Genomic DNA, 85,852 nt, shown 5'->3' on the forward strand with positions numbered 1-85,852 from the left:
TTGGTGTAGGGGTGTTGTGCATCATCAAATACTTTATCGTAACGTCCTACTTCCATAGGTTTACCAAGATACATCACCATAACGCGGTCGCTGATATGGCGCACCACGCTTAAGTCGTGCGCAATCATCACCAGTGTTAACCCCATTTCTTGTTTAAGATCGTCTAGAAGATTGATGACCTGAGCTTGTATGGAGACATCTAGCGCACTAACAGGCTCATCACACACGACCATATCTGGATTGAGAATTAACGCTCTAGCAATGCCCACACGCTGGCATTGACCTCCGGAAAATTCATGTGGATAGCGGTTTCGCTGGCTCGCCAAGAGACCCACTTTATCCATCATAGCGATGACACGCTTTTCTACCTCTGCCCGTTTAAGTTGCGGCTCGTGGGTGAGCAGTGGTTCGGCGATGCATTCTGAGATGGTTAATCTCGGATTCAAACAAGCGGATGGGTCTTGAAACACCATCTGAAATTCTCTGCGTCGAGAGGAAAGCTCTTTTTTACTAAACCCGAGTATGTCTTGACCTTTCCAAGTCAACTCGCCATGTGTAGGTTCAATTAAGCGAAGTAAGGCGCGTGCAAGCGTTGATTTTCCGCAGCCTGATTCCCCCACAATGCCAAGTGTTTCGCCTCGGTAAACATCTAAGTCGATACCATTGACCGCTTTCACGATTTTACGTCGACTTGGAATAAGATGACGTGAAACAGGAAAGTGGACGTTTAAATCACGAGCAGACATGAGGACTTCTTTTTTATTCATAACGCCTCCTTAAGCTTTTATTTGAATGGGAGTGATAACACTGGGTGCTTTAACGTGACAGGCAATGGACTGGCTCATGTTTAATGGAGAAAACCGTGGGGTTTCGTATTGGCAACGCGTCTCTCGATGCTCGCACCGCTCTCTAAACGGACACCCTTGATGGTTAATCAACGCACTTGGTGGGTTACCTGGGATGGTTGGTAAACGCGGCATATCTTCAGTGATGGAAGGAATCGCCTTTAGCAGGCCTTGAGTGTAGGGGTGCGCAGGTTGGGCGAACAATGTCTCGGTATCTGATTGCTCCATTTTTTGACCACCATACATGACCAATACGCGATCACACATCTCGGCGACGACGCCCATATCGTGAGTGATCAGTAAAATAGCCGTATTGAACTCTTGTTGTAAGTCTCGTAATAGCGTCAAAATTTGAGCTTGAACGGTTACATCTAACGCGGTGGTTGGTTCGTCTGCAATTAACAACTCGGGCTTACACAACAAGGCCATCGCTATCATGATTCGCTGACGCATTCCGCCAGATAATTCGTGAGGGTATTGATTCATCCTAGTTTCGGGAGAGGGAATACGCACCGCATCCAACATGTGAATCGATTCAATTTTTGCTTGTTTTCGGGTCATTCCTTTATGAATCATGAGAACTTCACAAAGCTGTTTGCCAATTTTCATAAATGGGTTGAGTGACGTCATCGGATCTTGAAAGATCATTCCGATTTTCTCTGCACGGATGCGGTTGAGCTGCTTTTTAGACATCGCGAGTAAATCATCACCGTGGAACATTGCGCTTCCAGACACGGCGCCGTTATCCGCGGTTAACCCCATTAATGCGAAAACAGACTGGCTTTTTCCCGAACCTGATTCCCCAACAATCCCAAGAGTTTCGCCCGCTTTAATCGAGTAGGAGAGATTACTGACCGCTTGCACTTGCCCATCTGGCGTATCGAAGCGCACGTTCATGTTTTCAATAGATAGCATGGGTTTGTCCTTATCGGTCTTTCGGGTCAAGAGCATCACGCAAGCCATCGCCGATGAAGTTAAAACAAAAGAGGGTGGCAACTAAAAACAGAGAGGGAAAAAGCAGCATCCACAATGCAACGTCAATCGTTTTTGCGCCTTCGGAAATTAGGATTCCCCAGCTCGTGTCTGGTGGTTGAACACCAAGCCCTAAGAAGCTCAAAAACGATTCGAACATAATGAATCCTGGTACCATTAAGGAGGAATAAACCATCACGATCCCAAGAACATTAGGCAGAACATGGCGTCGGACAATTGTCAATTTAGAAACCCCAATAGAGTGTGCGGCTTCGATGAACTCTCTCTTTTTTAGACCGAAGGTGACACCACGTACAACACGGGCAATGCCCAGCCAAGATACCATTCCGATCACGATAAAAATCAGGTAGATGTTGTTGCCAAAAAGGGTAACAAACAGGATAACCATAAACATAAATGGCACCGAATCGAGCACCTCAATAATGCGCATCATTACGCTATCGACAACGCCGCCAAGATAGCCGGAAATACTTCCCCAAATCGTACCAATAACAACGGCGACTAAGGCGCCAACAAAACCTACCAAAATAGAGAGCCTGCCACCTTGCATCGTGCGAGCGAAAACATCTTGCCCGAGATCATCGGTACCAAAGTAATGGCCACTGCTCAGTGAAGGTTTCCCTAGCTCGTATGGATCGATGAGCACTTCCCAGTCAATTTCATCATGGCCAAAAGCGGCAAGAGAGGGGCCGAAAGTGATGCATAAGGTAATGAACGCCAAAACATACACTGATGTCATCGCGGCTCTGTTTTTACGAAATCGAGTCCATGCATCCTGCCAAAGACTGCGACCTTCGACGGCTTCAATATTGTCGACGACTTGATCTTGAAGAGCTTGTGTATCCAGTTTTTTGATCGTTAACATGCCGGACTCCTAAACGCGTATACGAGGGTCGATAATCGTATATAGCAAGTCGACCACAAGGTTAAAGAAGATAGTGAGTGAAGCGACAATCAGAGTAATGCCCATTACTAGGCCGTAGTCGCGGTTGAGAGCCCCAGACACAAAGTGTTGTCCCATGCCACCTGTACCAAAGAAAATGTCGATAATTACCGAGCCTGTCACGACAGACACAAACGCAGGGCCGAGCATCGCAACGACGGGAATCAGGGATGGTCGCAAAGCGTGATGGAATAAAATGTAGGTTGTGGACAAACCTTTGGCTTTTGCCGTTCGAATGTATGGTTGGTTGAGCGTTTCAATCATTGCGCCACGCATGACGCGTGCAATACTCGCAATGGAGCCAATCGCCAGGCTGAGCACGGGAAGAACAAGAAAAGCCAGCTTTCCTCCTTCCCAACCACCAGCAGGGAACCAGCCGAGCTGAATAGCGAAGATCATGACTAAAACTGGAGCAAGCACGAAAGCCGGAACCACAACTCCAGTCATCGAAAGTGTCATCAGGCCGTAATCTAGGCGGCTATTTCGGTTCAATGCCGCAATGGTGCCAAGTAGCATGCCAAGTGGAACGGAGATACAAAAAGAGAGTACGCCTAATACTGCTGAAACTGGCCATGATTGTGCGACGAGCTGTGTAACACTGAAGTCTTGATAAACGAAGCTCGGACCGAGATCTCCTTGTATGAAATTACCAATGTAAATCCAAAACTGAGTAAGGAAGGGCTGGTCCAAATGGAATTTTGCTTCGATATTCGCACGTACCACCTCTGGCATAGGCCGTTCCATATCAAATGGCCCCCCTGGTGCAATGTGCATCAGCCAAAATGATACGAGTGCGATGAATAGAAGCGTGGGGATAGCGATAGCTAATCGCTTAACAATGTACCAAATCATGATCCATCATCCTTTGGTCATCCGAAATCACTTCGAACGGTTATGAATAAAAAATGGTCTGAGCTCTGATTGCCTTCTCCACCGAGAGATATGAGGAACGGCAAGTAAACATTGAACTTGCCGACTCAGACCGAAAACATGCTTTTAGTGGGCTTTCACATAGACATTCTTGCGGTAGTACGACGACTCAGGGTTTGTCAGTTCGTAGCCGCCCACGTAAGGCTTGATGAGGTATTGATCGTTACCCGGACGATAAATAGGAATAATGGCCATGTCTTCAATCAGCATGCTTTCTGCTTGTAGATACAGTTCTGATGGGTTGCTCATGGTCTTTGAGCGAGCCATTAACTCGTCGTATTGCGGGTTGTTATAACGAGAATCGTTGTACTCGCCACTAGAAACGAAGATATCCAACCATGTAGAGGCTTCATTGTAGTCGGCCGTCCAGCCGCCGCGAGTAATGTCGGTCGGCTCTTTAAGTGCGTAGAACACTTTCGGTTCTAGCTGTTTTATTGTGATTTGCGCACCCAAACGGCTTTTCCACATACCTGCCATGGTCGTTGCCATTTTTACGTCCATCGAGAAAGTTGGTACGGTAAACGTCAACTTAAGCGGATTGCTTTTATCGTATCCAGCTTCTGACAGTAATTGCTGCGCTTTTTCGATACGTTTATGACGGTTCCAAGTTGCGAACTCAGGAGTGTGAGATTTAAAACCATCTGTTTGAGGTGGCACAAGGGTATACATTGGAACCCCACCGTTTCTCAAGATAGCACTCGTTAACAGTTGACGGTCAATGGCATATGAGAGGGCTTTACGGACCCGCACGTCTTTTGTTGGTCCTTGTTGAGTGTTGAGGTAATAGAATGTGGAGCCAAGAGACGCACTGGTGCTTGCCACTTCTTGTGGGCGTTGTTGAATTAACTTTTTCTTCTGAGCGGCAGGAATGGAAACCGCTTGGTCTATCTCACCGGCTAGGTAGCGGTTTAGCACTACGTTTGCATCACCAATTGGTAGCCAGGTGACTTTTTCCAGCACTACATTGCTTGCGTCCCAGTAATGTGGGTTTTTAACCATCACCAGTTTTTCGTTAACTTTCCATTCAGAGACAGTAAACGCACCATTTGTAACGATATGCTCAGGCTGGGTCCAACGGTTGCCATGTTTTTCAACGGTCGCTTTGTGAACGGGGGCAAGCACTGGATGACTTAATAGTTTCGTAAAGAAGGGAATAGGCTCTTCGAGTGTTACCTGGAACGTTTTTTCATCCAGCGCCTTCACGCCCAAGGACTCGGGTGCGGCGTCGCCTTTCATAATGGCTTGCGAGTTTTCGATATTTGGAATGGCCGCAAACCAAGCGTAGGGTGAAGCAGTGCTTGGATTCAGTAAGCGTTGCCAGCTGTAGACAAAATCTTGTGCAGTGACCGTTTCGCCATTTGACCATTTTGCATCACGTAAGTGGAAGGTATAAACCGTATTGTTGTCATTGACTGACCAAGACTCAGCAACACCAGGAATGGTTTTACCTTGCTTATCTTGAATGACCAGACCTTCAAACAGGTCTCGACCGAGATTAAAAGCGGGCTCTGCGGCTTGCTTGGCTGGGTCAATAGAAGTAACTTCAGCTCCATTGTTTAGCGTAATTTCTTGTATCTCAGCGAGGGTCACACCTGCGGGATACGGTGCGGCATAGCTTGATGTTGCCAGTATTGGGCTCATCATCGACGCTAATAAAAGCAACTTAGGTAATTTCATCCTTGTCTCACTCTTTTTCATCCTGAAAGATGCCAAAAATGTATATTGTATAAATTGTCTACACAATCGAGTTTTAACATTACTGTAACATGGTGTCAGGTGTTGAGCTGTCTGGTCTCAAAAAGTGAGCTAGGGGAATTTCTTTGAAGATCTGATATCAAGTTGGCATGACGGGAAGTAATTTTGCTTCGATACAAATTAAAATCCCCTTCAAGCACAGGCTAGAAGGGGAAGATAGTCAGTCTGCTCTTCAAAAGGCACGACGTTAACTGACTAGGAAATGTTTCACGAACTCAGTGATTTTGACCATATCACTTACCGCGATAAACTCTTCTGTCGTGTGTACTTTTGCCATGCCAGTTGAAAGGTTGACCGTTGTGAGACCTTTCTTGTTAAAGTTATTGGCATCGCTACCGCCGCCAGTGCCTTTTGTGAAGGCGTCAATTCCCAACTCTGAAAACGCTGTTTTTATAGCGTTTACGTGTGGGTGGTTTTCTTCAATAACAAAAGCGTCGTAGGCTCGGCTAGATTCAATTTCGACTTCTGCACCGTGTTTTTTACAGACAGACTCTAATGTTGAGATCATATGATTGACCTGAGCATCTAGTTTATCGCCATTCAGGGAGCGTGCTTCTGCCACGATTTTTAATTCAGGCATAACAATGTTTGTGGCCTGACCGCCGTTAACCATACCGATGTTGGCTGTCGTTTCTTCGTCGATGCGAAGTAGCTTCATTTGGTTGATAGCATCAGCCGCCACCATGATCGCACTGATGCCTTCTTCTGGCGCAAGCCCTGCGTGTGCTGGTCGACCTTTGATTTTTGCCATGATCTTTTGCTGGCCTGGGGCTGCGGTCACAATGGTGCCAATAGGGCCACCCGTATCTAACACGATTGCTTCCGTTGAAGTGACGTGTGACATATCGAAGTATTGTGAACCGAATAAACCGCCTTCTTCATACACGGTGAAAGCAAGTTCTAACGTTTTGTGCTCACGGTTTTCCGCTTGAATACAACGAACGGCTTCCATGATGGCAGCAATACCAGATTTATCATCGCCACCAAGAATCGTATTGCCTTTTGAACGGATAACGCCGTCTTCGATGATTGGCTCAATGCCAATACCTGGAGTGACCGTATCCATATGACAGCTCATTAGAATAGAGCCGTCTTTTTTGCCGTCTAAACGGGCGTACACGTTAAAACCGTTAGAAATGTGCTCAGGTACTGGAAGTTTGCGTACGGTAAAGCCTAGCTCGCCTAGCTGTTCTGCCAGTGTTTCTGCAATTTGTTTTTCGTTTTTTGATTCGCTGTCGATACGTACTAGTTGGCAAAAGTGTTCAACTAAGCGTTCTTGATTAATGTGCGTCATTAGATGTCTCTTTTTCTGATCGAGCGTGAAGCCTTGTGGCTCGGCTCGATAGGGAACAGAGCACCACTTATGGCACAGTTACTTTTGAATAAAACTGAGGTGAATCAATAAAGGGGTATCCATGACACGATTCTGACCAATGAGCCTTTCGAACTGTATGAAGCGTCACGAAACATTACTTTTGATGTTTTGCAGGATCAAATGAATAAATCGGATAGAGATAGGGTGCAATAGACTTTCCATCCCCTTTTGCTTTTTGAGCTACGTTGCCAAGATAAAATGCCAAAGTAACAACTTGTTTACATTTTGTGTGGTGGCGTAAAGCCGAAAATATCAATCTAATATATTGAAAATAAGCAGTTTGTTTGATGTTTACGAAAGTGGGTTCGATGCGTTCTCTGTGTGTAATATATATTTTACAATTATGCGTAAAAATCGCCAAGATAAAGATTTCTCCCCACGTATTCCAATTTCTCAAGACCTGCGCCAAGTTAGAAAAATAAGTCCAAACAAAAGCTACTGAGACAAGGAGAAAGTCATGGTTGATGCATATAACCCACTAGGAACAGACGGATTTGAGTTTGTTGAATATACTGCTGCTGACAACAAAGGCATTCAACAGCTTAAAGATCTGTTTATATCGTTAGGTTTTGCGGAGATTGCAAAGCATCGCTCAAAAGAAGCGTGGTTATATCGACAAGGTGACATTAGCTTTATTGTGAATGCGCAGCCGCATAGCCAAGCTGAGGGATTCGCCAAAGTTCACGGTCCGTCGGTTTGTGGCATGGCATTTCGTGTGAAAGACGCCACCGTTGCTCTGGCGCATGCGTTAGAGAAAGGCGGTAAAGAATATAAAACGGAAATTGGGCCGATGGAGCTAAGCATTCCTGCTATTTATGGCATCGGTGAAAGCTTGCTTTATTTTGTCGACCGTTATGGAAAGCAGAGTATTTATGATGTCGATTTTCGTTTTTATGATGATGCTGATGAACGTTTATCAAAAGCGAATGTTGGTCTTTACGAAATCGACCACTTAACGCACAACGTTAAGCAAGGCAACATGGATGTCTGGTCTGGTTTCTATGAGCGCATTGGTAACTTCCGCGAAATTCGTTATTTCGATATCGAAGGTAAGTTGACTGGTCTTGTCAGCCGTGCGATGACCGCACCTTGCGGCAAAATCCGAATTCCTATCAATGAGTCGTCAGATGATAAATCACAGATTGAAGAGTTTATCCGTGAATACAATGGCGAAGGTATTCAACACATCGCATTGACCACTGACGACATCTACGAAACGGTCAAAACCTTGCGTGAGCGAGGCATGGACTTTATGCCAACGCCAGATACTTATTACGAGAAAGTCGATCAGCGTGTTGAAGGCCACGGTGAAGATGTAAGCAAGCTTCGTGATTTGCAGATTCTTATTGATGGTGCACCAACGAAAGATGGCATCTTGCTACAGATCTTTACTCAAACCGTTATCGGCCCTGTGTTCTTCGAAATCATCCAACGTAAAGGCAATGAAGGCTTTGGCGAGGGTAACTTCAAAGCGTTGTTTGAATCGATAGAAGAAGACCAAATTCGCCGAGGAGTATTGAGCGATGCATAAATGGATCACATTCCCTCACCGGGAGGGAGTGTGCTCTAAACAAGCACATGCTGACTTCCCGGAAGAGGCAATTTATGAACGTGAGGCAGGTCGAAGTGGCTTCTTCGGCCCCGCAACACATTTTCATCATCAACATGCCCCAACGGGGTGGTCTGAGTGGGAGGGCGAGCTACGTCCACGAGCGTTTGATTTTAATCTAGTCGAAAAAGCCAGCCATATTACCCCTTGGGCAGTCCCGCATCTATTACACAACGCGAATTGTAAAGTTCGTGTTTGGCGTATGGATGAAAAAATGGACTTCTTGGTGAGAAATGCAGATGGCGACGAACTGCTATTCATCCACCAAGGTACGGCAGATCTCTACTGTGATTATGGTCATTTGAAAGTGAGCGAAGGGGATTATGTCATGATCCCGCGCTCAACGAGCTGGCGTTTAGAACCAAGCGAGCCGATGTTCATTCTGATGATTGAAAACACCGATGCGGCTTATACATTGCCCGAAAAAGGCATGGTTGGAAACCACGCGGTGTTTGATCCGGCGGTTTTAGAAACGCCGTCGATCAACGATCAGTTCCGTGCTCAATATTCTGAGAATCAAACACAGGTTCAGGTGAAACGCCACGATAAAGTCAGTGTTATCACTTACCCATTCAACCCGCTGGATGCGATTGGGTGGCATGGTGATTTGGCGGTAGTAAAAGTGAACTGGCGTGATATTCGTCCACTTATGTCACATCGTTACCATTTACCGCCTTCTGCACATACTACATTTGTAGGAGCAGGATTTGTGGTGTGCACCTTCGTTCCTCGTCCAATTGAAAGTGATCCTGGAGCGCTCAAAGTACCGTTCTACCACAACAATGACGATTATGACGAAGTCTTGTTCTACCATGCAGGTGACTTCTTTAGTCGTGACAACATTGAAGCGGGTATGGTGACATTCCATCCAGCAGGTTTTACACATGGCCCTCACCCGAAAGCTTTCAAGGCAGGGCGAGAGCATAAGAAGACTTTTGCCGACGAAGTCGCGGTCATGATTGATACGCGTCACGCACTTCAGTTTTCGGATGAGCTGGAAAAAGTAGAAAACAAAGAATACGTCTATAGCTGGCAAGAGAAGTAAGAGGCAAGGATGAAATTAGCAACCAAGAAAAATGGCACTCGTGACGGTTTGTTGATGGTCGTGAGCAAAGACTTAACGCGCTGCGTACCAGCGACAGAAATTTTCCACCCCATGAACTTAGCACCGACGATGCAGGTGGCACTTGATAACTGGGATACGCTAGCACCGCAACTGGAAGAGCTATACGTTGCACTGAACAATGGCACGGTTGCAGGGTATGAAGAGTTTGAAGCGCACTACTGCGAGTCGCCGCTTCCTCGCGCTTATCAGTGGGCTGATGGCAGTGCTTACGTAAACCACGTTGAGTTGGTTCGAAAAGCTCGCGGCGCTGAAATGCCAGAGAGTTTTTGGACGGATCCGTTGATGTACCAAGGAGGCTCTGATGCCTTTATTGGTCCTTGTGACAACATCGAGTTTGCGAGTGATGAATGGGGTATTGATTTCGAAGGTGAAGTGGCTGTGGTCACTGGTGACGTACCAATGGGCGCGAGTGTTGCAGAGGCTCAGGAGTCGATTCGTTTGATCATGCTGGTGAATGATGTCTCACTACGTGGGCTAATTCCCGCAGAATTAGCTAAAGGGTTTGGTTTTTTCCAATCTAAACCTTCTTCTGCGTTTTCTCCTGTGGCAGTAACACCAGACGAACTAGGCGATGCGTGGTACGAAAACAAAGTGCATTTACCATTGGTCTCGACCTACAACCACAAGCCGTTTGGTCGCCCGAATGCAGGTATCGATATGACGTTTGATTTCGCAGACTTAATTGTTCACGCGACTAAAACGCGCCCGCTATCTGCTGGGGCGATTATAGGCTCAGGTACGGTATCCAACAAGCAGGGAACGGAACATGGCACTTCTATTGAAGAAGGTGGCGTTGGCTATTCATGTATCGCGGAAGTTCGCATGATTGAAACCATTCGTGATGGTAAGCCGTCGACTAACTTCATGTCGTTTGGAGATTCAATCAGATTGGAAATGTTCGATGCGGATGGCAACAACATATTCGGCTCGATTGACCAACAAGTTAGCCAATATCTCAAGCACTAACAATGCTGGTTGGGAGACGATATGAGCGATAGCATGATTTTATACGGATACTGGCGATCATCGGCGGCGTATCGTGTGCGTATTTGCTTGAATCTTAAAGAGTTATCGTATGATTCAAAATCGGTACACTTGGTGCGCAATGGTGGCGAACAACACAGTGACGAGTACCATGAGTTAAACGCTTCTGAACTGGTTCCTTTGCTGGTGGATGGGGAGGTTCAGTTAACCCAGTCACTGGCGATCATTCAATACTTAGAAGAACACTACCCGGATGTCACTGTGATCCCCGAGCAAACGCCGCTTCGATACCAAGCGCTAGCTTTGGCTCAGGATATTGCAATGGAGATTCATCCCCTGAATAACTTAAGAGTTCTACAGTATTTAGAGGGGGAGCTAGCTTGCGAACCAGAGCGCAAAGTCGCTTGGATTCATCACTGGATCCACAAAGGTTTTACAGCATTAGAAGAGAAACTTCAGAAGCATCGTAAACTAAATGGTGATTGCAAGTTTAGCCTGACAAGCTCGCCATCTATTGTCGATATTTGTCTGGTACCACAATTTTATAACGCACAACGCTTTGGTGTAGATACTTCTCTTTATCCAACCATTAACGCTGTTGTGCAGTCATGCAATCAACTGCCAGCTTTTATTGATGCGATGCCAGAGAATCAGCCAGACGCTAATAGTTGATTCTTAGCATACATAATGTATTAACAAAATTTAAACGAGCCAATCCAAGTGTGTGATTGGCTCGTTTTTATTGGTGAGCAAAATTTTCTGTTTCTTGCTATCGTCGTGGCGCCTCAAAATTGCGAGGTTTTGTTGCTCTGCATAACATTTCCATTTACGCTTTGAGCAACGAGTTGTTTTGGATGCACTTTATTTATGACCAACATTTTTATCATTGTTGTTCTTCTGGTTTTATTCTTCTTTGTTATTCAAAAGTACGTGATTAAGCACGATGACACGCGTGATTATCCTTATCGCTCGAAAGGCCCTCTGCTCAGAGGTCAAGAGGGTGCGTTCTATAATGCGTTAAGAGCGGCGGTAGGGGAGCATGCCGTAGTATTCGCGAAAGTAAACATGTCCAGTTTGGTTACGCCAAAAGAAATCAAAAATAAGAAGCAGTTTTTTGTCGCGAACAATCGTATATCTCGAAGCTATTTTGATTACGTTATTTGTGACCCAAGGACACTAGAGCCGCGCGTTATCGTTGAATTGGATAATGGGCAGGAGCTAAACAAGGGTAAGATAGAAAGACAAAAGTTATTGATTCATGTTTGTAAGACGGCCAACCTGCCTTTAATTGGCGCCTCGATAAAGCACAGTTATCAAGTTGGGCGATTACGTCGTTTGCTTGCGGCACACATTGATTTGATTGAGCCCGATAAAGAAGTGCGTTTTTGTAAAAAATGCGGCAGTCCGATGATCATTAAAACCGCAAGCCAAGGTGAGTTCAAAGGGAGACGTTTCTTTACTTGTAGCCGTCAGCCGAATTGTACATACACCGAAAATTATAACGTTGTGTTTGAGGCGGACGACTAAACACGACAATTAACCAGCAGAAACAAGGGGCTTTGATTAGAGATGATCAAAGCCTTTTTTGTATCAGTCATCAAGGCAGGGCCTATACTTTGAAAAAGAGGGCAGAATAGGGCAGCCATATGCGATACGGATGGATTTTATCGGCGTTGTTCATCGCATCGAATGTTAGTGCGATACCTAATTTGAAACCACTGGAGTGTGAATTGACAGAGACACCCCAAGATCATTTCTTGTTTTACCGAGAGCAAATGGTTTACCACAGTGAGCAGTTTGTCATATTTCAAAACTTCAAAGGCAGGGTGAGCACTCAAGTAGACGTCAAAACAGGAGAGTTGATCCGTACAACCTATATCGGCGAACCATTTAAACCTAAATATCAGATTTTGTTCGGCACTTGCCCTAAGGTATCGCAAATCTTACAGATTTGGATGCTCAGTGAAGTGCCTTACGACAATTAAGTGAGATAATAAAAGTTATATAGATCACACTTTTAATCCATGAAAGATTCAGCTTTGCTGATAAAATCATCTGAAAACGCGTGTTGAGTTTACATTTTCGCCAAACGGTTCAAAGTTGGTAAATTTGTGCTTGCACCACCGTTCGCTTATAGCTAATATCCTCGTCGTTCCAGAGAAATGCGTCCGTAGCTCAGCTGGTTAGAGTATCGCCTTGACATGGCGGGGGTCGGTGGTTCGAGTCCACTCGGACGCACCATTCTGAATTGAATGGTTAGGAACATAAAAAATTTGGGTCCGTAGCTCAGTTGGTTAGAGTACTACCTTGACATGGTAGGGGTCGGCGATTCGAGTTCGCCCGGACCCACCAAATTTTAAAAAAGCCCACCTTTTGGTGGGCTTTTTTGTGTCTGTAATTCATTGATACTCAAGTAAAACTACTTCTTTTCTTGTCCCTTGTTTTTGCTCTGCTTTAGCCCCTTGTTAGAGATAAAAGCGCACTACTTGATCCGCAACACAACCTCAAAACCCTAAATGCAATGCATAAGGTGTATACGCTTCAAACCCACTAGAGCCGTCTATAAATTATGTTGCGTGCCACTAGCCGTGGCATTAGAGACACTGACTATTAATCTAAATTATCTGGCGTGTGAAGATTGGTGCCGCATATTGTACATTTGTAGTCACCAGTCGCTTCGCCTTCCATTAATGAGCTAATTATTGCTGCAAATAGACCAGAGAAGAAACCTTTAGCTTTTTTCTCGGTCTTTTCCTGCGCTTTAGAGAAGCTTTCGTACCGATGTAGCGTTATTTCTTTACAATTACAGCAAAACGCTCTTGTCTCTTCAGAACCGTACATTTTTACCAATTGATTTACTCCCTGTAAGTTAATTTCCCCAAGTTGCGTTATGTTCAAGGGTAAGTCACACAAGACTGATGTGTGACTTACCCTAAACACTAAAACTAACGTAATGTAAAACACCACATGTTATGAATGATTATTTAACGCCTTGTTATCCGAGCTTGCTAACTCTGCTGATTGAATAGTTGTGGCAATAAGCTCTTCAAACAGCTCTAATTGCCCAGCAGGTATCAATTGATTTTGTATAGCTTTTCGTTTGTTTGAGTCAAATAGCCGCTCTGTTAACCAGCCAATTAGATACATCAGTGAAAGGCAGCCACCGGCCGTCGCTACATTACCGTCTATCACGAGAGGTAGATCCTGAACATCTCCTCCCATACGTTGTAGAACGTCCTTTGCATCTGGGTTTGTTGTTAATCGCTTGCCTTTTAGTAAACCGAGTTCATGGAGGATGAATGATCCCGCACAAATCGAACCTATTAGCTGCCTATTTGGATCAAGATTCAACGCTGACATAAATTCAGCATCTTTTAAAGCGGCTGGAATACCCCGTTTGCCGCTTGTAATAAGAACGACATCTTGATTCGTCACCTCAGAAAGGTGTCCGTCTGTTTTAACTTTCATACCGAGGTGGGAATGATGTTCAGATTTAGTTCCAAGTATACTTACTGTCCAACTGTCGGTTGTGCGCCCCAGCAAGTCATACATAAGAAAGAAATCGACATCCGTGAAATCATCAAATAAAACAACGCCGATTTTATACATAACATTTATCCTTTTGGACTTACTCGTAAGTCGCAAAATGTGTAGTAGGAGGGGAGGGGCATTCAATACGCAAGCTTCTACTGAGCACCTTAAACACCAAAGGCGGTGCAAACTAACAATGCCATGTGTGCCAAATCCCTATTATAAAACTTTGTTATGTTTGTTTTATGAGCCCGCCCAGAAAAACTCAACCCTAATACCACTTGGGTCGTAACACATTAAATGTTTTGCGGGTCCTGTTTTAACAAGCTCGGGACCAAACTCAATTTCGATTCCCGACGCCATAAATTGATCACGCAACTCATCGAGTTGCTTCTCAGTCTCTACGAGTAAAGCTAAGTGATGCAAACCAATATTCGTTTTTCTGTCAAATGGAGTGGCGGCATCAGCCTTAGCCGCCCATAGTGTAAGCATGATATGCCCATCACTCACAAATATTGCCGGGTAGTCTGGATTTCTTTTTACTTCACTCCAACCTAATTGTTCAGTGAAAAACTTCGCGCTTGCTTCTAGGTTAGATACGGTTAAACCTACGTGGTGTATGCCTTTTGTTAACACAGTCACTTTGTTTCCTTACTCGTTTTAATGGCTATCAAACAAAGATAACTCGATAAAAAGTAAGCATCAATACACATATATTGATTAACTTCGTCAATCTATTCGAATACGGTAATCCAACTGGAAACATAACATTGTAAACAAGAAACCCAATCTTGAACTAAAAATTAAACTTAGAGTTCATTCTTAAGTGCTGTATTAATCAAATACATTAATAGCCATAATATTTAAGCCAGCCTATAGGGCATATCATTCCATTAAAGGTTTGAATGTTCTTATTCAAGCTAACGTCTTCCAATTTGTAACAGTGAACAACATTACTAGTCGAAGTAGATGCTGGTGTTGAATACGTCACAGGTTTAGAAGCGTTTGCTTTATGTATTTCATGTGCTCGCTGCTGGTCTATCGCCACTTGATTCTTATGATTGTTAACTTCTCGCAATCCAGATTCTAGGGGTAGGTGCCAATCCTTACATGTTGTTCCTAAACCATCATTCTGAGACTGATATTCTGATAACGCTACACGAGCTTCATTTACCGACTGATCGATATCGGACTGATCGACTAGCCAAGTAGAAAAAGAATAGTTAATGGCCTCTCGATAGTTTACCGATTGCTCTAAGCTATAAGCATCGGAATGAAAACAGGCCTCTACCACTGCCCATTGAGTCGATAGGTTTGATAATACGTTTTCAGGTATAGGCTGTAGCTGGCTTTGCGTAGACTGGCAACCGGCTAGAAGAAAAGGGACAGGGAGTAGTTTTAGAAAAAATTTTTGGTTCATTTTAATCTTAAAATTAATGCAATCTTTTTCATTATCATAATACAGGACGATTGAAGAAAGTAGCATTTCTATCAGTAAGGGAATGTGGCTAACGCACTGATAAGGTGTGAGTAAAGCGATATCAAAGCCCTCAACACACCTTAACTACGAATACTACCGCATAACAAAGATGCTATGCGGTAACGGTAGTATTCAGGCTTGAACAGTTTGTCGCACGTTGCTCTCGCCTGACAGCACGGAAATTCTCTCAAAATCTCGACTCGGGAAGTCAGGATCTACGTACACAAACATACGACTTATCATTTTTCCTTCAAACTCAAATACACTACAAAAACGCCCTGTGGAAACTTTGTTGTCCGGCCAAGAGGTACCATCACTCATTACGCCGCCTTCCTGTCCTTCAACAATGACCTTGTTTCCAGCAGTCGTTATTTGAAAGCCGTCTATGTCGTGCCAGATACTAATCAACGAGCTACCAATCCTATTGCCAAACTCCACTAAGGCACTCTTTCCTTTCGCTTGCCCAAATTTAGGAAAGAAAAAGTCAACATCCTCTGAGAATAGATCCAGATAGCTAGGATCACCGGCATCTATTTTCTCGAAATACTTAACTACTAGCCCAACTAAATCGTCTTTTTCCATAATTATTTCACACCCATATAAGCTTTACGCACAACCTGAACGCTTGCATCTTAAACACAGAGTACATTTAAACTGAAATTACCAAGAGTTGCGAATCTTCTTGAAATGCTTTGTTAGATGTAATCCGTTTAGCCTACGTATACACCATTGAAGTATTCGACGCGTTCTAACGTCATTCTTAACTTACATTCTTCAATCTGGACACCTTGCCAGGGTGAGGGTGTGGAAGACAGGCCCGTAAATTCACATTCGGCGTCTCTGTATTTTAGCCAAGCTCTTTGGGCCTTTCGAAATGGCTCTACCAGTTCGGTCTGAGACCATGTTTCCCTTAGTGCTTTTTCTTCCTCACCTATTCTAGCGATTGCTTCCTTGTAACTTTCGTTAAGCTCTTTATCTGCAGATTCCATTTTCTTTTCTACACACTGATAACCAGCCATAACGCCACCGCCTTTTACTTTGCAGGGATCTTCAACATCATCAGAGGCCAAGCAAGGTAAAGAAACCAACGCAAATATCATTAGTAATTTGTTCAAAATTGCCTCCAAGCTCCGAGTGCTTGTTAAACCGTTATCCGCTATTTTTCCTTTTTAATCATGCATCTTTTTATCTGTGCCTTCAAAGATAAAATAGAAGGTTAGTGATTCTAGTGCCTAAATAGAAGGTAAAAGAAGATTGATACACGGGTTAAATGACGCCTTAATCTGAGTTATTTTTAGTGGGCGTTTGGTGTTAATCTTTTCTGTGGAATCATTAGTTTGATGGCGTCTGAGGATGTTTAGATGACTCCCATTGAATTTATTATCGCCCTGAAACACCTAGGTTGAATTAAGTGGTGACTATTCCCCTTCAATCATGGAGTTGATTCAAAGGTAGGGCGATAAATGTTGCGATTCGTAATAAAAATTTATGCCAAGTGCAGTTCGCTATCGCGGCTTATATTGAGTTGGGCAATAACCTCTAATGATGTCTGAGTTTCGTAGCTTGTTGTGTTTTGTATTGCGCCCCGAAACCCTTTTACGCCACAATTTAAAGCTACTTGATTTGAGCCGGCTACGCATAAACTGAATCACGTCGGATTCATTCAAACCAAATTGAAATTCGATAGCCTCAAATGGGGTGCGGTCTTCCCATGCCATTTCTATTATTCTTGACTCAGTTTCCGAGGTCAGTTTCATTTCAAATAACCTATTTTAGAAAAGAGATTTCTACGACGGAAATTGAGTCTTGGTTCAAATGTTCTTATATGCGTGCTTAGTGTTTAGCGACTTAACACCTACAAAAACCTCTCAATGAGGACTTCGTCTACGTATTTCCCACGAACTTTTGCATGCTTCTTCGCGGTCCCTACGATTTCGAAGCCTTGTTTGAGATAGGCTGATAACGCTCGCTCATTATCGCTGCGAACGTACGCAAATAGTTTTTCGTAACCCTTTTGTTTGGCTACTTCGAATGTCGATTTGAAAAGCTGTTTAGACACACCTTGGCCACGAGCACCGTCACTAACAAACGTACCAATTATGCCAACATGGTCAAAAGCTTTTGTATATTGTGCAAAGGGCTCGATATTTTGGAAACCAATGACTTGTGAGCTATTTTCGGATAAAGCGACTGTAAACACGCCCCGTTCTGGGAAATGAGTAATGAACTCTTTTTCTTCTTCAGGTGTGAAAGGCGTATCTAATACAGTGTATAAACCTTCAATAATGATGGGATTGAGGACGTTTGTAATGCCTTCAGCATCACCTAAAGTTACCTGACGTACAATTAAATTCTTGCCACTTAGCTCCTATTAAAATTAGGGCTGTTTTGTACATGAGTTGGAGACTTGCGGCAACAAGTAACGTCATTAAGTCGTAAAGAATATACCTATTACACTTAAACGGCGGTTAATAGTGCTGATTGTTACTTTAGTATTTCTGATATATCACTTTTTAAGTGACGGCTTAACTTCTACAGAATATTTCCACATCACGCTCCCGTTTTCTACAAGATCATAACTCGCGCTTTGACCCTCGGAGTTGAGTACAAATACCGGCATTTCCATCCTTGACGTAGCGCCATCTCGGTTGCATGACATGGTAGCTTCAAGTTGTATGCTATTTTTGCTCGGTTCTGAAAGGGTTCCTAAGTACGTGCAGCCGTCGACAAAACTGGTTTTGCTTTTTCCTTTAGAGGATATTTCAAAAGTCGGAAAAATGAATGTTGATTGAGGCTCTGTTACTACCACATTGACTTGATAGTTCGTCGCTGAAAAAGCATTGAAATGAGCTCCAAGCATAAGTAAGAACAAGATTTTTGATTTCATAAACTCTTCTTTATTTCGATATTACTAGTTTGGTTACGGCGCTATTAACGTGACCACTTAATCTAAAACTTTACTGCGGAAGCATTAAAAAGGATACAAAGGTAGAGTAGTTGAATATGGTTAATCGGCCGTAAATAGTTTTATTAAGCGATTTTACATACCTAAAAGAGGTAAGTTCTTTCGCTTTTGATAGGTTAATGCTAATTCTAAACAGGTCTTGATTGAAGCTTCTGGCAAAGGTGCTGATAAAGATAGAATTATTGCTCGATTACCCTGAAACTCAAGTGAGTCACTATACAGTTCGCGGAATGTGTCGACGAGCTTAGTTTGGCAATTAAAGAACAGATAATAACGACTAGGCGTTTTCTGTTTCCAATCCATCCTTACCGGGCTACCTGTTTTCACACTGTAGCTTGGCTCTCCCCATTTTAGAGATTCTTCAACTTCCCCCAGTTTTAATTCAGAAGCGATAGTTAAGACGGTATTTCGTAGCTCTTCTATCCGAATACGCACATGTTTTGGATACTCATCAAATCTTGCCTTCACTGCATGGTTCATTGGTATCTCCTATAAATAGCGTTGTTTTGGGGTGAAGCCCAAGCGTACTTTGGCTATGTAGCAATTACGTCATAATGTTATTAATCAATAAATCTAGCACATAGCCAAATAAGCGTAAGGGTTTCCCTCGGTTACGTTTAGGATGCTCTGGGTGAAAACATGATGATTGACATGCCAAGCATAGCGATAGAAACCCCCACTATGTCCCAGAGCGTTGGTCGAACGCCGTCGATACACCACAACCATAGAATTGCGACAAAAATATAGACACCTCCGTAAGCAGCATAAACTCTGCCAGTTGCGGTAGGATGTAAAGATAGAAGCCAAGCAAACATAGCAAGACACAGCGCTGCTGGTACCAAAAGCCAAACTGACTTATCTTCCTTTAACCAGAGATAAGGTAAGTAGCAGCCTAATATTTCTGCAATGGCGGTTATAAAGAAAAGCCCAATGGTTTTGACTTCAGTCACTTAAACATTCCTATCTTTATCTACAAATATATGATGCTGGTTAAATGGGCAATTGCTCAGCTCATTACATTTCGCCCAGCTTAATCTTGGATTGAGCCTCACTCACGGTTTGTTTACCGAATAACAAATCCATCATCGAAATGATTCGTTTGTTGTCTTTACCCCATTTATCTGGATTCGCGCTGTTTGGTGCTTTAAATTCAACTTGTCCTACTTTTTCGTTATTTTTGTAGGCTTTGATCTGAGCATCAGCGATAAATGTTCTAAAATCCCAGCTCCAGCGTGATACGTAAGTAAGTGTTAGCTCAGAGCTTACAGGAGGCGTGCCGTCGCTAACGACTGTGCATTTATGGGCGGTATCCAAACACCAGTCTTGCATCGAATCTAAGAAAACATCTCGCGTGGCGTTGTCTTTTACGATGGTGATTTCCTTGCTCTGATTTTCTTTCGAGATTGTTTCTACCGTATACTTTGGTGCCGCACATGCAGCTAATAGAATAGGCAAGCTTAGAATGATGAGTTTTTTGTGCATCTTATGTCTCTTTTTTTAAATTTATATATTCAAACAACTTCAAGATACTGAGTTCAACGAGAATAACTAACAAGCATGGCAACTGTTATTAACAAAACCTTTAGAGTAGAAGGGTTTGTTTCGGGAGTATGCCAATGTCTCGATGCAAAATAATTAGTAAGAGATTGCTATTGCGTTATGTTAACTCTTGAACTTATGTCCGTATCAATGTCCAGAATTCTTCGCATTGAAGTTTTTGAAGTGCAATTCTAACGGAATTTTAAATTGCTGCATAATGCTCAATTAAGAGGAACAGGGGATCTTATCGTTAAACATAACGTGTAGTTCTGTAAATTCCCCCCTAAGACTAAGCTAAAAGGGCCTAATGTTTTAAAATAGCTTCTTGTCTATTCTGTTGTGTGAGTTTTCAATGCTGTCTCATACTAGCCACTTAAAAGAGCGCTGTAAGAACTTGTCTGCATTATCAAGGACGATTTCACCGTGAGCCATAACCAATATATTAGGTTTCCAAGACAGCAATTTATTTAAGTGTTTTCGAGCCTCTTGTTTGCTAAACATAAAACTTAGGCGCCAATCCAAAGGCATTTTTCCATTCGGAGCAAGAATACCGGCCCCTTTAGCCACAAACCTCTGCCAGTAGTTAAAGTTCTGGCCAGAAAAATTCTCGACGAGGTCAGTAACAATTAAGGTCTTTGAAAGTCGATGATAAAACACACACTCTTCCATTAATGGAGAGCCAGAAAATAGTTCTTGTTCAATCTCAGAGTTCCAAGCATTACCGCCTTGGTTAAGTGAAGCGTGAAAGTGTATATCACGGCACTTCTTAATGACTTCATTTGTGCCATAAACTTCTGCGCTAGGATAGGCAGATATCCATTCAGATAAGAACAAGTGGTGTAAATGATTAGGAGCGATTAAGTATTTCACTTGGCCTAGATTGTTGATTTGCTCTCTAATCGAATTTGATAACTTAATTGGACTATGAACCCAAAGGCCACCATCAGAAAGCCTAACAATAGTCATACGAGTGGTGTATGGGAGTCCTAAGAATTGGACGGGATCTCCGTCAAATATCCATATCTCTTGGGCTAACTTTTTCATGTCTCTCCAACCGTTAACACTGTATTAAGGCGGCATTTAAGTTACTCAAAAGCTGCCTTGCTGCACAATAAACGCTTCGCTAAGCGTAAACCAAAAATATTAGGTTTACCAAACCCTTATTGAGTGCAGATGTATATCTTTGAGTGTTTTTATACTGAACGGACGTAAAGTCGTTTTAAGAGGATCATTTGACTTGATAGAACAAAACCCCGCTATTTTTGAGCAGGGCTTTGCAATTAGATAAAGGGGCTAACCGATGATGAAGAAGAAAATCGCGGTTGCAACAATACCAATCAACGCATAAGGAAACTGTGTGGTTGCGTGTTGCATTGCTGTACAGCCTGAACCTTGTGCAGATAACACGGTTGAGTCACTAAAGAAACAAGAGTGGCTCCCTGCCGCTGATGCTGAAAGCAGCGCTGCAACGGTTAAGTGTAGAGGCACACCAAGCTGTTCGCCCAAAGGTAGAACAATTGGCATCGCTACTGCAAACGTTCCCCAAGACGATGCCGTTGCAAATACCAACGCGCCCGTAATCATAAAGATAATCGCAGGGAAGTAAGACGCTGACAGGTAAGGGCTGACGGTCTCAATGACATACTGCGTGACGCCCAATGAGTCGTTGACCGATTTCAACATGAAACCACCAATAACGGTCGCAAGCGGCAGTAGCATAACTTTAATGCCATCATAAACAGCTTCGAACATGTCGTTCATCGAGATCAGTTTTTGTGCGCCGTAAAAGCTAATAGTAAAGATTAACGCGACGAAAACACCAGCAAGTAGATCGATACCAAAATACCAACTTGCGGCAACAAGTACGATCATTGGTAACAAGAAGTTGACAAGGCCCATGGTTGGGTTGGTATGTGCAGATACATCGGGACCAAAGTCGACATCTGTTGCACCGTCTGGACGAACTTGACCATTCTTCGCACGCTTTTCTGCCTTTTTCATCGCACCTAGATCTGGGATCTTTTCCATTGCAACCAGCAAAACAATCACCAGCGTTACCCAGCCGTAAGCCATGTATGGAATAGCTTCAATGTATGCTTTGATACCATCTCCCGCTTCTGCTACTCCGTTTGCTTCTAGCAACGAACTGAAGAAAATTGCCCAAGTGGAAATCGGTACGAGGATACAGATAGGTGCGGCGGTTGAATCCACAAGATATGAGAGCTTTTCACGCGAGATTTGGTAGCCGTCCGTAACTTTTTTCATTGAGGAAGAAATTGCAATCGCATTCAAATAATCGTCGATAAAGATCAGAATACCTAAAGCAAAGGTCATCAGCATCGATTGCTTACGGCTTTTTACTTTCGTGACTAGCATGTCGGAGAAGCTTAAGATACTGCCGCCTTTCTCCAAAATAGCAATTAGGCCGCCCATCAAACCACAAACGAGGATGATCCAAGCAATAGTTTCATCCATCATTACACTCATGGAAATATCAACAATCTGTTCTACCGCTTCAGTTGGGTTAAGCAGAAGAACACCGGCAATAGCGCCGCTAAAGAGGGCTTCCACTGTTCGGTGTGTTGTCAGCGCAAAGACCAATACCAACGCCGTTGGTAAAAGACTCATCCATCCGTAGGCTTCGCCTTCCTCATGGTTCAAACCGATTGTGGTAAAAAAGACAAACGTCGCAACCGAGATTAAAGAAACAATAATGTGTTGAGAGTTGATTTTAAGAGGCGCATCCAGCGCCTTGGTCTGCGTAGTCATAAAGTTCATTTCCTTTGTTTATGCCGAGTGCAACATCCAGTCGATTTCCAATGGAGTAATCGCTCGCTCAAATTCTGCGAGTTCACTCTGTTTGCAAGCTAGATACAAATCGATAAAATCTCTTGAGATGTATTGAGCTAGCTCACTGTGCTCCAGTCGCTCTAGAGCTTCTGACATACGCAGAGGTAACTCAATTGCATCATCACTGAGAGTCGGTGGACATTGATCTTTGGTGTAGCTTTCACTCGCTAATACTGCGGAAAGTACTACTGCAGCGAGAATGTATGGGTTAACGTCAGCGCCTGCTATACGATGCTCTATACGGCGATTTTTGCTATCGCTGATAGGCACACGCAACGCAACACCGCGGTGGTTTTCTCCCCAATCGGCTTTGGTCGGGACGTAAGCGCCAGGAACAAAGCGACGGTAAGAGTTAACGTTAGGACAGATTAGGGCCATGGCATCGGATGTTTGTGACAGCATCGCTGCCATGGTTTGATAGAAGAAGGCGCTCGCTTGACCGTCTGATTGGCTAAAGTGGTTGTTACCATCTGTATCAACCAAGCTGAGATGAATGTGCATGCCATTACCCGCTTGCTCACTAAAAGGTTTCGCCATAAATGTGGCGTCAAATCCGTGCTGATGAGCGACCTGGCGAATCAAGCGTTTTGCGATGATGATTTCATCACATGCTCGAAGTACATCTTTAGAATGGTTGAAGTTGATTTCGAACTGCCCTGGTGCCGATTCAGATAGGGCTCCGGAAGTGTTTAAACCTTGTTCTAATGCAATTCGATTAAGGTCGGCCAAGAAATCAGCGTAGTCATCTAGTCCATCAAGGTCGTAAACCTCGGTATCTTTTTCTCGAGTTTTTTTCGTGGGGTTAATTGCCGTTAATGGTTCGCCATTTTCGCCGCGGGTTTTGTCTATTAAATAGAACTCCAGCTCGAGCGCGACACAAGGATATTGGTCTTTAGCATGCAGTGTTTGCAATATAGAAGCGAGAATGTTTCGGATGAACAGTGGGTTAGGGTGCTGCCCGGTTTCATCCATCATACTAAGCAGTAGCTGACCAACTTGTTCTTTTGCCGTCGGCATTAAGGTGCCGCTGATTGGATAGCAGAGATTATCTGGCTCTCCGAGATCTTCTCCCAACCCGGCCGTTTCAACGACGTTACCTTTGGTATCTAGGGTGATGGTCGAAAGGGGGAGGGCAACACCTTTATTCAGTTTTTCTAGAGCATCTATCGGGATGCGTTTTCCTCTTGGGGTGGCATTTATATCGGTAAAGATGAGATCGATAAATTCAATATCGGGCCATTTTTGTTTAAAATTTTGTACTTCCTGTAGATACGATTCCATTTTCTTCTCCAAATAGCCTGACGAGTAGAAATTAGAAATAACCAAATTAACAAATAAATTACAGCACTCTGAGCGAGTTGTTTGTTTTTTAGGTTATTTTTAATTTAAACATGTACTTACACTGTGTTTTTGATGTTTAACGGCTGGTTCTTATGTCTTTCTGTTAACTATTTTGTAACAGTTGATTTTGTTTTGTTCAATATAATGAGCATAAATATTCAGTTTTGAAGCCTAAAAAGTGCTTCAGATCACGTTGTGACGATAATAATGGTCATCTGTGTTGATAATTTTGTACATGGTTTGTAGTGTTTGTGTTAAATAAATTGAACACGGACATATCATGGCAGATACACACAAACCCATCATTGGTGTGGTTAGCTGCGCTAAAGAGTTGGGTGGCTATCAGATACAAGCGGTCAACGACTTTTACCTTCGCGCCATAAAGGATTTTGGAGGACTACCGATTATGTTGGCTCCCGACATGTCGGGCGATGACGTAACCACCATCCTAGACATATGTGATGGTTTTCTTTTTCCTGGCAGCCACTCTAACGTTGCGCCACATCGATACAATGCAACGCACGAAGAGAGCTACAAAGATGAAGCTCGTGATGAGCTCTCATTCACGTTAATTCGTCATGCGGTTGACCAAAACATTCCGTGCCTTGGTATTTGCCGCGGCTTTCAAGAGATGAATGTCGCACTCGGTGGCTCGTTAAACCCAGCCGTTCATGACTCCGGCTTCAATGACCATCGTGAAGCGCCTGTTGAAGATTTCGAACAAAAATACGCGCCAGCACACGCTGTGCTAGTTCAAAAGCAGAGCTTATTTGAACAATGGCTGGTGCAAAATCATTGGGAAAATACCACCTTCTTTGAAGTGAACACACTACACAACCAAGGCGTCGATCAGCTTGCTCCTCTATTACAAGTAGAAGCTAAAGCCCCGGATGGCTTGGTAGAAGCATTTAGTCTTCCTAATCAAAAATTTTTCGTTGGCGTGCAGTGGCACCCAGAATGGGAAGCAAAAACCAATCATTTCTCTCAAATTTTGTTCAATGAATTTATGATGGCTACCTCTCGTTAAACGTTTGGAGCTGTATGAATGGACAATCAAGAGATTGGTAAAAATATTGTTCAGTTACGAAAAAAACATGGATTGTCACAAAGGGAACTAGCCGAGCGCGCTGGTATTACCCACAGTGCAATCTCATCCATTGAAAATGGCAAAGTGAGCCCGTCGGTCAGCTCACTACAAAAAATCGTTAATGTATTTTCTTTATCGTTATCAGAGTTTTTCACTTTTGAACAACCTTCGAACGATGAAGTGAAAGTAGTCATCAAACCGTCAGATCTTGTGGAAATCGGGAGCGAGACGGTGTCCATGAAACTGGTAACGAATGGCGACAAAGATCAAGTCATCGGATTCTTGATCGAGGAATATGCACCTTATGGAACCACTGGTGCAGCAGAAATCAAACACGAAGGCGAAGAGATTGGCACCGTATTAGAGGGTGAAATCACTCTGGAATATAAAGGGCAATCTCATGTCATAACAGCGGGCGAGTCGTACATTATTGATACGACGAAGCCCCATCGATTTACAAATCACACAGACAAGGCTTGTCGAATGATAAGTGCGCATACGCCAACCACATTTTAGTGGGGGCTTGCCTTGTGTGATCACAAGGAGAGCGTATGAAAACCCAAGAGCAATGGATTGAACTAAAAAACAATCTAAACATCGAAAACAGGGCGTACATTAACGGTGAATACAGTGCCGCTTTAACAGGGCAAACCATCCCGGTAGTTAACCCAGCAACAGATGAGATATTCACCGAAATCGCCCGTTGCCAAAATGAAGATGTTGATCTCGCGGTTTCATACGCTCGCCAAGCATTTCAATCCGGTCAGTGGAGCGAGAGCAGCCCAGCTCATCGCAAAGCAGTGCTTAAACAGTTTGCTGACTTGATTGATCAAAACCAAGAAGAATTGGCTCTGCTAGAAACGCTTGATACCGGTAAGCCTATCTCTCACAGCTTCTCTACCGATATTCCTGGCGCGGCGAGTGCATTACGCTGGTACGCAGAAGCAATCGACAAAGTATACGGCGAAGTTGCCCCAACCGAAAAAGATGTACACGCTTTTATTTCTCATCAACCAATTGGTGTGGTTGCTGCGGTTGTACCGTGGAACTTCCCCCTTTGGCTTGCGTGCTGGAAGCTTGGTCCTGCTTTAGCCGCTGGTAACAGCGTGATTCTAAAACCGTCAGAAAAATCTTCTCTCACCGCGATATTTCTAGGTCAACTTGCTTCTCAAGCGGGCTTACCAACAGGCGTTTTCCAAGTCGTTACGGGTTTTGGTCATGAAGCTGGCGACGCGCTGGCGAAACACCAAGACGTAGACTGCATCGCCTTCACAGGCTCGACGCGTATTGCAGGCCAACTGATGGTCAGATCGGGTGAGAGCAACCTAAAGCGCGTGTTTGCAGAAGCGGGCGGCAAGAACGCGAACATCGTGTTTGAAGATTGTGATGATTTAGATCGCGCAGCAGCAGAAACCGCCGCAGGGTGTTTCTACAACCAAGGTGAGGTGTGCGTCGCGGCAACCCGCCTGCTTGTTCACGAAAGCATCAAAGATCAGTTCTTAGAAAAAGTTATTCAAGCGTCGAAAGCGTTCACGCCAAAAGACCCAATGGACCCAAGTTCATCCATGGGAGCGCTTATCGATCAAGATCATAAATCAAAAGTGTTGGAATACATCTCGTTAGGTGAATCAGAAGGTGCAAACGTACGTTGTGGCGGCGATGTCGATGGGCAAGGTGCATTTGTTTCCCCAACCATTTTAGACAACGTCGACAACAAGATGCGTGTCGCTCAGGAGGAAATTTTTGGTCCGGTGCTGTGTGTCATTCCATTCAAAGACGAAGCGCAAGCAATTGAGATCGCTAACGATTCGAAGTACGGCTTAGGTGCTGCACTTTGGAGCAGCAATATCAACCGCGTTCATCGCGTAGCAAAACGACTGCAAGCCGGCTCGGTTTGGGTCAACAACTACAACGAAGGTGATATGACGGTCCCATTTGGCGGATTCAAAATGAGCGGAAATGGTCGAGACAAGTCTCTCCACGCGATTGAAAAATTCACCGAAACCAAAACCACTTGGATTCGCCTCCATCCTTAAGCCTGCTGACGATTACGATAAATAAAGGAATAGTTCTATGAACAAGCATACGGATTCGTTCTACGCGCACTCTGTGCCAAACATGCCGGAATACCCACAGTTGCAAAACGACATCGAGTGCGATGTGTGTGTAGTCGGTGCGGGATTTTCTGGTCTTTCTTCTGCACTACACCTTGCAGAAAAAGGTTTTAAAGTCGTTGTGCTAGAAAGCGCAAAAGTGGGCTTTGGAGCAACTGGTCGTAACGGTGGCCAAATCGTTAACAGCTACAGCCGAGATGTTGACGTGATTGAAAGCCGTTACGACCAAAACCAAGCCAAAGCTCTGTGCGATATGATTTTTGAAGGCGGCGATATCATCCGTGGTCTGATCGACAAATACGACATCAACTGTGATTACAAGCAAGGTGGTTTGTTCACGGCACTGAATAGTAAACAACTCAAAGGGCTAGAAGAGCATAAGAAGAACTGGGAGCGTTACGGCAACGACCAACTGACTCTGCTTGACGCAGGAGAAGTAGAACAAGCGGTAGGGACCAAAGTGTACACTGGTGGCTTGTTGGATATGCGCGGTGGTCACATTCACCCGCTTAAACTCGCGTTAGGTGAAGCCGCTGCGTTTATTTCTCTGGGTGGCCAAATCTTCGAACAGTCGGCGGTCGTATCGATTGACAAAGGGATCAACCCAGTAGTGAAAACAGCGCAAGGCAGCGTGAAGAGCAAGTACGTGGTACTGGCAGGTAACGCCTACCTTGGTGGTTTGGCACCAAACATCAGCAACAAAGCGATTCCGTGTGGCACACAAGTGGTGGCGACTCAGCCTTTGAGTGATGAGCAGCTAAAACAAGTGCTGACCAGTGACTACTGCGTTGAGGACTGTAACTACTTGCTTGACTACTTCCGCTTAACCGCCGACAAGCGTTTGTTGTTCGGAGGTGGCGTGGTTTACGGCGCACGTGACCCAGAAAACATTGAAGCATTGATTCGTCCGAAGATGGAGAAAGTCTTCCCACAATTGAAAGGCATCAAGATTGATTACACCTGGACAGGTAACTTCTTGCTGACTTACTCACGCATGCCGCAATTTGGCTCGTTTGCAGACAACATTTACTACCTACAAGGCTACAGCGGTCACGGTGTAACGTGTACTCACCTAGCAGGTAAGTTGCTGGCCGAAGCTCTGACCGGACACGCTGAACGTTTCGACGCGTTTGCTGCACTGAAACATTACTCCTTCCCGGGTGGCCGCCACTTCCAAATTCCGTTTACGGCAATGGGCGCGGCTTACTACAACCTACGTGACAAACTGGCGATTTAAGAGATAAGGAATATCCAATGAGCAAAGTGGTGAAATTTGCAGCCCTTCAACTGACGAAAAGCTGGGATCTGGAAGATAACCTAGCCAAAGCAAAAAAGGCGATTCGTGAAGCAGCACAAAACGGTGCGAACGTGATTCTTCCGCAAGAGCTGTTCGCTGCGCCTTACTTCTGCAAAAAACAGGAAGCAAAGTATTTCGAGCTTGCAGAAGAAACGGAGAATTGTCGTCTTATTAAAGAGATGAGTGCGTTGGCTAAAGAGCTCGGCGTCGTTATTCCAGTCAGTTACTTTGAAAAAGCGGGCAACACGTTTTTTAACTCGCTAGTGATGATTGATGCCGATGGTACGGTACTAGATAACTACCGCAAGTCACACATTCCTGATGGCCCGGGCTACAGCGAAAAGTACTATTTTAGCCCTGGCGATACCGGTTTCAAAGTGTGGCAAACCAAGTTCGGTAAGTTCGGTGCTGGCATTTGTTGGGACCAATGGTTCCCAGAGCTTGCGCGCAGCTTGGCTCTGCACGGCGCGGAAGCGATTTTTTACCCAACTGCAATCGGTTCTGAGCCTCAAGATCCGACACTGGATTCACGTGACCACTGGCAACGTACAATGCAAGGTCACTCGGCAGCAAACCTCGTTCCAGTGATTGCGTCAAACCGAGTGGGCACTGAAGTCGATGATGGTATCGAGACGACGTTCTATGGCTCTTCTTTTATCACTGACCACACTGGTGCAAAAATTGCCGAAGCACCGCGTGAAGGTGAAACCATCATTTACGCAGAAATCGACCTCGCTACGACAGCGAAAGCGCGTCACGCGTGGGGCTTGTTCCGCGACCGTCGTCCAGACCTTTACACCAGCGTTGGCAAACTAGCCGTTTAAAGAGGCGTTAAAATGAAGTTATCGACAACACCAGCGCAAGATGGCTTCTATTTTCCGGCTGAGTTTCAGCCGGTTAGTGAAGTTTGGCTAGCGTGGCCAGAAAGGAAAGACAACTGGCGTGATGACGCATTACCCGCGCAAGAAACCTTTGCCAGAATCGCGAACTTAATCGCGGATGTGACCAATGTGTGCGTGGCGGTATGCTCGCACAACTTTGACCGAGCGCGTCAAATGCTCCACTCAGACGTACGTTTGGTGGAAATCCCATTTAACGATGCGTGGATGCGCGATATCGGGCCGACCGTGCTTGTTAACCGAGCGGGCGAGCGCCGTGGGATTAGTTGGCAATTCAACGCGTGGGGCGGCGAATACAACGGGCTTTACGACAACTGGCAGCAGGACGATCTTGTCGCTGGCTCGGTGTGCGACATCATCGGTATTGATTATTACCGCGCACCGTTTGTACTTGAAGGTGGGGCGATTCACACCGATGGTGAAGGCACCCTTTACACCACAGAAGAGTGCTTACTTAGTCCGGGGCGAAATCCACAGTTGAGCAAAGCGCAAATTGAAGAGCAGTTAAAGGCGTATCTCGGTATCGAAAAAGTCATTTGGTTGCCAAATGGTTTATTCAATGACGAAACAGACGGCCATGTTGACAACCTGATGCACGTTATCGCTCCGGGTAAGGTGGTACTGAGTTGGACCGATGACCCAAGTGATCCGCAATACGCGTTATCTCGTCAAGCGGAACAAGTACTGAAATCTCAGCACGATGCGAAAGGGCGCAATATTGAAATTGTCCGTTTGCCATTACCGGGTCCGTTGCATTACAGCGAGCGCGAAGCCAATGGCATTGACGCCAGTTCGGGAATGAGTCGACAAGCTGGCGAACGCCTAAGTGCCTCTTATGCGAACTTTCTTATCGTCAACGAGCATGTGTTCTTGCCGATGCTGGACGAAGAGACCGACGCTATGGCGATCGATATTTTGCAAAACGCGATGCCGGAATACCAAATCATCGCGATACCGTCGAGAGAGGTTCTACTCGGCGGAGGGAACATTCACTGTATTACGCAGCAGATCCCTGCTTAAACATAAACTCGCCGCTGGCTTAGCGGCGATGATGAGTTGTCAAAAGGAATGACCATGCAACAGATACAAAACCAAAGCCTTGTTTCGTTTATGGTAGCGAATCCACAACAGGGCATTGCAGTGACTAATCCGGCGACCGGAGAACTCCTCGGGTACGCACCAGTTTCAACCGAAAACGACATTTTAAATGGCATTGAACGTGCCAGTGTGGCGCAGAAAGAGTGGGCGGCACTGCCAGCAAAAATGCGTGCTGGCATGCTCAATCGTTGGTTCCAACTCCTGTTAGAAAACAAAGTCGACCTTGGCCGTTTGATGACGTTAGAGCAAGGTAAGCCGCTAGCGGAAGCTCAAGGTGAAGTGCTTTACGGCGCGAGCTTTATCGAATGGTTTGCTGAAGAAGCGAAGCGTACCTACGGTGAGACGATTCCTGCGCCAAGTGCGGACAAGCGTTTGGTGACCATCAAACAGCCAATTGGTGTCGCCTGTGCGATTACACCTTGGAACTTCCCAATTGCGATGATCACGCGCAAAGCAGGGCCAGCTTTAGCAGCAGGCTGTAGCTTTGTGGTAAAACCATCTGAATCTACGCCGCTGTCTGCGTTTGCGGTTGCAGAGCTTGCCTATCAAGCGGGTATCCCACGCGATGTGCTGCAAGTGGTATTGGGGGAAAACTCCCGTCAGGTCGGTGCTATCTTCACTTCACACCCGTTGATTCGTAAGTTGTCTTTCACTGGCTCTACTCAAGTCGGTAGCGTGCTGATGCAGCAAAGCGCGGCTGACATCAAACGTACCTCAATGGAGCTCGGTGGCAACGCGCCATTTATCGTATTCGATGATGCGGATATTGATGCAGCTGTGGCAGGCGCGATGGCGTCGAAATTCCGTAACGCAGGTCAAACGTGTGTTTGTGCGAACCGTTTCTATGTACACAGCAAAGTGTATGACGAATTCGTTGCTAAGTTTGACGCTGCGGTTCAGCAGCTCAAAGTTGGTAACGGATTGGAAGAGGGGGTCAACATTGGTCCAGTGATCAGCGAGTCAGCGAAGCAAGGCATTCAGACGCTTATTGATGGTGCTATCGAGCAAGGCGCGAAGCCGGTTTCAGAGCTTAAAAAGCTCGATGGTCTATTTATGCAGCCAGTGGTTCTCAAAGACGTTACTCACGACATGAAGATTGTTTCCGAGGAAATCTTTGGCCCTGTCGCGCCAGTGATTCGTTTTGACAGCGACGAACAGCTAGTCGAAATGGCGAACGACACCATCTACGGTCTCGCGTCGTACTTCTACAGCCAAAACATTCACCGTGTTTGGAAAATCGCAGAAGCGCTCGAATACGGCATGGTCGGCATTAACGAAGGTATGATCTCTACTGAAGTGGCTCCTTTCGGTGGTGTTAAGCAGTCCGGTATCGGACGTGAAGGAGCAAAACAAGGTATCGATGAATACATGGACGTGAAATATCTCTGCTTTGGCGGCAACTAATTAAGGACAAAACAATGACAAACCAACAACTACACGAAAGAAGAAGCCAAGTTATCGCTCAAGGCATGGGCGCACTGTACCCACTTTACGTCGAGAAAGCAGAAAACGCTTACGTATGGGATATCGAAGGCAACAAATACATCGACTTTGCAGCGGGTATCGCGGTGACTAACACCGGGCATTCTCACAAACGTATCAGTGAAGCGGTAAAAGCTCAGTTGGACAACTTCTCGCACACGTGTGCGATGGTTACGCCATACGCGTCATTCGTAGAGCTGGCTGAAAAGCTGACAGAACTTGCACCAGGTGAGACTAAGAAGAAAGCGATCTTTCTAACCACTGGCGCCGAGGCGGTCGAAAATGCCGTAAAAGTGGCACGCGCTCATACAGGCCGTAGCGGCGTGATAGCGTTTAAAGGCGGCTTTCACGGTCGCACAAATATGACGATGGGGTTAACTGGTAAAGTTGCGCCGTACAAAGCGGGCTTTGGTCCTTTCCCGAACGAAATCTACCACGCGCCGTACCCAAATGCGTTCCACGGCATCAGCGTTGAGCAAAGCTTACAAGCGATCGACGATCTATTTGCTTGCGATATTGAACCTTCACGCGTTGCGGCGATTATCTTCGAGCCAGTGCAAGGCGAGGGCGGCTTCTACAAAGCACCTGAAGCGTTTGCACAAGGCTTGCGTCAGCTGTGTGATAAGCACGGTATCATGCTGATTGCCGATGAAATCCAAACAGGGTTTGCTCGTACCGGTAAAATGTTTGCAACAGAGTATCTAGGCATTGAACCTGACCTAATGACAATGGCGAAAGGCATTGCTGGTGGTTTCCCAATCTCAGCGGTAGTTGGGAAAGCGGATGTGATGGACTCTGCACTACCCGGTGGTTTAGGTGGCACTTATGCGGGCTCGCCACTTGGTTGTGTTGCAGGTCTTGAAGTGCTGAAAATCATCGAAGAAGAAGACTTGTGTGCTAAAGCAATGGGCATCGGTGAAGTGGTCAATGTTCGTATGACGAAACTGCAACAATCAGTGCCTGCTATCGGTGAAATCCGTACCACGGGTGCAATGATGGCGATTGAGTTTACTGACCCAGAATCAGGCAAACCACTGCAAGAGATGACCAAAGCGGTGATTTCTAAAGCGCAAGAAAATGGTCTTATCCTGCTTTCTTGTGGAGTAAAAGCGAACGTGATTCGTCTGTTACCTCCATTGACCATCGAATCTGACGTGCTAAATGAAGGCCTAGATAAGTTGGAAAAAGTGATTCTTGAAGTGGCGTAATTCACGCACTTTTAAATAGCAATAACAAATCAAGGAAGCGGTTGGCATCAATCGTTTCCTTTTTATTTTTTTAACGTATCTGCTGCCTATCTAAAAAGTATTGCTCAAGCTCCAAGTTGTCACTCTTATTACGGATGACTTAACAGTTGGGCTCGTTCTTACTTTCCACTTAGTCGCTACTTTGTTCTCCTCGAATGTGGTTTGGTGCTCACATTCTAAATCCCGACATCTGAAAGCCACTTGAGTCTATAATTTTATTGAGCGTCATTCCTCACTTTTTGGACTATAGAAATGAGATAGTATTCATATCCCACTTAGGTTGCTTGACAGATTAGCAGGACGAACTTTGATAACAAAGAATACAAGGTATGCCATTTTACTCGGCTTAGTTCCCATCGCCATATTTGTAGTGGCCTTTCATTCGATAACCAACTTTTACGTCAACTCGGTAAAAGCGTCGAAAATAGATGCTTACGTAGATTATTTAAATCAAAGGTCTGCCTATTTGGACGGAGCAATAGTGAAGCAGATTGCTCAGTTAGATTTTACTTGTAGTGATAGTGATGTAAGAACTTTACGCGACCCACGTTTTTATAACCGTTACATTCGTTTTATTGCGATGACCACAAAAGGCGGAAAAACGTGTTCCACGGTTGGTAGTGAAGTGTCTCGCCCATCTAGTAGTGAACGATTTCAGATGGATGAGAACTTTTTCGCATCACTTATTTTGCCGCAACAGAATGACCAAATAGAGTGGATGGTCATTTATGATAATGAACACGTTGAAGTCTTCTGGGTACTTGATAACAGTTGGGTTAACGAGGTAATAAAAACGCCTTGCAAAGACTGCCTATTCGTAGAGTTTAAGTATGATGAACCAATATTTGGTGATTTAACGATAAGCCGTGGCAAAGCGAATATTGCAGGAGAAGAAAACGCACTGTCAAAAGAGTTTTTCTTTTCAGGAGAGTCTCAAGCCAACATGCTCATCAAGATATTCAGCGGTGAAAAACTTAAAAATTATGCTCAGGAAAGAGTACTTTTGTGGGGCGGTCTTGTAAGTGTGCTTGCTGGTCTTGTGACTGCCTTTGCATACATATCTGGTAAAAGCTTGAGAAAGTCCATTACAGGTCTAATTGAAAATGGGATTAGTAATGCAGAATTTATTCCTTACTACCAGGCGATTGTCGATAGTCGCGATGGTAAGACAGTAGGATATGAAGCACTGATTCGATGGTCGCGACGTGATGGAATGGTGCCACCAAATATGTTTATTGGTGCTGCAGAAGAAAGTGGCCTGATTATCCCGATGACGAATCAGCTTATTCGTAAAATCATACAAGACTTAAGTGACTTACCCGAGCATACGTGGGTCAGCATCAATATTGTTTCCTCCCATTTAGAGTCAGGTGTATTAACGAAGTTGCTGTCGGAGTTAAATTGGCCAATCTCTAATAGAATTCATTTTGAATTGACCGAGAGAATACCAGTAAAAGACACTGAGGCCGCGAAAAAAGAGATTTTGTATTTAACGAATAAAGGCTACAAGTTCAAAATTGACGATTTTGGTACCGGATATGGTGGTTTTTCTTACCTACAAGATTTGGGCATCCGGTGTGTAAAAGTGGATAAGATGTTCATTGATCCAATAGGATCTGACGACCAAAAATTGAAAGTGCTGGACTCAATTGTGTCTGCAGCGAACAAAGCGGAATGTGAGATGATTGCAGAAGGTGTAGAGAGCCAGGCTCAAGTCGAATATCTGGCTCAGCATGCGATTTACCTTATTCAAGGTTATGTTTACGCTAAACCAGAGCCCCTGACTAACCTTGCAAGCGCTTAACAGCCATAATGTCAAAACGTACCGTTTTAAAGGTGTCAGTTGCCTAGGTTAGCGCTGATTTCTGCTGGTAGGCTCACACTTGAGGATTCCTAACACTCTCATTACTCCTAGAGTGTTAGGAATTAACGTTGCTTAGGAGGAGAGCGCGGCTCTTTTCGTTTTGATTGACGTAATGAGCTGAGGTAGTAATGACATTACGATCATTCCCAGCATTAAGCTGTATTGCAGAGGAGTGAACGTTTCCCCCAATAGCAGTAGGCCCGAAACAATGCCTGCGACTGGGTTTGCAATACCACCAAAGGTAAAATCTACGACCGACATCCGCTGTAATAACCATACATACATGCCATACCCTAATGCGGTGTTCAGAATAATTACCCAAAGTAACCCTAGAATATTCGTCATGGATACGTCCTGAACGACAGTAACATATGGCTCTGGATTGTTTATCGCCAGCACACTTGTTGCGATAGACATAATCACGCCACCCAAAATGAGCTGCCATGTTAACACTGTCCACCAGTGCATTTTTGTACCTAGTGACTTTGTTACGCTACTTCCTATCACGATGCACATAATGGCGGAGATCATCGCAAGTAATCCCACGGGGTCGAGAGAAATAGAGCTAGGATCAAATAAGAACCAAGCTAAAGCAATCAAAGTTGCGCCGCTTATAGCTTGGATGCCACTAGGCTGGCGTTTGTAGACCGCCCAACCAAACAGCATCGCAAAAACGGGGACCGAAACCATACCAACACCAGAGATGGCAGAAGGAAGCGTCAACGCCATGACAAAAATGAGACCAAAGAAGCAAGCGATGTTGATGGTTCCTAAAACAAGCAGCACCTTCCACTCACTTCTTTTCGGAAACGACGGCTTTATTGCCAGCAACAAAAGACCCGCAGGCAGTGCCCTTAGAGCGCCAAGTAAAACGGGAGGCCAATCCGGTAGAGTAAACTGAGTAACAGCGTAAGTCGTCCCCCAAAAAAAGGCAGGAATCATCGCAAGTAAAATGTTCATGTTAAATATCTTTATGTAGAGATAATTAAATGTAACGATATCGGTAAGGTGGCTTTTTGTAAAGTATCTTTATGTTAAAATAAAAAATATATGATGTTTGGAGAGAAATAATGGATGCAATTGATAGAGTGGTAGAGCAGTGGGCTAGGGAGAAGCCAGACCTCGACACTGAACCGATGGCAATAATGGGTCGACTAATGCGAATTGCAAAACACATGGAATCTAGGGTCGCCGAGCTACATAAGAAGTACGATCTGAAAATGGGTGAATTTGATGTGTTAGCGACACTGCGTCGAGCTGGTTCACCATATTGTCTTACTCCCTCAGCGTTAATAGAGTCGATGATGCTCACTTCGGGTGCGATGACTAATCGCTTAGATAAACTAGAGAAGAAAGGGTTTATCACCAGAACCCATAGTAAAGAAGACCGACGTAGCGTCACCGTTGAACTAACAGGGCAAGGCTTAACCTTAATTGACAAGCTAATTTTGGAGCATGTAGACGTTCAGCAATCGTTATTGCATGGTTTAGAAGGCAATGAAAAAGAGCAGGTTAACCAGGCGTTAAAATTGCTATTGCCACAATTTGAATGAGAACGCAGAAGGAGGCAGGGGATATGAAAAGCAAAGAACTAGAACAATACTTAAGTACCTTCATGTGTGCAGAAAGCGATTTCCCATTTGGGCCTGAAGCGCTTGTATACAAAATCAAAGGCAAGATGTTTGCCATCATTGCAGAGAGAAACGGTCGGGAGTATGTCAGCGTAAAAGTAAAACCAGAAGATGGAGAAGTCTTAACGTCGCAGTTTACGGATATTATCCCGGGTTATCACTTAAATAAGCGTCATTGGATAACGGTTTATTTTAACGGTGATGTCGAGGATGGGTTGATTCAAGACTTGTGTGAACGCTCTTATGCTCTTGTCGTTGCCAAGCTGCCGAAAGCACAACGAGCGTTGCTTGGTGAGTAATCGGCAACGCACTGGCCTCTGTTGTTTTGTCGCTCGTTGCTCGTAGCCTTTACGGAAAAATTCGCACCTTTTTCATCCTCGGGCTATATAAGAATAAGAAGGTGGAAAAGGGGAATGATATGCGAGCATTATCTGAATGGCTAAAAGAATACGGGGAGAGTCACCAAAACCCTATCAACCAAAAGATTCACACAATCGCAGTTCCAGGTATTTACCTTTCTGTGGTTGGACTTATTTGGTCGATTCCCCAGATTTCATTATTAGGCTTCGAACTTAATTGGGTTTGGGTAGCGGTGATCCCCACTTGGGTTTTCTATTTTCGTTTGTCTCTGAGCGTATTCATGATGATGATCGGCTACACATTAGCGTGCATTGGCCTTATTTGGTCTCTAGAGGTATTGATGTTGCCCGTTCTGCATATTTCTATGCTCTTGTTTGGTGTATTGTGGATATTGCAATTTATCGGTCACAAGATTGAAGGTAAAAAACCGTCGTTTTTTGAGGATTTACAGTTTCTACTCATCGGCCCGATTTGGGTGTTCAGAAAACACTAGCGATAAGCAAAATCACGCATCATCCGAATTACACAAGACATATAACGTTCAGAGATTATGTAGCTCTTACTACAGAATACCTCACCTTCTTATTGCCACGACAAGCATTCACTTTAGATACGCACTATGATTAAAGAGGTGCCAACGCACTTTACGCTATCGAGATGCTTAAACTTACGGCAAGTTTACTTTAGGGGGATGAATGTACGACCGACAATATAAATATGCCTATTGGAGAGAAGAGCGTAAAAAAGGCAAATGGCACTATATATTAAAGTCCTTCTTTATGATTTGTTGTGCATTACTGCTTGGTAAAGTCATCGGTTTGTTCATTTTTGGAGAGCTGCATTCTTTAAGCGACATTTGGGAACAACTCCCTGCGGATGTTTTTATTATGATGCTCGTGGGCTTCCCAATTAGTGTCCTTGGTTGGTACCACGAAGAGTCAAAGTTTTTCCGGGCACTGCGACGCAAAGAAAAGCGGTTAAAAGGCAATCAAAACAAACCGAAATAGAGTAACCTTTGTCTCTGTTTGGATTGCCACTTACCTATCTGATCGATTCTATCCCTTCCAGTCGTTTAGCGTTTAGTTACGTGTTGCAAAAAGCCTTCTTAATACAACAGCCCCCAGTGTTGTGGAAATTGGTACTGTAAGAAACATTAAAAAACGAAGTTGAGCATTAGCGTATAAAGGCTCGCACTGTCATCCTTTGGGGCTGATGAAAACGCGCCAGAGCTATTATTGTAGGCGTTGAACCTTTGCCATTCTGCATTCAGGGAAACGTTGTAATCTAGGTCATATCTCAACCCGAGTAAGAAACTGTCTCCACTTTTTTTATCCCGACTATTAAACTGCTGACCGTAAACAATATAAGGAGTCAGCTTGTTTACATTATAACTTGTTGTCGCGTACCAAGATGAGGAAAGATTGCTGGTCTGTCCTTCTGCCATAATCACAATGTTATCGAGCTCGTATCTTAACCCTAGAGAAAACAGATCGATCGTGTTGTTTTTTTCTGTTTCAACTAGACGGTCAATGATTGTGGTTCCGCCACCGGGAGTGGACTGCTCAATGTTAGAGAGCGTCGTTGTTTGATCATAATCGCCGTGGAGGTAGGAAAAATTCCAACGATAGCTCTCTCCGCTTAGCGTTAAGTTCATCCCTACAGTATTGTTTGACTCAATTTCCAATTCAGTACGTTCATTGATGGTTACGTCACTATTGTCTTTAAACCCGACAAACGGCATGGCGGTAAGTACGACTTGCTCATTGAGGTCATGAATCCAGCGTGCAGATAGGCCGTTATAAGCCGTGATACCTAGAATGCTGTCATATACCTCATTCGGTGGGCGGGCTTGGGTAAAAGCGTGGCCGACATAGTTGTACTCAGACATCAAAAACAGTGGCAGTCTTAAGCGTCCTCCTCGTATTTCTATGTTTTGATAGGTATAAGCCAAATACGCCCACTCGAGCTGAGGCGAGCTCCAATGGTCTTGCGGGCGCTTTACGACTTGTGCGGATGCCCGAAATGCCTTGTGAAAATAATCGAGCTGCATGCCGAAAGTGGTATCGCAATCGAAACAAGATTCATCGCCAATAAAGCGGTTAACTAGTACCGTAGTTGGGTTATCGGATTTTGCCCACGAAGTAGAGCCAAAACCACTTAAAGAAAGTTGTTCTGTTAGTTCAATCGTGGCTGAGCTCGGAAAGGTCGCGATACTCAGCGATAACATGGTTAAATATTTTTTCATATCAATTCTCCGAGCTAACCACACATAAAACATGAGCATTACTAGGGACGCTCGATATTGGGGCATAACCAATTCTATTCGGCTTCTCTTGCATCCATGCTATGAGGTCATCAATGCTGGAGCGTGCAATCACTTTTGGCGGTCTAGCTTTACCAGAAAAAGACAAGCTTGCCCAATGCGCGTTCATTTGCGCTAAATTTTTGTTGAGAAGATAACGATAGAACTCAGCTCTTTCTGTTGATGTCGCAGGCCAGTCAGAGAGTTCAATTCGCTGGCCTTGTAAAAGTTGCGTCTTCCCTCTGTACAACTTTCGCGCTTTATTGACAGTGAGCGGAGAGAATTCGTCATTAAATGAGAAAACGGCGTAGCTCTCTGCAGCGAGAGCTTGGCAATTTAATGAAAGAAGGGCAATCAGAATAAACAGATAGCGTTTTATGTAACGCAAAGGAAAAGCAACGCGAGAATGATTTCTACTCATAGAATCCACCTACATTGCTTGTTCTATTTGATATAACAGTTTTTCTTTGCGCACAGGCTTTGGTACGTAGGCATCCATTCCTGAATCAAAGCAGCGCTGGATGTCATCATCTACGACGCTTGCTGTTAATGCGATAATGGGCGTCTTAGCTAATCCTTTACTCGCTTCATAAGCTCTAATTTGCCTAGAAGCTTCAAACCCATCCATTATGGGCATCATGCAATCCATCAAAATAACATCAAACTTTCCATCTTTTTGGAACATTTCGACTGCAATTTGTCCGTTTTCTGCGACTTCGAATTGATAGCCTGCTTTAGATAGCAATAGAGAAGCCACTTTCTGGTTCACTCTATTATCTTCGACAAGCAAGATACGTTCGGAGCGAATAGGCGTTACCGTTGCTTCTGGTTGCTCTGAACTCGCAGGTAGTTTATGAGTTTTATCGGGAGTAGTATTCTCTTGGTGTGGTTCAGCAGGCGTCGTGTTGGAAACACGTAACCCAATTGCCTTATCTAACTTCTCTTTAAGCAACCCTGCTTTAAACGGTTTGGGCACATAGTCATCCATTCCAACGTCAAAGCATTTTTGTATATCGTCATCGACCACACTTGCCGTTAGAGCAATAATCGGAATTCTGAAAGCGCGTTTTTCTTTTACTTCTATTTGACGAATTATTTGGGTGGCTTCAAATCCATCCATTACGGGCATCATACAGTCCATTAAAATTAGGCTGTATTGATTCTGTTGAAATTTCTCAACCGCTTCTTGTCCGTTTACTGCGACATCAAAGTCGAAGCCAGCTTTTGTGACGTGTAGCCCCGCGATTTTTTGATTGACCGTATTGTCATCAACGACCAAAATTTTCGGCAAAGATTTAACATGTTGCGCTGAAGTGCTCTCTTGTTGTGCGTGCGAGAAATTTGCCGCACAACTTTCAAGTGCTTTAATTAAGCGCTGCCCTAGTAGTGGCTGAGTGACCAAGGCGCTGATACTGTTTCTAAAGTCGAATTGTGGGCTATGAAGGTGCTTGATGAGGCAGACACGAATGTTTCGTTTACAAAGGCTTTCTATCTCATCGATATGCATCGCCGCTGCATTTGGTGATGCTTCTACATGAATAACGATAACGCGCTCGTTATCAATCCACGTTGGCAACGCACTTAAGGTATCTACTGACTGCGTTATATTGATGTTGAAAAAACTTAACTCGTTACGCAGTTTTTGTTCTAGTTGAGTACTGCTGCATACAATCCATATGTCGTTGTGATTCAGAGCGTGATAAGCGTTAAACTCTTGCGTCACAACAGGAGCAGTTAGTTCAAAGAAGAAGCGACTGCCTTTACCTTTCTCGGATTCAAGTTGAATTTCTCCACCCATTAGCTCAACTAATTGCGTGCTAATGGCAAGCCCAAGTCCAGTTCCCCCAAATTGTCGGGTAGTAGAGTTATCCTCTTGGGCAAATGGAGCAAATATTTTCTTTTGCTGCTGGGCATCAATACCAATCCCAGAATCTTTAACGGAAAACTCGATGACCGCTTCACCATTTTTTATTTCGCGGGTGATGACCGATAGCTCTACACTGCCTTGTTCGGTAAATTTTACCGCGTTAGACATGAAGTTCATGACAACTTGGCGTATACGATGGTCATCCAACATTACGTGGTAAGGCGTGTTACGGCTAATGTTGACTTGCACATCGATGCCTTTTTCCTTTGCTTTCGGTGAAATGATAGAAGCAATGTCATAGATAGACTCTCGAACACAAGTTGAATGTGGGCTAATGAGCAACATCCCAGATTCAATTTTTGAGAAGTCTAGAACGTCATTAATTAAACTCAAAAGCAGTTGGGAGGAGGTTTCAATCGTGTCGACGTAATCGCGTTGTGTGGCAGTCAGGGAAGTATCGGATAAGACTTCAGAGATGCCAATAACGCCATTTAGCGGCGTGCGGATCTCGTGGGACATGTTGGCCAAAAAGCTACTTTTGGCTTTACTCGCCTTAATTGCATCATCTTTTGCTTGTTCTGCATCTTCTTTAGCTTGTGTGAGCTTTAGTCTGGACAACATCCGCTCATCACTAAGCTTTTTTACCTCTCGAGCAAACTTACTCAGCTCGTCTTTCCCCTTTATTAGTTGAGCAAGAGGTGAATTTTCAGTGTTACTTTGTTCATTGCTTTCGTTACTGAGAAATTTGAGGACTAGATTCAAGTTTCCAGTAACTTTTCGCACCAATCTTAGCGTTAAACTTACGACCAACAGCGTTAAAAGGCTCATCATTGCGATAAAGGTAAAGCGGTGCTGTGTCGTCGTGTTGATTGTCTTTGATATATCATCACTCAGCTGTTGTTCCATTTTGTCGTCAACACTTTGTAATAACGATAAGCGTTTGTTGAGTGCAGATAACCCCGCATCAATCTCATCCGGGGTTAATGATTTGAGTTGAGCTGGTTGCAATAAATAAGCACGAAACTCTTGGCTTTTGATAAAGACTTCACCCGTAAACGTCTCAATGAGCAGATCTACTTGTTGTTGATTGGCATTTAGCGTCACAAAACGCTCTAGAAATAGTTGTTGGTTCTGGATTAAAGATTGGATAGAAGCCTGTGTTGTGAGGTCATACTCGTTATTTTCCTCTGAAGATCGAATCAAATATTCGCTTAATCTATGCTCTTCAGTGGACCAAAACATCAACCATTCAAGTTGCATCAAAGAAGAAAGGTGAGTGTTTGTTTCATAACTCACATTTCTAAAATAGACTTTGTCTAAGCTCATGAGGATTTCTTTGAACGTATCAGCGCGCCACTCTGCCGCATCTAACTTTTCTTCTTGATTTTGCGAAGAGAGCATCGAGAGGGTTGCTTCCTCAAAGCTTGTCAACTGGTTTAGTATCTCAGCGTTTTCACCGAATACTGGTGCAGCGGTGTCGCGTAACAATTGAGATATCTGCTGAGTTTTTAGTTGCTTATCTATTACATCAGGGTTATTCGGTAGGTGATAAAGCGAAGATACGCGGTCGATGTAGACAGAGAATAACTGTGCTTTTTGTAGTTCCTGAGCCTGGATAGAAAGGCTTTGTACATGTTTACCCGCGAGGACAAGCAACAATAAAATTGGCAGCAAAACCAACCCAAATAGCTTTTGTTTTACCGACAGGTTGTTCCAAGAAAAGATTCCTACCACGCGCATTTCCATATCCAAGAAGTTGATATGAAAAGTGTAGTTTATTTATCTCAGATGTTAGATTTTAAGAGAAAATTCATATTAATGAGGTGGGGGAAGTGTGACCGATATTGCATTACGAGTACTAACGCGCTAAGCGGCAATAGTTAACAAAACGGCGTTCTAAGCAAAGTGATTGACGCTTTGAGCGCCACTCCCTCGTTGGTATTCAAATTCAATCAATTCCTCAGCAGGTACAGGCCTACCTAAGAAAAAGCCTTGTACGACGTCACAGTGGAGAGACTCCATTCGTGTGAGTTGAGTTTGAGTTTCTACGCCTTCGGCTACTACTTTCATTCTTAGGTTGTGAGCCATGGATACAATCGCGCGAACTAATGAATCGTCTTGATCGCTTTTTCGGATTTGAGCGATAAATGAACGATCAATCTTGAGCCCGTCAAAAGCCATATGTTGTAGGTAGGCAAGGGCTGAATACCCCGTACCAAAGTCATCTAGCCAAACTTCCACTCCGATACTTTGTAGTTTTTTAAGCACATATTGAGCTTTCTCTGTATCATCAATAAAAAGTGACTCTGTCACTTCAACATGAATGGTTTGAGGGGCGACATCATGTCGTCGTAAATACTTAGAAAATAATTGACTTAAATCTTGGCGATAGATTTGTCTTGGGGACAAGTTTAATGCGATGTGAAAATCAGTACCGAAATGTTCTGCCCACATTGCCCGCTGAGCAACTGCCGTCTCAATGATATGTTCTCCAAGCTCCAATATTAAATCACTTTGCTCTGCGATCGGGATAAACGATTCTGGACTGATATAGCCTTTCTCGGGATGATTCCACCTAACCAATGCTTCGACCCCAATTAGGCGATAGGTTTTTAGATCAAATTGTGGTTGATACCACAGCTCGAATTGAGACAAGTCACGTACTGAACGACGCAGTTCTCGTTCTATGTATAAACGTTGTTTAATCGTTTCATCAAACGTGGAATCGTATATCGTCATAATGTCTTTACCGCGTCTTTTAGATTCCTGCGCCGCAAGAGAGGAAAGCTGTAAAAGAGACTCAGCGTTTGAACCAAATTCTGGATACACAGCAATTCCGAGGCTTGCCGTAATTTGAATATCGTTCTCTTCCAAACTAAAGGGAGAGAGTAGTTGGCGATGAATAGCGTGCGCTTTTTCTGTAGCTTCATGACTGTCCGAGCACGGAAAGGCCAGTACAAATTCATCCGCACCTACTCGACTTACGATGGTAGAAAGGCGGTAAAGCGGCTTAAAATAACTCGGCAAACGGCTTTGAAGCTCTGAAGCAAGATGGCCGAGCAATTTATCCCCAATGTTATGTCCGTAGTTATCGTTAATGTGCTTAAAGTCATCCAAGTCAATAAACACAACCGCGAGTGAGGGGGATTTGTGGTCAGTTATTTGCGTTTGAATATCAATGAGTAACTTTTCTCGGTTTGGCAGGGAAGTCAGAATATCGTGGTACGCCATGAACTCAACTCGGCTGGTGTATCGGTTCACTTTGTTTGACATTTTGTTGTACGCCGAAATAAGTTCTCCCACTTCATCTTTGCTTTGTATGTCGGTGACTGGCAGCGCTTGGGTATTTGACTCTGAAAATTGATCTTTTAGTTGCTTGAGTGGCTTAGTTAACGACCGCCCCAAAGCATAAGCGATGATGCTACCGAATAGTACGGATATCCCACTGATCGTTAGCAGCAAGTTAAACATCTTCTGTTTATCGTTTGAGGTAATCGCTTGGACTTGTTCAATGTTCTGTTCTTTCTCTTCCAGTAGATGTATCAAGTTAAGCTCAAGATACACCGCCCCAAGAGTAATGTTTGATTGCTGAATCGGCGCTGCGATCTCCAACTGATGCTTGGAAAAGGAAACGAGAGTTCTAGATTCTTCTATTGCTTTCAAAATAAAAGGAGAGCGGTAATGAGGTTGGGCAAACATCCTTAGCTGAGTAGTGCCGTCGTGAAAGATTAGCCCTTCATTGTCAACAACATGTATTTTCGAGACATCTGGCTGGCTCAATGTTGCCTTAATTTGCTCATACGCTTGACTGATATTGTCTGTATAGAGTGGATCAAAAAGCTGTTTTGATAATAGCTCTGCATAAACCAACCCTTTTTGCTTAACGTAAGATTCTGTTTTTTCTTGAGAGTTGTTCGTGATTTGTTGAGTTAAGCTATTTGAATACGCATCGTAACCGTGCATGTATAACGCAAGGTTTATCACCACAACAAACAAGACAACGAACATTGTCGAGCAAATGTATTTGGTTTCGAGTGAGAGCTTTTTAAACATCAATCCACCTTCGGTAACAAGTGAACTGACTTGCGCACTGTACTTAAGGAGGCTCGCATTTCTGGAGTAAGCGCGCTGAATTTTTTGGTGTTCTGAAACTTTTTAAGTGCGAGAGAGCCTTCGTGAGTTGTATCCATATCAAGCAGTATTGACGTGATTTTACGCTGTTGCTCTAGGCTCATGCTTGGAGAAGCGAGAATCAAATCCCTGGGTATTTCAACAGAACGAGAAAAAATAGCTAGTTTGTCTTTCATGTTCTCTGGCAAATCTTTGGGATTGTTCCAGTTGAAGTTACTGAATGCTCCTGCTGCAACTCTCTGTTTATATACCCATACAGATAGGTTGATTTCATTTGACTGAGCGAGTTGCTCATCAAGGAATAAATAACCAATGCTGTCTTTGGCCGGTTTGTCATCAGGAGAGGGAAGGTATTGCAGTTTTTCTCCGTGATTCAGCAATGTAATCGCAGGTAGGTAATAGCTGCTGGTAGACGTGCGCTTTTCGAAAACAAGCGTTTTTCCGCGCAGGTCAGAAAGTGACTCAATGCCACTCTCTTTATTAGTAAAGAACACCGTATGATATTTTTGCAGGCCTTTTTTCCATCGTATAGCAAGGACTTGGCTATTAGACTGCTTTTCTAAGGTCATCGCATTAAAGGGGGTCGCCGTTGCAATTTGAACGGTGCCATTTTCAAGCGCAACCGCGAGCTGACGATAATTTTTAAATACCTTTACCGCCCCTTTTGCGTAACCATATTCAGCCATATTTTCAGTTACATACTGAGTAAGGGGCGTCGCTTTTTTGATTTTGCTTTGGGCTTTATTGGACACAATGCCAAATGTGAATGTTTTCTCAATATTTTCTTGTGCACTGACGACAAAAGGTGAACTCAGCAAAGTGAGTAATAACAGAGTGCAGGCAGGTTTCATCCGGCTTCAACTTCCTTCTGGTGCATGTCAGTAATATTTAGTATTTATCAATGTGCCGAAATCAATCTTAAAAACAGTATGATGTACAAATTTCGTTGTGTGCGCACTTTTTATAATGTGACTTGGTCACTTATTCCGTTCAAATAGTACCGAATTTGACGTTTATGTACAGAATGAATGTATCACCGTGAGTCTGAATTCACTGGATTCTTGGTCAAGCGCTGTATTGGCTGTGAGCTAATGCGCCTTATGTATCGCTATTTTGTACTAAGAAAATTTTTCCAATTGTTTTTGATACTTTTTCTCGAGAGCTTCATTGCCTGCTGCACGTTCAAGTTGAATCATGAGTTGCAAAGAGGGCTTCTTCACGCCATACATTTGATTGAATCTCATTAATCGAATTCTAGCTTCAGTATAATCACCGCTATCAATTTCTATTTTAGCGAGTTGCAAAATCGATTTTGGTCTATGGGGATCATGATCGATAGCTCTAGTAAAGTAGTATCTCGCTTTGTCTTTATCTTGTGATTTTAGCGCACAAAAAGCTGCATTCTCATAGCTCGCTGGAATAAGGTAGTAATAAGGCTGCTCAATGGCTCGATTAAACATCTGATCGGCTTTTTCGAAGTCACCTCGCTTGCAAAGAAAAGTACCGTAGTTATTGAGCACATTTCCGTTTTTAGTGTGTTGGCGTAGAGAGCGTTTATACATCTGTTCGGCTTTAATATCTTCACCAACCGTTTCGTAGTAGTGAGCCATAGATAATTGCGCGCGATAGTATTGAGGTGCGTGGTTTAAGGCTTGTTGTAAGTTATCGTGCGCGCGAATCATGTTACCGCCGTCTAAATAACCTAAGCCAAGTGCGATACGTGATTCTGCCATTGCCACAGGATCGGCTTTAACGACAGGGCTTCCATCTTCTTTCACCGTCACGCAACCCACGAGTGCAAACTGAGACAATAATATTAGTGCACCGAGCTTTGCTGTTTTCATTCTTTATCCCTACATCCCTGAATCTTTCTGCATGATATGAATTACTTAGCAAAAGCCTATTGAGGAAAAAACACTATGCGATCAGGTTTGCAAACTGTTATGAAAAAGCCGCCATATGGCGGCTTGGTTCACATATTACATTTCGGTAATGATGAGTGCTTTGTTTGCTTATTTTGAAGCTAATCGTCTTTAGTGAAAGCATCTTCACTGAAGTGATCGAGGTCGTACGGTGTTTGCTGATAAACACAGTAGTTCAGCCAGTTTAAAAAGAGGAGGTGTCCATGGCTTCTCCAGCTTGCAATTGGTGGGTTATCTGGGTTGTTGTTTGGGTAATAGTTGACAGGAATAGCGGGCTCCATGCCTTCGCTTAAATCTCGGATATATTCATTATGTAAGGTGTGAGAATCATACTCAGGGTGTCCTGTGACAAAGACATTGCGTTTGTCTTTTGTGGTGGCCAAGTACACACCTGCGACATCCGATGTCGCTAAAATGTCTAAGTCAGTATGCTCTTCTAGAAAGTGAGGCGAAAAATCTGCGTAACGCGAGTGAGGAGCCAAAAACGTGTCATCAAATCCGCGTAAGATAGGGTGAAACTGATGATGGATTTGATGATGATACACGCCTGAAAGTTTTTCTTTACGCGTTTTTTTAGGTAGATCGTAGAGTAGCTTTAACCCTGCTTGCGCAGCCCAGCAAACATAAAGAGTGGATGTCACATGATCTTTTGCCCACTCCATGATGGTTTTGAGATGATCCCAATAAATGACATCTTCAAATTGCACCAAACCTAATGGAGCCCCAGTAATGATCATGCCATCGAAGTTTTTATCTCGCACCATTTCAAATTGGCGATAAAACGTGTCTAAATGTTCAGTTGGCGTATTTTTACTCGGGCGGTTATCAATGCGCAGTAATTCGACGTTAACCTGTAGTGGGCTGTTTGAGAGTAGACGCAGAAACTGAGTTTCAGTCTCTATTTTTTTTGGCATCAGATTAAGGATCAGCACTCTTAAAGGACGTATTTCCTGACTCGCTGCACGCGTTTCACTCATCACGAAGATGTTTTCTGTCCTTAATACATCGGTAGCTGGTAATTGATCTGGAATTCTAATTGGCACGACTTTCTCTCCCTAAGCATAGTCAATCTAGACGTCTATACTTCTAAAGCTAACTTAATTAAGTTTAGATGTCGATACGAAATCCGACTTTTCAATCTACTCTTTACATTATGGTAAACCGTACTCGGGGTTGTCACACAATTGTGACTAAAGCAGAGTTTCTGATGAGATAGGTTTGAAACGCAGTGTGTACTATTTGCTGGTAATTATGCGATCACGTTAATATGTGAAGGTGACTTCGTAGTAAGGAAGTCTCAAATTAATGAGCCATACTAAAAACAATCAGCTCACCATTTTGCATTAATGTGCATGTTTGGAAACATCGTCAGTGGAGGACATTATGTTCGGTATTTTCAAGAGAAAGACAAAGATTCAGAGCATCGCCCAAGAAGTTCCTTGCGTGCTACTGCATTCGTTTGGTGATAAAGACATTTATACGCCGGAAGAGATTGATCAAGCTCTTCAAAAGCTGGGTTATGATAAGAGCAAGGATATCAGTCATTATCAGTATGCGTATGGAATGTTTGCCGATGAAGCCTCTTACGAGCTCCTAGAACTAACGGATGAGCTAGGTAATTATGGTCATTTCCAACGTGAAGTAGGTAAGATGCTACTCAATACACCTGAGCCGATTGATATGCATATCTACTTTGAAATTTCTCGTCAGCACCAAAACGTCAGCCTTTCACCTGGTCATCAAAAAGTAAGCGAAAGTGATGGTGTGTAAACATCGTTAGTGGTATTCCATCGTGAGATGAGTTGGGTATAATGCGCGGCCTAATTATCCGGACATGTTGTCGGTTACATTTCTGTTGAGCGTTAATGCCTTATGTTCAAAATGCTTGTCTCTATGCCACCAATGTTGGCGCTGTCGATCGCGATTGTATGTGAAGTGATTGCCACTTCTTATATTCCCAAAACAGAGCAATTTACGAAAGTAATGCCGAGCACAGTCGTTTTGATTGGTTACGGCATCGCTTTCTTCTTGCTTTCCGTCACAGTGCAAACAATGCCTGTTGGGGTTGTTTATGCCATATGGAGTGGTGCTGGGATCGTTTTGGTTGCGACGGTTGGTTACTTTGTTTACGGACAGCGTCTAGACTTACCAGCCCTAGTTGGTATTGGGTTTATCATCGCTGGTGTGTTGATCGTAAATTTATTATCCAAAACAGTAGGGCACGAATAACGCTACTCTACTTGTTAAGTGAATAAGAAGCCGCAGCGAGAAATTGCTGCGGCTTTTTAGTGCAAATTCAATCGCTAATGGCGAGCATTGATATGACGTCTTATTGTTGTATTCATAACGGTCGCATTATGTGATTGAAAAATAGACATTATTTAGCGCATTGAAAATACAAAGTTATGTTTCTTCAAACTTTAGGAAAGGGCAGTAGATAAATCACTCCGATAGATGTTAACGTGGCGACTCATCTTTACTGCTTTTTCATTCCCTACATATTTCTGCAAAGTTCTTATTGTGTAGTGTGTCGAAGAACCATAGAATCCGCGCGCTTTAATTTATGTTATTAGCGTTATCAATGATAAAAGTGCAGTCCATTATCATTGTTTTTATCACTTATAGATGGGCACATCTGACAATACTTACATGAACAAATACAAAAAGCCTGCATTCAAGGCCGAATTTCTTTTGCCTCGTTACTGGGGAACGTTAATTATCATTAGCGTGATGTACTTACTTAGCCTCCTTCCTTTTAAAGTTCAACTAGCTTTGGGACGCAACATTGGTCGTTTAGCTATGCGATTCATGAGAAAACGTCAAGTTACGATCAGACGCAATCTTGAGCTTTGCTTCCCTCATATGGAAAAATGCCAACGCGAAGCAATTCTAAAAGACAACATCGACAATACTGGCATCGCACTTTTTGAGACCGCAATGGCATGGTTTTGGTCAGATAAACGGGTAAACAAACACGTCACGATAAAAGGCATGGAGCATCTAGAGGCTTTAGAGAAGTCAGGCAAAGGTGCATTAATGTTGGCCGTACACTCAATGAATCTAGAGTTAGGTGCTCGTGCTTTTGGCATTAAAAAGTCTGGAACCGGTGTTTATCGCCCAAACAATAATCCGTGCTTTGATTATTTTCAGTATAAGGGACGCTCTCGCTCTAATCGTACACTGATTGATCGTAAAAACGTCAAAGCCATGCTTGAATCACTTAAAACGGGTGAGCGGGTTTGGTATGCACCGGACCACGATTATGGTAACCGACGCTCGACATTTGCACCGTTATTTGCCGTTAAAAATGCTTGTACTACGACAGGTACAAGTTTGTTGGTTGATTCTACAGATTGCGCCATTGTGCCTTTTACGATGGTAAGAGGAAAAGATGGACACTATACCCTAACCATTAGTGCGCCCGTCGAAGGTTTCCCGAAAGAGGATCATCAACGCGCCGCCGCATTCGTGAATCAAATAGTTGAAACATCAATCATGGCAAGTCCGAGCCAGTATATGTGGCTTCATCGTCGGTTTAAAACTAGACCAGAGGGTGAGGACTGTTTGTACAAGCCTAGGCTCATCCCTAGCTTGGCATAACACATAGAGAGCCTAAAAAAAGCCCAAGGAACATACGAACCTTGGGCTTTTACTTTCTATTCTTTTCGCTTTATAAGTAGCGATCTTTTAGGTGAGCTTGAAAGTGTTTAGCATTCAGTGTTTCACCCGTGGCTTGTTTTACCAACTCATCAGTGGTGAATAAGCTACCTTTACTCCAGATGTTTTCCGAGAGCCAATTGAATATCGGAGCTAAGTCGCCAGAACGAATAACCGCATCTACATCGACGGTTTGTTTCATTGCTGCCATAAATTGTGCAGCGTACATCGCACCGAGCGTATAGGACGGGAAATAGCCAAAACTTCCGTCTGTCCAATGGATATCTTGCATACAGCCATTTTTGAAGTTTCCTTCGGTTGATAGCCCCAAGTACGCTTTCATCTTTTCGTTCCAGAGTTCTGGTACATCTGTATGTTTGATGACGCCGTTCATGAGATCTCGCTCAATTTCATATCGAAGAATAACGTGAGCAGGATATGTAAGTTCGTCAGCATCTACGCGAATAAAGCCTTTTTCTACGCGAGTGTAAATTTTGGCTAAATTGTCTTTTTCGAATTCACTACCAGAAAAATGGTTAGAAGCCAGTCGAGCGAGGTGATCGATAAACGCGCTGCTTCGTCCTATTTGCATTTCAAAGAAGAGTGATTGTGATTCATGAATACCCATAGAGCGAGCTTCTCCCGCGGGTGTTCCTGATAAATCTTTTGGTAGCCCTTGCTCGTATCGAGCATGGCCAGTTTCGTGGACAATTCCCATCAATGATTGGACAAACTCGTTTTCATTATAACGTGTCGTAATACGCACATCTGTCGGTACACCGCCACAAAATGGGTGGGTACTCTCATCAAGTCGACCGTGTTCAAAATCGAATTGAAGTAGCTTCATGACTTCCAAACCGAGCGCTTTTTGCTTTTCCGCAGGGTAGTGCGCAGTTGGCAATAAGATGTTGTCTGATTGTTGTTTTTCAAGCGCTTCATCGATCAAAGTAGGAAGCCAGGTTTTCACGTCAGCAAAAAGAATGTCTAACGACGCAGACGTTGTGCCAGGTTCATAAACATCGAGCATGGCATCATAAGGAGTCGTGCCGTTTGCTTCGGCTCTAATTTGCGCTTCTTCCTGCGATAGCTTTACGACTTCAGCCCAGTTCTTTTCAAAACCAGCCCAGTCATTTTCTCCACGTTGCGTACGCCATGCATGTTCACATTTGGAGCCAGCAAGAGATTGAGCTTGAACTAATGATTCTGGTAGTAAGTTAGCTTGCTGCCACCCACGCTTCATTTCTCTTAGGATAGATTCTTCTTTTGTAGACAGCGTCTCTTCTTCTGCCTGAGCGAAAAGCTCTCCCAAGTGCGGTTGAGTCATTAAAGAATGGATATGTACATCGAGCTCTGCCGCGGCATTCGAGCGTGCTTCAGCGCCACCAGGTGGCATGACCGCTGCTTGATCCCAATCTATGATGGCAGATAGATGCTCAAAATTTGCCACTTTTTTGGAATGTTCAACGAGTTTTGTAAATGCGTTCATGTGACTACTCTTATTCTTTTGTTCTTTCCCTAAACACCCGATAACGGGTCCTTCATATGGTGTTGCACTAAGCAACCTGCGTTAATTTACTAATAATTAACAATTAACTCCAACCCATTGTCCATAAACTCACCCAGTTGTATAGCTCTCTTCAAAAAGAAGCTTGCGAATCTTGTGGATTGGCGGTATTGATGAAGGATTGACAATTAATTATCACGATAATATGGATATTTTGAATTTCGAGGCATTTATTATTGCCATTACGATTTTAACGTTAACGCCAGGTTTAGATACTGCACTTGTTATCCGTAACACTAGCCGCTCGGGCCTAAAAGATGGATGTACAACCAGTCTAGGGATTTGCTTTGGCTTATTCGTACATGCTTTTTTTTCTGCGGTTGGTATCTCGGCGATTCTTGCGCAATCAGCAGAGTTGTTCCAAATCGTAAAAATGATTGGCGCAGCTTATCTTATCTGGCTTGGTTTGAGCAGTTTAAAAGCGCTAATGTCGTCGAAAGATGGATTGACCGTGACCGAGCAGATTCACGAAGTGTTTAATGGTAAGCGCTCTTTTAGAGAGGGCTTTCTTTCTAACGTCTTGAACCCGAAAACGGCGGTCTTCTATTTGGCTTTCTTGCCACAGTTTGTGAATCCAGAAGGTTCACCCTTGCTTCAATCAATGATGATGGCATCTGTACACTTTGCTATTGCGATGGTTTGGCAGTGTGGTTTAGCTGGCGCGCTTAACTCGGCTAAAAATCTACTAAAGAATGCAAGCTTTATGAAGTGGATGGAAGGCGCGACGGGCGCAGTATTAGTCGCACTTGGTGTGAAGTTATTGATTGAAAAACCCGTTTAATGCGTAATATTTATCGATTGTTGATACTACTCGCTGTATTTATTGTGGGGATAGGTGCCGCTGTTGCTTGGCATACGTGGCCACAAGTACAGTTTGCGCAACGCGGCATGATCTGGTCTTGGCACTGGGGCTACTTCGAGCCTTTTGCTAATGGAATACAACAAACGCGAACTCAAAATACTAAACAGTTGTTGCTCAGGCGTGTGTATTTGCATGACGCTATTGTCATTTTTGTTTCGACAACTATGGACAATAAATTTGAGGTTGACGTTGTAAAAGAGCAAACCTGTGAACCTAAAACGACAACTTGGGCTTCGGTCTCTGTCAATCATCAACCTGTTAGGCATGTACCTATGGTGTGCGATGCGTTTGGGCAAGGCTACTTTTATCGCTACATCGGGAAACATCTGGAATCGATTGAAGTTGGTGTCGGCGACTCGTTTGTAACAGAAGCATTTTTAGACTGGCCGCTCTCAGAGTTGAAAGCGGATCAATTCAAGCAAAAAAATGCGAAGTTTTTTGAAGAACGTGGAGAAAACGTTGAGCATCAATGGTTGAGAGATTAACCATTTAACCGAAGATAAATAAAGCCCGCTAAATAATAGCGGGCTTTGTGTTTTTACCATGTCTAATGTGTTTTGCTCTCTGTGACTGACAGTTTATGACCGCAAACCTGCCGTTTCATTAAGCTTTCACTGCTTCAACTTCACCTGATTGCGATGTTGAGCTAAAGAACAGTTTGGTTTCTGCCAGTACGACGTGACGCAGTGCGATCAAACCAATCAGGTTAGGAATTGCCATCAGACCGTTTACGATATCAGCCAGTAGCCAAATCATATCGAGGTGAAGGAATGCACCAGATGCCACCAAGCCAACGAAAATCAGTTTGTATGGAAGTACAGCTTTAGTTCCGAACAGGAACACAACGCAGCGCTCACCGTAGTAGTTCCAACCAAGAATGGTGGTAAAAGCGAAGAACATCAAACCGATTGAAACGAGCATAGGGCCAAATGTATCTGCATTTAAACCCACCGCAAAAGCATGAGTCGTCATCGCGGCGCCTGCTAGGTCACTTTGCCATGCACCGGTCAGGATTAGAGCAAGGCCTGTCATGGTACAAATAATGATGGTATCGAAAAAGGTACCCGTCATTGAAATTAGGCCTTGTTTAACACAAGAGTCTGTCTTCGCTGCTGCTGCTGCCATAGGCGCGCTACCCAAACCTGATTCATTTGAGAACACACCGCGAGCGATACCTGATTGGATTGCCAGCATGATGCTTGCACCTAAAAAACCACCAGTCGCTGCTGTTGATGTAAAGGCTGAAACCAGCACTAATTCAACGGCATTGAACAATTGGTCTGCATTCATGATGATCACGCTTAAACACGCCAACACATAAAATACAGCCATGGTAGGAACCACTTTTCCTGCAACGTTAGCAATGGATTTGATGCCACCCAAAGTTACGAAAGCAACCAAAAGAGTTAGTACAAAGGCAGATAGCTCACGGTTAACACCAAGAGATATCTCACTTGCATCCAGAATCGCGTTTACTTGTGGAAACGTACCGATACCAAAACAAGCAACACCCAAAGCAAACACTGCAAACATGATCGCGAGAGCTTTTGAGCCAACACCGTATTGCAAGTAATACATTGGGCCACCAATCATTTGGCCTTTATCATCGACTCTTCGGTACTTAACCGCCAACAAACATTCGGCGTATTTAGTCGCCATTCCGAAAAGGGCAGCGAGCCACATCCAGAATAGAGCGCCTGGTCCACCGAGTTTGATTGCTGTGGCAACACCAACAATGTTACCAGTACCAATTGTTGCTGAGAGCGCAGTACAAAGAGCTGCAAAGCTAGAAACGTCACCTTGAGTATTAGATGACTTATCTTTACTGAATACCATCGCTAGCGCTGTTGGGAGGTGTTTAAACTGGATCAAGCCAAGGCTAAAAGTGAAGTAAACCCCTGTACCTACTAGCAAAATAAGCAGCGGTGGACCCCAGACAAAATTATCGATGGTTTGTAGTAAAGATTGTAGGTTGTTCATGATTTCCCCTTAATAAAACAACTAATAAGGAGAAGAGGGAAAGGACGAGATCAACGATCTCTAAAAGAACTAAGCTATTGGTTGTAGGCGGGAAGGCCAAGCAAAATAGTTAGGTTGTAACTTTCCACTCCTCTGTCCTTTTGCCTGAGAGTTTCACCTTGCGTGAGTGCAAGACTTGCTCCTTCGGCGACCGATTTAACGGTTCTCTCCAGAGGTTCCTCCAACTACAGTCCCCGCTACCTAGGTAGCACCTGAAATAGTTAATTCTTCGGCGAGTTATGCTAATCAAATGTTAAAATTTGATTAATAACCACTCTCCTGCAGTCTTCATCGGAACAATTACTCAATTAAATGAGTAAAGGTTAGTTAATGATGCTGGTCATCATTAACGTGTGAACTCTATCATGTTTTTGGTCCATTTCAACACCCTATGTCAATTTATTTTCAATGAAATAACCTCATCAATTTTCATGAAGGTATGTTTGCCAATCTTTTTGTGCGAGTCACGGCATAAATAAAATTTATTGGGTTAGGGAATGGAACCCAAAACACTTCAGAACGATAAATGTGTTTCGATCGTTACGACATAAGTTATTCAATTAAGGACACAAAATTGATTAAAATCGGAGCACTTATTTTAAAATCTACGCTAAGTTGACCTTATGGTACGTATAAATGGGTTACAATGAATCTTTGTGAAACAGTCTACGGACCTAGGCAGTTTTTCATGAGTGGACAAGGAGGCGGTATGACCAGATTATTAGCCATTGCGGTGTTGATTGCAGTAGCATTTGTGTTGTTTCGTTATCGAACCAATGAAAAAGTCCAAAAAGCGACCGTTATAACATTAATTGGCGCATTTCTGATTTATACAGCATCAATTATGTTTGCGGAATTGATCCGCTAGCAAAGTAAAAGAGTCCTTGGAGTAGTATACGGTGAGTTCTCAGAACAAAATGGAAGAGCAAGACGACGTAGTTGTCATTGAAGAGCGTGACAAACGTACGCATATCTATATCGCAATCGCTGCGGTGTTAGGCTTGGCATTTGGTGGCCTTGTTGGATCGGTTGTCACTGCGAACAAGTGGGAATCGACTTACCACGTATTAGAAGAAAAGTATCAAGCACTAACGCAAGATAAAACCCAGTTGGCATCTCAAGTAAAAGTGCGTGAAGAGGCGATCGACCAAGAAATACAAAACCAAGTTAGTGAGTTACTCGCCGCGAAAGATGAAGCTCATCAGAAAGCACTTAAGAAGTTGCAAAAGCAGTTGACTGAGGTCGAGAAGGTCAACTTGTCACTAGAGTCTCAATTGAAGCAGCAGGCAGATAAGATCAACACGACGAAGTCAGAAAATGAGAAGTTGAGTCGTCAAGCGGATATGCAAGCGACTATGTTTGAGCGGTCCCGCGAAGTATTCCAGAAAGAGCTAAAAATTTCGCAAGAATTAGAGTCTCTCGAGAAAGAACGGTCGAAATTATTACCTAAGATTGAGAAACTCAAGAAAGAGTGTGACGTATTTTTAGAAGGCAAATCTTGGGACGTGAAGTCGGACGCGTGTGATAAACATGATGAAGCTAATTCACGACTAAGTCAGGTCGATCAAATGATTGAAGTCTATAAAATGGACCTCAAACAAATCAAAGCAATAACGGAAGATATCGGCCTTTAAGTCTTTTGTATCCGGTTTTGAAAAGCAAAAGGAGCTCTTTAAGAGCTCCTTTTTCGTTGTTAGCTATGACTTTTAGCCTGTCGCGTATATTAGATTCGTGAGGCGTCATAGCCTGAGGCGAGCAGGAGCTCTCGTTCGTGTTTAATCAGCTGAGCTCGATCTTCAATTAGTTCATTGAGTGCTTGAGATGGCTTACCTGCTAATGCTTTGAACGAAGCAAAAGATTCCGCGGTGTCGATTTTATCAATCATCTGACTGATGACATTACGAGCCTCACACGGGTTACTCGTCGTTGTAAAGTATTCTACTTGCTTTGCTGCCGATTTCATCTCAGTTAATAGCTCAAGCGGGCTACTTTCTTTGGCTACTGCCATGTAGTTATCCAGCACGCGCTTTGCATAAAGCAGTTCTTTGAGGGGGATATCTCTTCCGCTCTCGATTAGGGATTCGCTAAGGATCATACTTGAGCTCATGGGCATTCCTTCTTATTACTACGCCGCTTTTGATGTTTCCTTGAGTCTAATTTATTGAAGTCACATTGGGAATGGGTAAAAAGCATTTTTAACGCATTTTTATTCATTTATGAAAACACGAATGCGATGCTTATCTGGATCGATAGCCATAAAATTTAACCCATACACTGATGTCGCTGGTGGTTGAACAAACTCAACACCTAGGTCTTTCCAGCGCTTGTAAATGCGCTCTAGCATATGACTATTGGGCACCGATAAAGACAACTCGGTGCCACCACCTCTAATTCCGCTGTAGGGTGAAAGATTATCTCTTTGCTTGAGTGTCAACGTTAAGCCTTCGGTCAGTGGAATAGCGGCGAAGGTTGGAGACAACTGCGTGACTTTGCGTTCGAACAGTTTCGAATAAAAAACTTGGCTTATGTGGATGTCCTCAACGTAGAGAACGAATGAATTGATAGTCAGCATGGTTTGTTCCTTAATCAATTAGAAACAGTAGGGGCAATCTAACGGAAAGGAACGACAGGAGTTGTCAGTAGAACATTCTCGAAGGTAAGTGACAGAATAAGAAAAAGGAGCCGTTTAGCTCCTTTTTATCAGCGGAATCATTGGTATTAATGAGTGTGTTTGGAAGAATACCAGTTGTTTTGATACGCTTTAGATGCAAATAATGCGTTTGCTTTTGCACGCTCGATAATAGACTCGTCCACCTCTAGCGGCTTCATGGTTTGGTCTTTAAAGTCGTACGCCAGGGTCGATATCTTTTCACCAGGGGAAAGCACAACGAGATTGTCGCGCGTTAAATAACCAAAGTTTTTGTCGTATTGCATCATTGCGCGTTCATCTTCGCGAGCCAGTGGCTTCGTTAAATCACGACCAATCATCGGTGTTTTAGCATCTACCCCAATCAGAGATAACAGTGTAGGCGGCATGTCTATGTTGTTTGCTATGCGGTCATCTTTACGTGGTTGAATGCCTTTACCAAGGATCAATGCTGGAATGTGAAAGTGCTTAACTGGAACAAGGTTAGCGCCAGAAACACGTGCATCATGATCTGCAATTACAATGAAAATGGTATCATCCCAATAAGATGACTTTTTCGCCTTTTCAAAGAAAGTACCCAAAGCGTAATCGGAATATTTAACGGCGTTGTTACGCGTCATATATTCTGAATCGTATGGCTCAATTTTGCCTTTTGGATACTCATAAGGGCTATGATTACTTGACGTAAAAACTAAGCTAAAAAAAGGTTTGTCGCTTTTTGAAAGGCGTTCAAACTCTTCGTTTGCTTTGTTATATAGATCTTCATCACTAACACCCCAAGAGCCAACAAAGCTTGGGTTGTTATAATCGTCTTCTTCTACTATTTGATCAAAACCGTTACCAAAGAAGAAAGTTTTCATGTTGTCAAAGTTGGCTTCACCGCCGTAAATAAATTGCGTGTGATAGCCTTGAGCTTTCAGTAAGTCCGCGATGGTAAAGAAACCCGTTTGGCTTTTACTCAGCTTCACTACCGCGCGAGACGGAGATGGAGGAAAGCCCGTGGTTACGGCTTCAATTCCACGAACAGAACGAGTACCAGTGGCGTACATTTGTGTGAACTGCCAACCTTCCTTCATGAGTTCATCAAGGTTTGGTGTTAGAGGTAAACCACCCAAAGCACCGACAAATTGGGCGCCTAAGCTTTCTTGTAGCAAAATCACTAAGTTTTTATGTTTACCCTGGTAAGTCGCGGGGTTACTGTTCATGGTTGGGAGTAATGAAGGGGTGAAGTCGGACTTTGTTGATGAAGTGCGAACTAATTCCAACATCTTTTGAGTGTCCATTTTTCCGTAGAACTGCTCAGCACTCTTTTCTGACTTCATGCTATTAACCGCAAACAACAATGAGTAAGATGAGTTCAGTGCTAAGTCGTTAAGCAGTGGATCGTTAGAAAAGGCGACCATAGCAGGATTTAGCGGGCGGTGCCCTAAAGATGAGCGAGCACCTGCAACCCCAAAAAGAACAACGAAAAGTGCCAATAGTGGTCGCCATTTCCAGTTGACCTGCTGCGCCTTATCGGTCAGTTTCTTACTCCACTTCCAACCTAAAGTGATGGTTAAAACTGTACCTAACGCACCAATAAACAGTTCTAATTTGTAGCCAGTCCAGAGCATACTCAAGACTTCTTTTGGGTAGATTAAGTATTCCACAAACAGGCGGTTTGGACGTAGGTCGTATTCCTGAATGAATGGCGCTGTTGCTAGCTCCATGTATACAAGCACCCAAAGCCCTAAAACCATCCATATGCGTAATATTCGCTTCCAACACTCTCCCATCTTACCGGTTAATGGCATGAAGGTTGAAAACAGTGCTGGAAGAATAAATAACCAGCAAAGCGTTGCAATATCTACGCGCAAACCTTGACCTAGGATGTAAATTAAGTCGTTTAGAGAGTCAATACGGTCAATCTGCCAAAAAGCTAGCAAAACTCTTGAGATAGACAGAAATAGAAGCGAAAACAAAGAAAAGGCAGCAATTGGCTGCAAAGGCCCCCACACAGAGCTCTTTGATAAGTTTTTCATATTTATTCGAATAGTTTAATTGTTATGTTGTGTTGTTTTTAGCAAAGCAAGCGTGAAATAAACGTGAATTATAATGTGGGTTTATGGTCGAGTAGTGTAAGTGTTGGTATGTCTATGTAAGGGGGAGGGGCGTTTGTGTAAAAAAAGAGCCAGTTGATAACACCAACTGGCTCTAGAGGTTGATAAAGGCATGATTACATTGCGGCTTTCTTCGCTTCTTCGACCCATGCGTCGAACTTTTTCTGGTTCGCTTTGATCCAACCATTTACATGAGACTCGATGTCCGCTGAGCTGTTCTTACCTTGGCTCATCATCATATTCTGAGCACTAACATCATTGATATTTAGTTTGATGATTTCAAATAGCTTCGCAGCAGCAGGGTTTTTTTCCGTAAACTCTTTATTGGCAACGATGCGCATAGAGTTCATCTCGAAGCCGTAGTTCTTACCGTTCTCTAGTGTCGTATCAATGTCCTTACGCTCACCAGGAAGTGAAGAGAATGGCACTTCTAACCACACAACATCTTTCCCTGGAACTAAAACGCCACTTACCCAGTACGGTGTCCAAGTGTAGTAAAGAATCGGATCGCCTTTTTTGTAACGTGAGATCGTATCAGCGATAATCGCCGCGTAGTTACCTTGGTTGTGTGTTACTGTGCCACGAAGTTTGAAAGCATCCAACTGATGCTCAACAACCATTTCACACCCCCAACCTGGGTTACAACCAGTTAAGTCCGCTTTGCCATCGCCGTTTGCATCGAATAGCTTCGCCAATTTTGGATCTTTTAACTGACCAATGTTAGTGATGTTATATTTTTCCGCGGTTTTCTTATCGATCAAATAACCTTGCGCAGCACCACTTACGTATTGGCCTTTACGGAAGAACTTATCATCACCGCCCGACATCGTGTACTTATCGGCGTGAAGAGGGAACCAACCAACCGCTAAGAAAGTAGCATCACCTTTAGCAATAGAGGTGTAGCCTACGTTGTAGTCCACTTCTTTGGTCGGTTTAACATCGTAACCAAGCTCTTCAAGTGCGCGGTTTACGATCAACGTTTGAAATGTTTCTTCTGCAACGGTTGATTGAACAGGCTGAACAGTGACACCTTCACCCGGTAGTTCACTTGCCACACCATAAGTTGAAAATGCGATAGTACTTAGAGCTCCAACAGAGAGCGCTTTCTTCCATGAATTATTCATTGATGTTTCTCCTAAGTTTTAGATCGTCTTGGTTCGTCTTTGTTTTCAGTTTTAATAGGTATGAAACAGGACCTGTGTGATACCAGCGAAGTTTAGTGTTGCCCGCATTAACCCCTAACACCTGGGTGATACGGTCTAACAAAATCGCAAGAATAACGATGCCTAAGCCACCAACGGCAGCAAGACCCATATCAAGTCGGCCAATACCACGAAGTACCATTTGGCCTAAGCCGCCAACAGCAATCATTGAAGCAATCACTACCATAGAAAGTGACAGCATTAAGGTTTGGTTTACACCTGCCATGATAGTTGGTAACGCCAACGGTAACTGGATGCGATAAAGCATCTGTTTTTTGTTTGCCCCGAAAGAGTGGCCAGCTTCGATAAGCTCTTCAGGTACTTGCTGAATACCTAAAATAGTCAGGCGCACAACGGGAGGCAGGGCGAAAATGATCGTTACTACTACGCCAGGAACGTTACCAATACCAAACAACATAACAATTGGCACAAGGTAAACGAACGCGGGAGTCGTTTGCATTGCATCTAATATTGGCCTAACAAATTTGGCAGCGGTTTGGCTCCTTGCCAACCATATCCCCATTGGTAGCCCTATAAGCAAACAGAAGAAAACGGCGGTTAACACCAGTGCTAGCGTTGTCATCGCTTGTGACCACGCACCAATTAGGCCGATGAAAACAAGGGATACAAGAGTAGAAAAACCAAGTTTTACATTGGAAAACTGCCACGCTAGCAAAAATAAAATGAGTACCATTATAGGCGCAGGTGTAGACACCAAAGCAGTTTCAAACGACGTTAGAATAAAGTCGATTGGAACTCGTATTGCTTGGAAAACAGGTCGACCATGTTCCACCAGCCAGTTCAAACCGGATTCTACCCAGCTATCGAGGGGTAAAACCGCATCTTGGAATGGGTTCATAATATCGAATGGCGCTTGCTCTACAGTTTCTGAGTTGAGCCAATCATTACTTGGCGCGGCCTCTGTACCTTGCGACCAAGGATCATCTTGCGCAGGAGCAGTATTTGACCAGGGATCATTGTTAGTTTGCTCTGAAGACATCGTGTTAATCCTTATCTAGTGTTTGTAGAAGACGTGATTTAGTCACGACACCAAAGTAAGTTCCTTGCTCATCTACGACAGGCACGGCATAAGGAACACCAGCAACCAGACCCAAAATGTCATTAATTGACTGATCAGGCTGAAGAGTAACTTCATCCGGTAATTGAGCACTGGCTAACGAACGGTTTTCTTTATGAGCCAAACGTAGTGAATCAAGAGATACGATGCCGGAATATCGGCTAGATTTATCGACGACAATACCGTAATCACGGTCGTGATCCATCAGAATCTGCATCGCAGAGCCTGGACCGTCATTTTCCGATTTCTTAAAAACAGCCGCTGGCTTCTTGCGCGCGATATCTTTTGCTGTCAAGACACTTGCGATGTTTACGCCGCGGAAAAAGGCTTCGACATAATCATTTGCTGGACTGTGTAATATTTCATCAGGTGTACCAACCTGAACAACCTCACCGTTTTGCATGATGGCGATACGGTCGCCAATGCGCATTGCTTCATCCAAATCATGAGAAATGAAGACAATTGTGCGTTTGTCATCGTTCTGTAGACGAATAAGCTCATCTTGCATCTCAGAACGGATCAATGGGTCTAAAGCGGAAAACGCCTCGTCCATTAATAGGATGTCAGGATCACAGGCTAACGCTCTCGCTAAACCAACGCGCTGTTTCATACCACCGGATAATTCGTCAGGGAAAGATTCTGCATAAGGGTCTAAACCCACTCTTTCTAAGGCGGAAAGGGCACTTTTCTGACGCTCATTAACATCGATGCCGGCAAGTTCTAAACCAAAGGCGGCATTTTCAATCACCGTCATGTGTGGCATGAGTGCGAAACTTTGAAACACCATTGAGATATTATTACGACGAACTTCTCGAAGTTCATTCTCGGAGATGTGGGCGATATCTCTTCCTTTGAGATAAACACTACCTTTAGTCGGCTCAATGAGCCGGTTAAGAAGTCGAACAAGGGTGGATTTCCCGGAGCCAGAAAGGCCCATGATTACGAAAATTTCCCCTTCATTTATGGTGAGAGATACATCGTTTACGCCGACTGTTAAACCTGTCTGTTCAAAAATACCGTCTTTATCGACGCCTTTGTCGATAAGCGAGAAGGCTCTCTCTGGGTCTTCTCCAAACACTTTATACAGTCCCTTAACTTCCAGTATGGGATCCATGTTATCTGTCCTTTTTCGTGTGTTTATAACTGTTTAACGATTTGTACTCTAATTAATTTTAGTTCAACTTTCAACGAAAGGGGGTTGGTTAACTAGTTCTGCCGTGCATAGAGAATTCGTTGAGCAAGGTATGTTCAATTCTTCTTTTTTATATTTAAAACAATTGCTTGTGATGTGTTTTTATTCGCCATAACGTTGCCCTGACGTAGGGTTGAATTTATTTTGAATTTTTTTGTACATTTCAACTCAACTCGCTTGCATAGATATAAGCTGTGATAGCTTAGAACTCTACATATAAAAAGGTTAGAGCTCTAATTTTTGGTTAAGACTTGGTCCTGTGAAATCGGTTAGGTACTGTTATCCTTAGATTTATTTATTGCTTGATTTCACTCAGGGTGATATTTATCGCTGTAGTTTAGGCAACGTATGGAATAAAAAATGGAAGCCGAACAGTTAGAAGTGCTCAATTTCATTAGCCAGTACCCACCTTTTGATGACCTACCTGAAGAGCAGCTTAGAAAAATTGCTCTCAATGCCGAGGTTGCATACTTTCGGCAAGGAACAAAAATCCTTAACTTCGGAGATACGATCCGCGACTTGTATATGGTGAGAAGTGGGGCGGTAGAGATTTATCGACGTAAAGGTGAACTTTACAACAGGATTGATGCTGGTGGACTGTTTGGTCAGATGGGGTTGTTGATGAACAACCGCGTACGTATGCCAGCCAAAGCGATAGAAGACACTCTCGTTTACTGTATTCCGGAAAACATCTTCAATGAACTTTGTGATGAGTTTGAAAACTTTGCGGACTACATGGAACTGGAAGATAGCGCGCGTTTGCGAAGCGCAATATCTAGCCGCTCCGAAAGCAATGACTTTACCACCGCTAAGGCACGTAAAATCTTAGCAAGAGATCCAGTAACTCTGGAGGCAACGGCTTCAATTCAGGAAGCTGCGATACTAATGGCAGAGGAAAATGTCACCTCTCTGCTCATTATTCGCCCGACAGAGGAGCTCACAGAAGAAGATGATGAACAGCTGCTTGGAATATTGACTGATCGCGATCTTTGCATTCGCGTACTAGCTCAAGGTATTGATACCAATATTCCAGTGAGTGAGGTCATGAGTTATGACGTGGTTTCATTGGATTATAACGCCTATGTGTTTGAGGCCATGTTAACCATGTTGCGTTACAACGTGCATCATTTACCAATTTTAAAAGATAAAAAGCCGATAGGAATTATTGGCATGACGGACATCGTTCGTTACGAATCTCAGAACAGCCTATTGCTAGTGAGCTCTATTTTTCAGCAAACCAGTGTCGAGGATCTCAAGCAGGTTTCTGAACAAGTAAAAGACTGTTTCGTAAGAATGGTCAATGAAGATGCCAACGCGCACATGATTGGTCGAGCCATGTCGGTTATAGGCAGTAGTTTCAAACAACGCCTCGCTGAATTAGCTGAGCAAGAGTTCGGCCCAGCGCCCATTCCTTATTGTTTAGTCGCAATGGGTTCAATGGCGAGGGATGAGCAGCTAATTGTAACGGATCAAGATAACGCCCTTATTCTCGATAACAGTTATGACGTTGAGATTCACGGAGAGTACTTTGAAAAGTTTGCTAAATTTGTTTGTGATGGTTTAGCGGCATGCGGCTATGCTTATTGTACTGGAGACATTATGGCTACCAACCCAGAATGGCGAAAAACTCGTGCAGAATGGGAAGAATGCTTTGGAAACTGGATAGACAATCCAACCCCTGAGAGATTGTTAAATAGTAATATCTTTTTTGATCTCCTCGGTGTGCATGGGCGAGTGAAATGGGCGGAGCAATTAAGCAGCTTTATTGTGAGACGAGCGAAAAGAAATAACCGCTTTCTTGCTTGTATGGCGTATAACGCAATACGTAGGACGCCTCCACTGGGCTTTTTCAAAGACTTTGTGATGGAGAAAGATGGTCGTCATCGCAACTCGATTAACTTGAAGCGAAGGGGGACGGCTCCGTTGGCCGATTTAATACGGGTGCATTCTCTGGCAATCGGTTCGCGATCGCAAAACTCTTTCGACCGTTTAGATGACATTAATGATGCTGGCATTTTACCGAAAGGTCGAGGTTTGGATTTAAGGGATGCGATGGAGCTAATCTACATGGTTCGAATTCGTCACCAAGCCCTTGATATAGAAAATGGAGAAGAGCCAGACAACAATATTGAGCCGGAGAACATGTCTGAATTTGAACGTCGAAACTTAAAAGCAGCATTTCAAATTCTAAGTAACGCTCAGAACTTCATTAAGTTTCGATACCAGAGAAGTAGCAAATAATGTGGTTCTCAAAAAAAGTAGAAAAAGAACAGCCGTTGTTGGATACATCCCAGACACCAGAGTGGTCAATGTTGTTCAAACAACTCGCTAAAGAAGCGAAAGACGAGAGGCTCAAACGCTACTATTCGACACCGATGGTTAATGGGGAAACACCAATTGAACAAGTGCCATTTGTCTCGGTAGACTTTGAGACAACAGGATTGAACTCGGAAGAGGATGTCATTCTCACGATCGGACTTGTGCCGTTCACTATTGATCGTGTTCAATGTAATGGTTCTGCTCATTGGGTCGTTAACCCAAACAGAGAGTTAAACCACGAGTCTGTCATTATTCACGGTATCACTGACTCTGAGGTTAAAAACGCGCCGCAGCTGTCTCAGATCTTGGGTGAAATATTGGATGCGTTGTCAGGCAAAGTGGTACTTGTTCACTACAAGAACATTGAAAGGCAGTTCTTTAATAACGCCTTGCTAAATAGCATCGGAGAGGGGATACAGTTTCCTGTTGTTGATACGTTAGATATTGAGTATGCGATACAGCGCCGTGAATGCAGAGGTTTTATCAATAAGTTGAAAGGCAAGAAACCCGGTTCTGTACGATTAGGGCACGCTCGTGAAAGATATGGCCTCCCTGCTTATCAACCTCACCATGCCCTGACGGATGCGCTAGCAACTGCGGAGCTGTTTCAAGCACAATTGCAGTATCATTTTAATCGAAACATGCCAATATCTTCGGTTTGGCAATAGGCGTTATTTATGGTGAAAACAATAAAATGCAATGAGAGATAGGGGGCTTTAAGATTATGATGGCGGATTGAGTAACCGCTTATAAGAACAATGTTTTATGAACATGTGCTTGGTAGTGATGAAGACGTTTCATTACTCGAACTCCGACAAAAGTAATTTAAACTTGGTCACGTATTTTTAAGGAGATTATCCGTGAGCACCGATAATAACGGTGGCATTCAACGCCCCGATGGAAAAGTAAACGCAATAGATACTGACTATCAAATTGGTCAGGATAACGTTGCGCTAAAGGTAGGCCCATTTGGCCTTGATATTCACAACCGTGTTTTTGCAATTTCTGGCTTAGCAATCGTCATGTTTGTTGTGATAACACTATTATTCCGAGAACAGGTAGAGCCGTTTTTTGCAGACCTACGAGCGGGTTTGTTGCACAATTTAGACTGGTTTTTTCTCGCTTCAGGTAATATTTTTGTCATTGTCTGTGTCGGATTGATCTTCACACCATTAGGCCGTGTACGAATCGGTGGTACTGAAGCAACACCGGATTACTCCTATGCTGGATGGTTGGCAATGCTATTTGCTGCGGGTATGGGCATTGGTCTCGTATTCTTCGGTGTATCAGAACCGATGTCCCATTTTAGTTCTGCGATTGGTGGCGTGAGCGTTGAGAATGGTGTACGTACTGACTGGGCACCGCTAGGTGGTGCAGAGGGTGATGCAACTGCAGCTTCGGCATTAGGGATGGCTGCGACGATTTACCACTGGGCACTTCATCCGTGGTCAATATACGCGCTCTTGGCTCTTGGGCTGGCTATCTTTTCATTTAACAAAGGTTTGCCACTCACCATGCGCTCAATTTTTTACCCTTTGTTTGGTGAGCGTGTATGGGGTTGGACTGGTCATATTATCGATATTCTTGCAGTGGTAGCGACGGTTTTTGGTTTAGCAACATCGCTAGGCTACGGTGCATCTCAAGCCGCAACGGGTTTGAACTTCCTGTTTGATGTCCCAATGACCAATACCACGCAGGTTATATTGATTATTGGTATCACTGCGCTCGCTTTAATCTCTGTTGTGGCTGGACTCGATAAGGGCGTGAAAATCTTATCTGAAATCAATATGGGTCTTGCAGCGCTGCTATTGCTATTTGTTATTGTTGTTGGCCCGACGATTGCGATTTTAACTGGTTTCTTCGAGAACATCGTTTCCTATGTAGCTAATATCCCTGCCTTATCTATGCCATTTGGACGAGAGGATGTGAATTACTCTCAAGGCTGGACGGCGTTTTACTGGGCGTGGTGGATTTCTTGGTCACCATTTGTGGGTATGTTCATCGCACGTGTGTCTCGCGGTCGTTCGGTTCGTGAGTTTATTATTTGCGTTATTCTTATCCCATCTTCAGTTTGTGTGTTATGGATGACGGCTTTTGGCGGTAACGCAATTAGCCAATACGTTAATGATGGCTATGAGGCGGTGTTTAACGCAGAACTGCCTTTAAAACTTTTTGCCATGTTAGATGTTATGCCCTTGGCTGAGATAACATCTTTTGTCGGCATTATCTTAGTCGTGGTGTTCTTCATTACCTCTTCTGACTCAGGATCACTGGTTATTGATACTATTGCTGCGGGCGGTAAGGTCGATGCACCAACGCCACAACGCGTGTTCTGGTGTACGTTTGAAGGTTTGGTTGCGATTGCATTGATGTTGGGTGGTGGTCTAGCTGCTGCTCAAGCAATGGCGGTGACGACTGGTTTACCATTTACTATTGTTTTGCTTGTTGCAACGGTATCTTTGATAAAAGGTTTGATGGATGAACCTCGTCCAAAGGCGGTTTCTAAGAAATCAAGATAACTAGTATCAGCAGTTAAATTATTGATAAAAGCGGTATGCGAAAGCATGCCGCTTTTTTTTGGATTTCTATTTTTCTCTGAGAAATGAACAGCATGGAAAATGGCCTTATTCTGGTTGTTTTTTGTACTGCGCATTTAGGTGACCATTTAATAAATTAGACCTCGAACTATTTTAACTTTTGGTTAATAGGTTTGTTTTTGTGATATATATCACAAAAATACCGATAAAAAGGCGGATTATTTGATTTTTAGTCGCGAGGGATGCCCATAATAAAAAGGAAATTTAATTAGACCTCAAAGGATATGTATTTTCACATGATCACATCAGCACCTTGGGTCCTTTATCCAGAGATTGGAGAAGACTCAAGTAAAAAATGGATTTTTCGTGAGCCTAAAATCTCTGATGGTGACGACATTTACAGCTTGATTGCAGACTGTCCTCCATTGGACATGAACTCATCTTATTGCAATTTCCTACAGTCTACGCATTTCAGCAAAACCAGTATTTTGGTTGAGCAAAAAGGCGAAATCGCAGGTTTCATTTCCGGTTATCAGAAACCAGACGAGCAAGACGTTTTATTTGTCTGGCAAGTTGCAGTCTCACCTCGCTTTAGAGGTCATGGTTTAGCATTCCGCATGTTGAAAGAACTTCTCACCCGAGAGGAATTAGGCGGTGTTAAATCGGTAGAAACTACCATCACGGAAGATAATAAAGCCTCTTGGGCACTGTTCAAAAAGTTAGATGCGATGAACGGCAATTCTGGCCAAGTAAGCACATTTTTGGATGAAGAAGCCCACTTTAAAGGCAAACACGATACAGAATATTTGTATCGCATTCCTCTCAAATAATCCTCAAACAATAGGAATTAAAAACGGTCTCATCATGGATATTTTCAAAAAGCAGGAATCCAACGTACGCTCATATTCAAACAATTTCCCTGTCGTTTTTCGTAAAGCGAAAGGCTGCTGGCTAGAAACAGAACAAGGTGAACGATACTTAGACTTCCTTGCTGGAGCGGGATCTCTAAATTACGGCCATAACAATCCAGTACTAAAACAAGCGTTGCTTGAGTACATTGAAATGGACGGTATTACTCACGGTTTGGATATGCACTCAGAAGCGAAAGCATCGTTTCTGGAAGCGTTGGATACTTACATCCTTAAACCAAGAAACTTGGATTACAAGGTTCAGTTTACGGGCCCAACAGGGACTAATGCTGTTGAGGCGGCATTGAAGCTGGCTAAAAAAGTAAAAGGCCGCGACAGCGTCGTTGCGTTTACTAACGGTTTCCATGGTTGTACTGCTGGCGCACTGGCTGCAACGGGTAACCAGCATCACAGACAAGGTAACGGTTCTAGCCTAAGTAACGTCACTCGTATTCCATTTGAAGGTTACGCTGGCGTAGATGGTCTCGCGCTGTTCGAAACCATGCTAAATGATAACTCTGCAGGTATGGATAAACCAGCCGCTGTACTTCTTGAAACTGTGCAGGGTGAAGGTGGTTTAAATGCTGCTTCAAACGAGTGGTTACAACGTTTGAGCAAAATCTGTAAAGCCAATGACATTCTTGTGATTGTCGATGACATTCAAGCAGGTTGTGGACGTACCGGTACTTTCTTTAGTTTCGAGCCGTCTGGTATCCAACCGGATATCGTGACGCTATCGAAGTCGATCGGTGGTTACGGTTTGCCGATGGCTGTCGTATTACTTAAGCCTGAGCTTGACCAGTGGAAGCCTGGCGAGCATAACGGTACGTTCCGTGGCAATAATCACGCCTTTATTACTGCTGCAAAAGCACTAGAAATTTACTGGGCAAACGATGATTTTGAAACACACATCAAGCAGTGTTCAGACAAGGTAAGTGCAGTTATTGACCGTTGTGTTCGTCGCTTTCCTCAAATGTTTGTGCAGAAAAAAGGCCGCGGCATGATGGTTGGTATTGAATGTATCAATGGTGACATGGCATCTGAAATTGCGAAAAACTGTTTCGAGAATGGAATGGTGATAGAGACAGCGGGTCCAGAAGATGAAGTTGTGAAGTTCTTCTGTCCACTAACCATCAGCGAATCAGAGCTAGATCAAGGACTAAGCATCTTTGAAAATGCAGTAGAGACTATCGCTGCGAAACATTTCAAACAAGCATCTTAATAAGGATTTTAATTATGATCGTCAGAACTCTAGATGAATGCCGCAACAGCGAACGACGTGTTGTTTCAGATAACTGGGAAAGTGTCCGCATGTTGTTGAAAGACGACAACATGGGTTTCTCTTTCCACATCACAACGATTTATGAAGATACAGAAACTCATATTCACTATCAAAACCACCTTGAATCGGTGTTTTGTATGAGTGGTGAAGGTGAGATTGAAGTTGTAGGTGGAGAAACGTACCCAATCAAACCAGGTACATTATACATCCTTGATAAACACGATGAGCACTACTTGAGAGCTTATAAGAATAAAGAAATGGTAATGGCGTGTGTGTTTAACCCACCGATTACTGGCGCTGAAGTGCACGATGAAAACGGTGTTTATCCTCTCGTTGACTAAAAGATGATTGTGGGGTGCTTTGCCACCCCACACTTTACTATCTCTTCTTTTTTCTTTTTAAAGTTACCAATCAAAAAAGGCTTATCATGACATTTACCGTAGAAAAAATCGGCGGTACATCAATGACAGCGTTTGATGCTGTTCTCGACAATATTATTCTTCGTCCCAAAACACCATACAATCGTATTTTTGTCGTATCTGCATACGGTGGTATGACCGATGCGCTGCTCGAGTGTAAAAAAACCAGTAAACCAGGCGTTTATCAGCTTATCGCGAAACGCGACGACAAATGGGAAGAAGCGTTAGCGTACGTTGAAAGCCGTATGTTGCTGACCAATGAAAATATTTTTGCGGACCCAATGAATCGTATCCGTGCGGATAAATTCATTCGCTCCCGCATTGCTGAAGCGAAAAACTGTATCGCGAATATTTTAGAAACCTGTCAGTACGGTCAATTTTCGTTGCGCCAGTACTTGCCTCAAATTCGAGAGTTTCTCTCGTCTATCGGTGAGGCACATAGTGCTTACAACACAGCACTAAAACTAAAAAATATGGGTATTAACGCTAAGTTCGTTGACCTGTCTGGTTGGGATAATCAAGCGCCAAGAAGCCTTGATGAGTCGATCAGTGACGCGTTTGCTGATATCGATGTATCAAAAGAACTGCCAATCGTGACAGGTTATGCTTACTGTAAAGAGGGCCTAATGCACACTTATGACCGAGGTTATAGTGAGATGACATTTAGCAGAATTGCAGCAATAACAAAAGCGGATTTAGCAGTAATTCACAAAGAGTACCACTTGAGCTCAGCAGACCCACGCGTTGTTGGCCCTGAAAAAGTGTTACCAATTGGTAGTACAAACTATGACGTAGCAGACCAACTTGCTAACCTTGGCATGGAAGCGATTCACCCAAATGCCGCTGCGGGTTTGCGTGAAAGTGGTATTGAGCTACAGATTAAAAATACATTCGAACCTGAACACGAAGGTACTTTGATCTCTTCAAGCTATCGTCCGGAAGAAGACAAAGTCGAGATTATCGCAGGTAAAGAAAAAGTATTTGCACTGCATTTGTTTGACCAAGCAATGGTGGGAAAAGCCGATAACGTTAGTTACGAATTGATGGAAATCATCTCCGATGCTCGTGTAAGTTTGGTTGGTAAAGAGATGAACGCTAACTCTATTACTTACTATCTAGGTGGCAGTGCTGATAGCTTAAACAAAGTATTGTATAAAGCCGAGAAACGTTATCCGAATGCCTCGATTAAAGGTCGTATGGTCGCGCTTATCTCAGCCATCGGTTCTCAAATTGATACCAACAAGACGTTGGCGAAAGGTGTGCTTGCATTGATGAATAATGGCGTTACGCCAGTTGCACTGCACTCATCATTGAGAAATGTAAATGTTCAATTTGTTGTCGGTGATAAGGAATACCAGCACGCGATTTGCGCATTGCATGATGAGTTTTTCCAAAGTAGCAGTTTAGCTAAATCGGTTAATGTGGCTTAGTTTATCCACGGTTAAAATACAAAGGAGAGCAGGTTAGCTCTCCTTTTTTTGTTTTTCAGTTTGTACTCACAATGCCCACTTTGTATAGGCTAAACAGGCGATTTAAGTAAGTTCCTATGTGGCGATACACATAAGCCAGCAGAATGGTCTGCTGGCTTATGTTACTGATTAACTAACGTTAACTTAGTTTACTTAAACTTGCTGATTTCTTGTTCAACTTTGTCTAGTTGTTGCAGCTTCTCTTGCATTTTTAGAGAGTCGTAGTTTAGTGAAGCAGGGTTCATCGCTGTGCCACGCTGCATTGGGTATTCTGGGAGTGTTTTAAAGAACTCTCCCACAACGTCTTGTACAGGTACAAATAGCCACATGTTGTCAGCCATCCAACGCAAGTACATTTGTGATTCGCTTGGGCCTTTTTCGAATGGGTCAGCGCGTAGGTGGATGATTTTAGGCCAGTTCGGAGCAAAACGAACTGCGTTACTTAGGTTCCCTTCAAGCGTTGCAAAGTGAAGTTTCCAGTCATTCCAGCGGACAGCGTTTAATTCACCATTAGACGTAAAGTAAAGCAGCGACTCACGAGGGCCTTTTTCTTCCTTACCTTCAAAGTATGGCATGAAGTTATAACCATCTAAATGTACACGCCACTCTTTGCCATTTGCTTTGTAGCCTTCTGCCAGTTTTTCTTTTACATCAGGTACGCCAGCAGCTGCTAATAATGTAGGCAACCAGTCTTGGTGTGCCATCATTTCATTGATCTTGGTTCCTGGCTTAATTACGCCTGGCCAACGAACCAGTTGAGGAACACGCATACCGCCTTCCCAAGTTGTACCTTTTTCACCATGGAATGGTGTTGCGCCACCATCTGGCCAAGTCATGGTTTCTGCGCCGTTGTCCGTTGAGTAGATAACGATAGTGTTGTCTGCAACACCTAGCTCATCCAGCTTGTCGAGTAAAACACCTACATGATCATCGTGTTCTAGCATACCATCGGCATAAATGCTTACACCTGATTTGCCTTGGTATTTTTCCTGCAAGCGAGTCCAAACGTGCATACGAGTGGCGTTATGCCAAATAAAGAAGGGTTTATCCGCCTTAACTGCTTTTTCCATAAATGCCAAAGAGCTCTCTAGGAACTCTTCATCTGCGTGCTCCATACGTTTTCGTGTCATCGGGCCAGTGTCTTCAACCTTACCGTCGGCATAAGACTTAATGACACCACGAGGGCCATAGTTTTTACGAAACTCTGGGTCTTTAGGGTAGTAATAAGTTTCAGGTTCTTCTTCTGCGTTTAGGTGATATAAGTTACCGAAGAATTCGTCAAAGCCGTGTTTTGTCGGTAAGTGCTTATCTTGGTCACCTAAGTGGTTTTTACCAAATTGACCCGTCATGTAACCTTGTTCTTTTAACAGATCTGCAATGGTTGGCGCCCAATCAGGTATGCCGTGGTCAGAGCCTGGCATACCAATTGTTAACAACCCCGTACGAAATGGCTCTTCACCCGTAATAAAGGCCGCTCGACCAGCAGTACAAGACTGTTGTCCGTAGTGATCTGTGAACAACGCACCTTCATTCGCGATACGGTCGATGTTTGGCGTTTTGTAACTCATCATACCTTGGTTGTATGCGCTGATATTCCAGTAGCCGATATCGTCACCAAAAATTGCCAGAATATTCGGTTTGTCGGCTGCCATAGCAGCACTGGACGCCGCTAACAGTCCTGCGCCTACAGCGATTTTGCTCAATTGATTTGCCATAAAAACTCCAGATTGTTGAGAGTAAAGATAAGCACAAGTGAGCCTTATGCTTAGTTGCTGCATAAGTTAATGATGTATATAGAAAAATCCTCTTATACTCGATATAACCATAAGTTATTGCTAGGTAGTAACCATTTGTTAGTTAAGAAGAAATAGGATTATCCTGTTAGTTTGTAGAGATTCGTAAAGTAGATTTAGATCACTGAAGAGCCTTATTTTTATTGCGTAGTAGAAGAGGGGATGGAAATGAAAAACAATAGGATGCTCGCTTGTTTTACGGTCCTAAAGCAATACTAAAGTCGTTATGTATTGCTTGTAATTATTTGTATAACCAGTGATTTAGTGTCTATATTGATTTAGGTTGTACATTATAAATATAAGGATATCTATGAGTCAGTGGGCAGGCCGGTTTCGTATTTTATTGCTGGTCAACGTTGTTGTCAGTTTTATGGCTTTTTCTCAAGAGTTATTAATAGAGAAACCAAATATTCCTTCAGGCTTAAATCCAGAATATGCTGGCACACAAGCTTGTATAGATTGCCACCAAAACGAGGTAGCGGCCTGGAAAGGGTCACATCACGATATGGCCATGAAGCATGCAAGTACAACCTCTGTACGTGGTGATTTTGATAACCATGTTGTAACGCACAAAGGAATGCCTAATCGTTTTTTTAAAAAAGGCGACGAATTTTGGGCCAATATTCAAGGTGCTGACGGGCAATGGCATGACTATAAGATCAGCTATACATTTGGCTGGGAGCCATTACAGCAGTACATGGTCGAGTTTGAAGATGGACGCGTGCAGCTTATTCCTTTTGCTTGGGACACAAGAGCTAAAGTTGAAGGGGGACAGCGTTGGTTTCATCTTTATCCAGAAACGACAACAACGGATGAATTCTATTGGACCAATACCGGGCAAAATTGGAACTTCATGTGTGCTGATTGCCATTCAACGAACCTAAAGAAGAATTACGACGCAGACAAAAACACTTACAACAGCTCATGGTCAGAGATTAATGTGGGATGCGAAGCATGCCATGGTCCTGCTAGTCAGCACATAGAACTGGCCAAGAAATACAAAAATGCTGGCACGTCTTTTGAGCATGACAGCCATTATGGCTTTGATCGAAATTTGTCTAAAGCAGTGTCGGATTGGGTGTTTGAGGAAGGCCATAGTACGTTACAGCCGAAATCAATTGAAGCAACCAATCAAGTGCAAACATGCGCTCAATGCCATAGTCGCCGAACCCAGTTAAATGAAACAGGTGATCATGTTAAAGGTTCCTTTTTTGATAAATATCGCTTAAGTCTTATAACACCTGAACTCTACTATCATGATGGACAGATTTACGACGAAGATTATGTTTATGGTTCGTTTCTTCAATCTGAAATGGCGGAGAAGGGGGTCACGTGCACTAATTGCCATGATCCACACACGGCAGAGTTAACGATCCCAGAAGAGGCAGTATGTTCGCAATGCCATATTGCATCGGAATATACACCTGAAAAGCATACCTTTCATAAGGCTGGATCTGAAGCATCGCAATGTACGACTTGTCACATGCCAGAAACGACTTACATGCAAGTCGATCCTCGTAGAGACCACAGTTGGCATATTCCACGACCGGATTTGAGCAAACATATTGGAACGCCCAATGTTTGCATGTCATGCCATGAAGATAAAAGCAATCAATGGGCCGATGAACAGATAGCAAAATGGTACCCGAATTCGAAGTATCGTAATCAGCAACATTTTGCTGTCGCATTTTATGCGGATTCAATTGGTCATCAAGGAGCAGCAAATGCGCTGGCATACTCTGCTCAGGATTCGTCGTTAAAAGACATTATTCGTGCTTCAGCCCTGGAGAGAATGGGGGGCAATACTGACCAAAATACAACAGTATCTTTGGCTAGGGCCGTTAAGAATGAGAATGAAATGGTTCGATTAGGGGCAATTTCAGGCTCGTCTGGTTATGAATTTCATGATCGGTGGCGGATTCTAGAGCCATTGCTTGGTGACCCGGTGCTTTCAGTGAGAGCGGAAGCTGCCTCGGTGCTGGTAGCGAACTACGCACAAATGACCCCTTTACAAAAAGATATCATTAAATCGCCTTTAGAAGAGTACATGGAAATTCAAGAGTTTAATGCCGATCGTGGTTTCGGAAGAACCAATTTGGCGAATGTGTACCGCAGCTTAGGTGAAATCGACAAAGCGGCCGAGCTGTATAAACAAGCGATCAGCATCGAACCCTATTTCGAAAATAGCTACGTTAACCTAGCAGATTTGTATCGTCACCTAGGTAAAGAAGAAGCTGCGCTCACGGTGCTACAACAAGGGATGAAAGCTCAACCTAAATCCAGCACGTTACCATACAGCGCAGGTCTTTCTTTGTTGCGTCAAGGCAAAGCTGATGATGCGAAAAAGCTACTTAGACGCGCCGCAGAAATTGGTGAAACTAATGCTCATTATTGGTACGTGTACGGTCTAGCTTTAGAAAAAAGCGATGTTCTAGAAGCCAGTAAAGCGTTGCAAACAGCATTTGACGTCGGTGGCAATCCACAGCACTTGTATGCTCAATGCGAGGTTCTAGCGAGAAATCATAAAAAAGGTGCTGTCGCTTTTGCTTTCGATAGGTGCATACAAGAGCTTAGTCGCTATGCACCTAAACAAGCTATTGATCAGCTTAAAGCCTCTATTGTTGGGGTCAATAGGAGCTAATTACCAAAAGTGGAGCTTTTATCGCTCCACTTTTTTCTTACTTAGTTTAATCAGCGTCTTTCGCTAATCTCAGCCCCATATCGGACATGATGACTGACTGGCTAGCAAAATCGCGACGATAGTTTTCGGATTCGTCAGCATCATAGGCAAAGCTACCACCTCGTACAGACTTGTGTGCAAGGCTTTCTTTTTCATCTTTTGCGTTTACCGGATTATCACTTGGTGCTGATTTGTAATAGCCTTCATCAAACGCATCAATAACAAACTCACCAACATTACCCGTCATATCGTATAAGCCAAGCTCATTCGGTTTTTTCTGACCTACCTTGTGTGCCTTATTGTTTGAGTTACTGGCATACCAGGCAACGTCGTTAATATCATCAGACCCCGCGTAAGTGAATCCTTGACTTAGATTCCCCCCTTTCGCTGCAAACTCCCATTCTGCTTCTGTGGGTAAACGATAGTGCTCTCCCGTTTTTTCATTCAATTTCTTTATAAAATAATTGGCTTGTTGCCAGCTAATGTTATTCACGGGCGTATTTGGGTTTCTAAAATAACTCAGAGAAGAGCCTGTAACCGATTCGAATAACTCTTGGGTTACCTCAAATTTTGCCAAATAGAAATCATCCACGCGAACGGTGCGAGCCGGGTGCTCGGATTTATTTGCTGATGGATTATCCGAGCCCATCATAAATTGTCCACCTTCAATAAGAACCATATCTTGATCGATTTTTTGAGCAAGAGGGCTAGGTTGTGTTGTTGCACATCCAGTCATAATTAGCGAAATCGAAATAGCGGCACCAAGGTAAAGAGTATTACTTTTGGAATGCTTCATAGGGGAGCTCCATCAACATTTATGATCAAAGAATTTTATCAGGCAAGTCTATGAAAAACAGTTATACACACTATAACAAGCGCCACGAATAATTGAACATTATCATCACACTAGGCGATTAACTTAATGATTAGTCTTAACGCCGTTGGGCACAGGCTAGCAACTAAGAAGGTGATGAATGCACATAACTCAAGGTCCGCAGTTCAATGGAAAAGCATCCAAGCGATTACATGTCATGGCGAAACCTATCGGTGCAGTGTGCAATATCGATTGCACCTATTGTTATTACCTAAACAAACAAGATTTACTTGAGTACAAGCCAGGCTGCTCACCAGTCATGGATGAGGAAACGCTAGAGACCTATATCCGTCAATATATAGCGGGACAGAATACACCTGAAATCATTTTCTCTTGGCAGGGTGGTGAGCCGACAATGCTAGGTTTGGATTATTTCAAGACAATTGTTGAGGTACAGAATAAATACCGTCCCGATGGCATTACGATCTCCAATGATCTCCAGACTAATGGCACACTGCTTAACGATGAATGGTGTGAGTTTTTAAAGGCGAACAACTTTCTCGTCGGTTTAAGCATTGATGGCCCAGAAATGATGCACAACGCTTACCGAACAAACCGAGCTGGTAGAGGCACATTCCGGCAAGTTATGAATGCGGTTGAATTATTACATAAGCACGAAGTAAAGTTTGCTACGCTCACTTGTGTTAACAACTTGACCGGACGTAACCCACTTGAAGTGTACCGATTCTTGCGAGATGAAGTACGCTCCCCTCAAATGCAGTTTATTCCAATAGTTGAGCAGAAAACATTCAGAACAACCGCCCCTCAAACTTGGGAGCCAAACGAGCAACTAAAGCAAGGAGATAAACGGTTGATCCCAGGTCATAAAGATGCCGTTATTGAGCCTTTTTGCGTTGCGGATGAAGCATGGGGAAATTTTCTGATCGCGATTTTCAATGAATGGGTTTTACACGATATCGGCAACGTGTTTGTGCAGTACTTTGAAGCCAGTATCGAAACCTGGATGGGCAGAAAAAACCCACTGTGTACGTTAGGTGAAATCTGCGGGAAGGGCTTAGCAATGGAGCCTAATGGTGATGTGTTTGCGTGTGATCATTACGTGTACCCAGAATATAAGGTTGGAAACATTCATCACGAAAAGCTCGATACGCTCGCTTATAGCTCTGAGCAGCAGAAATTTGGGTTTGCTAAAAGTCGTACGCTGCCCCAACAGTGCCTTCAATGTGATTATCAATTTGCATGTTTTGGAGAATGTCCCAAAAACCGTTTTATCCGTACTAGGCAAGGTGAGCCTGGTCTTAATTATCTCTGCGCGGGTTGGAAGAAGTTTTTTACCCATGTTGATCAGTCGATGGCGTACATCTTACGAGCGACAGGTAACCCAGTGGTTCACGGTAAATACAGTGACCAGATTCTACGCCAGCAAGCTACTCAAACACAGACTGTGTTTGAAACGAAGTTTTAAGATAGTCACTACGCCTGCTACAGGCCCGGAAATGAAAGAATATAGGTTATTGAATGCAAAAAATTAAGCTGCTCTCTAAATCATTACTCGTGATCTCGATCGGCATTGCTGCGAGTCAAACAGCAGTGGCACAAGAAACAACATTGCTAGACCCAGACCAGGTATCGCCGACAACGGTTGTCACTCCACAAGAAGCTCAAATGACACCGGCGCAACGAGTCGAAAAGCTGTCTTATGATGCGCAAAATAAAAAGTTGTCTTCAGAAAAACGTATTGATGCTTTACGTGAGTTAGCCAACTATCCAAGCCAAAATGCATTGGTTGCAGTTGCCCGTGGGTTGCAGGATGAAGATGCAGGTATTCGCGAAGCTGCGATCGTGGGAGCACAGCCATATATGATTGAGCACCGTTGGCGTTTGATTTCACCATTATTGAGTGATGACGCCGCCATGGTGCGAATTACAGCAGCGATTAACCTCGTTCGAGATTACGCCAATTTGAGTTCGGAGCAACAGCAGTCACTTGAGGGGCCTGTTTCAGAGCTGACAGCACACTTGTCCAGTAAGAACGATAATGTTTCCAAGTTATTACTTGCAGACGTTTACCGTTGGCATCGTGATTGGGATAAAGCGGCGCTGATATACCCAGAGTTAACTAAGCTTGAGCCAAACAACCCTCAAGTTTGGTTAAGCTATGCAGACAACTTCCGAGCGCAACAGCTAGACCAAAAAGCTATCAACGTGCTTGACGAGGGTATCAAGCTAAATTCAGAAGATGCCTCGCTGCATTATTCTAAATCTCTCGCTTTGGTTAGATTAGACAAAAAGAAAGAAGCGGCGTTTGAAATAGACAAAGCTGCGACGATGGCAAAGACGAACAGTTACTTTTGGTACTTAAATGGTGTTCTGCAAGAAGAGTTAGACTTGAAGAAGTCTGTCAACGCTTTTGAGCAAGCGTATTTGATATCCGGTGCTCCAGAACAATTGTATGCCGTGTGTGACATCTATGTTAGATACGGCAACCCTAAAACGGATGACTGTTTAACAGAGCTAACGAAGGTCGCTCCCGACTATGTTATTGAAGAGCTCAATCAGAAAAAGGGACGTAAAAGTGCCCCTACATCAGTTGAAGCCAATGAATTTAAACTCTAATCGTTAAATTCCATGTTTCTATTTTAATAAAATAGTGGACTAGATTAGTGACATTGTCACTTTTTGGTGGCCGTTGCATATTTCAGTTCAATATGCGCCTGTTTCAATTGAACTATACTTTTGATTGGATTCGCACCTAGCACCTCAATATAAGGAATTAAGATGGCTATAAAGTTAAAGACGATTGTCTTAGCAACAGGTTTTGCTCTGTCTAGTTACGCTGTTGCTGCTGATATGCAAGATCCACTTCCGTCATGGAACAACACTGACGCTAAGCAAGCTATTATGGCGTTTGTTACGAAAACAACGACCCAAGGTTCGGATTCCTATGTGCCTGAAAGCCAACGAATCGCGACGTTTGATAATGATGGAACACTTTGGGCAGAAAAGCCTGTTTATCTACAGTTGTTTTTTGCGATCGATAGAGTAAAAGAAATGGCCTCTGAGCATCCTGATTGGAAGACAACCGAACCCTTTGCTTCCGCATTAAAAGGTGACATGGAGGGGATTGGTAAACAAGGACTCGAAGGTGTAATGAAGCTTGTTATGGCAACCCATTCTGGAATGTCTACTGAACAGTTTCATCAAGAAGTTAAGGAATGGTTGAAAACGGCTGTCCATCCAACAACGGGTAGACCATACACTGAAATGGTCTATCAACCTATGCTCGAACTGCTCGACTATTTAAGAGCGAACGACTATCAGACCTACATCGTTTCTGGAGGCGGAATTGAATTTATGCGCGTTTGGGCGCCGGAAGTATACGGCATTCCAACGCAAAACATCGTGGGAACGACGTTAAAGGCGGAATATCAAAGTGTTGATGGAAAACCTACCATCCAACGCATGCCGGAAATAGACTTTGTCAATGACAAAGCAGTAAAGCCTGTGACGATTCAAAACTTCATTGGCAAACGTCCGGTAATGGCGTTTGGTAATTCTGATGGTGATTTACAGATGTTAGAGTGGACGAAAGCAGGTTCAGGTCCAAGATTTTCTGCGATTATCCATCACACGGATGACAAGCGTGAATGGGCGTATGATAAAGATTCGCATGTTGGTAAGTTAGATAAATCGTTTAAAGTAGGTGAAGAGCAAGGTTGGCTATTTGTCGATATGAAACAAGATTGGAATCAAGTGTTTAAAGAGAGCACTAAATGATAATCTTTGTTTGACCATAACTTGCTGCAACCAAACAATTGCAACGAAATAAAAGGCCTCACAATTGAGGCCTTAGTTAATTCCACAATAGCTTCGATACCTAGGGTCTAGTTTCTAGGTTGCTGTGTCATTGTTTCTACCACTTTTTCAATACTTAACGAGCTACCTTTCGTTGCAGGGAACTCCTTAAATGTCTCTAGGAACTTACGCACGATAGCTTGAGCAGGAACGAACATCCACATTTGATCAGCGTAAAAATGTCTGACGTAAAGTGCTGCATCTGGACCGACCTCAAATGGATCCATACGAAGGTTTACAATCAAAGGCCAACTAGGTGTTTTGCGGTATGCCTCATTAATGGCACCCTCCATAATACTGAAGTGGATCTTCCAGTCTTTATAACGAACGGCGTTTAAATTACCACCAGCATCGAAGTAAAAGATTTCTTTGCGTGCGCCTTCATCAGCTTTACCAGTCAGCAGATCAAGTTGGTTGTAGCCATCTAAATGTGCTTTAAAGGTTTTGCCCGCTGCTTTATGACCCTTCAATAGTTTTTCTTTCACATCAGGTTCGCCCACAGCTGCGAGTAGAGTTGGCATCCAGTCTTCTTGTGAAAAGATATCGTTGATAACCGTTCCTGGTTTAATGTTTCCAGGCCAGCGTACCATCATCGGAACGCGGAATCCGCCTTCCCAAGTCGTACCTTTTTCGCCCTTGAACGGTGTAGTACCACCATCTGGCCAGGTAAATTTCTCAGCGCCATTATCAGTACTAAAAACAACAATGGTGTTATCTGCTACGCCTAGCTCTTCAAGTTTATCAAGCATGACACCTACTTGATCATCTAGGTCCATCATGCCATCGGCGTATAAGCCGTAACCTGACTTCCCTTGATATTCTTCACTCAAATGTGTCCAGACGTGCATACGGGTTGAGTTATGCCAAATAAAGAATGGTTTGTCTTCTTTTACTGCTTTTTCCATAAAGGCCAAGCTAGCATCCATGAACTCTCGGTCTACGTTTTCCATACGCTTACGAGTAAGGGGACCTGTGTCCTCGATTTTGCCATCCGCAGTCGCCTTCAACACGCCTCGAGGTCCGAATTTTTTACGAAACTCTGGATCTTTTGGATAAAACTCAGACTCAGGCTCTTCTTCCGCGTTTAAATGGTATAGGTTACCAAAGAACTCATCAAACCCATGGTTAGTTGGTAGGTGCTCATCTTGATCACCAAGGTGGTTTTTACCAAACTGACCAGACACATAGCCGTGATTTTTAAGTAACTCTGCGATAGTAGGATCTTTCGATTGAATACCCTCTTTTGCGCCGGGCATACCAATAGTCAATAGACCGGTACGAAACGGATGTTGACCCAGAATAAATGAGGCTCGTCCGGCAGTACAACTCTGTTGTGCGTAAGCGTCTGTGAAAATGGCACCTTCATTGGCGATTTTATCAATGTTAGGAGTCTTCCCTCCCATCATACCATTGTGATATGCACTAATGTTGTATACACCTACATCGTCACCCCAGAACACAAGGATGTTGGGCTTATCGGCAGCAAAGGCTGTGGACGCAGCTAATGTACCGACCAATGCCATTACCTTTTTAATCGAGTTTCGCATGAAAATCCTCCGCGATAAATGAATCCATTATCGTTATATAACGTTACTAATTGTGTTCATCATGGCGAAGTCGAGTGAGATGACACCAAATGAGACAATGTAGTCAGTTGAATATAGTAGAGGTTTTTTGTTGCTTCCAAGTAATCCCTGTTTTTCAAAAATGTTAACTAACATGGACTAGACTTTAGTGTGTTTTAAGTGTGATAAGACGCACTTACAGGAGTGAATTTCAATGAAAGGCGACACTATGAAAAATAAACTAGCAACTATCCTGTTTCTATGTATCCCGTTAGAAGTGGTTGCGGAAGAGACACCAAATGTCGTGGTAATGTTGGTTGATAACCTTGGGTGGGGGGAACTAAGTTCCTATGGGAGTACCAGAGGTGTTGAAACTAAAAACTTAGATCAACTTGCTAGAGAAGGTGTACGCCTTACTAATTTTAATGTGGAACCGCAATGCACGCCAACTCGCTCCTCATTCATGACGGGGAGGCGAGCGCTTAGATCTGGGACAGATAAGGTTGTTTGGGGAGTGCCTTACGGTATGGTGAACTGGGAGATAACCATTGCAGAGAAGTTTAAGGAACAAGGATATAACACGAGCCTTTACGGGAAATGGCATTTGGGAGACCAAAAAGGGCGCTTTCCAACGGATCAAGGCTTTGATGAATGGTATGGCATTGCAAATACGACGGATGAGTCAGAATATAGCTCTCAACCCGGTTATAAAGCTATATTACCTAAACCTCAAATCCTTTCAGCTAGAGCAGGGCAGGATCCTAAAGGGGTCAAAGAATATAATTTGGACTCACGTAGAACGATTGACAGTGAGCTAGTTGAACATGCCACAGATTTTATAAATCGAAATGTGAAAGAGAATAAGCCATTTTTCTCTGTAATTACTTTTACTCAACCACATTTACCGACGCTACCTCATCCTGATTTTATTGGTAAAACAGGCAAAGGAAATTACTCAGATGTGTTAGCTGAGATAGATTTTCGAGCTGGGCAAGTTATTGGTGCAATAGAAAAAGCAGGAATTAAAGACAATACACTAGTGATTTGGTTTTCTGACAACGGTCCAGAGTGGCATATGCCATACCAAGGCTCTAGCGGACCATGGCGTGGTGCGTACTTTACGGCTCTTGAAGGCTCTCTCCGAACACCATTTATTGCCTCTTGGCCTAACCACATCAAACCGGGCAGAGTGAGTGATGAAATTATCCATGTTGTGGATCTATTTGCCTCACTTTCTCATGTCGGTGGATACAAATTACCAAGCGATAGAACAATAGATAGTATTGATCAGTGGGCCTTTTTAAAGGGAGATAGTGAAAAGTCTAATCGAGATGGTTTCATCGTTAACAATGGATCTGAAACCTACGCTTATAAGTGGGAAAATTACAAGATGCACTTTATTGATCAAGATATCATGCCGGAGAAAGGGCGCCCATTACAGATCCCTGAAATATACAATTTGATTGATGACCCTAAAGAGGAGTTTGATTTAAGAAATAATGCCACATGGTTATTTCCTATCATGATAGGAAAGAGAGTAAAGTTTGAATCTTCCGTTTCAACAAGCTGCGATACGATTCCTTTCCCTGCTCCATTTGGATATGAGCCCGATTGTAGCAAGGGGAATTTCAATCAATTTCCAGTGGATGGATTACGCCAGAAGTAGTTTACCCCAATGGCTCTTTCTCGCATACATGAGGTATGTTTTTGGTTCAATATCTCATTAGAGCCATTTAGGGCCATGTTTTTTCTAGTTTCATTTGAACAGTCATATTCGTCGACCATACTTAAAGTTCGTTGTTTCATATGGGGCGAATTATGCAGCCAATACTCTACATTCAAATCGGTAATGTTCTTTGGGCGGTTTTAAGTGACGGTTCTTGGATCCAAATGTTGCCCAACGAACAATTAGTTCCAGAAGTAGAGGTGGTTGTTCTTAATACTGACATTCTCGATATTGCATTTAATGAAGATACAACAAGTGAGGATGAATCGAGTTCGAATGATCTTTTAATTGCATCTCAAAACGGTATTGAATCCACTTTTAATCAGAGCGTTCGAGATTTTAGTGAGTCTTCTGGTGGGTTAAGTTTTGTTGCCTATATTCGCGCTGTTTTACCTGAGCAACTCGTTTCTAATGGCTATGTTACTAGGCCAGCAGTGCAAGAAAGAGAGAACCCAACTTCTGAGACTCAGGCTCCTGAGCGGTTGAATCCCGATGCTATATTAACGGTGGATATTCTTGATGGCGGCGATGGATACGAAAACCAGTTTGAAGTTCCTAGTGTCACGATTCAAGGTGA

79 protein-coding genes, 2 tRNA genes and 1 riboswitch (1 of these 82 running past the window's edge) are annotated in these 85,852 nt (G+C 43.6%); of the genes, 41 read left to right on the plus strand and 40 right to left on the minus strand.

Translation table 11 applies throughout. The features are described from left to right. The 6 genes from R7F07_RS10200 to R7F07_RS10225 all read right to left on the minus strand — a co-directional run. Positions 1–767: the 5' portion of an ABC transporter ATP-binding protein gene (locus R7F07_RS10200; RefSeq protein ID WP_171342697.1), read on the minus strand. It extends 226 nt beyond the left edge of the window; 767 of the gene's 993 nt are visible here — the first part of the coding sequence; its start codon is at positions 765–767; its stop codon lies beyond the left edge, outside the window. Positions 768–776: 9 nt separating this feature from the next. Beyond that, positions 777–1,760: an ABC transporter ATP-binding protein gene (locus R7F07_RS10205; protein WP_171342696.1), complete on the minus strand. Its 984-nt coding sequence runs from the start codon at positions 1,758–1,760 to the stop codon at positions 777–779. 10 nt (positions 1,761–1,770) lie between these two features. After that, entirely contained in the window at positions 1,771–2,703 is a 933-nt protein-coding gene (locus tag R7F07_RS10210; protein ID WP_005377839.1) for an ABC transporter permease subunit, read from the minus strand. Between the two features lie 9 nt (positions 2,704–2,712). Further along, a complete protein-coding gene (gene oppB, locus R7F07_RS10215) occupies positions 2,713–3,633 on the minus strand; it encodes an oligopeptide ABC transporter permease OppB (RefSeq protein ID WP_005377838.1) in 921 nt (306 codons plus the stop codon). 144 nt (positions 3,634–3,777) lie between these two features. After that, positions 3,778–5,388, minus strand: a complete 1,611-nt coding sequence (locus R7F07_RS10220; RefSeq protein ID WP_171342695.1) for a peptide ABC transporter substrate-binding protein — start codon at positions 5,386–5,388, stop codon at positions 3,778–3,780. A 265-nt stretch (positions 5,389–5,653) separates the two neighbouring features. Next, the gene (locus R7F07_RS10225) at positions 5,654–6,760 is read right to left on the minus strand and encodes a M20/M25/M40 family metallo-hydrolase (protein ID WP_136976262.1); all 1,107 of its coding nucleotides are present in this window, start codon (positions 6,758–6,760) and stop codon (positions 5,654–5,656) included. A gap of 538 nt (positions 6,761–7,298) precedes the next feature. Here R7F07_RS10225 and hppD point away from each other — a divergent pair. The 8 genes from hppD to R7F07_RS10265 all read left to right on the plus strand — a co-directional run bounded on the left by hppD (position 7,299) and on the right by R7F07_RS10265 (position 12,912). Then, positions 7,299–8,372 carry a 4-hydroxyphenylpyruvate dioxygenase gene (hppD, locus tag R7F07_RS10230; RefSeq protein WP_005388950.1) on the plus strand — a complete coding sequence of 358 codons (1,074 nt, stop codon included), beginning with the start codon at positions 7,299–7,301 and terminating at the stop codon, positions 8,370–8,372. Then, a complete protein-coding gene (locus R7F07_RS10235; RefSeq protein ID WP_042521907.1) occupies positions 8,365–9,495 on the plus strand; it encodes a homogentisate 1,2-dioxygenase in 1,131 nt (376 codons plus the stop codon). The genes hppD and R7F07_RS10235 overlap by 8 nt, the downstream gene beginning before the upstream one ends. A 9-nt stretch (positions 9,496–9,504) precedes the next feature. Further along, a complete protein-coding gene (locus tag R7F07_RS10240; protein WP_025766743.1) occupies positions 9,505–10,542 on the plus strand; it encodes a fumarylacetoacetate hydrolase family protein in 1,038 nt (345 codons plus the stop codon). 21 nt (positions 10,543–10,563) lie between these two features. Beyond that, the gene (maiA, locus tag R7F07_RS10245; protein WP_005377832.1) at positions 10,564–11,232 is read left to right on the plus strand and encodes a maleylacetoacetate isomerase; all 669 of its coding nucleotides are present in this window, start codon (positions 10,564–10,566) and stop codon (positions 11,230–11,232) included. Positions 11,233–11,427: 195 nt separating this feature from the next. Next, the gene (locus R7F07_RS10250) at positions 11,428–12,087 is read left to right on the plus strand and encodes a DUF2726 domain-containing protein (protein WP_005377831.1); all 660 of its coding nucleotides are present in this window, start codon (positions 11,428–11,430) and stop codon (positions 12,085–12,087) included. Between the two features lie 119 nt (positions 12,088–12,206). Further along, the gene (locus R7F07_RS10255; protein WP_085569546.1) at positions 12,207–12,545 is read left to right on the plus strand and encodes a hypothetical protein; all 339 of its coding nucleotides are present in this window, start codon (positions 12,207–12,209) and stop codon (positions 12,543–12,545) included. 179 nt (positions 12,546–12,724) lie between these two features. Continuing rightward, positions 12,725–12,801, plus strand: a tRNA-Val gene (locus R7F07_RS10260). A 34-nt stretch (positions 12,802–12,835) separates the two neighbouring features. Continuing rightward, a tRNA-Val gene (locus tag R7F07_RS10265) sits at positions 12,836–12,912 on the plus strand. A gap of 258 nt (positions 12,913–13,170) precedes the next feature. Here R7F07_RS10265 and R7F07_RS10270 read toward each other — a convergent pair. The 15 genes from R7F07_RS10270 to R7F07_RS10340 form a co-directional block, all read right to left on the minus strand. Then, positions 13,171–13,401, minus strand: coding sequence for a hypothetical protein (locus R7F07_RS10270; RefSeq protein ID WP_171343264.1), 231 nt, complete (start codon positions 13,399–13,401; stop codon positions 13,171–13,173). Positions 13,402–13,530: 129 nt separating this feature from the next. After that, entirely contained in the window at positions 13,531–14,169 is a 639-nt protein-coding gene (locus R7F07_RS10275; protein ID WP_085569516.1) for a DJ-1/PfpI family protein, read from the minus strand. Positions 14,170–14,334: 165 nt separating this feature from the next. Further along, entirely contained in the window at positions 14,335–14,733 is a 399-nt protein-coding gene (locus R7F07_RS10280; RefSeq protein WP_017820909.1) for a VOC family protein, read from the minus strand. Positions 14,734–14,938: 205 nt separating this feature from the next. Continuing rightward, entirely contained in the window at positions 14,939–15,511 is a 573-nt protein-coding gene (locus R7F07_RS10285; protein ID WP_225466652.1) for a hypothetical protein, read from the minus strand. Positions 15,512–15,703: 192 nt separating this feature from the next. Beyond that, a complete protein-coding gene (locus tag R7F07_RS10290; RefSeq protein WP_005377826.1) occupies positions 15,704–16,153 on the minus strand; it encodes a nuclear transport factor 2 family protein in 450 nt (149 codons plus the stop codon). 128 nt (positions 16,154–16,281) lie between these two features. Next, positions 16,282–16,671, minus strand: coding sequence for a lysozyme inhibitor LprI family protein (locus R7F07_RS10295; RefSeq protein ID WP_017820912.1), 390 nt, complete (start codon positions 16,669–16,671; stop codon positions 16,282–16,284). Between the two features lie 405 nt (positions 16,672–17,076). Further along, on the minus strand, positions 17,077–17,328 hold the full coding sequence (locus R7F07_RS10300) for a TIGR03643 family protein (protein WP_005377824.1): 252 nt from the start codon (positions 17,326–17,328) through the stop codon (positions 17,077–17,079). Between the two features lie 98 nt (positions 17,329–17,426). After that, complete coding sequence (locus tag R7F07_RS10305) at positions 17,427–17,918, minus strand: GNAT family N-acetyltransferase (protein WP_171343263.1); 492 nt, start codon at positions 17,916–17,918, stop codon at positions 17,427–17,429. Positions 17,919–18,077: 159 nt separating this feature from the next. Then, positions 18,078–18,458, minus strand: a complete 381-nt coding sequence (locus tag R7F07_RS10310) for a hypothetical protein (protein WP_171343235.1) — start codon at positions 18,456–18,458, stop codon at positions 18,078–18,080. Between the two features lie 153 nt (positions 18,459–18,611). Then, positions 18,612–19,016, minus strand: a complete 405-nt coding sequence (locus R7F07_RS10315; protein WP_171343234.1) for a DUF1801 domain-containing protein — start codon at positions 19,014–19,016, stop codon at positions 18,612–18,614. 137 nt (positions 19,017–19,153) lie between these two features. Further along, positions 19,154–19,486 carry a YnfA family protein gene (locus tag R7F07_RS10320; RefSeq protein WP_171343233.1) on the minus strand — a complete coding sequence of 111 codons (333 nt, stop codon included), beginning with the start codon at positions 19,484–19,486 and terminating at the stop codon, positions 19,154–19,156. A gap of 64 nt (positions 19,487–19,550) precedes the next feature. Then, on the minus strand, positions 19,551–20,018 hold the full coding sequence (locus R7F07_RS10325) for an Sbal_3080 family lipoprotein (RefSeq protein ID WP_005385757.1): 468 nt from the start codon (positions 20,016–20,018) through the stop codon (positions 19,551–19,553). Between the two features lie 417 nt (positions 20,019–20,435). Continuing rightward, positions 20,436–21,119 (minus strand): DUF4336 domain-containing protein, encoded by a 684-nt coding sequence (locus R7F07_RS10330; protein ID WP_054577890.1) that lies wholly within the window; start codon positions 21,117–21,119, stop codon positions 20,436–20,438. A gap of 249 nt (positions 21,120–21,368) precedes the next feature. Then, complete coding sequence (locus R7F07_RS10335) at positions 21,369–22,844, minus strand: Na+/H+ antiporter NhaC family protein (protein WP_005377816.1); 1,476 nt, start codon at positions 22,842–22,844, stop codon at positions 21,369–21,371. Positions 22,845–22,862: 18 nt separating this feature from the next. After that, positions 22,863–24,206 (minus strand): glutamine synthetase family protein, encoded by a 1,344-nt coding sequence (locus R7F07_RS10340; RefSeq protein ID WP_005377815.1) that lies wholly within the window; start codon positions 24,204–24,206, stop codon positions 22,863–22,865. A gap of 340 nt (positions 24,207–24,546) precedes the next feature. Here R7F07_RS10340 and R7F07_RS10345 point away from each other — a divergent pair, with 340 nt between their 5' ends. The 9 genes from R7F07_RS10345 to R7F07_RS10385 all read left to right on the plus strand — a co-directional run bounded on the left by R7F07_RS10345 (position 24,547) and on the right by R7F07_RS10385 (position 35,294). Then, complete coding sequence (locus tag R7F07_RS10345; RefSeq protein ID WP_005377814.1) at positions 24,547–25,293, plus strand: gamma-glutamyl-gamma-aminobutyrate hydrolase family protein; 747 nt, start codon at positions 24,547–24,549, stop codon at positions 25,291–25,293. Positions 25,294–25,311: 18 nt separating this feature from the next. Next, positions 25,312–25,869, plus strand: a complete 558-nt coding sequence (puuR, locus tag R7F07_RS10350; protein ID WP_005377813.1) for an HTH-type transcriptional regulator PuuR — start codon at positions 25,312–25,314, stop codon at positions 25,867–25,869. Between the two features lie 35 nt (positions 25,870–25,904). Continuing rightward, the gene (locus R7F07_RS10355) at positions 25,905–27,389 is read left to right on the plus strand and encodes an aldehyde dehydrogenase (RefSeq protein WP_005377812.1); all 1,485 of its coding nucleotides are present in this window, start codon (positions 25,905–25,907) and stop codon (positions 27,387–27,389) included. 37 nt (positions 27,390–27,426) lie between these two features. After that, positions 27,427–28,704: an NAD(P)/FAD-dependent oxidoreductase gene (locus tag R7F07_RS10360; protein ID WP_054574096.1), complete on the plus strand. Its 1,278-nt coding sequence runs from the start codon at positions 27,427–27,429 to the stop codon at positions 28,702–28,704. 17 nt (positions 28,705–28,721) lie between these two features. Next, on the plus strand, positions 28,722–29,588 hold the full coding sequence (gene aguB / locus R7F07_RS10365; protein WP_005377808.1) for an N-carbamoylputrescine amidase: 867 nt from the start codon (positions 28,722–28,724) through the stop codon (positions 29,586–29,588). 12 nt (positions 29,589–29,600) lie between these two features. Next, the gene (gene aguA / locus R7F07_RS10370; protein WP_054574097.1) at positions 29,601–30,683 is read left to right on the plus strand and encodes an agmatine deiminase; all 1,083 of its coding nucleotides are present in this window, start codon (positions 29,601–29,603) and stop codon (positions 30,681–30,683) included. 54 nt (positions 30,684–30,737) lie between these two features. Further along, positions 30,738–32,165 (plus strand): NAD-dependent succinate-semialdehyde dehydrogenase, encoded by a 1,428-nt coding sequence (locus R7F07_RS10375; protein WP_054574098.1) that lies wholly within the window; start codon positions 30,738–30,740, stop codon positions 32,163–32,165. Between the two features lie 14 nt (positions 32,166–32,179). After that, the gene (gabT, locus tag R7F07_RS10380; RefSeq protein WP_054574099.1) at positions 32,180–33,451 is read left to right on the plus strand and encodes a 4-aminobutyrate--2-oxoglutarate transaminase; all 1,272 of its coding nucleotides are present in this window, start codon (positions 32,180–32,182) and stop codon (positions 33,449–33,451) included. A 346-nt stretch (positions 33,452–33,797) separates the two neighbouring features. Then, positions 33,798–35,294, plus strand: a complete 1,497-nt coding sequence (locus R7F07_RS10385; protein WP_216600583.1) for an EAL domain-containing protein — start codon at positions 33,798–33,800, stop codon at positions 35,292–35,294. Positions 35,295–35,426: 132 nt separating this feature from the next. Here the strand turns inward: R7F07_RS10385 and R7F07_RS10390 are convergent, their stop codons facing one another. Beyond that, positions 35,427–36,314 carry a DMT family transporter gene (locus R7F07_RS10390; RefSeq protein WP_064376927.1) on the minus strand — a complete coding sequence of 296 codons (888 nt, stop codon included), beginning with the start codon at positions 36,312–36,314 and terminating at the stop codon, positions 35,427–35,429. Between the two features lie 110 nt (positions 36,315–36,424). Here R7F07_RS10390 and R7F07_RS10395 point away from each other — a divergent pair, with 110 nt between their 5' ends. The 4 genes from R7F07_RS10395 to R7F07_RS10410 all read left to right on the plus strand — a co-directional run bounded on the left by R7F07_RS10395 (position 36,425) and on the right by R7F07_RS10410 (position 38,352). After that, the gene (locus R7F07_RS10395; RefSeq protein WP_005377802.1) at positions 36,425–36,907 is read left to right on the plus strand and encodes a MarR family winged helix-turn-helix transcriptional regulator; all 483 of its coding nucleotides are present in this window, start codon (positions 36,425–36,427) and stop codon (positions 36,905–36,907) included. A 23-nt stretch (positions 36,908–36,930) separates the two neighbouring features. Continuing rightward, entirely contained in the window at positions 36,931–37,284 is a 354-nt protein-coding gene (locus R7F07_RS10400) for an MmcQ/YjbR family DNA-binding protein (RefSeq protein WP_017633985.1), read from the plus strand. Between the two features lie 119 nt (positions 37,285–37,403). Beyond that, a complete protein-coding gene (locus R7F07_RS10405; protein WP_005377800.1) occupies positions 37,404–37,838 on the plus strand; it encodes a DUF962 domain-containing protein in 435 nt (144 codons plus the stop codon). A 202-nt stretch (positions 37,839–38,040) separates the two neighbouring features. Next, positions 38,041–38,352 carry a hypothetical protein gene (locus R7F07_RS10410; protein WP_005377799.1) on the plus strand — a complete coding sequence of 104 codons (312 nt, stop codon included), beginning with the start codon at positions 38,041–38,043 and terminating at the stop codon, positions 38,350–38,352. A gap of 146 nt (positions 38,353–38,498) precedes the next feature. Here R7F07_RS10410 and R7F07_RS10415 read toward each other — a convergent pair whose 3' ends face one another. The 7 genes from R7F07_RS10415 to metA all read right to left on the minus strand — a co-directional run bounded on the left by R7F07_RS10415 (position 38,499) and on the right by metA (position 48,610). Further along, positions 38,499–39,590 carry a hypothetical protein gene (locus R7F07_RS10415; protein ID WP_017820925.1) on the minus strand — a complete coding sequence of 364 codons (1,092 nt, stop codon included), beginning with the start codon at positions 39,588–39,590 and terminating at the stop codon, positions 38,499–38,501. Position 39,591: 1 nt separating this feature from the next. After that, positions 39,592–40,068, minus strand: a complete 477-nt coding sequence (locus tag R7F07_RS10420; RefSeq protein ID WP_171343232.1) for a hypothetical protein — start codon at positions 40,066–40,068, stop codon at positions 39,592–39,594. Between the two features lie 9 nt (positions 40,069–40,077). Further along, entirely contained in the window at positions 40,078–43,254 is a 3,177-nt protein-coding gene (locus tag R7F07_RS10425) for a response regulator (protein ID WP_017820926.1), read from the minus strand. Positions 43,255–43,410: 156 nt separating this feature from the next. Continuing rightward, on the minus strand, positions 43,411–45,567 hold the full coding sequence (locus R7F07_RS10430; RefSeq protein WP_171343231.1) for a GGDEF domain-containing phosphodiesterase: 2,157 nt from the start codon (positions 45,565–45,567) through the stop codon (positions 43,411–43,413). Further along, entirely contained in the window at positions 45,567–46,496 is a 930-nt protein-coding gene (locus R7F07_RS10435; RefSeq protein WP_054577884.1) for a phosphate/phosphite/phosphonate ABC transporter substrate-binding protein, read from the minus strand. The genes R7F07_RS10430 and R7F07_RS10435 overlap by 1 nt, the downstream gene beginning before the upstream one ends. Before the next feature lie 267 nt (positions 46,497–46,763). Next, on the minus strand, positions 46,764–47,489 hold the full coding sequence (pilW, locus tag R7F07_RS10440; RefSeq protein ID WP_017820928.1) for a type IV pilus biogenesis/stability protein PilW: 726 nt from the start codon (positions 47,487–47,489) through the stop codon (positions 46,764–46,766). 179 nt (positions 47,490–47,668) lie between these two features. Beyond that, complete coding sequence (gene metA, locus R7F07_RS10445) at positions 47,669–48,610, minus strand: homoserine O-acetyltransferase MetA (protein ID WP_005377792.1); 942 nt, start codon at positions 48,608–48,610, stop codon at positions 47,669–47,671. 340 nt (positions 48,611–48,950) lie between these two features. Here metA and R7F07_RS10450 point away from each other — a divergent pair, with 340 nt between their 5' ends. The 3 genes from R7F07_RS10450 (at position 48,951) to R7F07_RS10460 (ending at position 51,167) form a co-directional block, all read left to right on the plus strand. After that, on the plus strand, positions 48,951–49,337 hold the full coding sequence (locus tag R7F07_RS10450) for a DUF6559 family protein (RefSeq protein ID WP_005377791.1): 387 nt from the start codon (positions 48,951–48,953) through the stop codon (positions 49,335–49,337). 123 nt (positions 49,338–49,460) lie between these two features. Further along, complete coding sequence (locus R7F07_RS10455; RefSeq protein WP_069593657.1) at positions 49,461–49,796, plus strand: DMT family transporter; 336 nt, start codon at positions 49,461–49,463, stop codon at positions 49,794–49,796. A gap of 420 nt (positions 49,797–50,216) precedes the next feature. Next, on the plus strand, positions 50,217–51,167 hold the full coding sequence (locus tag R7F07_RS10460; protein WP_053303308.1) for an LpxL/LpxP family Kdo(2)-lipid IV(A) lauroyl/palmitoleoyl acyltransferase: 951 nt from the start codon (positions 50,217–50,219) through the stop codon (positions 51,165–51,167). 70 nt (positions 51,168–51,237) lie between these two features. Here the strand turns inward: R7F07_RS10460 and R7F07_RS10465 are convergent, their stop codons facing one another. Then, the gene (locus R7F07_RS10465) at positions 51,238–52,710 is read right to left on the minus strand and encodes a carboxypeptidase M32 (protein WP_053306903.1); all 1,473 of its coding nucleotides are present in this window, start codon (positions 52,708–52,710) and stop codon (positions 51,238–51,240) included. A gap of 223 nt (positions 52,711–52,933) precedes the next feature. Here R7F07_RS10465 and R7F07_RS10470 point away from each other — a divergent pair, with 223 nt between their 5' ends. Continuing rightward, on the plus strand, positions 52,934–53,569 hold the full coding sequence (locus R7F07_RS10470) for a LysE family translocator (protein ID WP_017820932.1): 636 nt from the start codon (positions 52,934–52,936) through the stop codon (positions 53,567–53,569). Then, positions 53,569–54,135, plus strand: coding sequence for a threonine transporter RhtB (locus R7F07_RS10475; RefSeq protein WP_171343230.1), 567 nt, complete (start codon positions 53,569–53,571; stop codon positions 54,133–54,135). Before R7F07_RS10470 ends, R7F07_RS10475 begins: the two co-directional genes overlap by 1 nt. A 118-nt stretch (positions 54,136–54,253) precedes the next feature. On the opposite strand, the gene R7F07_RS10480 is transcribed toward R7F07_RS10475, so the two are convergent. After that, positions 54,254–55,630: an alanine/glycine:cation symporter family protein gene (locus tag R7F07_RS10480; RefSeq protein ID WP_005377785.1), complete on the minus strand. Its 1,377-nt coding sequence runs from the start codon at positions 55,628–55,630 to the stop codon at positions 54,254–54,256. 122 nt (positions 55,631–55,752) lie between these two features. After that, positions 55,753–55,852, minus strand: a riboswitch (glycine riboswitch). 526 nt (positions 55,853–56,378) lie between these two features. On the opposite strand from R7F07_RS10480, the gene R7F07_RS10485 reads away from it, so the two are divergent. Together R7F07_RS10485 and R7F07_RS10490 are read left to right on the plus strand one after the other, a co-directional pair. Further along, positions 56,379–56,537: a hypothetical protein gene (locus R7F07_RS10485; RefSeq protein WP_005377784.1), complete on the plus strand. Its 159-nt coding sequence runs from the start codon at positions 56,379–56,381 to the stop codon at positions 56,535–56,537. Positions 56,538–56,568: 31 nt separating this feature from the next. After that, on the plus strand, positions 56,569–57,303 hold the full coding sequence (locus tag R7F07_RS10490; RefSeq protein ID WP_025998562.1) for a chromosome partitioning protein ParA: 735 nt from the start codon (positions 56,569–56,571) through the stop codon (positions 57,301–57,303). 89 nt (positions 57,304–57,392) lie between these two features. Here the strand turns inward: R7F07_RS10490 and R7F07_RS10495 are convergent, their stop codons facing one another. The 6 genes from R7F07_RS10495 to proV all read right to left on the minus strand — a co-directional run bounded on the left by R7F07_RS10495 (position 57,393) and on the right by proV (position 63,809). Beyond that, positions 57,393–57,776: a hypothetical protein gene (locus R7F07_RS10495; RefSeq protein ID WP_005377782.1), complete on the minus strand. Its 384-nt coding sequence runs from the start codon at positions 57,774–57,776 to the stop codon at positions 57,393–57,395. Positions 57,777–57,875: 99 nt separating this feature from the next. Beyond that, entirely contained in the window at positions 57,876–58,241 is a 366-nt protein-coding gene (locus tag R7F07_RS10500; RefSeq protein WP_005377781.1) for a VOC family protein, read from the minus strand. A gap of 146 nt (positions 58,242–58,387) precedes the next feature. Then, positions 58,388–60,337: an LTA synthase family protein gene (locus R7F07_RS10505; RefSeq protein ID WP_017633995.1), complete on the minus strand. Its 1,950-nt coding sequence runs from the start codon at positions 60,335–60,337 to the stop codon at positions 58,388–58,390. Positions 60,338–60,531: 194 nt separating this feature from the next. After that, a complete protein-coding gene (gene proX / locus R7F07_RS10510; RefSeq protein WP_005377779.1) occupies positions 60,532–61,539 on the minus strand; it encodes a glycine betaine/L-proline ABC transporter substrate-binding protein ProX in 1,008 nt (335 codons plus the stop codon). After that, positions 61,532–62,617, minus strand: a complete 1,086-nt coding sequence (proW, locus tag R7F07_RS10515) for a glycine betaine/L-proline ABC transporter permease ProW (protein ID WP_005377778.1) — start codon at positions 62,615–62,617, stop codon at positions 61,532–61,534. The genes proX and proW overlap by 8 nt, the downstream gene beginning before the upstream one ends. A gap of 4 nt (positions 62,618–62,621) precedes the next feature. Continuing rightward, a complete protein-coding gene (proV, locus tag R7F07_RS10520; RefSeq protein ID WP_017633996.1) occupies positions 62,622–63,809 on the minus strand; it encodes a glycine betaine/L-proline ABC transporter ATP-binding protein ProV in 1,188 nt (395 codons plus the stop codon). Between the two features lie 438 nt (positions 63,810–64,247). Here proV and R7F07_RS10525 point away from each other — a divergent pair, with 438 nt between their 5' ends. From R7F07_RS10525 to R7F07_RS10555, 7 genes are all read left to right on the plus strand, one after another. Next, positions 64,248–66,128, plus strand: coding sequence for a DUF294 nucleotidyltransferase-like domain-containing protein (locus R7F07_RS10525; RefSeq protein WP_005377775.1), 1,881 nt, complete (start codon positions 64,248–64,250; stop codon positions 66,126–66,128). Beyond that, positions 66,128–66,874, plus strand: a complete 747-nt coding sequence (locus R7F07_RS10530) for a 3'-5' exonuclease (protein ID WP_017820938.1) — start codon at positions 66,128–66,130, stop codon at positions 66,872–66,874. The genes R7F07_RS10525 and R7F07_RS10530 overlap by 1 nt, the downstream gene beginning before the upstream one ends. A 192-nt stretch (positions 66,875–67,066) precedes the next feature. Next, positions 67,067–68,725, plus strand: a complete 1,659-nt coding sequence (locus tag R7F07_RS10535) for a BCCT family transporter (RefSeq protein ID WP_136976954.1) — start codon at positions 67,067–67,069, stop codon at positions 68,723–68,725. Between the two features lie 314 nt (positions 68,726–69,039). Beyond that, positions 69,040–69,573, plus strand: coding sequence for a diaminobutyrate acetyltransferase (ectA, locus tag R7F07_RS10540; protein ID WP_005393379.1), 534 nt, complete (start codon positions 69,040–69,042; stop codon positions 69,571–69,573). A 34-nt stretch (positions 69,574–69,607) separates the two neighbouring features. Further along, positions 69,608–70,873: a diaminobutyrate--2-oxoglutarate transaminase gene (gene ectB / locus R7F07_RS10545; RefSeq protein WP_025766718.1), complete on the plus strand. Its 1,266-nt coding sequence runs from the start codon at positions 69,608–69,610 to the stop codon at positions 70,871–70,873. Positions 70,874–70,887: 14 nt separating this feature from the next. Further along, positions 70,888–71,274, plus strand: a complete 387-nt coding sequence (locus R7F07_RS10550; RefSeq protein ID WP_005377769.1) for an ectoine synthase — start codon at positions 70,888–70,890, stop codon at positions 71,272–71,274. Positions 71,275–71,360: 86 nt separating this feature from the next. Further along, positions 71,361–72,782 (plus strand): aspartate kinase, encoded by a 1,422-nt coding sequence (locus tag R7F07_RS10555; RefSeq protein WP_171343229.1) that lies wholly within the window; start codon positions 71,361–71,363, stop codon positions 72,780–72,782. 188 nt (positions 72,783–72,970) lie between these two features. Here the strand turns inward: R7F07_RS10555 and R7F07_RS10560 are convergent, their stop codons facing one another. Further along, positions 72,971–74,536 carry an arylsulfatase gene (locus R7F07_RS10560; protein ID WP_171343228.1) on the minus strand — a complete coding sequence of 522 codons (1,566 nt, stop codon included), beginning with the start codon at positions 74,534–74,536 and terminating at the stop codon, positions 72,971–72,973. 388 nt (positions 74,537–74,924) lie between these two features. Here R7F07_RS10560 and R7F07_RS10565 point away from each other — a divergent pair, with 388 nt between their 5' ends. Next, positions 74,925–77,255, plus strand: coding sequence for a tetratricopeptide repeat protein (locus R7F07_RS10565; protein ID WP_171343227.1), 2,331 nt, complete (start codon positions 74,925–74,927; stop codon positions 77,253–77,255). A 46-nt stretch (positions 77,256–77,301) separates the two neighbouring features. On the opposite strand, the gene R7F07_RS10570 is transcribed toward R7F07_RS10565, so the two are convergent. Next, positions 77,302–78,030: a formylglycine-generating enzyme family protein gene (locus R7F07_RS10570; RefSeq protein ID WP_373921034.1), complete on the minus strand. Its 729-nt coding sequence runs from the start codon at positions 78,028–78,030 to the stop codon at positions 77,302–77,304. A gap of 238 nt (positions 78,031–78,268) precedes the next feature. Here R7F07_RS10570 and R7F07_RS10575 point away from each other — a divergent pair, with 238 nt between their 5' ends. The 3 genes from R7F07_RS10575 to R7F07_RS10585 all read left to right on the plus strand — a co-directional run bounded on the left by R7F07_RS10575 (position 78,269) and on the right by R7F07_RS10585 (position 81,906). Then, positions 78,269–79,594: an anaerobic sulfatase maturase gene (locus R7F07_RS10575; protein ID WP_171343226.1), complete on the plus strand. Its 1,326-nt coding sequence runs from the start codon at positions 78,269–78,271 to the stop codon at positions 79,592–79,594. 53 nt (positions 79,595–79,647) lie between these two features. After that, positions 79,648–80,745, plus strand: a complete 1,098-nt coding sequence (locus tag R7F07_RS10580; protein WP_065274487.1) for a hypothetical protein — start codon at positions 79,648–79,650, stop codon at positions 80,743–80,745. Between the two features lie 162 nt (positions 80,746–80,907). Next, complete coding sequence (locus R7F07_RS10585; RefSeq protein WP_005385672.1) at positions 80,908–81,906, plus strand: HAD family hydrolase; 999 nt, start codon at positions 80,908–80,910, stop codon at positions 81,904–81,906. Positions 81,907–82,013: 107 nt separating this feature from the next. Here R7F07_RS10585 and R7F07_RS10590 read toward each other — a convergent pair whose 3' ends face one another. Further along, the gene (locus R7F07_RS10590) at positions 82,014–83,531 is read right to left on the minus strand and encodes an arylsulfatase (protein ID WP_005377761.1); all 1,518 of its coding nucleotides are present in this window, start codon (positions 83,529–83,531) and stop codon (positions 82,014–82,016) included. A gap of 247 nt (positions 83,532–83,778) precedes the next feature. Between R7F07_RS10590 and R7F07_RS10595 the strand changes: the two genes are divergently transcribed. Then, positions 83,779–85,215, plus strand: a complete 1,437-nt coding sequence (locus R7F07_RS10595) for an arylsulfatase (protein WP_225478180.1) — start codon at positions 83,779–83,781, stop codon at positions 85,213–85,215. Between the two features lie 152 nt (positions 85,216–85,367). Further along, on the plus strand, positions 85,368–85,852 hold a 485-nt coding region (locus R7F07_RS10600; RefSeq protein WP_318110491.1), incomplete at its 3' end, for a hypothetical protein.

The sequence above is a fragment of the Vibrio sp. YT-16 genome (assembly GCF_033337405.1).
Classification (GTDB): domain Bacteria; phylum Pseudomonadota; class Gammaproteobacteria; order Enterobacterales; family Vibrionaceae; genus Vibrio; species Vibrio alginolyticus.

Bases quoted from the DNA above. Each gene is read 5' to 3' on its own strand.
- R7F07_RS10205 (WP_171342696.1), bottom strand. From the start codon at position 1,760: ATGCTATCTATTGAAAACATGAACGTGCGCTTCGATACGCCAGATGGG.
- R7F07_RS10210 (WP_005377839.1), bottom strand. From the start codon at position 2,703: ATGTTAACGATCAAAAAACTGGATACACAAGCTCTTCAAGATCAAGTC.
- oppB (WP_005377838.1), bottom strand. From the start codon at position 3,633: ATGATTTGGTACATTGTTAAGCGATTAGCTATCGCTATCCCCACGCTT.
- R7F07_RS10220 (WP_171342695.1), bottom strand. From the start codon at position 5,388: ATGAAATTACCTAAGTTGCTTTTATTAGCGTCGATGATGAGCCCAATA.
- R7F07_RS10225 (WP_136976262.1), bottom strand. From the start codon at position 6,760: ATGACGCACATTAATCAAGAACGCTTAGTTGAACACTTTTGCCAACTA.
- hppD (WP_005388950.1), top strand. From the start codon at position 7,299: ATGGTTGATGCATATAACCCACTAGGAACAGACGGATTTGAGTTTGTT.
- R7F07_RS10235 (WP_042521907.1), top strand. From the start codon at position 8,365: ATGCATAAATGGATCACATTCCCTCACCGGGAGGGAGTGTGCTCTAAA.
- R7F07_RS10240 (WP_025766743.1), top strand. From the start codon at position 9,505: ATGAAATTAGCAACCAAGAAAAATGGCACTCGTGACGGTTTGTTGATG.
- maiA (WP_005377832.1), top strand. From the start codon at position 10,564: ATGAGCGATAGCATGATTTTATACGGATACTGGCGATCATCGGCGGCG.
- R7F07_RS10250 (WP_005377831.1), top strand. From the start codon at position 11,428: ATGACCAACATTTTTATCATTGTTGTTCTTCTGGTTTTATTCTTCTTT.
- R7F07_RS10255 (WP_085569546.1), top strand. From the start codon at position 12,207: ATGCGATACGGATGGATTTTATCGGCGTTGTTCATCGCATCGAATGTT.
- R7F07_RS10270 (WP_171343264.1), bottom strand. From the start codon at position 13,401: ATGTACGGTTCTGAAGAGACAAGAGCGTTTTGCTGTAATTGTAAAGAA.
- R7F07_RS10275 (WP_085569516.1), bottom strand. From the start codon at position 14,169: ATGTATAAAATCGGCGTTGTTTTATTTGATGATTTCACGGATGTCGAT.
- R7F07_RS10285 (WP_225466652.1), bottom strand. From the start codon at position 15,511: ATGAACCAAAAATTTTTTCTAAAACTACTCCCTGTCCCTTTTCTTCTA.
- R7F07_RS10290 (WP_005377826.1), bottom strand. From the start codon at position 16,153: ATGGAAAAAGACGATTTAGTTGGGCTAGTAGTTAAGTATTTCGAGAAA.
- R7F07_RS10295 (WP_017820912.1), bottom strand. From the start codon at position 16,671: ATGATATTTGCGTTGGTTTCTTTACCTTGCTTGGCCTCTGATGATGTT.
- R7F07_RS10300 (WP_005377824.1), bottom strand. From the start codon at position 17,328: ATGAAACTGACCTCGGAAACTGAGTCAAGAATAATAGAAATGGCATGG.
- R7F07_RS10310 (WP_171343235.1), bottom strand. From the start codon at position 18,458: ATGAAATCAAAAATCTTGTTCTTACTTATGCTTGGAGCTCATTTCAAT.
- R7F07_RS10315 (WP_171343234.1), bottom strand. From the start codon at position 19,016: ATGAACCATGCAGTGAAGGCAAGATTTGATGAGTATCCAAAACATGTG.
- R7F07_RS10325 (WP_005385757.1), bottom strand. From the start codon at position 20,018: ATGCACAAAAAACTCATCATTCTAAGCTTGCCTATTCTATTAGCTGCA.
- R7F07_RS10330 (WP_054577890.1), bottom strand. From the start codon at position 21,119: ATGAAAAAGTTAGCCCAAGAGATATGGATATTTGACGGAGATCCCGTC.
- R7F07_RS10335 (WP_005377816.1), bottom strand. From the start codon at position 22,844: ATGACTACGCAGACCAAGGCGCTGGATGCGCCTCTTAAAATCAACTCT.
- R7F07_RS10340 (WP_005377815.1), bottom strand. From the start codon at position 24,206: ATGGAATCGTATCTACAGGAAGTACAAAATTTTAAACAAAAATGGCCC.
- R7F07_RS10345 (WP_005377814.1), top strand. From the start codon at position 24,547: ATGGCAGATACACACAAACCCATCATTGGTGTGGTTAGCTGCGCTAAA.
- puuR (WP_005377813.1), top strand. From the start codon at position 25,312: ATGGACAATCAAGAGATTGGTAAAAATATTGTTCAGTTACGAAAAAAA.
- R7F07_RS10355 (WP_005377812.1), top strand. From the start codon at position 25,905: ATGAAAACCCAAGAGCAATGGATTGAACTAAAAAACAATCTAAACATC.
- R7F07_RS10360 (WP_054574096.1), top strand. From the start codon at position 27,427: ATGAACAAGCATACGGATTCGTTCTACGCGCACTCTGTGCCAAACATG.
- aguB (WP_005377808.1), top strand. From the start codon at position 28,722: ATGAGCAAAGTGGTGAAATTTGCAGCCCTTCAACTGACGAAAAGCTGG.
- aguA (WP_054574097.1), top strand. From the start codon at position 29,601: ATGAAGTTATCGACAACACCAGCGCAAGATGGCTTCTATTTTCCGGCT.
- R7F07_RS10375 (WP_054574098.1), top strand. From the start codon at position 30,738: ATGCAACAGATACAAAACCAAAGCCTTGTTTCGTTTATGGTAGCGAAT.
- gabT (WP_054574099.1), top strand. From the start codon at position 32,180: ATGACAAACCAACAACTACACGAAAGAAGAAGCCAAGTTATCGCTCAA.
- R7F07_RS10390 (WP_064376927.1), bottom strand. From the start codon at position 36,314: ATGAACATTTTACTTGCGATGATTCCTGCCTTTTTTTGGGGGACGACT.
- R7F07_RS10395 (WP_005377802.1), top strand. From the start codon at position 36,425: ATGGATGCAATTGATAGAGTGGTAGAGCAGTGGGCTAGGGAGAAGCCA.
- R7F07_RS10400 (WP_017633985.1), top strand. From the start codon at position 36,931: ATGAAAAGCAAAGAACTAGAACAATACTTAAGTACCTTCATGTGTGCA.
- R7F07_RS10405 (WP_005377800.1), top strand. From the start codon at position 37,404: ATGCGAGCATTATCTGAATGGCTAAAAGAATACGGGGAGAGTCACCAA.
- R7F07_RS10410 (WP_005377799.1), top strand. From the start codon at position 38,041: ATGTACGACCGACAATATAAATATGCCTATTGGAGAGAAGAGCGTAAA.
- R7F07_RS10415 (WP_017820925.1), bottom strand. From the start codon at position 39,590: ATGAAAAAATATTTAACCATGTTATCGCTGAGTATCGCGACCTTTCCG.
- R7F07_RS10420 (WP_171343232.1), bottom strand. From the start codon at position 40,068: ATGAGTAGAAATCATTCTCGCGTTGCTTTTCCTTTGCGTTACATAAAA.
- R7F07_RS10425 (WP_017820926.1), bottom strand. From the start codon at position 43,254: ATGCGCGTGGTAGGAATCTTTTCTTGGAACAACCTGTCGGTAAAACAA.
- R7F07_RS10430 (WP_171343231.1), bottom strand. From the start codon at position 45,567: ATGTTTAAAAAGCTCTCACTCGAAACCAAATACATTTGCTCGACAATG.
- R7F07_RS10435 (WP_054577884.1), bottom strand. From the start codon at position 46,496: ATGAAACCTGCCTGCACTCTGTTATTACTCACTTTGCTGAGTTCACCT.
- pilW (WP_017820928.1), bottom strand. From the start codon at position 47,489: ATGAAAACAGCAAAGCTCGGTGCACTAATATTATTGTCTCAGTTTGCA.
- R7F07_RS10450 (WP_005377791.1), top strand. From the start codon at position 48,951: ATGTTCGGTATTTTCAAGAGAAAGACAAAGATTCAGAGCATCGCCCAA.
- R7F07_RS10455 (WP_069593657.1), top strand. From the start codon at position 49,461: ATGCCACCAATGTTGGCGCTGTCGATCGCGATTGTATGTGAAGTGATT.
- R7F07_RS10460 (WP_053303308.1), top strand. From the start codon at position 50,217: ATGAACAAATACAAAAAGCCTGCATTCAAGGCCGAATTTCTTTTGCCT.
- R7F07_RS10465 (WP_053306903.1), bottom strand. From the start codon at position 52,710: ATGAACGCATTTACAAAACTCGTTGAACATTCCAAAAAAGTGGCAAAT.
- R7F07_RS10470 (WP_017820932.1), top strand. From the start codon at position 52,934: ATGGATATTTTGAATTTCGAGGCATTTATTATTGCCATTACGATTTTA.
- R7F07_RS10475 (WP_171343230.1), top strand. From the start codon at position 53,569: ATGCGTAATATTTATCGATTGTTGATACTACTCGCTGTATTTATTGTG.
- R7F07_RS10480 (WP_005377785.1), bottom strand. From the start codon at position 55,630: ATGAACAACCTACAATCTTTACTACAAACCATCGATAATTTTGTCTGG.
- R7F07_RS10485 (WP_005377784.1), top strand. From the start codon at position 56,379: ATGACCAGATTATTAGCCATTGCGGTGTTGATTGCAGTAGCATTTGTG.
- R7F07_RS10495 (WP_005377782.1), bottom strand. From the start codon at position 57,776: ATGAGCTCAAGTATGATCCTTAGCGAATCCCTAATCGAGAGCGGAAGA.
- R7F07_RS10500 (WP_005377781.1), bottom strand. From the start codon at position 58,241: ATGCTGACTATCAATTCATTCGTTCTCTACGTTGAGGACATCCACATA.
- R7F07_RS10505 (WP_017633995.1), bottom strand. From the start codon at position 60,337: ATGAAAAACTTATCAAAGAGCTCTGTGTGGGGGCCTTTGCAGCCAATT.
- proX (WP_005377779.1), bottom strand. From the start codon at position 61,539: ATGAATAATTCATGGAAGAAAGCGCTCTCTGTTGGAGCTCTAAGTACT.
- proW (WP_005377778.1), bottom strand. From the start codon at position 62,617: ATGTCTTCAGAGCAAACTAACAATGATCCCTGGTCAAATACTGCTCCT.
- proV (WP_017633996.1), bottom strand. From the start codon at position 63,809: ATGGATCCCATACTGGAAGTTAAGGGACTGTATAAAGTGTTTGGAGAA.
- R7F07_RS10525 (WP_005377775.1), top strand. From the start codon at position 64,248: ATGGAAGCCGAACAGTTAGAAGTGCTCAATTTCATTAGCCAGTACCCA.
- R7F07_RS10530 (WP_017820938.1), top strand. From the start codon at position 66,128: ATGTGGTTCTCAAAAAAAGTAGAAAAAGAACAGCCGTTGTTGGATACA.
- ectA (WP_005393379.1), top strand. From the start codon at position 69,040: ATGATCACATCAGCACCTTGGGTCCTTTATCCAGAGATTGGAGAAGAC.
- ectB (WP_025766718.1), top strand. From the start codon at position 69,608: ATGGATATTTTCAAAAAGCAGGAATCCAACGTACGCTCATATTCAAAC.
- R7F07_RS10550 (WP_005377769.1), top strand. From the start codon at position 70,888: ATGATCGTCAGAACTCTAGATGAATGCCGCAACAGCGAACGACGTGTT.
- R7F07_RS10555 (WP_171343229.1), top strand. From the start codon at position 71,361: ATGACATTTACCGTAGAAAAAATCGGCGGTACATCAATGACAGCGTTT.
- R7F07_RS10560 (WP_171343228.1), bottom strand. From the start codon at position 74,536: ATGGCAAATCAATTGAGCAAAATCGCTGTAGGCGCAGGACTGTTAGCG.
- R7F07_RS10565 (WP_171343227.1), top strand. From the start codon at position 74,925: ATGAGTCAGTGGGCAGGCCGGTTTCGTATTTTATTGCTGGTCAACGTT.
- R7F07_RS10570 (WP_373921034.1), bottom strand. From the start codon at position 78,030: ATGACTGGATGTGCAACAACACAACCTAGCCCTCTTGCTCAAAAAATC.
- R7F07_RS10575 (WP_171343226.1), top strand. From the start codon at position 78,269: ATGCACATAACTCAAGGTCCGCAGTTCAATGGAAAAGCATCCAAGCGA.
- R7F07_RS10580 (WP_065274487.1), top strand. From the start codon at position 79,648: ATGCAAAAAATTAAGCTGCTCTCTAAATCATTACTCGTGATCTCGATC.
- R7F07_RS10585 (WP_005385672.1), top strand. From the start codon at position 80,908: ATGGCTATAAAGTTAAAGACGATTGTCTTAGCAACAGGTTTTGCTCTG.
- R7F07_RS10590 (WP_005377761.1), bottom strand. From the start codon at position 83,531: ATGCGAAACTCGATTAAAAAGGTAATGGCATTGGTCGGTACATTAGCT.
- R7F07_RS10595 (WP_225478180.1), top strand. From the start codon at position 83,779: ATGAAAAATAAACTAGCAACTATCCTGTTTCTATGTATCCCGTTAGAA.